Origin of the sequence: Streptomyces lucensis JCM 4490, assembly GCF_014650035.1 — a bacterium.
GTDB classification, from domain to species: Bacteria; Actinomycetota; Actinomycetes; order Streptomycetales; family Streptomycetaceae; genus Streptomyces; species Streptomyces lucensis.
This window is the reverse complement of record NZ_BMUE01000001.1, coordinates 171,344-286,686: the sequence shown is the minus strand read 5'-3', so window position 1 is coordinate 286,686 and position 115,343 is coordinate 171,344. Positions and strand designations below refer to the sequence as shown.

Below are 115,343 nucleotides of genomic sequence, written 5' to 3'. Positions count from 1 at the left end.
GTCCGTGAACGGGATCTGGTAGAAGTGGAACATCAGGTCGGGGCCCGGCTGTCCGGAGTCGCGGCGTACGAACAGGCCGGCGTCGGAGTCCATCGCGGAGTTCTCCGGGATCGGGCCGTTCGTCTCCCAGACGATCACCGACTCGGGGTGGTCGAGCAGGTTCTCGCCGACGCCGGGCAGGTCGTGCGCGACGGGGATGCCGAGCGCTTCGAGGTCCTCGCGCGGGCCGATCCCGGAGTGCAGCAGCAGACGGGGCGAGTCGACGGCGCCCGCGCACAGGACGACCTCCTCGCGGGCGCGTACCAGCAGCTCCTCGCCGTCCTTGGTGCGCACGTGGACGCCCTCGGCGCGGGTGCCGTCCAGCTCCAGCCGGTACGCCCAGGTCTCCAGGAACACGTGGAGGTTGGGACGCTCGTCCATCACCGGGTGCAGGTAGGCGACGGAGGCGGAGGAGCGCTTGTTGTTCTCCGGGTGGTAGGCGAGGTCGAAGAAGCCGACGCCCTCGGTGAACGGCTTCTTGTTGAAGCCCTCGACGCGCGGGACCCCGAGCGCCGACTGGGCGGCGTCGACGAAGTCGCGGGCGATGGCGTTCCGGTCCTTCTCGTCGACGGAGACGATGTTGTTCTTCAGGCGGGCGAAGTAGGCCTCCATGGGGACGGCGCCCCAGCCCTTGGCCCCGGCCTCCTCCCACTCGTCCCAGTCGGACGGGAGCGGCTTGAAGGAGATGAGGGTGTTGTGCGAGGAGCAGCCGCCGAGCACCCGGGCCCGGCTGTGCCGGATGTGGGAGTTGCCGCGGGGCTGTTCGGTGGTCGGGTAGTCGTAGTCGAGTTCCCCGCCGAGCAGGCCCATCCAGCGGCGCAGGGTGAGGACGTCGTCGCGGCCGACGTCGCTCGGGCCGCCCTCGATGACGGCGACGGTGACGTCCGGGTTCTCCGTCAGCCGGGAGGCGATGACGGAACCGGCCGTTCCGCCGCCGACGACGACGTAGTCGAATTCGCGGGTGTGATCGGGCATGGGCTGGTTACTCCTGGGGGGTGGGAGGAAGCAAGGGGTGCGACACCTGGTTCGCCGGCGGGGCTGATGGGGGCTCAGCCGGCGAACCAGCGCACCGGCTTCGGCGCCAGGTTCTGGTAGACGTGCTTGGTCTCGCGGTACTCGGCGAGTCCGGCGGGCCCGAGTTCACGGCCGGTGCCGCTCCTGCCGAAGCCGCCCCACTCCGCCTGCGGGAGGTAGGGGTGGAAGTCGTTGATCCAGACGGTGCCGTGGCGCAGCCGTCCCGCCACGCGCCGGGCGCGGCCCGCGTCGGTGGTCCAGACGGCGCCCGCGAGGCCGTACTCGGTGTCGTTGGCGAGCGCCACCGCCTCCTCCTCGGTGCGGAAGGTCTCGACGGTGAGGACCGGCCCGAAGACCTCCTCGCGTACGACCCGCATCTCCCGGTGGCAGGCGTCGAGGACGGTCGGCTCGTAGAAGTAGCCGCTCTCCGGCCGGTTCTCGGCCGGCGAAGGCCGCTTGCCGCCGCAGCGCAGCACCGCTCCCTCGGCCAGCGCGGAGGCGACGTACGCCTCGACCTTGGCGCGCTGCTGCTCGGAGACGAGCGGACCGCACTCGACGCCTTCCCCGGTGCCCCGGCCGAGTCTGATCTTCTCTGCCCGGCGGGCGAGTTCGGTGACGAAGCGCTCCCGGAGCGGCTCCTCGACGATGAGGCGGGAGCCGGCCGAGCAGACCTGGCCGCTGTGGATGAACGCGGCGTTGAGGGCCTGGTCGACGGCGGTGTCGAAGCCCTCCTCGGTGGCGCAGGCGTCGGCGAACACCACGTTGGGGTTCTTGCCGCCGAGTTCGAGGGCGACCTTCTTGACGGTGGGGGCGGCGGCCTGGGCGACCTTGGTGCCGCTGGCCAGGCCACCGGTGAAGGAGACCAGGTCGACGTCGGGGTGCTCGGCGAGCGTCGCGCCGACGGTGTGGCCGGGCCCGGTGACGAGGCCCGCGACACCGGCGGGCAGGCCCGCCTCGGCCAGCAGCTCGATCAGCGCGATGGTCGTCATCGGGGTGATCTCGCTGGGCTTGATCACGAAGGTGTTGCCGGCGGCGAGGGCCGGGGCGATCTTCCAGCTGGCCTGGAGGAGCGGGTAGTTCCAGGGCGTGATCAGCGCGCAGACGCCGACGGGCTCGTGCACGACGACACTGTGGACGTCGGGCGTTCCCGCGTCGACGACGCGGCCCGGAGCCTCGGCGGCGACCAGGTCGGCGAAGTAGCGGAAGGCGTCGGCGACGCAGTCGATGTCGACGCGGCCCTCCTCCACGGTCTTGCCCGCGTCCCGGCTCTCCAGCAGGCCGAGCCGCTCGCGGTCGCGTACGAGGAGGCCGGCCACGCGGCGCAGGAGTGCCGCGCGTTCGGCGACCGGGGTGCCGGGCCAGGGGCCGTGGTCGAACGCCTGCCGGGCGGCGGCCACCGCGCGCTCGGCGTCCTTCTCGTCACCCTCGGCGACCACGGCGAAGGGCCGGGCGTCCGCGGGGTCGAGGATCTCGCGTGTCGCGCCCGAGACCGCTTCCAGCCACTCCCCTCCCACGTGGATGGTCGCCCGGGCCTGTCGTTCCGTTCTGTGCGCCATGATCGGTCTTGCCTTCCGTTCCTGTTCAATTCCCCTGTGTGACATGGTTGTCACGCTCGGGGACCGCGGTCGCCTGCCCCGGGCCCGCGCATCGCATGCGCAATCGGCGGCCGAAAGTGCGCCGCGTCACTGACAATGCGGTCGAAAACGGGCAAAAGTAGGCTGAGGGCGCTGAGGGCTGTGCTCGGAGGTGCGCGATGGCCGGAAGATCGGTTCTCTGTGCGACGGCGGCCCTCTCCGCGGTGCTCGTGTTCTCCCCCGCCCCGCCCGCCGCGGCGCACGCGCTCTCCCCCGCCCCGCTCCCCGCGGCGCACGCGGACACCGCGGCCGGGGCCCTCGCGAGCCCGGCCGCCGCCTCGACCCTCGGCGGTGACGACGGCCCGAGTGCCCGTGCCCTCGCGGACGAGGCCCGTGACGGCCTCCTGGCGGCCCGCTCGGTGCACCTGCGCTTCACCGACCACACCGCGACGGCGCGCCGGGCCCTCCCCGCCTCCATGGACCTCGCCCTGGACCGGGACGGCAACTGCGCGGGCAGGCTCGTGATGGGCGGGGGCGGAGGCGGTGTCGAGCTGATCAAGCGGGGCGACCAGGTGTGGATGAAGCCGGATCCCGCGTTCTGGAAGGCGCAGGTGCCCGGCCGGCAGGGCGAGGCCCTCGCCGAGGTCCTGAAGGACCGCTACATCCACGGCTCGACGCACGACATGATCCTGCGGGGCATGGCCGGCACCTGCGACCTGCGCGCCTTCCAGCGGCAGGCCGCCTCCGGGTCGTCCCGGGACATCCCGCTGACCAAGGGCGGGGAGACCGTGCGCGACGGCGTGAAGGTGATCCCGCTGAGCGGTACGAAGAACCGCAGGCAGACGGTCCTCTACGTCACCTCGGCCGCGCCGCACCGCCTCGCGGAGGCCACCCAGAAGGGTGGCGGCATCGACCAGACCCTCACCTTCAGGGACTACGACGCGCCGGTCCCCTCCGCGACCCCGCCGGCGGCCGACTCGGTGGACGTCTCGAGGCTGCGGCAGGAACTGCGGAACACCTGAACCGCCGGGTGCGGGGCGCTTCGCGCGGCGCACCGGCCCGCCGGGCCTCGGCCGGACGGCCGGATCACCGGGGGGAGCGGGGCGGGGTCCGCGCCGCGCCGGACGGCCGGCCGTCGGCTCACCGCCGGAGCATCAGCTCGTGCATGCAGCCGCGCAGCCAGGCGTGGGCGGGGTCGGCGTCGTGGCGCGGGTGCCAGGCGTAACCCACCTCCATGGCCGGGAGGGTCAGGGGGATCTCGAAGGTGACCAGGCCGAGGGCGTCGGCCAGCGGGCGGCCCCAATGGCTGATCAGTCCGGTCAGGTCGGTGTCGCGCAGCACGAAGAGCGAGGCCGGATAGGTGCCGACGCTGCCCACGATCCGGCGCCGCAGGCCGAGTTCGGCGAGTGCGGCGTCGATCGGCCCGTGCTGCCTGCCGCGCCTGGAGACGATGAGGTGACCCACCTCCCCGGCGAACCGCTCGGGCGTCAGCTCGCCGGTGAGCAGCGGATGCCCCGCCCGGACGACGCCCAGCATGCGGTCCTCGTACACCGTCTCCACGTGCACCTCGGGCGCGACGGAGTCGATCACGCCGACCTCCAGGTCGGCTGTGCCCTGGCGCAGGAGCGGGGCGTCCACGTGGCTCTCGGGCAGGAAGCGCAGCCGCACCCCGGGCGCCTCGCGGGCGGCGCGGGCGAAGAGGGCGGCGCCGTGGGCGGCGGCCAGCGCGTCGTGGCCGAGGATCGTGAAGGTGCGGGAGACGGTCCGCAGGTCGGTGTCCCGGCCCGGCGCGAACAGGGCCCGGGCCCGCTCCACCACCGCGCTCACCTCGGCCCGCACGGCCAGCGCGTGCGGGGTGGGCACCATCCGGCGTCCGGCCCGCACGAGGACCGGGTCGCCGAGCGCCTTGCGGATCCGGCCGAGGGTCCGGCTCATGGCCGGCTCGGACAGGTGCAGGCGGCGGGCGGCGCCCTGCACGCTCTCCTCCTCCAGCAGCACGTCCAGCGCGACCAGCAGATTCAGGTCCAGTCCAGTGGATTGCGTCATGTGCAGGTGTTCCTTGCGAAGGTTGCACTGGAAAGCAGGTCAAAGGGGAGCCTACGGTGAGGACGCCTGAGAGCGCATCACCCACCCACCGTCCAGCTCCCCGGGAGGAGCCGTGCCCTCGCACGCCCTGAAACGCCCCACCCTCCTCGTGCTGTGCGCATGCGTCCTGGTCGCCCAGAGCATGGTCGCCGCCATCAACCTGCTGCTCCCCCAGCTGGGTTCGTCCACCCTGCACCCCTCGCACAGCGAACTCGTGTGGACGGTCGACGCCTACGTCATCGTCTTCGCGGGACTGCTGATCCCGGCCGGCGCGCTCGGCGACCGCTACGGCCGCAAGGGCGCCCTGCTCACCGGGCTCGGCCTGTTCGCGGCGGGCGCCGCCACCAGCGCGCTGGCCACCGACCCGGCCGTGCTGATAGCGGGCCGGGGCCTGTCCGGCGCCGGAGCCGCCCTGATCACCCCGGCCACCCTGTCCGTCCTGGTGCAGCTGTCCGCACCCGAGCACCGGGCCCGCTCGATGGCCGCCTGGACGCTGGCGCTCGGCCTCGGCGGCGCGGCGGGCAACCTGGCCGGCGGCCTGGCCGGGCAGTTCCTCACCTGGCGTGCCCTGTTCGCGGTGATGGTGCCGCTCGCCGCCGTGCTGGCCGTCGCCGTCGCGGTCACCGTCCCGCGCACCGAACGCTCCGCGCGCAGCTCCCCCGACCCGCTCGGCACGCTCCTGCTCACCGCCGGGCTGGTGGCGGTCCTGTTCGGCATCATCGAGGGCCCGGCGTACGGCTGGACCTCCCCGCGCATCCTCGGCGCCTTCGGCGCGGGCGCCCTGCTGGTCGCGGGCTTCACCGGGCACGCCCTGCGCTCCCCCGCCCCGCTCTTCGACCCGCGCGTCTTCGCCTCCGCCCGGCTGCGGGCGGCCTCCCTCGGCACGGCGACCGGCTTCTTCGGCCTGTTCTCCCTCTTCTTCGTCAACTCGCAGTACCTGCAGGACGTCAAGGGCTACGGTGCGGCCGTCACCGGCGTCGCGATCCTGCCGCTGCCCGTCGGGATGGCGGTGGCGCAGAAACTGTCCGCCCGCTGGGCCGGCCGTCCCCGTGCCGTCGTCGGCACCGGGCTCGCGCTGATCGGTCTCGGCCTGCTCGGCGCGTCGACCGCCGGCGCGGCCACCCCGTACTGGGCGTACACCGGCTGGCTGCTGGTGATCGCGGCCGGTACCGGCCTGTCCATGCCCGCCCTGACCCTCGGCGTGGTCACCTCGCTGCCCGCCGGGCAGGCGGGCCTGGGCTCGGGCCTCGGCACCACGGCCCGGGAGACCGGCGCGGCCCTCGGGGTCGCGGTCACCGGCACCGTCCTGTCCGCCCACGCCGACCTCGCCCACGGCATGGGGCCGGCGCTGCGGACAGTGGCCCTGGTGGTGCTGGCGGCCACGGCACTGGTGGTCGCGGGATACGGCGGCGGGGCCCGGAGCCGGGTCGCGCGCACCCACGCCGGCGGAGTGACGAGGCGCGATACGGCGGACAGCCCCGCGGCCCGGTAGCCGCCCGGCCGGCCGCGACGAACCGGGACATGGCGAGAGCTCGGCACCCGTACGACGGGATGCCGAGCTCTGCCGCGACCGCGGAACCCTTAGATGAGACCCAGGCCGCGCACCGCCTCGCGCTCCTCGGCCAGCTCCTGGACCGAGGCGTCGATGCGGGCGCGGGAGAACTCGTTGATGTCCAGGCCCTGGACGATCTCGTACTTGCCGTCCTTGGTGGTGACCGGGAAGGAGGAGATCAGGCCCTCCGGGACGCCGTAGGAGCCGTCCGACGGGATGCCCATGGAGGTCCAGTCGCCCTCGGCGGTGCCGTTGACCCAGGTGTACACGTGGTCGATGGCGGCGTTGGCGGCGGAGGCGGCGGACGAGGCGCCACGGGCCTCGATGATCGCGGCGCCGCGCTTGGCGACGGTCGGGATGAAGTCGTCGGCCAGCCACTTCTCGTCGTTCACGACCTCGGCGGCGTTCTTGCCGGCGACGGTGGCGTGGAAGATGTCCGGGTACTGGGTGGCGGAGTGGTTGCCCCAGATGGTCAGGCGCTTGATGTCGGCGACCGTCGAGCCCGTCTTCTTCGCGAGCTGGGTCAGCGCGCGGTTGTGGTCCAGGCGGGTCATCGCGGTGAAGCGCTCGGCCGGGACGTCCGGCGCGGCGGCCTGCGCGATGAGCGCGTTGGTGTTGGCCGGGTTGCCGACGACGAGGACCTTGATGTCGTCCGCCGCGTGGTCGTTGATGGCCTTGCCCTGCGGCTTGAAGATGCCGCCGTTGGCCTCCAGCAGGTCACCGCGCTCCATGCCCTTGGTGCGCGGGCGGGCGCCTACCAGGAGGGCTACGTTGGCGCCGTCGAACGCGACGTTCGGGTCGTCGGTGATCTCGATGCCCTGGAGCAGCGGGAAGGCGCAGTCGTCCAGCTCCATGGCCGTGCCCTCGGCGGCCTTGAGCGCCGGGGTGATCTCCAGGAGGCGCAGCTTGACCGGCACGTCCGCGCCGAGCAGCTGGCCGGAGGCGATGCGGAAGAGCAGGGCGTAACCGATCTGGCCGGCCGCGCCGGTGACGGTGACGTTCACGGGAGTGCGGGTCATGGCGTTCTCCGTATGACAGCTGGCGGTGGGGCGTCCCTGCCCCGGGCGGATGATCGATCTCTTGGCGTCAAGAGAGATCCACCGGTCAGGCTATCGCGCATCCGGCATGCGAGACGTACCGGGCTGTGTGGCTCACCCCACAGGATGGATCACCTGGGGCGGAGGGCCGGTGGCGTGTCGCCGGGAGCGGGCGCCGGCGGAGGGGCGGCCGCCCGTCCGGGAGGGGGGACGGATGCGGCCGCCGGTGGGGGTGCCGGTGAGCCGGACTCCCGTGGGGGTACGGGTTCGCCTGCCCGGGATCGGGGCCGCCCATGCGTGGCGGCCCGGAATCTGCCATCGGTGGGCGGGGCGCGACCCGTCACACGTCGCTCAACGGGTGCAGCCCGTCTGCCCGGAGGCCAGGGTCGTGCAGGCATTGGCCTGCGCCGCGTCCTTCACGGCGACCATCGGGGTGTACGCGATGGTGTCCCCGGCGGCGGTGATCTCCCCGGTCTGCCGGGCCTTGCCCGCGGACAGTTCGACCTTGTCACCCGGCGCGGCGCCGGTGATACGGCCCCAGGCCGTGCCGCAGATCCTGCTGTAGCGGACCTCCAGGGTGACGGCGCCGACGGTGGCGGACCGGGCGGTGGTCACCCCGTCGCCGCTGCACTTCATGGCCTCGGCGTCCTTGCCGTCGCACGCGGACCCGGCGCACTTCACCCCGGGCGGCGGGCTCGCCTGGGTGCTGGCCGCCGGGGAGGGCGACTTGGCGGCGGACGCCTTCTCGCCGTCGCCGCGGTTGACGAGGACGAAGACGGCGGCGATGACGACGAGCACGCCGACGAGACCCGCGAGGACCACGGTCAGCCGCTGCCGGCCACCGGTCCCCTTGGCGGGGGGTCCGCCCGCGGGCCGGGGGTCCCGCGGCTGCCCGTCGTGCGAGTTCGGGGCGGCCGGAGCCCAGCCGTGGCCGTCGGGCGAGGCCGAGGGCCGCGCTCCGGCGCCGCCGCCCGTCCCGCCGCCGCCCGTGCGACCGCCGCCCGTCCCGCCGCCGGCACCGGCGGCGGTGGTCCCCGCACCGTCCGCGGCACCGGTTCCGGGGCGCGGGCGGGTGGCGCTGCCGGGGCGGGCGCTCGCCGGTGAGGGCCCGCGGTATCCGGCCAGGCCCCAGGAGTTGACGCGGGGGGCCGCGTCCGGCCCGGTGTCCTCGCCGTCGGCCGGTTCGGGTGCGGCGTCCTCCCGGGCGTCGGCGTCGGCGGCCGTCGGCTGGGCGGGGACCGCGGGGGGAGCCGCGGTGGAGGCGGTGGGGGCCGGGGCGGTGGTGGCGCCGTCGTCTCGGGCGGACGGCCCGCCGGTCGCCTCCGCCGCCCCGAACTCACCGAGAGCGGCGCGCGCCTGGGATATCCGGATGGCCTCCATCGTGCGGTCCTGCCGCATCTCCGCCCGGCTCCAGGCGCGTTCGGCCAGCTCCCACATGGTGGTCAGGTGGACGGGGCTGGTGCCGGTGACCTCGGCCAGCGCGACGACCGCGCCCTTGGGTGCGAGGAGCCGGCCGCCCAGGTAACGCTCCCAGGAGGTCTTGCTGTAGCCCGTGCTGTCGGCCAGTGCCGCGATGCTCAGGTCGCCGCGGTCCACGAGCCGCCGCAGCTGGCTGGTGAACTCCTTGATCTGCGGGTCCAGATCCTCGGGCAGGTCCTTCCAACGAGGCATCGCTTCCCCCCTCTTCCCCCCGGTCGGTGCTGTCGGTCTCGCGCGCGGCCCCCGTCCCGCCCTCGCGGCCGCGACGACGCGCGGACCGGTACCCGCGCCGGTTGCTCACAGGGATGCGCCGACCAAGGATCCCAGTTCCCGGATCGGGGCGCACAGCGGCCTGGGCCCGCCGCGCGCGGACACCGTAGCGGAACGGTCACTTCCGTGCCACAGCGCGGGGACAGGCGTTGAACAGGGAGTTCGCGGGCGGAAGGCTGAACCGGGACGGCGGCTCGTCCTTGCTCGGGGGAGGGGACGGGCCACCGTTCCGCCTCCCGCGTTCCGCCTACGGCCGGCCTCAGCCGCCGGGGGTCACCAGCCCCGTCTCGTAGGCCAGCACCACCGCCTGGGCCCGGCTGCCGAGGTCGAGTTTGCTCATCGTGTGGTTGAGGTGGGTCTTGACCGTGGCCTCGCTGATGTAGAGGCGGTCGGCGATCTCCCCGTTGGACAGACCGCGGGCCGTGAGCGTGAGGACCTCCACCTTGCGGGAGGTGAGCACGCCGAGGTCGGCCGGGGGCGCGGTGTCCGGGGCGGGGGCCTGCTGCCGGGCGAACGCCTCGACCAGGCGGCGGGTGACGCTGGGCGCGAAGAGCGCGTCACCACCCTCGACGGCGGTGACCGCGGCGAGCAGCCGCTCGGGCCCGGAGTCCTTGAGCAGGAACCCCGACGCCCCGGCGCGCAGCGCCCCGTACACGTACTCGTCGAGGTCGAAGGTGGTCAGCACCAGCACCCGGGGCGGGCTGTCGTCCGCCTGGGCCAGGATCCGTTCGGTGGCCTCGATGCCGTTGACCCCGGGCATGCGGATGTCCATGAGGATCACGTCGGGGCGGGTCTCGGCGGCCAGCCGCACGGCCTCCTCGCCGTCCCCCGCCTCGCCCACCACCTCGAAGCCGGGCGCGGCGTCGAGCAGACCCACGAGTCCGGCGCGGATGAGGAACTGGTCGTCGACCACGAGCACTCGCGTCATGCCGTACGGTCGCCCCCCGCCCGTGTCCGTCCGTCTACCGCTCCGCCTCCGGAGTGCTCCTGCGGCCGCGTTCCGCGGCCGAGGTGGGCAGGGTCAGACGGACCTCGTAACCGCGCCCGGGGCGTGGACCGACGGCGATCGTCCCGCCGTAGAGCCTGGCCCGCTCGCGCATGCCGATCAAACCGTGTCCGCCGCCCCGGGGCACCGCGGCCGGCGGCACCCCCTCCCCGTCGTCCGTGACGCGGACGGTCAATTCATGGGCACCATACCGGAGTTCCACGCGGGCACGGGCGGGCCCCGCGTGTTTGAGGACGTTGGTGAGGGCCTCCTGGACGACGCGGTAGGCGCACAGTTCGACACCGGGCGGCAGGGGGCGCTCGGCGCCCTCGACGGCGAGGTCCACGGGCAGGCCGCCGGCCCGGACCCGGCCGAGGAGCTCGCCGAGCCGGGCCAGGGTGGGCATCGGGGCCCGCCGGGGGGCCTCCGGGTCCTCCTCGCGCAGCACCTGCAGCATGCGACGCAGCTCCTCCAGGGCTTCGCCGCTGGTGTCCCCTATGGTGCCGAGCGCGCCACGTGCCTTGGCGGGGTCGGAGTCGAAGACGAACCGGGCGAGGCCCGCCTGCACGGAGATCACCGACATGTGGTGGGCGACGACGTCGTGCAGTTCACGGGCTATCCGGCCGCGTTCCTCGGCGACCGCGCGCCGGGCCCGCTCGGCCTGCTCCTCCCGCAGCCGCCGGGTGAGTTCGGCGGAGCGGCGCGCCAGGTGCCCGAACCAGACCAGCACCGAGCAGTAGAGCAGCGCCTGCCCCAGCACGGACGCCATGGACGGGCTGTGGCTGACCACACCGGCGTACACCCACAGCGCGCTCATGCAGGCGGCGCAGACCAGGGCGGTGCGCACCGGCCGGACGGAGGCCACGGTGTACAGGGCGAGCATCGAGCCGAAGGTGCACACCACCGGCCAGTAGCCGAGGGTGACGTAGACGGCGGCCGCCGCCTCGACGGCCGCGAAGACGGCGACCGGCCGGCGTCCGCGCAGGGCGACCGGCAGATGGGCGAGGGCGACCAGGGCGTAGGCGCGCGCGTCGGGTTCCGGCCAGCCCTGCGACCGCGACTCCCGCCCGAGCAGAACGGCGACCGCGGTCATGGCGCACGCGATCAGCGTGTCCACGACGATCGGGCGGGGGCTCCTCGGTCGCATCGCCGCAGGGTAACGCCCATGAGCGCGCCGGCGAGTCAACCGCACGCGGTACCGCGGAAGTTGCAGGGACCGGACGGCGGGCGCCGCAGACGGTACGGGAGTTCGACCCGGAGGCTGATGCTGCGGGCGGCGGGCGGTCGTAGCGTCGGTGACGGGGGAGGTGCCGGTGGCCCGTGTCCTCGGGGGAGTCACGGGCCACCGGTACCGCGGGCACCGCTACTTGCTGACTGTGAAGTGCAGGATGTCCTTCAGGAACGGCATCTTCAGCCACGGGTCGGGCTGCGCCATCAGGGCCAGCAGGACGATCGCCAGGCCGAGGGCGCCGTAGGTGGCGATGTCCGTGAAGCGCGAGCGGACGGCGAGCATGCCGACATCCGGCAGCATCCAGCGCAGGACCGCGCCGGCCAGCAGGGCGGCGCCGATCAGCAGGGTGCCGGGGCGGAAGGCGTCGAACGCGGTCAGCAGCAGGCCGAGCGCGACCGCCGACAGCACGACGAGCAGGGGCCACTGCCGGGCCGGTGCGGGGGCGTCGCCGGGGGCCGCCCGGCCGCCGCCCTCGGGGCGGGCGGTGTCCCTGGTGAACAGCGGGAAGCGGCGTGTGACACGGCGCGGGCGCCCCTCGGCGTCGGGGGCGCTGACCGCGTCACGGACGGTCGGCTCACCGTCCCGGGTCTCCTCAACCGGCACTGCGCTCCGCCGCCTCGACCACGTTGACCAGCAGCTGCGCCCGGGTCATCGGGCCCACGCCGCCGGGGTTCGGGGAGATCCAGCCGGCCACCTCGGCCACGTCCGGGTGGACGTCGCCGACGATCTTGCCGTCGGCGTTGCGGGAGACGCCGACGTCCAGGACGGCCACGCCCGGCTTGACGTCGTCGGCGCGGATCAGGTGCGGGGAGCCGGCGGCCGCGACGATGATGTCGGCCCGCTTCAGGTGCGCGGACAGGTCGCGGGTGCCGGTGTGGCACTGGGTCACGGTGGCGTTCTCGCTGCGCCGGGTCAGCAGCAGCGGCATCGGGCGGCCGATGGTCACGCCGCGGCCGACGACCACGACCTCGGCGCCCTTGATCTCCACGCCGTGGGCCCGCAGCAGGCTGATGATGCCGTTGGGGGTGCAGGGCAGCGGCGCCGGCTCGTTCAGCACGAGGCGGCCGAGGTTCATCGGGTGCAGGCCGTCGGCGTCCTTGGCCGGGTCCATCAGCTCCAGGATGCGGTTCTCGTCGATGCCCTTGGGCAGCGGGAGTTGCACGATGTAGCCGGTGCAGTCCGGGTCCTCGTTCAGCTCCCGGACCACCGCCTCGATCTCCTCCTGCGTGGCCGTGGCGGGCAGCTCGCGCTGGATGGAGGCGATGCCGACCTGCGCGCAGTCGCGGTGCTTGCCGGCGACGTACTTCTGGCTGCCGGGGTCGTCCCCGACGAGGATCGTGCCGAGGCCGGGCGTGACGCCCCTTTCCTTCAGCGCCGCCACGCGGGCGGTCAGATCGGACTTGATCGCGGCTGCGGTGGCCTTGCCATCGAGAATCTGGGCGGTCATGCCCCCATCCTCGCGGATGACCCGGCCCCGGTTCCAATCCGGGTGCCGGAGGCCCGCCCCCGACTTGTCACCGCGTGATCGGGGATGTGTCACTTCATGATCAGAGATGTTGCACTTGCACAACACCTCACGATTCCGGCTGGACAAGTAAGAGCGTGCTAAAGAACGATGGGCGGACAGTGCCGCGGGCAGTGCCGGGGGGACGGACCGCATCTGTAGAACTCTCCTCCGAACCGTGCCGCGCGTCGTCCCCGCACTTGAGCATCGGAGGAAGACCGCCATGAGCTTTGGCGACCCGAACAACCCCTACGGTCCGCCGCCGCCCCAGCCGCCGACCGCTCCCGGCTACGGCTACCCGCAGCAGCCCGGCATCCCGCCGCAGGGCTACCCGCAGCAGCCGGCGTACCCGGGCTACCCGGGCGGCAACATGATGCCGCAGACCATGCCCGGGCTGATGGTCACCGCCCGGGTCATGCTGTACATCGTGGCAGCCGTGCAGATCATCGGTGGTCTCGTCTTCCTCTACCTCGCCGCGACGATCAACGACGTCTCCAACGCGGGCGAGGACACCTTCGGCGACAACGCCCTCTCCGACATCGGGCACGACGGGGCCGGCATAGCCCTGGTCTTCGCGCTGTTCATCCTGGGGCTCGCGGCACTGTCGATCACCCTCGGCGTGAAGCTCGGCCGCGGTGGCCAGGGCATCCGCATCACCACCATGGTCTACGGCATTCTCGGCGCCCTCGTCGGCCTGCTGATCATGATCAGCGCGGCGGGCCAGGGCTCCAGCGCCGGGCTGATCTCGGCGCTGCTGTGGATGAGCTTCGGCGGCATCATGGCGGCCGCCATGATCGCGCCGTCCGGTGCGGCCTGGTTCAACCGCCCGCGCTACTGAGCCGCGCCTCCGGCAGACACCCGACTGGGCTGCTCCCCTTCGCCAGGGGGAACAGCCCAGTCGCCGTTTCACGGGCCGGCCGCGGCCGGCGCCCCGATCAGTGGAAGAAGTGGCGCGTGCCCGTGAAGTACATGGTCACGCCCGCCTCCTTCGCGGCCTCGACGACCTGCTCGTCACGGATCGAGCCGCCCGGCTGGACGATCGCCCGGACACCGGCGTCGATGAGGATCTGCGGGCCGTCGGGGAAGGGGAAGAAGGCGTCGGAGGCCGCGTAGGAGCCGCGGGCGCGCTCCTCGCCGGCCCGCTCGACGGCCAGCTTGCAGGAGTCGACGCGGTTGACCTGGCCCATGCCGACGCCGACCGAGGCGCCGTCCTTGGCGAGCAGGATCGCGTTGGACTTCACCGCCCGGCACGCCTTCCAGGCGAAGGCCAGCTCCGCCAGCTCCTCGGCGGACAGCGCCTCGCCGCTGGCCAGCGTCCAGTTGGCCGGGTCGTCGCCGTCGGCCTGGAGGCGGTCGGTGACCTGCAGCAGGACGCCGCCGTCGATGTGCTTGAGCTCGACCTGGTCGCCCGGGGCGTCCGCGGCCTTCAGCACCCGGATGTTCTTCTTCCTGGCGAGGGCCTCCAGGGCCCCGTCCTCGTAGCCGGGCGCGACGATGACCTCGGTGAAGATCTCCGCGACCTGCTCGGCCATCTCCTTGCTGACCGGGCGGTTGACGGCGATCACACCGCCGTACGCGGAGACCGGGTCGCAGGCGTGCGCCTTGCGGTGCGCCTCGGCGACGTCCGCGCCGACCGCGATGCCGCAGGGGTTGGCGTGCTTGATGATCGCGACGCAGGGCTCGTCGTGGTCGTACGCGGCACGGCGGGCGGCGTCCGTGTCCGTGTAGTTGTTGTACGACATCTCCTTGCCGTGCAGCTGCTCGGCCTGCGCGAGGCCGCCGGTCCCGGAGGTGTACAGGGCGGCGGGCTGGTGCGGGTTCTCGCCGTAGCGGAGGGTGTTCTCCCGCTCGTGGGTCGCGCCGATGAAGTCCGGGAACCGCGACTCGTCGACGGGCGCGTAGGAGGAGGCGAACCAGGAGGCGACGGCGACGTCGTACGCGGCCGTGTGCTGGAAGGCCTCGGCGGCCAGGCGCTTGCGGGCGGCGAGGTCGAACCCGCCGTCCTTGACCGCGGCGAGGACGTCGGCGTACCGCCCGGGGCTGGTCACCACGGCCACCGACGGGTGGTTCTTGGCGGCGGCGCGGACCATCGACGGGCCGCCGATGTCGATCTGCTCCACGCACTCGTCGTCCGAGGCGCCGGAGGCCACCGTCTCCCGGAACGGGTAGAGGTTGACGACGACCAGGTCGAAGGGCTCCACGCCCAGCTCGGCGAGCTGCTCGCGGTGGCTGCCGAGACGCAGGTCGGCGAGGATGCCCGCGTGCACCTTCGGGTGCAGGGTCTTCACCCGGCCGTCCAGGCACTCGGGAAAGCCGGTCAGCTCCTCCACCTTGGTGACGGGGACGCCGGCGGCGGCGATCCGGCCGGCCGTGGAGCCGGTGGAGACCAGCTCGACACCGGCCTCGTGCAGGCCGCGCGCGAGGTCTTCCAGCCCGGTCTTGTCGTAGACGCTGACGAGCGCCCGGCGAATGGGCCGCTTCGTGCTCTCGGCGGTGGCGGTCACTGGATAACTACCTTTCGTCCCTCAATGCGATAGCCGTTGCGGGCGAGCCGCCCCACGACCTCGACGAGCAGCCTTCGCTCGACTTCCTTGATGCGCTCGTGCAGCGCGCTCTCGTCGTCCTCGTCCCGGACCTCGACCACGCCCTGGGCGATGATCGGGCCGGTGTCGACGCCGTCGTCGACGAAGTGGACGGTGCAGCCGGTGACCCTGGCGCCGTACGCGAGCGCGTCACGCACGCCGTGGGCCCCGGGAAAACTGGGCAGCAGCGCCGGGTGGGTGTTCACGAACCGCCCGCCGAACCGGGCGAGGAACTCCTTGCCGACGATCTTCATGAACCCGGCGGAGACCACGAGGTCGGGCTCGTGGGCGGCCACGGCCGCGGCGAGGGCGGCGTCCCACTCCTCGCGGCTGCCGTGGTCCTTCACCTTGCACACGAACGTCGGCAGTCCGGCCCGCTCGGCGCGGGCGAGCCCCTCGATGCCTTCGCGGTCGGCCCCTACGGCGACGATCCGGGCGCCGTACGACTCGGCTCCGGTGCGCTCGATCTCGTCCAGGAGCGCCTGCAGGTTGGTGCCGGATCCGGAGACCAGCACGACAAGGCGCTTGACCGCTGGGCCGGCGGTGGTGGCGGCCACGATGGGGCCCTTTCTCGGGGTGTGATGTGTCCGGCCGGGGTCTTGTACTTTCGTACGAATGCTTCGCACCCCCCGATACGGGGAAGTCTACGAAGCGGCCGGCCGTCAGCAACGATACCGGCACTGCGGACAACCCCCGCGGGACGGGGCCTTGGCCGGAAGGTAGCGTTCGCAGGGAATCGAGAGGGCCAGCCTCGGGAACGCGGTCGTGGTGCGGTGCGTTCACGTGGTGGAAGCTCACGTCGGACAGCCGTAGTCATCTAGGGGAAGACGCTCTTTTGATGCCCGATCGCAGCCTGCGACTCCTCACGTTCCCGCCGCGCCCGGTCCAGGGCGGCGAGGGGAGCGCCGTACTGCTGCGGGAGCGGCCGGCCTCGCCGCCCGAAGCGCCCCGGGGCGGACGGGACGGCGAGGGACGGGGCGGTGAGCGCGAGGACGACAACCCGTTCGCGCCGCCGCCGGAAGGCGCCCCGGACCGCCCGTGGCAGCCCCGTCACCCCGGCTCTCCGGGCCCCGGCCCCGACGGCTCCTCCGGCCACGGCCCCCAGGGCGGCTCCGGACACGGTTCCGAAGGCGGCCCCGGCTCCAATCCCGGGGGCTACACCCCCTGGGGCGGCCAGTGGAGCGACCGCCAGCCCGGCCGGTCCCCCGGCGGCTTCGGCCAGCGGCCCGGTGGCGGACCGCAGGGGCCCGGCGGACCGGCCGGCCCCGGCACCCGCTGGGACCCGGCCGACCCCGCACAGCGGCATGCGCGGTTCGCCCTGCTGTCGGGCATGTGGGCGGTCTTCTTCGTCCTGTTCAGCTGGCCGTACGTGTCCCTGCTGCTGGGCGCGCTGGCCATGTACTGGGGCATCAGCGCGCTGCGCGCCAAGCCGCGCACCCCGGACCCGGACACGCCGGCGGCCCCGAGCGGCCGGCCCCAGACGACGGCGGCCGTCAGCGGTCTGGTCACCGCGTCCCTGGCGCTGATCATGGTGGCCTCGACCTTCACCGTCCAACTCGTCTACCGCGACTACTACACCTGCGTCGACGACGCCCTCACCCACGAGGCCAAGCAGTCCTGCGACAGGCTCCTGCCGAGCGAGCTGCGCGGGGTGCTGGGCGTGGGGAACGACTGACCCGGCGATGACCCCGGCGGGGCGCCGGCCCGGGGCGGGCCGGCGCCTCTCAGCGGTGGCCGGTGGGGTCTTCCGGGGGCTCGGGGGCGTCCGTGACGGCCGCCGACGGGTCCGGTGAACCGGGTCGGTCGGGAGCGGCGGCGGCCTCCCGCAGGGCCGCCCAGCGCGAGGCGCGCGCGAGTTCGTCGTGCCAGTCCGAGGCGAACGGGTCGTCCGCGGGGAGCAGGTCGTACAGCTCCTCCCCGGCGGTCGGGGCCGTGCCCGGTGCGGCGTCCCGTCGGGTCGGTGACGTGCCCTTGGCACCACCCTTGTTCCCGCCCTCGGGCCCAGCGGAGTTCCGGGGGCCCGCCGCCGGCCCCCCGCCCGCGCCCGAGCCCGCCGCGGGTTCCTCCGCCGGCTTCCGGCGCTTCGCCCCGCGCCACTTCCACCCTCCGGAGCTCGCCCCGGGTGCTCCGCCGTTGACGGAGTCCGCACCGGATCCCGGCTCGCCCACGGGCGCCGTCGGCGTCGCGGACGCCTTCGTCCCCGCCGTCCGCGCCGTCGGCTCCGACTCCTGGGAGGGTGTGCCGTCCGGGTGGGGCCGCCGGGCGTGGAGCCGCCAGAGCCGTGCGACCAGTGCCACCGGCATCGCGGACACCACCGTCCAGACCCCGGCCGCTCCCCCGGTCTGCCAGCCCACCGGGCCGAACCGGGCCAGCCGGCCCACGCCCAGCGGGCCTCCGGCCAGCTCGGCGAGCAGACCCAGGAGCGCGGCGCCGGCCACCGCGGTCAGCAGGACCACGCCCGCGGTACGGCCGGCCGACCACCGGGCCCCCGCCCGTTCCCCGGACCGCGGCCCCGGAACGGCCGCCCGCGCCACGAACCATCCCGCCGTCACCCCGGCCGCCAGCGGCGCCAGCCCCGCCAGCCAGTTCGGCAGCGCCCCGGGACCCGGGTCGGGCACCGCGGCCAGCAGGGGGAACGGCGGCAGCAGCGGAGCCGGGTCGGAGGCGAAGGGGTGCACGAGGTGTCCGGCGCCGAGGACGAACCCGGGACCGAGGGCGTAGGACGCGGCCCACACCGCCGCGTTGGGGACCAGCGCGACACCGAGCACCAGTACCGCGAACCGCCCCGTCCAGCCGTCCGTCAGCTGCAGGAAGGACGTCCGCGCCGCGTCCCCGTGCCACACCAGCGACACCCCGGCCAGCAGTGCCCCGCCGCCGGCCAGCACCGCCGTACCGGCACCGGCGGCGCGTACGGCCGCGGCCAGCCGCGCCTCCGCGTCCGTCCCGGCGACCAGCCGCCGCACCGGCCCGGGCAGCCCCCGCAGGGCGCGCCTCAGGGGCCCGCGCGGGCAGCCGTGCCCCGACCACACCCCGGCCGCCGCGGCGCCCGCGGCGACGAGCGGCAGACATGTCGCCACCCACGTCGGTCCGGGACGCAGTTCACCGCCGGAGCAGTACAGCACGGCCGCGCCCCCGACGCCGAGGTATCCGAGGACCACGCCCGTCCACGCGGTGCGCGCGGGCACCGGGGGCGGCCCGTCGGGTTCCGGGGAGGCGTCCACCGCGTCCCGCGCCGCCCGGTACAGCAGCCACACCGGCAGCGCGAGCAGCAGCAGCGGGGTCACGCCCACCGGCATGGGCGCACCGGAGAGCGTGTCGGTGCGGACCAGCTCCACCCCGTGCGCCAGCAGCCACAGCGCGGCCGCGATGTGCAGCGCGCCGCCCGGCCCGCTGTCGGGGTACGGCGAGCTGACCCACAGGGCCAGCACGAGCACGGCGAGCGAACCGAGCCCGAGGCCGGCCGCGACCACGCCGCCGAGGAGGCTCGCGCCCAGTCCGGACGAGTGGTCGCGCATCCGCGCGAGCAGCGACGTCAACGACGGTCGTCGAGCGGTCATCTGGTTCACGGACGCCATGCTCCCAACGACACGCGCTTTCCCGTCGTAACGGGCGAACCCCCGAAGTGTCGCTCAATATATGTTTATGTTCTTTTTCGTACAGAAGGGTGCACGGTGACGACATCTCAGCGGCTGACGCCCGCTCAGGCCTTCGACGCGCTGTACGCGTTCTGCGCCCCCGCCCTCGTACGGCAGACCTACCTGCTCACCGGACGCCGGGAGCTGGCCCGCGAGGCCGTGGAGCGGGCCTTCCAACTGGCCTGGCAGCGCTGGCCGGAGGTCGCCCGGGACCGCGACCCGGGCGGCTGGGTGCGGGCGGTCGCGTACGACCTGGCGCTCTCCCCCTGGCACCGCTTCCGCCCCCGGTACCGGTCCCCCGAGCCGCCGCCGGCCGACCCGGCCGACCGCGCCCTGCTGCACGCCCTGCTCGACCTCCCTCCGGCGTACCGGCGCACGCTCGTCCTCTACGACGGCGTGGGCCTCGACCTGCCGGAGACGGCGGCGGAGACCGAGGCGAGCACACCGGCCACCGCCGGCCGGCTGATCCGCGCCCGCGAGGCGCTGGCCGCGCACATGCCGGAACTGGCCGATCCCGCGGAACTCCACCGCCGGCTGCTCGTACTGGGCTCGACGGAGCGGCTGCGCGCGTCGAGGCCGCCGGCGGTACGCACCGACGGAGAACGCCGGAACGTCTTCTGGACCCATGCGGCCATCGCGTTCACCGTGGCGATCATCGGTGCGACGGCGCTGACCCTGCAGACGGCGCCCACCCGCTACGAGGCCCCGATCGCACCGGCCCAGGCGGTACGGGGCGTCCCCCCTCCAGCGGCGCTGGGCCCGCTGTCCCGCGAGGAACAGGCCCTCCGCACCAAGCTGCACCAGGCGGACACGAGCGGCCCGGAAAGACTCGTTCCGGAAACACGGTAGCCGCGCACAGCCGTAGCCCAGCCGCGGGCAGTCGTGCCGCTGGGGCGGCACGGGTGGGCGCGGCAACCCACCGCCGCCGCGGGCAGTCGTGCCGCTGGGGCGGCACGGGTGGGCGCGGCGGCACCCACCGGCGTGGCGAGCGAAAAAGCCGGTAGGCCCGCCCCGGCCAAGGGGACGGGCCTACCGGCGGCAAGCCTCAGGCGCTCAGGATCTCCCGCGCCAGCTTCGCCGTCTCGGTCGGCGTCTTGCCGACCTTGACGCCGGCGGCCTCGAGGGCCTCCTTCTTCGCCTGGGCGGTACCGGACGAACCGGAGACGATGGCACCGGCGTGGCCCATCGTCTTGCCCTCGGGCGCGGTGAAGCCCGCGACGTAGCCGACGACCGGCTTGGTCACGTTCTCCTTGATGAACGCCGCGGCACGCTCCTCCGCGTCGCCACCGATCTCACCGATCATCACGATCAGGTCGGTGTCGGGGTCGTTCTGGAACGCGGCGAGGGCGTCGATGTGCGTGGTGCCGATGATCGGGTCGCCACCGATGCCGACGGCCGTCGAGAAGCCGATGTCACGCAGCTCGTACATCATCTGGTACGTCAGCGTGCCGGACTTCGAGACCAGGCCGATGCGGCCCGGCTTGGTGATGTCGCCCGGGATGATGCCGACGTTCGACTGGCCCGGGGTGATGATGCCGGGACAGTTCGGGCCGATGATGCGGGTCTTGTTGCCCTTCTTGCCGGCGTACGCCCAGAAGGCGGCCGTGTCGTGCACGGCGATGCCCTCGGTGATCACGACGGCCAGCGGGATCTCTGCGTCGATGGCCTCGACGACCGCGTCCTTGGTGAACTTCTCCGGCACGAAGATGACGGAGACGTTGGCGCCGGTCTTCTCGATGGCCTCCTGGACGGTGCCGAAGACGGGTACCTCGGTGCCGTCGAAGTCCACGGTCTGACCCGCCTTGCGCGGGTTCACGCCGCCCACGACGTTGGTGCCGTCACCGAGCATGAGCTTGGTGTGCTTCATGCCCGTGGAGCCGGTCATGCCCTGGACGATGACCTTGCTGTCCTTGTTGAGCCAGATAGCCATGGTGTGTTGGTGTCCTCGTCCTGAGTGCTTACTTGGCGGCGTGGGCCAGCTCGGCGGCCTTGTCGGCCGCGCCGTCCATGGTGTCGACGCGCTGCACCAGCGGGTGGTTGGCGTCGGTGAGGATCTGCCGGCCGAGCTCGGCGTTGTTGCCGTCCAGACGGACGACGAGCGGCTTGCTGACGTTCTCGCCGCGGTCCTCGAGGAGCTTCAGGGCCTGCACGATGCCGTTGGCGACCTCGTCGCAGGCGGTGATGCCGCCGAAGACGTTGACGAAGACCGACTTGACGTCGGGGTCGCCGAGGATGATCTCCAGGCCGTTCGCCATCACCTGGGCGGAGGCGCCACCGCCGATGTCCAGGAAGTTGGCGGGCTTGACGTTGCCGTGGTTCTCACCGGCGTAGGCGACGACGTCCAGGGTGCTCATGACGAGACCCGCGCCGTTGCCGATGATGCCGACCTCGCCCTCGAGCTTGACGTAGTTGAGGCCCTTCGCCTTGGCGGCGGCCTCGAGCGGGTTGGCCGCGTCCTTGTCGTGGAGCTCTTCGTACTCGGGGTGGCGGAACTCGGCGTTCTCGTCGAGCGACACCTTGCCGTCGAGGGCGATGACCTCGCCGGAGGCGACCTTCGCCAGCGGGTTGACCTCGACCAGGAGGGCGTCCGACTTGATGAAGGTGTCCCACAGCTTGATCAGGACGTTGACGACCTTGTCCGCGACCTCGGCCGGGAACCTGGCGGCCTCGACGATCTCACGGGCCTTGGCCTCGTCCACGCCGTCGATGGCGTCGATCGCGATCTTGGCGACGGCCTCCGGACGGGTGGCCGCCACCTCCTCGATCTCCATGCCGCCCTCGACGGAGGCGATGGAGAGGAAGGTCCGGTTGGCACGGTCGAGGAGGAAGGAGACGTAGTACTCCTCGACGATCTCCGGAGCGGTCTCGGCGATCATGACCTTGTGGACCGTGTGGCCCTTGATGTCCATGCCGAGGATGTCCGTCGCCCGGGCGACGGCCTCGTCCGCGGAGGCGGCCAGCTTGACGCCACCGGCCTTGCCGCGACCACCGACCTTCACCTGCGCCTTGACGACGGACTTGCCGCCCAGCCGCTCGGTGATCTCGCGCGCCGCCTCAGGCGTGTCGATGACTTCACCGGCCAGCACCGGTACATCGTGCTTGGCGAAGAGGTCCCTCGCCTGGTACTCGAACAGGTCCACGCGCTTCCGTCCCTATCAGTGATCTCGCGGTTCGTTGGATGCGTGGGCGTGCCGCGAAGGGCAACGTGACGTCCGCTCTGTCACAAGGGAAGCGCACACGGTGTCCGAGCGCGCGGCATGTCCGTCTCGCAGGTTATCGCCGCTTGCGGGGGTGCCCTAAATCGAGGGTCACACCTGAGCGGTGATACCTGTCACATGATGCCGGGATAGCTGGCACGGCGTGCCGATGTATGAGGCGGCTACGGCCGATGTGCGAGGCCTCACCGGGCTGGGGTTGACCCGGTGAGGCCTCCTTGGCGGCCCCCTCGGAGGGGAGCCGGGGCGGCTGATCCCCACCCCAATGGGGACCAGCCGCCCCTTCCCGCGGGGCTCCGGCCGGACGGTCCGATGGCGTTCGGCCGTCCGGGTCCGGTCACTCCGCGGAGCGAACGGGGGCGCTCAGCCCCGGTATCCCATGCCCCGCGCCGCGCCGTGCACGCCGTACGGGTCCTGGTGGTGGGTGGGCACGGCCGCACGGGCGACTCCCGCGGCGCCGCTCACCGCGTGCCCGGCCAGCGGGCCGCCCGTCCCGCGGGCCGTGTCGTCGACGCCGTCCGCGAAGGCCCCGGCCCGTCCGGCGGCGGGCGCGGTCTCGCCGGCGACCCCGCCCGCGTACGGCCCGGCCGCACCGGCCACGCCGCGGGCCAGGCCGCTCGCGCTCCCGGCGGCGCCCCCGGCCACCGTCCGCACGGCCGACGTGACGCCGTCCGCGACCGGCCCGACGGTGCCGGCGGCGGTCCCGGCGACCGGCCGCACCGCCCCGGCGACAGCGTCCACGACCTGTCCGGCGGTGCCGGTGACCACCTGCGCGGCCGGCTGGACCGCGCCCGTGACGGCCTGCGCGGCCGGCCTCACCGTGCCCGTGACGCCGGCGGCGAACGGCGGCACCTGCTCCGCCACGCCCTCGGCGAAGACGCCGGTCCGGCCGGTCACACCGTGGGCGAGGGGCGGTACGGCACCGACGGCCCCGTCCGCGAAGGGCCGGACGTCACCGGCGACGCCGTGCGCCAGCACCTCCGTGTCCGCGACGGCCTGCCCGGCGACCGGCACGATTCCGCGCACGGCGGCGCCCGCCACCGGCGGCAGCACCGCGTCCGTGGTGTCCCGGCCGGTCCGCCCGGCCAGGCCGGAGGCGTACGCCGTCCCGTCCCTCAGGAACCCTCCGGCGACCTGCCGCACGTCATCCACGGCGCCCGCGGTCACGCCGTGCGCGCCGTGGACGGTCCCCGCGGCCGTCGCGTGTCCACCGGCCCACGTGTCCGCGCCCACGGCGTGCACGTCGTCCTGGGCCCGCTGGACGGCACCGCCGGCCCCGGTGTGCGCGTACGCCGCCACGCCCCGCACCCCGCCGTCCGCGTCCCGTGCCACGCCGTACGCGTCGGCCACGGCCCCGGTGGCGGTTCCGTACACCTCGGAGACGGCGCCCGTGGCCGCGCCGTGCAGGCCGGTCACGGCAGCGGTGGCCGTCGCGTGCACGCCGGCGACGGCGCTCCGGGCGGTCCCGTGCACCCCGGCCGCGGCGCCGGTGGCGCTTCCGTACACGCCGGGCACGGCCTCGCCGGCCGTCCACCGCACTCCGCCGACGGCGTCCGCGGCCGTGCCGTGCGCGCCCGTCACCGCGCGGTGCGCCGTGGGGACGACGCCCGCCGCCGCGTCCCTCGCGACCGGTACGGCTCCGTGCACGGCGGCGGAGGCCACCGGTGGCACCGCGGCGGACTCCACCGCGTCCGCCGTCGGCGCGACCACGCCCGGGACCGCCCCCACCGAGCCGACGACCCGCTGCCCGGCCCCCGCCACCGTGCCGGTGACGTGCGCGGGTACGGCGGCGACGGAGGCCTCTGCCGCACCGGCGGTGCGCGACACGTCGGTGCTCGCGGCGCCGACCGCCTCGGCGGACCGGCCCTGGGCCCGAGCCACCGCTTGCCCGGTCAGCCCCGGCGCGGCCGCGACGGTCTGCCCAGCGGCCGCGCGTACGGCCCCGTCGGCCCTCCCGGCCCGGGTGCGTGCGGCCGAGTGGGTGGCCTGGAGCCGGGTCCGGGCGGCGGCCAGGGCCTCCTCCACCTCGGGGGCGAAGGAGGACAGGGGGCCGAAGAGGTAGTCGATCCCGTCCTCGGCGGTGGCGTGGGCCGTTCGGGAGGTCGCCGTGACCCCGGCGGTGGTGCGGGCGGTGAGCCGTGCGCCCTCCGTCCGGTCGTGCGCCGGGGTCAGGACCGCCGGGGTCCGGGCCTGCTCGGCGCCCTCGGTCCCCGGGCGCTCGACGCCGCGGGCGCCCTCGGGCCCCTCGGCGGCAGGGGTCCGGGCGTCGACGCGGCCCGGGCGGGCCCGGCCGAGGGATGCCGGGACGCTGCCGGTGGCGGCCCGCGCCTGCCGGGTGGCCCCGGCCGTGGCGTCCTCGACGGCCGGGGACGCCTTGCCGGTCGGGTCGGTGACGGCATCCGGCGCGTCGGCGGCGACGCCGTCGGCCGTGTCGGTGAGCGTGCCGGTGAGGCCGCTGCCGGTGTCCGGCAGGGACAGGGAAGTGGCCGGGAGTTCGTCGGCGCTCGCGGCGGCCGAGCCGAGCGCCCACGCGCCGGTGACACCGGCGGCTATGACGATGGAGCGGCGGATGTTCTTGTTCATGTGTGCGTCAAGTCCTTGGAAACGGCTAGGGGGTTCCGTCCGGGGCGCCGGAAGCCGGCGGGAGAGCCGGACGGGCGGGCAGACCTGTTCCGCCCCCGCGCGACAGGTCCGTGGCGGGGAGGTCGGCCGTGCGGCCTAGCCGGGGAAGACCGGGATGTCCCGGTGCCGTTCCCGGGTCCCGGGCGCGTCGACGCGCGCCCTGGCGCCGGGCGCGAGCCGCAGCGGCGCCCGGTCGGCGAGGGTGACGGCCGGTGCGTCACCGTGGGGGAAGGCGGTGCCGTCGACCGCCGCCTGCCTGCCGGGCGCGCCCCCCGGGCCTCCGGTGGGGGCGGGCAGGCCGGAACCCGCCTCGGCGGACGGGGCGGCGTGGTGTGCGACGTCGTGCGCCGGCTGCCATGGGGCAGGGTGCGTCTCGGGTCCGTACGCCGTGACCGGCGCCGGTCCGGTGACCGCGGTACCGGTCCCGGTGCCGGCCTGCCGTTGCCCGGCCGGCGTCCGCGCCGCGTGACCGGCGTCGCTCCGCGACCCGGGTGCGGGCTTGTCCCGGTGCGCGGGCGGGCTGCCGGGCAGGTCCGGCAGCCGGGTGACGTCCGGCAGGGGCAGTGAGGGTGCCGTCCCACGCGCCTCGCCGACGGGGCCGGAGGCCGTGGTCGCCACCTGCCGCACGGGTGCGACGACCCGCTCGGCGACGGTGCGCACCACACGGGCCACGGGTGCCACAGGCCCCTCACGCAGCGACCGGACCGCACGCGGCGTTCCGGCCGGAGCCGCTTGCCTGCCGGCGGGGCGCCGCGGGAGGTGCCCGGCCGGCGGACGCGGCGCGGAGGCGGTGTCCGTCGCCGTCGCCGTGGCGGTCGCCGCCGCCGGTGTCCGGTCGGCCGCGTGCGCCTGTTCCCCGCAGAGGAAACCGAGCACGAACAAGCCGCCCACCAGCAGCGCCAGTTGGAGAGCACGCCGCCCGGCCGCCGTACGCAGCACGCGTACGGCGGCACCGAAGGGGGCGGCTGGGAGGATCAAGGAGGGGTACGTCCTCGGGTCGGCGCGGCACGGGCGCCGCCGATCCTCGCACGGCAGGCCCGAGGCTGCGCAAGCCCCCGGTTACCGATGGGTAGTCATGTCCCCTTTGCGTTCGCTCGTTTCCCCGCCCGGTGTCACACGGTGTCCGGTATCGGCAACGGCCGCTTCTCGAGCGCGGCCGCCATCACCTCGGGAAACAGGTCGGGCGTACAGGCGAACGCCGGGGCGCCGAGCGCGGCGAGCGCCGCCGCGTGCTGCCGGTCGTACGCGGGGGCTCCCTCGTCCGACAGGGCGAGCAACGCCACGAACTGCACCCCGGACGCCTTCATCGCCGCGACACGCTTGAGCATCTCGTCGCGTATGCCGCCTTCGTAGAGGTCGCTGATCAGCACGACCACGGTCTCCGCGGGCCGGGTGATCCGCGACTGGCAGTAGGCGAGCGCCCGGTTGATGTCCGTGCCGCCGCCGAGCCGGGTGCCGAAGAGGACGTCGACCGGGTCGTCCAGCTGGTCGGTGAGGTCGGCCACCGCGGTGTCGAAGACGACCAGCCGGGTGCTGACCGACCGCATGGAGGCGAGGACCGCACCGAACACGGAGGCGTACACCACGGACGCGGCCATCGACCCGGACTGGTCGATGCACAGGACGACGTCCTTCCTCACCGACCGCGCGGCCCGCCCGTATCCGATGAGCCGTTCCGGTACGACCGTGCGGTGTTCGGGCAGGTAGTGCTTGAGGTTGGCCGCGATGGTGCGGTTCCAGTCGATGTCCTGGTGGCGCGGGCGGTTGATGCGCGCGGTGCGGTCCAGGGCGCCGGTGAGGGTGGCCCGGGTCCGCGTCGCCAGCCGCTTCTCCAGCTCCTCGACCACCTTGCGCACGACCGCGCGTGCCGTCTCCCGGGTCGTCTCCGGCATCGCCTTGTTGAGCGAGAGCAGGGTGCCCACCAGGTGCACGTCCGCCTCGACCGCCTCCAGCATCTCCGGTTCCAGCAGCAGGGCGGAGAGCCCGAGCCGGTCGATGGCGTCGCGCTGCATGACCTGGACGACGGAGGACGGGAAGTAGGTGCGGATGTCCCCGAGCCAGCGGGCGACGGACGGCGCCGAGGCGCCGAGGCCCGCCGAACGGTCCCGTCCGGTCTGCGGTCCGTCCCCCTTGCCGTAGAGCGCGGCCAGTGTGCCGTCCATCGCCGCGTCACGGCCGGACAGCGCGCACCCGGTGCCGTCGGCCTGGTCTCCGCCGAGCACCAGCCGCCAGCGCCGCAGCCGCTCCCGGGCCGGGTCGTCGCCGCCGGCTGTCCCGGGCACTTCTTCGGTCGTCATGAGCCCACCCCCGCGAGGCGGTTGTCGTCGGTCGTCTCGTGGTGCCGTCCGGCGTCCGGGCCGAGCAGCAGCCGCAGCACCGGCAGCACGGCGTCGGCGCGCACGGGGTCCGGGTCGGCGGCGAAGCCGGGCGTGCCGGACGCCTGGCCGGCCGGGCCGTCGGTGCCGCCCGGCCCGCGCCGCACGAGTTCGCCGAGGGTTCTGCGCACTCCGGGCTCGTACGCCGAGAACGTGCGCCGCAGCAGGGGAAGTACGTCCGTGAACCCCTCCGGGGCCACCGCGGTCAGCCAGGCGTCGACCAGGCCGAGCAGCCGTTCGTCGTGCACCAGCAGCAGGCCGCCCCCGCCGCCGACGAAGCCCTCGATCCAGGCGGCCGCGTCGGCGGGTGGTGTCCCGGGCGACAGCGCGAGCCCCATCAGCCGTGCCGCCTCCCCGGCGGCCAGCTCGCCCTCGTCCAGCAGCAGCCGTACGGCCCGCCCCCGGACGACGCCGGGCGCGGTGTCCCGCGCCGACAGGTTCCGCAGTACGGAGCGCCAGCGGGCTCGCAGGTCGCCGTGCCCGGCGGAGGAGGGCGCGGACGGGGTCTCCACCAGGAGTGCCACGGCCGTGTGCACGGCGTCGACGTGCCCGCGCATCTCCTGCGCCGCGTCCGCGTCCAGACCGGCGCAGGCCGGCGGGAGGCCGACGAAGATCCGCTCGGCGAGGCCCGCCGCCACGCCGGCCAGGGCGCCGGTGTCCGTGCCCCGCACGTCGCCGTAGCGCAGCGAGCGCACCAGTGCGGGCAGGGCCTGGGCGAGGTGGCCGACGTCCGTGTCGAGAGCCGCCCGGTCGGCGAGCGCCCGCATGACCACGGGCAGGGCGTCCGGCAGGCCGGCCAGCAGGCACTGCTCGGCGAGCGCGGTGACCTCGGCGAGGGTCCCCGCGGCGGTCGCGTCCGCCTCGGCCCTGGCCCGTGCCGCGGCGAGCACGGTCGTCCCCCACACACCGGCCTCGGCGACCCGTACCGACAGCTCCGGCTCCCAGCGCAGCCGCCAGGTCTCCCGGAACGTGCCCGTGCTCCCCCGCGAGCGGGCCGGCTCGCCCCAGCCGACGCCGAGCAGCCGCAGCCGGTGCAGCAGCCTGCTGCGCCCCGCGTCGGTGTCCCCGCGCAGGTCCAGCTCCAGGTCCCGCTCCGGGGCCTCCGGCCTGAGCCGCAGCGAACGCTGCTGCCGGGCCAGGTCGCGCTGCAGGGGTACGGCGGGGGCGGACTCCGGGACCTCGCCCAGGACGTCCCCGACCACCAGCCGGTCGTGGACCAGCGCCAGCGGTACGTCCGAGCCGTCGCACATCACCGCGCGCACCGCGTCGGTGGTCTCGCCGAGTCCGGGCAGCGGGCGGCCGCGCATCGCCGCCAGCGTCTCCGCGAGCCGTACGGCCTCGATGACGTGCGCGGACGACACGATCCGGTCCTCCTCGCGCAGCAGTCCGGCCACCTTGGTGAGCCAGCGCTCGACCGGCCGGTCGGGAGTACGGAACAGATGCCCGTACCAGCCCGGCGAGTCGATGCCCGCACCGTATCCGCCGGCCCGGGCCAGCCGGCGGTGCGTCCACGGCACCCAGGTCAGGTCCGCCCTGGTCCTGGGCAGTCCCCGCAGCAGCGCCCGGTCGGCGGTGACGGTGGTCCTCTCGCGCAGCGCGGGCACGTGCCAGGCCCCGCAGACCACGGCCACCGCGTCTCCGAACTCCTTGCGCGCGTCGCGCAGCCGGAGCCGCATGTGCGCCTCCCGGACGGCGTCCCGGGCGTGCCCGCCGGTGCCGGATCCTTCGCGCAGCGCGGCCATGGCATCCGCCACCGCGGCGAACGGTGCGAAGGGATCCTGCTCGCCCGGCCCCCGGTGTTCGACGACGTCCTCCCACCATCGCTCGGGATCGTCGTACCCGGCGGCCTCGGCGAGCGCGGCGAGCGGATCGACACGGACCTGCTCCCCGTCGGTGGCCCCCGGCCCGTCGGTCGGCCGCGGCCCGTCGGTCGGTCCGGACCCGTCCGCGGGCGGTTCCTCCCGCTCCTCGCGCTCCTCCCGCTCCTGCCAGGCGAGCGTGTGCGTGGCCGGCAGGTCGATGAAGCGGGCCGGTGTGCCGTGTTCCAGGGCCCAGCGGATGGCCACCCACTCGGGGCTGAACTCGGCGAGGGGCCAGAAGGCCGAGCGGCCGGGCTCGTCGACGGCGTGGGCGAGCAGGGCCACCGGGGGCCGCAGGTCCGGGTCGGCGGCCAGCGGGATCAGCGCGTCGGCCTCGGGCGGGCCCTCGACGAGGACGACGGCGGGCCGGGCGGCGTCCAGCGCGGCCCGCACCGCGCGCGCGGAGCCGGGCCCGTGGTGCCGTACGCCGAGCAGCAGCGGCCCGGAGTCACGCGCCGGGCTCCGGCCGGCGCCGGTCACGCGCTCACCTCCCGGCAGGCGCGGTAGAAGTCCGTCCAGCCCTCCCGCTCGCGGACGACGGCCTCCAGGTACTCCTGCCAGACCACCCGGTCGGCCGCCGGGTCGCGCACGACGGCGCCGAGGATGCCGGCGGCGACGTCCCCGGGCCGCAGCACCCCGTCGCCGAAGTGTGCGGCGAGCGCGAGGCCCCCTGTGACGACGGAGATCGCCTCCGCCGTGGACAGGGTGCCGCTGGGCGACTTCAGCTTCGTGCGCCCGTCGGCGGTGATGCCGTCGCGCAGCTCGCGGAAGACGGTCACGACCCGGCGGATCTCCTCGATGCCGTCGGGCGCGGCCGGCAGGTCGAGGGAGCGGCCGATCTGCTCGACGCGGCGCGTGACGATGTCGACCTCGGCCTCGGGGCTCTCCGGCAGGGGCAGCACGACGGTGTTGAAGCGGCGGCGCAGGGCGCTGGAGAGGTCGTTGACACCCCGGTCGCGGTCGTTGGCGGTGGCGATGAGGTTGAAGCCGCGCACCGCCTGGACCTCCTCGCCCAGCTCCGGGATCGGCAGGGTCTTCTCCGACAGGATCGTGATCAGCGTGTCCTGCACGTCGGCCGGGATGCGGGTCAGCTCCTCCACGCGGGCCGTCATGCCCTCGGCCATGGCCCGCATGACGGGGCTGGGCACGAGGGCGTCGCGGCTCGGGCCGTGCGCGAGCAGCCGCGCGTAGTTCCAGCCGTACCGGATCGCCTCCTCCGGCGTGCCGGCGGTGCCCTGCACCAGCAGGGTCGAGTCGCCGCTGACGGCGGCCGCCAGATGCTCCGACACCCAGGTCTTGGCGGTGCCGGGCACACCGAGCAGGAGCAGTGCGCGGTCGGTGGCCAGCGTCGTGACGGCGACCTCGACGATCCTTCGCGGGCCCACGTACTTGGGACTGATCACCGTGCCGTCCGGCAGGGTACCGCCGAGCAGGTAGGTCGCGACCGCCCACGGGGACAGCTTCCAGCGGGCCGGGCGCGGGCGGTCGTCCTGCGCGGCGAGCGCGGCGAGTTCGGCGGCGAACGCGTGCTCGGCGTGCGGCCGCAACGTCTGCGCGCTCCCGTCGCGGTTCGGTGCGGCGGTCGTCGGTTGCGCGGACACAGACATGGCTGGGGCCCCCTCCAGCTCGGCCGGTTCGGATCTGGCATCCACCGTGCACCACGCCACTGACAATCGCTCCGACCTGTGGACACGCGCTCGCCGGGCCGATTGTCAGTGGGGGCGCCTACCGTCGGTGGCATGACTGAGCAGGGGGTGCGCTGGACCGCGGACCAGGTGCTGGCACTGGCGCCTGACGCCGCGTCACGCAAGGCGGGAGGCCGGCTCGGCACCGCCGGGCCGTGGTCCGAGGCGGGGAGCGCGGAGGGGACGGTGTGGGGGCTGTGCAAGGGCAGCGGCAGCAGGCCGTACCGGACGGTGGTGGACCTCGCCGGTGCGGACGGGGCGGCGTACAAGTGCAGTTGCCCGAGCCGTAAGTTCCCGTGCAAGCACGCGCTCGGCCTGCTCCTGCTCTGGGCGGGCGGCGACGGCTCGGTGCCCGTGTCCGCGCGGCCGCCGGACTGGGCCGGGCAGTGGCTCGCGGACAGACGCAGGCGCGCGGAGGGCAGGCGGGCTCAGGCCGAGGGGGGCTCCGCCGCCGGGTCCGCCGATCCGGAGGGGGCGCGGCGGCGGGCCGAGCGGCGGGCCGGGCGGGTCACGGCGGGCGCGACGGAGCTGGAGCAGCGCCTGGCCGACCTGCTGCGCGCCGGCCTGGCCGCGGCCGGGCAGGCGGGGTACGGCCTGTGGGACGAGACGGCGGCCCGCATGGTCGACGCGCAGGCCCCGGGACTGGCCGCCCGGGTGCGGGAGCTGGGGGCGATCCCGGCGTCGGGCGCGGGCTGGCCGTCCCGACTGCTGGAGGAGTGCGCCCTGCTGCACCTGCTCGACCAGGGCTGGCTGCGCCGGGACCTGCTGCCGGACGCGCTCGCCGCGACGGTCCGCTCCCGGGTCGGTCTGCCCGCCTCGGCCGACGGCGCGCCGGTGCGCGACCGCTGGCTGGTCCTCGCCCAGTACGACACGCCGGACGCGAAACTGACGACGCGCCGGATATGGCTGCACGGCGCGCGGTCGGGCCACACCAGACTGCTGCTCTCGTACGGCGCGGCCGGCCGGGCACCCGAGCAGTCCCTGCCGGTCGGTCTGGCCCTGGACGCGGAACTGTCCGGATATCCGGGCGCCGGGCGGTCACGGGCCGCCCTCGGGGAACGGTTCGCGGCGCCCGCACCGGCGGCGTTCCGGCCCCCCGGCATGGGCACGGCCGAGGCGGTGGCGCGGTACGGCGAGGCGCTGCGCGACGATCCCTGGCTGGAGTCGGTCCCGGTGACCCTGGACCGGGTGACACCGGTTCCGGACGGCGACGTGTGGCAGCTGGCGGACGCCGACACGGACTCGGCCCTGCCGCTGTCCCGTGCCGCGCGCTCCCGGCCCGGTCTGTGGCGGCTGGTCGCCCTGTCCGGCGGCGCGCCGGTGAAGGTCTTCGGCGAGTGCGGCCACCGCGGCTTCACCCCGCTCACGGCCTGGCCGGAAGGTCCGGGCGAGGCGGTGGCCCTGTGCTGACCCGCCCGTACCACCACGCCGCCGGAAGTTCCCGGCAACCCGACGACGGCACAGGGCCGTTCGGGCATTCCCCTCGGAAGGGCAGGTCATGACCGCGACACCGGCCGCGACGCCTCCCGGGAACCCGGTCCCGACGCCCGCGGAGAGCTCCTCGGCGCCTTCCTCGGCCTCCTGGGAGGACCTGGTCACCACCGCCCTGCTGGGCACCGACCGGCGCCCGCCGGCTTCCGGGGCGCCCGGCCGTCCGGCCCCCGTCGCGCTGCTGGACGCGGCCGCCGTCGCGACCGTGCGGCGGCGGGCCGGGCTGCGGCCGGCGCGGGCGGCCCGGCGGCCGGAGCGCGCCCCGGAGGACCCTCGCCCGGCGCTGCCCGCGGCGGCGGCACGCAGACTCGCGACGCTGCTCGCCGACCGTTCCGGCGGCACGTCCGGGGGCCGGCGGGGCAGCTCGCCGGACCTCATGGAACTGCTCCCGCAGTGGCTGGCGGCTGCCAACACGCACGGGTACGCGGCGCCCTCCCACACCCTGCCCGCGCTGCTGGACGCGGCCCGGGGCCGTACGGACCTGCGCCCGGCGGCGCTGGCCTTCGCGGGCCCGCGGGCCCTGTGGCTGGCCCGCCTGAACCCTGACTGGCGTTTCGTCCTGCGCGCGGCCCCCGGAGGCGGCTCGGCGCTGCCCGACGCGGGGGACGCCGAGGCGGTGGGCCGGCTGTGGCGGGAGGGGCTGTTCGCCGAACGGGTGGCCCTGCTGGGCTCGCTGCGCTCCCGTACGCCCGCGCTGGCGCGTGACCTGCTGGCCTCGACCTGGGCGGCGGAACGGGCGGAGGACCGGCTGATGTTCCTCGACTCGCTGCGTGCGGGTCTGTCGGCCGACGACGAACCGTTCCTGGAACAGGCGTTGGGTGACCGCAGTCGCAACGTCCGTACGACCGCGGCGGAGTTGCTGTCGGCCCTGCCGGATTCGGCGCTCGCAGCGCGCATGGCCGTACGGGCCGCCGCGTGCGTGGCCCTCGACCGCATGGGGGACGCGCCGGTGATCGTGGTGGAGGCGCCGCTCGAGTGCGACTCCGGCATGGAGCGCGACGGGGTGGTGGCCGCACCGCCCGCGGGGCGGGGGGAACGCTCCTGGTGGCTCGGTCAGCTGGCCGAGGCGGCGCCGCTCGGTGTCTGGCCGGAGCGGCTCGGCGGACGGACGGCGCGGGAGATCGTGGCGCTGCCGGTGGCGGACGACTGGCAGGGCGAACTGCACGCGGCCTGGTGCCGGGCGGCGGTTCGGCAGGGGAACGCCGAGTGGTCGCGGGCGCTGCTCGGCTCGCCGTCGGCGCCGGAGGCCGGTGGCCCCGGGGCGGTGTCCCTGGCGGAACGCGCGAAGCTGCTGGCCACGCTGGAGCCGGCCGAACGGGCCGGCTGGGTGGCCGGATTCATCGCGACCCACGGTCTGTCGGAGGCGTTCCAGCTGCTCGGCGTGTGCGCGGTCCCGTGGGCCCCGCCGCTGGGCCGGGCGGTCGTGGACGCCCTGAACATCGCGCGTGACGCGGGCAGTTACCCGTGGAGCTTCAGCGGGGTGATGGGACTGGCGGAGCGCTGCCTGGATCCGGTGGAGGCCACCCGGCTGGAGGCGCTGCTGGCGGTGCCCGACGAGCGGGAGGACGCGGCGCCGGGGGCCGGCGGGTACTGGGCGGAGGCGTTCCAGCGACTGGCCGTCACCCTGCGCCTGCGGGCGGAGATGACGGCCGAACTGGGCGCCGCTCCGCCCGCTTAGCTCCCGGGCGCGCCGGTTCAGCCCCCGGAGGCCGCCGGCTGACGCACGTTCTCGCGGACCCATTCCACGATCGACGCGGTGGTCGCCCCGGGTGTGAAGATCGCGGCGACGCCCTTCTCCTTCAGCGGCGGGATGTCCTCCTCCGGGATGATGCCGCCGCCGAAGACGAGGATGTCCTCCGCGTCCCGCTCCCTGAGCAGGTCGATGACCGCGGCGAACAGGGTGTTGTGCGCACCGGAGAGGATGGACAGCCCGATCGCGTCGGCGTCCTCCTGGATGGCGGTGTCGACGATCTGCTCCGGCGTCTGGTGGAGGCCGGTGTAGATGACCTCCATACCCCCATCGCGCAGGGCCCGCGCGATGACCTTGGCTCCGCGATCGTGGCCGTCGAGCCCCGGCTTGGCCACCACCACGCGGATCGGACCCGCTGCCACACCCATCACTGCCTCCATCAGACGACCCCGGAAGCGATCGCTTCCGTCCGTAACGACAAGTACCGCACTTTTGGCGCGTTCCGCCACCCGTCGCGAAGTGAACGAACGTTATCTACAGCATCCCGCAAGCGGCAGTTTTACGGTGCGCGGGGAGGGGGAAATCACACGGTGGGACATAAAGGCACACGGGGGACACAGCCGTCCTCCGGCGTGCCGACAGGAGGTCGGCCATGAAGGTCACCGGGGTACTGCCACTCTTCCTCCCGCTCTGCCGCCGTGTCTGGCCCGGCAGACTCGCCGGAATCTCCATGGCGCTGCTCAAGGCGACCGCCCTGGAGGCGGCGATCCTGACCGGTCATCTCCTGCTGTATCCGACGGGGCTCGCCCAGGAACGCCGCTCCGCCGCCCTGCCGGCCCCCGACGGCACCACCCGGCTGCCGATCCGCCCCGCCCCCCCGGTGGTGCTGCTGCACGGCTTCATCGACAACCGCTCGGTGTTCGTGCTCCTGCGCCGCAGCCTCGTCCAGCACGGCAGGCAGCGGGTCGAGTCGCTCAACTACTCTCCGCTCACCTGTGACATACGCGCTGCCGCCGAACTGCTGGGCCGGCACATCGAGGAGGTCTGCGCGCGCACGGACAGCGACCGGATCGACATCGTGGGACACAGTCTCGGTGGCCTGATCGCCCGCTACTACGTGCAGTGTCTCGGCGGTGACCTGCGGGTACGCACCCTCGTCACCCTCGGCACTCCGCACTCCGGGACCCGCGTGGCGCCGCTGGCCGACGCGCACCCCATCGTGCGCCAGATGCGGCCGGGCTCCGAGGTGATCGAGGAGCTGACCCGCCCCGCACCCGGCTGCCGGACGCGGTTCGTCAGCTTCTGGAGCGATCTGGACCATGTCATGGTCCCGCTGGAGGCGGCCCGCCTGGACCACCCCGACCTGGACGCCCACAACGTCCGGGTGACCGGCATCGGGCACCTCGCCCTGCCGGTGCACCCCGCCGTCGCGGCCCGGATAGGCGAGGTCCTCGACATCGCACACCCCACCGAGCGGCCGGCCGGCGGCCTGACGGTGGCCTGACGGGGCTCGACGGGGCCGGACGGATCACGAAATCCCTGCGGCACAGCCGTCGGACAGGTGACTCACCGTCGTTCGACATCGAACACTCATCGAACGCAAAGCCAAACTCGCGTCCGGCGTCCCCCGAAACACGGCCGATTGCCCGTTTGGGGCCCACGCGAAACAGGCTGAAGATTGTCGCGCCCGCGTACCGCCGGGTACAGTCGCCGCACTGCTCTGGCAGCCCCTGTTGTCGAGGCGAAAGAGAAGTTGGTGAACGACCGTCACCCGTCGGGGACCATGACCACCCCGGCCTCGGCTTCCGACGCCTCCGCCGCGCCCTACGCGCCGTACGGGGCTCCGGACGCCGCCTACGACGACCTCACCACGTACGGCGGCCACCACGCCACCGGTTTTGCGCACGGTTCCACCGGCCCCACCGCCTTCGAGACCGATCCGCTCTTCGGCAGCCTCCCGGACGGGCAGGCCACCAGCCCGTACGAGGCCACGCAGTGGCAGACCGGCACCGTCCAGGGCGGGCACTACGACCCCTACGCGGCCCAGCACCACACCGCCTACGACTCCGGTGCCCACGACGGCACGGCCTGGATCCCCGCGCAGGCCACGGGGAACGACGTCAGCGGCCAGTGGGACGCGGGCGCCTGGCTCCAGCCCGGCGAGGCCGGCGGCGCCGACCCCACCCAGCAGTGGGAGTGGGGCACCCAGGCCTTCGACACGGGCGCCTACGACGCCACTCAGTGGAACTCCGACGGCCAGGCCGTGCCGGCGGAGCCCGAGCAGGCCGCGGTGCCGTTCGACCAGCTGCCGACCTCCACGTTCGAGCAGGTGCCGTACGAGGACGCCTACGCGGACGCAGGCTGCGCGGAGCCCGCAGACGCCAACTACGCGGAGACCGCCCGCGAGGAACCGCACATCGGCGAGGACGGACCCGGCGACACCGGTGAACTGCCCTTCGTGACCGGCCTGCTGGACGAGCAGGAAGAGGTCACCCCGCTTCCGGCGCCCCGAGCGGGCTCGCGCGCTGCGGCCCGTTCCCGGCGCCGTACGCCGGCCAAGCGCTCGGCCCTGCTGACCGTCGCCGTGCCCTCGGCCTGCGTGATGGGGGTGGCCGGGATCGCCGCCGCCTCCGTCGGCACGCTGACGGACGACTCCTCGGGCACCGCCGCCTCCGCCTCCGACGCGCACGCGGTGCAGCCGTCGGTCGCCAACAGCAAGCTGGACAGCCAGCTCAGGACACTCTCGGCCGGCGCCGACGACTTCGCCGACCGGGCGAGCCGCACCCAGGAGCGGATCGACCTCAAGACGCAGCAGGCGCTGGAGAAGAAGAAGGCCGCCGCCGCGGCCGCGCTCAAGGAGCGGCTGCGCCCCAAGTTCATGCTGCCGGTCGCGCAGCGGGGGCTCAGCGCCTACTTCGGCCAGGCGGGCGTCAACTGGATGTCGGTGCACACCGGCATCGACTTCCCCGTCTCCTACGGCACCACGGTGATGGCCGCCACCGACGGCACCGTCACCACCAAGTGGAACAGCGCCTACGGCAACATGCTGATCGTGACGGCCAAGGACGGCACCGAGACCTGGTACTGCCACCTGTCCAGCTACCGCGTGGCCTCCGGCGCGACCGTCAAGGCCGGCGATCCCGTCGCCTACTCCGGCAACTCCGGCAACTCCACCGGACCGCACCTGCACTTCGAGGTGCGGCCGGCGGGCGGGTCGGCCATAGACCCACTGCCGTGGCTGCGCAGCCACGGGATCGACCCGACGTAGGGCCCCGGTGCGGGACCCGGGGGCCGCGCCCCCGGCTCCCCCGTGCCCTCCGCTACAGCTTCTCCACCGGCGCGTACCGCAGCAGCAGCCGCTTCGGCTTGGTGTCGCCGAAGTCGATCGTCGCCTCCGCGTTCGCGCCCGTGCCCTTCACGGCGACGACCGTGCCGAGCCCGAACTGGTCATGGGTGACCCGGTCCCCGACGGCCAGCGCCGGCACCGGCTTCTCGGTGGTGCGCCGCGTGGCGAACCCGGCCGCGCCCGACGCCGAGGAACGCGAGCGGGCCGAGGACAGCGAGGACGCGATCCCGGAGGCCGGCCCGGAGGACACCGGCGCGGCCGCACCCGTCCGCTTCCACTCCATGTGGGTGGCCGGGATCTCCTCCAGGAAGCGGGAGGGCGGGTTGTACGACGGCTGGCCCCAGGCGCTGCGCATCGACGACCGGGTGAGGTAGAGCCGCTCCCGGGCGCGCGTGATGCCCACGTACGCCAGGCGCCGCTCCTCCTCCAGCTCCTTCGCCTGGCCGAGGGCGCGCATGTGCGGGAAGACGCCGTCCTCCATGCCCGTCAGGAAGACGACCGGGAACTCGAGGCCCTTGGCGGTGTGCAGGGTCATCAGCGTGATGACGCCGTCGCCCTCCCCCTCCTCCGGGATCTGGTCCGAGTCGGCGACCAGGGCGACCTGCTCCAGGAAGTCCGCGAGCGTGCCCTGCTCGTCCTCCCCGCGCTCCTGCTCGAACTCCAGGGCCACGGCCGCGAGTTCCTGGAGGTTCTCGATGCGGGTCTCGTCCTGCGGGTCGGTGGAGTTCTGCAGCTCGGCCAGGTAACCGGTGCGTTCGAGTATGGCCTCCAGTACCGTCGCCGGTCCGGCGCCGGACTCCGCGATGGTCCGCAGGTCCTCCATCAGCGTGTTGAACCGCTTGACGGCGTTGGTGGAGCGGGCGGCCATGCCGTACGCCTCGTCGACGCGCCTGAGCGCCTGCGGGAAACTGATCTTCTCCCGCTGGGCGAGGGCGTCGATCATCGCCTCGGCGCGCTCGCCGATGCCCCGCTTGGGCACGTTGAGGATGCGGCGCAGCGGCACCGAGTCCTCGGGGTTGGCGAGGACGCGCAGGTAGGCGAGGACGTCCCGGACCTCCTTGCGCTCGTAGAAGCGGACGCCGCCGACGACCTTGTAGGGCAGGCCGACGCGGATGAAGACCTCTTCGAAGACACGGGACTGGGCGTTGGTGCGGTAGAAGACGGCCACGTCACCGGCCTTGGCGTCGCCCGCGTCGACCAGGCGGTCTATCTCGTCGGCGACGAACTGGGCCTCGTCGTGCTCGGTGTCGGCGACGTAGCCGGCGATCCGCGCGCCCTGACCGGCGTTGGTCCACAGGTTCTTCGGGCGGCGGGACTCGTTGCGCTCGATGACCGCGTTGGCGGCGGACAGGATGGTCTGCGTGGAGCGGTAGTTCTGCTCCAGCAGGATCGTCGTCGCGTCGGGGTAGTCCTCCTCGAACTGGAGGATGTTGCGGATCGTCGCGCCGCGGAAGGCGTAGATCGACTGGTCGGCGTCGCCCACCACGCAGAGTTCGGCGGGCGGGACGTCGTACTCGCCGGGCGGGACGTCGACCGGGTGGTCCGCCGTGCCGACGAGTTCCCGCACGAGCGCGTACTGCGCGTGGTTGGTGTCCTGGTACTCGTCGACCAGGACGTGCCGGAAGCGGCGGCGGTAGTGCTCGGCGACGTCCGGGAAGGCGCGCAGCAGGTTGACCGTCGTCATGATCAGGTCGTCGAAGTCGAGCGCGTTCGCCTCGCGCAGCCGCGACTGGTACAGCGCGTAGGCCTGGGCGAGGGTCTTCTCGAAGCCGTCGGTGGCCTGGGCGGCGAAGTCCTCCTCGTCGATCAGCTCGTTCTTGAGGTTGCTGATCTTGGCGCTGAAGGACTTGGGCGGGAAGCGCTTGGGGTCGAGGTCCAGGTCGCGGCAGACCAGGGCCATCAGGCGCTTGCTGTCGGCGGCGTCGTAGATCGAGAACGACGACGTGAAGCCGAGCTTCTTCGACTCCCGGCGCAGGATGCGCACGCACGCGCTGTGGAAGGTCATCACCCACATCGCGCCGGCGCGCGGGCCGACGAGCTGCTCCACGCGCTCCTTCATCTCGCCCGCGGCCTTGTTGGTGAAGGTGATCGCGAGGATCTGGCCCGGGTGCACGTTCCGCTCGGCGAGCAGGTGGGCGATGCGGTGGGTGAGCACGCGGGTCTTGCCGGAGCCGGCGCCGGCCACGATGAGCAGCGGGGAGCCGGCGTGCACGACCGCGGCACGCTGGTTGTCGTTCAGCCCCTCCAGCAGGGCCGCCGCGTCGAGCACGGGGCGCGGGGCCCCGTCGCGGTAGTGGGCGTCCCGGTCCGGCGGTACGTCGAACTTCCCGCCGAACAGATCGTCCGGAACCGGCTCCGGAGCGTGATCGTCCTCGGGCGGCGGCGGGGGCTCCTCGTCGTGCCCGCGAGGGGGCCGGAGGTCCGCCAGGAAGCTGTCGTCAAAGAGGCTGCTCATCGCTCTACGAGTCTAGGGTGCCCCACCGACAACCGGTCGCCGTCCCCGAAACTGGCCGGCGGACAGCGCCCGCACCGGCCGCGGACCCGGTGGCGCGGACTGCGCCCCGTGGGGGCGATCGAGCCCTCACGCTGCGAAAGCACCTGGTCACCACGGCGTGAAACATGCCCCAGGTCACAGAAATGTATCGGACATACCTCGCACCAACCTTCACAGGAGACACACGAATTGGCTAGGTTGCCGTCAGGCCGCACGACCTTTCTCCGGCGAACGTCGCCGGGCCGCGCGGCCTCCGCCGAGTCCGGCGTGCCCGCACGGCGCCCGGAGCCGGGGACCCACCGATCCTGGGGTGAATCGGCCGACTCCCGCCCGGGACGACGCCGTAGGGCAACCCTTCCGAACCACCCGCCCGAACCCGACAGCTAACCCGGTAGGCGGCACGTTGGAAGGAGTCGCCAGCCTTGGCGTCGCACCGCAAGCCGCGCCCCGTCGGCACCCGTGGACCGGGCCTGCGCGGCCCCGCCCTCGCCACCGCAGCCTTCACCTCCGTGGCCGTCCTGTCCCAGACGGCCGAGGCCGCCGCCCCCACCGGGGACGGCAGGCCGAGCCTGGAGGAGATAGAGAAGAAGATCGACGAGTTCTACCGCCAGGCCGACTCGACGCCGGACGACGAACCGGCGGCCAGACAGCGGGGGCGCATCGAGGACCTGCGCCAGGAGGAGGCCCGGCGGGCGGGGCTGCTCGCCAAGGCCCGGGAAGGGTGGACGCCGTTCACGTCCGCCCCGGACACCGGCGCTTCCCTCCTCGAGGAATTCCCTCAGGACCACTTCGCCCAGAGCAGAGTGATGAACCGGCTGGCCTCGCGCGTGAAGGACACGGCGGAGCGGGGCAAGGCCGCGAAGAGCCCGCAGGCGCCGTCCGTCCCGCAGGCGCCGTCCGTCCCGCAGGCGCCCTCCGTCCCGCATGCGCCCTCCGTCCCGCAGGCGCCCTCCGTCCCGCAGACGCCGTCCGTCCCGCAGACGCCGTCCGCCGCGCCCTACGACGTGAAGGCGGCGAAGGCCTCGGTCCAGCGCAAGCTCGCCACCGCGCGCGAGCAGCTGTCCCGGCTCACCGCCCAGGAGCGCGGACGACCGGCCGCGCCGGGGCGGCCGCGCCGGACGGAGCCCGGTGCGCAGGCGTACGCGCCCCAGGCGCGCGAGCCGCAGGCGTACGAAGCGCAGACGTACGCGTCCCGGGCGCAGGAACCGCAGGCGTACGAGACGCAGACGTACGCACCTCAGGCGTACGAGCCCCAAGCCTATGAGGAGCCCCAAGGCTACGAGGAGCCGCAGACCTACGAGGAGCCGCAGGGGTACGAGCAGCAGGCGAACGAGCAGCAGCGCTCGGCGCAGGTCAGCAAGGCCGAGAAGGCGATCGCCTTCGCCCGGGCCCAGATCGGCAAGCCGTACGTGAAGGGTGCCACCGGCCCCGGCTCCTACGACTGCTCCGGCCTGACCCAGGCCGCCTGGAAGGCCGCAGGCGTCTTCCTCCCGCGCAGCGCCCGGGATCAGGCCGCCGTGGGCACCCCGGTCCCGCTCGACGAGGCGCGCGCCGGCGACCTGGTCTTCTTCCACGACGACAGCAGTCACGTCGGCCTCTGCACGGGCGGCGGAATGATGATCCACGCCCCGGAGCCCGGCGCGTACGTCCGCGAGGAGCCCGTTCACCACGGCGACGCGTCGATCGTTCACGGCGTGGTGCGCCCGGTCTGACCGGCCGCCACCCGTCCCGCCTAGGACCGTCACGGCCGGCCGCCGGGAGCTACGCGCGTAGCGGCGTTTTCGCCCACCACGCGCGCGTGCCCCCGCGAACGGCCGTGGCGGCGTGGCCGGCGACCGCCGCCGGCGCCGTGTCCGCGGACCGCCCCGGGCGGCGGGGCGGAGCGGACGTCACGTCCAGAGGACGGCGATGAAGATGTTCGCCATGGTCAGCAGACCGACCAGCCCGAAGAGCCGCTTGTCGACCCGCTCCTCGTCACGCTTCACGTAAACCAGCCCGAGGATCACGATCAGCAGCGCCAGCTTCACGCCGATCTTGATGTTGTTGACGTGGCCGCCGTCGGCCTGGTTGAGGCCGACCAGCACCACCCCGGTGACCAGCATGGTCACGGCGCCGTGGAGCATGGCGGGCACGAAGCGCGCGGTGCCCTGGCCCATCGCCCTCATCTGGGTGAGGAAACCGCCGAGCAGTGCGGCGATGCCGATGATGTGCAGGCCGACGAAGAGATGGATGAGTACGTCCATGGGGCCGGAGCCTAACGAGGGCCGTGCGGGCCCTTCGTCACCGGGCCGGTCGACGGGCCGACGATCTTGCATATATGCGTCCCATAGCAGTCCTCGACTCACGCCTGTCCCGCTTTTCACGCTTCGGTCACCACGCTGCGCGAAGAGGACGATTCCGGCCATGAGGGGCGGCCATGTTCGCTCATGTCCCGGTACGTCCAGGACAGTTCCGTACACCGCGTTACCCCCTCGTCACAGTCCGGCCTAGCGTCCTGCCCCAGGTGACCGGCTCCCCTCCGCCGCCCGGGCCAGGGACGGCAGGCCGGCCGCCACCGCCGAGAAAGGCCCGGCGGCGGCCCGCTCCCCCTGTGCGGACCGCCGCCGGACACGCCGACCGCTCGGTCGTACGAGTCCCACGAAAGGACGTGACGGTCCAGGTGGCAGCGCACCGCAAGCCCCGCCCGCACCCGCTCGGCGGCCATACAGCCCGGACGGCCGCCACCCTCGCCCTGGCGGGCGCGGCCACCGCCGCGGGTCTCGACGGGACGGCACACGCCGAGCCACAGCTGACGCCGGCGCAGGTGAAGGCCAAGGTCGACACCCTGTACCAGCAGGCGGAGACCGCCACCGAGAAGTACAACGGGGCGAAGGAGAAGACCGATTCGGCCGAGCGGCGGCTGAACGCCATGCGGGACCAGGCCGCCCGCAAGCAGCAGAAGCTCAACTCGGCCCGGGACCAGCTCGGTTCCCTCGCGGCGGCGCAGTACCGGGACGGCACCATCGCGCCCTCCTGGCAGCTGGCCCTGTCCAGCGACCCCGACGGCTACCTGGAGGGCGCCGAGTTCGCGGAGCGGGCGGGCGACCGGCAGACCGCCGCCGTGTCAAAGGTGCGCGACCAGTTACGGGAGATCGAGCGGCTGCGCGGCGCCGCACACGTCGAGCTGACGTCCCTGCGCTCGCGGCAGACGGAGCTGAAGCGGCAGAAGAAGACCATCACCGGCAAGCTCGCCGAGGCACGCGCGCTGCTGGCACGGCTCACTCCACGGCAGCGGGCCGAGGTCACCGGCGACGGCTCCACGGCAGGGCACGCCTCCCGGCCGGCCCCGGACACCCGGGACACACCGCTGCCGGCCGGATCCGCCACGGCCCCGAACGCGCGCGCGGCGGCGGCCGTCTCCTACGCGTACGCCAAACTCGGCAGCCCCTATGTGTGGGGCGCCACCGGACCGAACGCCTTCGACTGCTCCGGCCTGGTCCAGGCCGCCTACCGCTCCGCCGGCGTCTCCCTGCCCCGCACCAGCTACGCCCAGATCAACGCGGGCCGTCGCGTCTCCCGCTCCGAACTCCGTCCCGGGGACCTGGTGTTCTTCTACTCCGGCGTCAGCCACGTCGGCCTCTACGTCGGAGGCGGCCGGATGATCCACGCCCCGAACCCGTCGGCGCCGGTACGGCTGGCCCCGATCGACCAGATGCCGTTCGCGGGGGCCACCCGGGTGGCGTAGGGATCCGCCGGAGGACTTGTCGAACCTCAGGCGCCGGTGCGGGTATGCGCGACGAACGCGGTCCAGGGGCCCCGGCAACCGGCTCCCGGAGCTGCCCTGCCCCTCGGCAGAGGCAGAGATCCCGGCTCGCTGCGTGGTCACCGAGCAGGAGGTCTGTGTGACGGTGACCGACGCGAACGACACGCTGCCGACTCCTGGCACGGCGTCTTGGGACGACGAGTCGGGCCGGGGCTCGCGCTGCTGGCGGCGCTGGCGGACGGCTGGGCGCCGGGAGGAGGGAGTGCGGGATCGGCAAGGAGGTGTGGTTCGTTCTGGTCACCTCCCGTAGGCCACAGCCTGAGGTGTGATCGCCGGCGCGCCTGCCGGACGGTCACACCAGCCGGCGCGCGGCGGCCCAGCGGGTCAGCTCGTGCCGGTTGGACAGCTGGAGCTTGCGCAGGACCGCGGAGACGTGGGACTCGACCGTCTTCACCGAGATGAACAGCTGCTTGGCGATCTCCTTGTAGGCGTACCCGCGGGCGATCAGCCGCAGCACCTCGCGCTCGCGCTGGGTGAGGCGGTCCAGGTCCTCGTCCACGGGCGGGGCGTCGGTGGAGGCGAAGGCGTCGAGGACGAAACCGGCCAGCCGCGGGGAGAAGACGGCGTCGCCCTCCTGGACGCGGAAGATCGAGTCGATCAGGTCGGCGCCGGTGATGGTCTTGGTGACGTAGCCGCGGGCGCCGCCGCGGATCACCCCGATCACGTCCTCCGCCGCGTCCGACACGGACAGCGCGAGGAAGCGTACGGGCCGCTCGGCGTCCGCCGTCAACGCGGCGCAGCGGCGCAGCACTTCGACGCCGCCGCCGCCCGGCAGGTGGACGTCGAGGAGGACGACCTCGGGGCGGGTCGTGGTGATGACCGTGACGGCCTGGTCGACGTCCGCCGCCTCTCCGACCACCTCGACGCCGGTCTCGGCGGTCTGCCCGATCTCGGCCTGCACGCCGGTACGGAACATCCGGTGGTCGTCCACGAGCACCACCCGTACGTGCCGCCCGCCGGCACCGCCGCCGGCGGGCCCGCCGGACTCGGCCGCCTCCGCTGCTCCCGGCCTGCCGTTCCCCTCGGTCGCGTCGTTCATGACGTCTTCTCCGCCCTCTCCATCTCCAGTTCGACCTCCGTGCCGCCGCCCGGCACCGCCCGCAGCCGGGCCGTGCCGCCGTTGCGCTCCATGCGGCCGATGATCGATTCTCTGACGCCCATGCGGTCGGCGGGTATCGAGTCGAGGTCGAAGCCCGGACCGCGGTCGCGCACGGACACGAAGACCGCCCTTCCCTCGACCTCGGCGTAGACCTGCACGGCGCCGCCCTCGCCACCGTACTTGGCGGCGTTCACCATCGCTTCACGCGCGGCCTGCATCTGCGCCCCGGTCCTCTCGTCCAGGGAGCAGTCGCCGACGACCACGACCTCGATGGGCACGCCGTGCTTGTCCTCCACCTCGGCGGCGTTGCGCCGCACCGCCTCCGCGACCGTGTCCGGCTCGTCGGCCTCGTCCTTGCCGGTGCCCTCCGGCTTGTACAGCCAGGTGCGCAGGTCCCGCTCCTGGGCGCGGGCGAGGCGGCGCACCTCGCCCGCGTTGTCGGCGTTGCGCTGTATCAGGGTGAGCGTGTGCAGCACGGAGTCGTGGACGTGGGCTGCGACTTCGGCACGTTCCTGGGCGCGGATGCGCATCAGGCGCTCCTCGGACAGGTCCTGGGTCATGCGGACCAGGTAGGGGCCCGCGAGCAGCGTGATGCCGACGAGGACGGCGAGCGCGGCCTGGAGGACGGCGCCGAGGTGGGCGGCGGAGCCCTGCAGGACGAAGATGGCGGTGACGCCGGCGGTGACGAGCAGGACGCCGCCTGCGGCGCGGAGCAGGGTGAGGGTGCGGCGGCGCCGGCCGACCTCGACCCAGCGGGCGCGGCGGGCGTTGTCCGCCTGGCGCCAGACCAGGGCGACACCGGCCGCGACGAGCACGGAGGGCAGCAGGTACGCCTTGGCCGCGCTGCCCAGATTGACACTGCCCACGAAGACGACGGACACGATGACCATCAGCACCAGGGCGACGATCTGGCCCCGGTCGGGCTTGCGGGTCACCAGTCTGCGGCGGCCGTCCGGTGAGGTCTCCGTGCCGACCAGCGACGGCGGCCTCTGGTCGTCGACGCCGCCGACGCCGAGGGGGACGAAGAACCAGAACGCCGCGTACAGCAGTGCCCCGAGTCCGTCGGCCATGAACAGGCCGACGAAGGCCAGCCGCACCCAGATGACGGGCAGCCCGAGGTGCCCGGCGAGGCCCCGCGCCACTCCGCCGAGCCAGCGTCCGTCGCTGCTGCGGTAGAGCTTGCGCGGCGGCCGCGGGTCGTCGAGTGGCAGGCTGGCGGCGTCCGGCATGCCAACGATGGTCACATGGCCGGCGGGGCGGAGCATCAGGGTCTGACCCTAGAACGCCCCTGATCTTCGCCGCGACCGGCCCGGGAAGGGCCGCGGGAGGGCGCCCCCGGTGCCGCTCGAACGCTTCCCGCCCCCGCCTCGGGGCCGATTTCAGGGTTCGGCCAGGGTCGTCCCGACTGCCGCCGCGCCGGCCGGGCCGTCACCATGGACGCATGACGGATCACGAGCACGCCGCGACGGGTCCGGGACCCGGCACCGGCCCGCGCCCGGCTCCGGGCACCGGACCGACGGATGCCGCACCCGCCGCGACGGAGACGGGAGCGGCCGGCGCGGACAGCGACACCCGCGCCAACGCCCGCACCCGCGGCGGCACCCGCACGAGCGACGGCGCGGACACCGGCCGCGGCACCGGCGAGCCGGGAGCCGGGCGGACGCACGACTCCGGCGAGGCCGCCGCCGCGTTCCGGCGCGACCGGCGGCACAAGATGATCGCGGGCGTGTGCGCGGGTCTGGGACGGCAGACCGACATGGACCCGGTGATCTTCCGGATCACCCTGGCCGTGCTGTCGGCGACCGGCGGCATAGGCCTGATCTTCTACGGGTTCGCCTGGCTCCTGGTGCCCTACGAGGGCGACGAGGAGAACGAGATCCGCCGGCTGCTGACCGGCCGGGTCGACGGCCAGGCGCTTGCCGCCGTGCTGTTCTCCCTGGTCGGCTGCGGGATCTTCCTGACCATGCTGGGAAACGGCGGGGTGCTGGCCTTCGCCGTCGTGCTCTCCCTGCTGCTGGCCGGCGCCGGGTACTGGTCGCGCCGCCGCGGGGCGGCCGACCCCGACCCCCTGGCCGCACAGGCCGCCGCCGACGCACCACCTGAGGCTCAGGCGCCGCCGGTCGCCACTTCCTACCCCTCCTGGTGGCGGGATCCGATCGTCAAGGACGGCACCCATGTGGGCGGCACCGGTTACCTGTGGGGCCCCGGGGACTTCAGCCGGCCGGACCTCCTCTCGGTCGTCGACGTCGGCATGGCGACCCCCTGGATCCACTCCGGTGCCGTGCAGCCGCCGCACGTCGCGCCCCCGAGACCGCGCGGGCCGCGCTGGATCGGCGGCTGGGTGTTCCTGCTCGCCCTGCTGGCGGGCGGCCTCGGCACCGCCTCGACCTGGGAGACCCGTCCGCTCGGCACCAGCCTGCAGGCCGGCCTGGCCTGCGCCCTGGTGGTCCTCGGTCTGGGTGTCGCGCTCAGCGCGTTCCTGGGCCGTACGGGGGCCGGGACGGTGTTGCTGGCGGTCGTCACCGCGGCGCTGCTCGCCGGGGCGTCCGCCCTGCCGAAGGACATCACCACGCACTGGCGGGAGTCCTCGTGGAAGCCCGCCGCGACGGCGAAGGTGCGGCCCGCGTACGAGCTCGGCACGGGGCGGGGCACCCTGGACCTGAGCCTGGTGCGTCCGCCGGGGCGGCAGAAGGTCGCCACGAGCGCCCATGTGGGCGCGGGACAGCTGAAGGTGATCCTGCCGGCGGGCGCCACCGTACGGATGGACATCGACGTGGGGCTGGGCGACATCCGGTTGCCCGGGGACGACAGGAAGGACGTGGACGTGCAGCCGGGCAGGCACAAGGCCGTGACGCTGGCGCCGGCCAAGGGCGCCGGGAAGACCGGCACGCTGGACCTCACCCTCGGGGTGGGCGTGGGACAGGTGGAGGTCAGCCGTGCTGCGTCATGAGTTCGAGCCGGGGAAGCTGGTCGCCGGGCTCTGCCTGACCGTCACCGGTGCCGCCTTCGCCGGGGACGCGGGCGGGCTGTGGGAGACGCCGTGGATCCTGGTGGTCCCGCTGGTCGTGGGCGGCCTGTGGCTGGCCGTGGTCACGGCGGCCGTGAACCGCGGGATACGCAGGCGGAGCGGCGCGCGAGGCGCTCAGCGGTAGCCGTCGGACCGCTGCCGGCGGCGGGCGTGCCAGACCGCGTCCAGGGAGAGGTAGGGCGTCCCGGCGAGGACCAGCGGCAGCCAGGCCATCAGGTAGGCGAGGTCGTTGCCGTAGTAGTAGGGGGTGGACGCCCAGCTGACCGTCAGCCACAGGCTCAGCGAGATCAGCGCGCCGCCGAGCGCCGCCACCCGGCCGAGCAGGCCCAGCAGCATGCCGATGCCGACGGCCAGTTCGCCGAGGGCCATGCCGTAGCCGAAGCCGACGGGGCTCTTGAGGGCCAGGTCGATCAGGGCGGGGACGGCGGAGGAGTCGCGGGCCGAGCGCATCGTCTCGCCGATCGAGCCGGCGCCGCTCGACCGCAGGAAGGTGCCGTCGGTGAGCTTGTTCAGGCCGGCGTAGAGGAAGGTGACCCCGAGGAAGACGCGCAGCGGCAGCAGCGCGTAGTGAGACGCGGTGTCCCGCCAGCCGCGGCGGCCATCGAGCCGGTTCGCGTACGTGTCCGTCCGAACGCTGTGAGTCATCGCTGCCCGCCGCCTCTCACCTGCCGTGCCGCCCTCGCAGAAGGGATACGTATGAGGGGACCGGCCCGTTCAATCCCGTCCCGGACGATTTTCCAGGTTTCGGAGGTTCATGCGACCGGGGCGCGGCCGGCCGGCCGCTCACTCCGTCACGCGGACCGCGTACCGGTTGGTCGGCACCCCGGCCGCCGTCACCACCTGCACCTCCACCGAACCCGGCTCCACCTCGGCCGGGACGGGCACGGTCAGGACGGTGTCCGTGGGGTTGCGGAAGCCGCCCGCGACGGGGACCAGCGGCACGTGGACGTCCACCGCCCCGATGCGGACGACCATCCGCGAGAGCCGGTCGGCGCTGTGCGCGCCGGGCGGGACGAAGCCGGTGCCGCGGATCTCGATGTCGTCACCGGTGCGGATCGGCCCGTCCAGGTCGCCGGGTTCCCGGGCACGGACCACGGAGTGGACGGCCGGACGGCCGCCCTCGGCGTACTTGCCGGCCAGATAGGTCGCGGCCGAGATCAGCACGACCGCGCCCAGCCCCCAGGGCAGGTCGGGCAGCTGGTCGGGGCGGCGGGCGAGCCGTACGGCGGCGAACAGCAGGGCGACGGCGCTGACGGCGACGTACTGGATGTCGGCGAAGGCCCCCCGGCCGGAGTCGTCGGTGAGCAGGTCGGCGGCGCGCGGCCGGTGGGCCGGCACCTTCTGCAGCCGCTGGGCGAGGATGCGCAGCCCCACCACCCGGCGGACCAGGACGGCGATGCCGCACACGACGGCGAGGACGGTGACCACGCCCGCGCCGCGCGCCAGGTCGAGCCCCGAGAGCAGCGCGTCGCGTTCGGCGGGGCCGGAGGCGGCGGCCAGTCTGACGGCCAGCACGAGGACCGCGTAGACGACGAACAGCACCCAGCAGGCGGCCACGGAGCGGGAGGTGGACATCCGGTTGTCCTCGCCGATCACCGGGGCGAGCGCCCCGCCCCGGGCCCGGTGCAGCCGGCAGGCGGCGGTCAGGGCGCCGGCGACGGCGAGCGCGGCGGTCAGGGCGGCGGTGCGGGCGCCGGTCCAGCCGGCACCGATCGCCGTGAGGGCCTCGGCGAGCAGCAGGGCGACGACCGCGCCCCACACAGCGCACACCGTCCACAGCCACAGCCGCTCGAGCCACGCCTGGCCCTCCGCACGGCCGCGTTCGGCGACGGCCTCCGCGCGCTGGGTCAGCTCCTCGGAGACCCACTGCCGGGACGCCGACGCCGAGTGCGCCACGGCGGCCGGCAGGCCCTGTCCGGCCGCGAACTCGTCGCGTCGGCGCAGGAACGCGGCGACGGCCCGCCGGTGCCCCTCCCGGGCCCCGTGCGGGCAGTCCCCGCAGGTACAGCCGCCCTGGTGGGCCCCTTCGGGGCCCGTGCCCGCTCTCGCTTCCTGCACCGCCACGCCCGCCGCCCGCCTTCCCCACGACCTTCCGGCACGGGCGCCGGCACCCGCGGTGCGCGCCGAACCTCCGTGCAAGTCCCCTGTGCCGAAAGCGAATTGTGCCCTACGGCGGGCGCTTTGCGGCCGCCGGACCGAGTCTTTCCGGGTGAAGCCGCAACCGCGGTGTTGACCCGGCCGGGACCGCCGGCGGGTCGGGACGGGCTCAGCCGAGCAGGTCGGGTTCGCTGCGGGTGATGTCCTGCCACAGCGGCTGGTAGTTGATCCACGCGACCAGGTCGCCGCCGAGCTGTTCACGGGTGGCGACGGCCAGTTTGTGGTCGATGAGCACCGGCCGCCCGGCCGCCCGGGCCATGAGCTGCACCTGGCAGGACCGCTCCATGGACAGGAACCACCAGGCCGCCGCGTCCACCGAGTCCCCGACGGTCAGCAGACCGTGGTTGCGCAGCACCAGCGCCTTGCGGGAGCCGAGCGTGGCCGCGATCCGGCGTCCCTCCTCGGCGTCGACGGCGACACCGCTGTAGGCGTCGTAGAGCGCGACGTCCTCGTAGAAGGCGCAGCTCTCCTGGGTGATGGGGTCGATCAGCTCGCCGAGCGCGGCGAGGGCGCGGCCGTGCACGGAGTGGCAGTGGGCGACGGCGACGACGTCGGGGCGGGCGGCGTGGACCTGGGCGTGCACGGTGAACGCGGCCTGGTTGACGTGGTAGCGGCCCTCGACGACCTGCCCGTCCCGGTTGGCGAGGACGAGGTCGCCGACGGTGACGTGCCGGAACGGCATGCCGAACGGGTTGACCCAGAAGCAGTCGCTGAACTCGGGGTCGCGGGCGGTGATGTGCCCGGAGACCCCGTCCTCCAGCCCGGCCCGGCCGAAGACGCGAAGGGCACCCGCGAGCCGCTCCTTGCGGTGCCGGCGTTCGTCCTCCACCGAGTCGTGCATCGGCGGCATGGCGAAGCGCAGCTGGTCCGTGGGCAGCGGCAGGGGCGGGGTGGGCCCGTGCATAGGTCCTCCAGCGGGGGGATTTCCGTACGGGCGGGAAGTTACCCCTGGGCCGCCCGAAACGGCAGAGCTGGTTCGTGAAAGTGATGTACGCGGCGGATACCCGACAGAGGGTGTCGGGATTCGTCGTGAGACTGACGCGTATGAACTGGGCAGCCTTCACCATCGCCGCGCCGGCACTGGCGGCGATCGCCGGGGAGCGTTTCGGCGCCCACCGGCACCACGTCCTCGCGACCCTCCGGAAGGACGGTTCGCCCCGCACCAGCGGCCTGGAGGTCCGCTTCCTGGGCGGGGAGCTCTGGCTCGGCATGATGCCGGGCTCCCGCAAGGCCCTCGACCTGCTCCGCGACCCGCGCTTCGCGCTCCAGGCCAATCCGGGCACCGGCCCGGACGGCGGCGGGGACGTCCGGATCAGCGGGCGGGCGCTGGAGGTGGCGGACGGCCCGGCCAGGGCCGCGTACGTGGAAGAGGTGGAACCGCCGCAGCCGTTCCACCTCTTCCGCACCGAGCTGACGGAGGTCGTGCGGACCTACGTCGAGGACGACCGGTTCCTGGTCGTCCAGGTCTTCAGGCCCGGAGCGCCGGTGCGCACGCTCAGACGGACCTGACCGTCCCGACGGGCGGGACTACTCCCACTCGATGGTGCCCGGCGGCTTCGACGTCACGTCGAGCACGACGCGGTTGACGTCCCGGACCTCGTTGGTGATCCGGGTCGAGATGCGGGCGAGGACGTCGTACGGCAGCCGCGACCAGTCGGCGGTCATGGCGTCCTCGGAGGAGACCGGGCGCAGCACGATCGGGTGACCGTAGGTGCGGCCGTCGCCCTGGACGCCCACGCTGCGGACGTCGGCGAGCAGCACCACCGGGCACTGCCAGATGTCGCGGTCGAGGCCGGCCGCGGTCAGCTCCTCGCGGGCGATGGCGTCGGCCTCGCGCAGCAGGTCCAGACGCTCCTTGGTGACCTCGCCGACGATACGGATGCCGAGGCCGGGGCCCGGGAACGGCTGGCGCTGGACGATCTCCTCCGGCAGGCCCAGCTCCTGGCCGACCATGCGGACCTCGTCCTTGAACAGCTTGCGCAGCGGCTCGATGAGCTTGAACTCGAGGTCCTCGGGCAGGCCGCCGACGTTGTGGTGCGACTTGATGTTGGCGGTGCCGGTGCCGCCGCCGGACTCGACCACGTCCGGGTACAGGGTGCCCTGGACCAGGAACTCCACGGCCGGGCCCTCGTCGGCGATGATCTCCGCCTGCGCCTGCTCGAAGACGCGGATGAACTCACGGCCGATGATCTTCCGCTTCTCCTCGGGGTCGGAGACCCCGGCGAGCGCGTCGAGGAAACGCTGCTCGGCGTCGACGACCTTCAGCTGGACGCCGGTGGCCGCGACGAAGTCCTTCTCGACCTGCTCGGTCTCGCCCTTGCGCATCAGGCCGTGGTCGACGTAGACGCAGGTCAGCTGGGAGCCGATGGCCTTCTGGACGAGGGCGGCGGCGACGGCGGAGTCCACGCCGCCGGACAGGCCGCAGATGGCCCGCTTGTCGCCGACCAGCTCGCGGATCGCGGTGACCTGCTCCTCGATCACGTTGCCGGTGGTCCAGTCGGGCTTGAGGCCCGCACCGCGGTACAGGAAGTGCTCCAGCACCTGCTGGCCGTGCGTGGAGTGCATGACCTCGGGGTGGTACTGGACGCCGTAGAGCCGCTTGTCGTCGTTCTCGAACGCGGCGACCGGCACGACGTCCGTGGAGGCGGTGACGGCGAAGCCCTCGGGGGCGGCGGAGCAGGCGTCGCCGTGCGACATCCACACGTGCTGCTCGTCCGGGGTGCCCTCGAAGAGGGTGGAGGACGTCTTCGACACATGGAGGTCGGTCCGGCCGTACTCGCGCGAGCCGGTGTTGTCGACGGTGCCGCCGAGGGTCTGTGCCATCAGCTGGAAGCCGTAGCACATGCCGAAGACGGGGACGCCGGCCTCGAAGAGGGCCCGGTCGAGGGTGGGTGCGCCCGCCTCGTACACCGACGAGGGGCCTCCGGAGAGGATGATCGCCGCGGGGTTCCTGGCGAGCATCTCCTGGACCGGCATGGTGCTCGGCACGATCTCGCTGTAGACCCGCGCCTCGCGGACACGACGGGCGATGAGCTGGGCGTACTGCGCACCGAAGTCGACGACCAGGACGGTGTCGGGGGCGGCGGCAGACTGGGTCGCTGATGACACGGGGTGCCTTCCGGCGGTGGGGCGGGGGTCTGTTCTTCCGATTCTAACGGGGTGCCGTGGCATACTGGCCGCATGCTCAAGCACTCGACCTTCGTCTTTACCTATGGCACCCGGCCCGCCGGCTGCCATGGTCGTGCTGCTTGAGCGAACCGCCAAGCGACTTCCCAGGCGCCCCGGGCCGACAAGGCCCGGGGCGCCTGTCGTTCACCGGGTTCCGTCGTCCCGGGGCATCCACCTTCCGATCCAGGAACACGATCAAGGAGCCCCGACGTGACCACCACCACCCCGGAAGCGGCCATCGCCGACGCCCGTGAGCGCATCGACACGCTCGACGACCGGATCATCGGCCTCGTGCAGGAGCGGATGGCCGTCTCCGCCGTCGTCCAGCAGACCCGTATCGCCTCCGGTGGACGCCGGGTGAACCTGTCCCGCGAGATGGAGATCCTCGGCCGCTACCGCGACGCCCTCGGCAGGCCCGGCACCGCCCTCGCCATGACCCTGCTGGAGCTGTGCCGGGGTCGCATCTGAGTTCGGACCCGCTCTCACCCGTACGGAGCGTGACCGGCTCGCCCGCCGCTTCGTTGAGGGAGGTGTCCGTGCCAGCCAGGGGCGGGCCCGAAGGGACCACGCGTGGCTCGCCGGGGCGATGAGGCGTACGGGTCGTGCCGTGCGCCGTGGGACCTCGCTCCGGTGACGTGACCGGACGGCAGGGGACAGCAGACCGGTCACCCAGGTAAACGGCCGGCTCCGGGGACGCCCGGGGCCGGCCGGCGGAAGACCCCACCTGTGCACGGGCGCCGGACCGGCGGACGCCGCGCCCCGCACACGGACCGGCCGGCCAGGCGGCGCGCCCCCCGGCGCCGCTCACCGGCACCGGCGCCGCCCTGACGTCGGCGCCGACCGGAAGAAGGGCCCCGCGGCACCTCCGTCCCGCGGGGCCCTTCGCCGTGCCGCGGAACGCCCGTCACCCCACCGTGCGGCTGTGACTCACGCCACACGAGAATCTGCCGCGAGCAGGGCAACCCTCCTGCCTTTTCGCTGATCAAACCTGCCGAATCAGTAAAGCGACGAGAGGTACCCGCCTTCGGAGGGGGAGGCGGGTCCCTCTCCGCCGCCGCGGCGGCCTCTCGCCCTACTCCTTCGGCGGCACCGCCGGCATTCCCAGGAACGGCAGCCGCAGCGCGCCGTGCGCCTCCGCCGGGACCGCCGGGGCCTGCGGCTCCACCGGCTTGAGCCGCTCGTACGCCGCACCCGGCGCCGGACGCGGGTCCTCCTCGCCCTTGTTCGGCCAGAAGGACATCGCCCGCTCGGCCTGCGCGGTGATCGTCAGCGAGGGGTTCACGCCCAGGTTCGCCGAGACCGCGGCGCCGTCCACGACCGAGATGCCCGGGTGGCCGTACAGCCGGTGGTACGGGTCGATCACGCCCGTCTCGGGGGAGTCGCCGATGGGGCAGCCGCCGAGGAAGTGCGCGGTCAGCGGGGTGCCCATCAGCTCGCCCACGTTGCTGCCCGCGAAGCCGTTGATCTCGTCGGCGAGCACGGACGCCGCCTCGGTGGCGGCCTTGATCTGCTTGGGGTTGGGGGACCCGTGGCCCTGCCGCGCGGTCAGCAGGCCCTTGCCGAGGCCGCCGGGCTTCAGGTACGTCGTCAGGGAGTTGTCGAGCGACTGCATGACGAGGCCGATGATGGTCCGCTCGGACCAGCGCCGGTTGGAGAGCGAGCGGGCGACGAGGACGGGGTGCCTGGCCACGTTCGCCAGCCAGGCCAGCACCCGGGAGGAGCCCTCGGCGTACGGCACCTGGAGGATCGACAGACCGCCCATCGCGTTGGAGCCCTTGCCGTAGCGGACCGGCTCGATGTGGGTGTTCTCGTCCGGGTGGATCGAGGAGGTGATGGCCACGCCCTGCGTGAAGTCGGCCTTCGGCGCCCCGTGCGCCTTGCGGTAGCGGCGGTTGTCGGTCTGGGCGCCGACCAGCGCCTCGGAGTTGGTCCGGGTCAGCTCGCCGAGCCGGTCCGACAGGCGGGGCAGCCGGCCGCTCGCCTTCATGCGGTGCAGCAGGGTCTGCGTGCCGTAGGTGCCCGCCGCGACGACGACCTTGCGCGCGGTGAGGATCCGGCCCTCGCCCTTCTTCTTCCGGTGCGTGGGCAGGGTCGCCACCGCGTAGCCGCCCCGCGAGTCGTCGGTGACGGACACGACCGTCGTCATGGGGTGGACGACCGCGCCCGCCTTCTCGGCGAGGTAGAGGTAGTTCTCGTTGAGGGTGTTCTTCGCGCCGTGCCGGCAGCCGGTCATGCACTCGCCGCACTCGGTGCAGGCGTTCCGGGCCGGGCCGGCGCCGCCGAAGTAGGGGTCCGCCACCTGTCCGCCCGGCGTCGTCCGCGCCGTGCCCCGGGCGTCATCGCCGTCGCCGAAGAACACGGCGACCGGTGCGAGGTGGAAGGTGTCGCCGACGCCCATCCGCTGCGCCGCCGCCTTCAGATGCACGTCGGAGGGGGTCATGGTGGGGTTGAGCCGCACCCCGAGCATGCGCTTGGCCTGGTCGTAGTACGGCTTCAGCTCCTCGTGCCAGTCGGTGATGCCGCGCCACTGGGGGTCGTCGAAGAAGGCCTTCGGCGGTACGTACATGGTGTTGGCGTAGTTGAGCGAACCGCCGCCGACGCCCGCCCCGGCCAGCACCATCACGTTGCCCAGCAGATGGATGCGCTGGATGCCGAACATGCCGAGCTTCGGGGCCCAGAGGTAGTTCTTCAGATCCCACGAGTTCTTCGGGAGGCTGTCGCGGGTGAAGCGGCGGCCGGCCTCCAGCACGCCGACCCGGTACCCCTTCTCCGTCAGGCGGAGGGCGGACACCGAGCCGCCGAAACCCGATCCGATGACGATGACGTCGTAGTCGTACCCGTCCTCGTCCCGGGTCTGGACAGACTTCTCCTGCGACACGTGCTCTCCTCGTTGAGAACGGGGCTGGTCCGAACTGGTCGGCTAACGGAACCGGAAGGCCTTCATCAGGCGGAGGCTGCGGCTCATGAGCTGGGCGTACTTCTCGTCGTCCAGGCCCAGCGAGGGTGCCATCGGCAGCAGCCGCTGCTGCGCCACCGTCTGGGCCTCGGTGTACTTGAGGATGCCCTCGGAGCCGTGGCGGCGGCCGAGGCCGGAGTCCTTCATGCCGCCCATCGGGGACTGGACGCTGCCGTAGGCGGGCGCGTAGCCCTCGTTGACGTTGACCGTGCCGGTGCGCAGGCGGGAGGCGATCTCCAGGCCGCGGCGGCCGTTCCTCGTCCACACGGACGCGTTCAGGCCGTACGGCGTGGCGTTGGCGCGTTCGACGGCCTCCTCGTCGCTGCCGAAGCGGTAGACCGAGACGACCGGGCCGAAGGTCTCCTCCTCGCACACCGCCATGGAGTCCTCGACGCCGTCGAGGATGGTGGGCTCGAAGAAGTAGGGGCCGATGTCCGGGCGTGCCACGCCGCCCGCGATCACCTTCACGCCCTTGGCCACGGCGTCCTGCACGTGCCGTTCGACCGCCTTCAGCTGCCGCTCCCCCGCCAGCGAGCCCATCTCGGCGCCGTAGGTGAGGGAGTTGCCGAGCCGCATGGCCCGGGTGCGGGCTGCGAAGCGGTCCAGGAACGCGTCGGCGACCGACTCGTGCACGTACAGCCGCTCGATGGAGATGCAGAGCTGGCCGGCGGAGGAGAAGCAGGCGCGGACGGCGCCGGCGGCGGCCTTCTCGATGTCGGCGTCGTCGAGGACCAGCATGGCGTTCTTGCCGCCGAGTTCGAGGGAGACGCCGATCAGGCGGGCGGCCGCGCCCTGCGCGACCTGGCGGCCGGTGCGGGTGGAACCAGTGAAGGAGACGTAGTCGGCGTGCTTGACGACCTCGGGGCCGACGACCGGGCCCTCGCCGAGCACGACCTGGAAGACGTCGGCGGGCAGTCCCGCCTCGATGAGCAGGTCACGGGCCCACAGGGCGGTGAGGCAGGTCTCCGTGTCCGGCTTCATGACGACCGCGTTGCCGGCGACGAAGGCGGGCAGGGCGTCGCCGACGGACAGCTCCAGCGGGTAGTTCCAGGGGGCGATCTGGCCCACGACCCCGCGCGGGTGGCGCAGTTCCACCGTCCTGGTCAGGGTCGGCATGGCGCCCGCGTGCCGCTTGGTCCGCAGGTAGGCGGGGGCCCGGCGGCCGTAGTGGCGGGCCGCGACGACGACGGCCTGCAGTTCCTCGTGCGCGTGCAGCCGGGCCTTGCCGGTCTCCAGCTGCACGAGGTCGAGGATCTCGGCCTGCCGTTCCAGCAGCAGGTCGTGGAACCGCAGGAGGACGGCGGCGCGCCGGCGTACCGGGACCTGTGCCCACACGGCCTGTGCGGCACGGGCCGCCTCGAAGGCCCTGAGCACGTCCTCGGGGGTGGACTCGGGCAGGTCGGCCAGCTTCTCGCCGGTGAACGGGGTGTGGTTGGCGGTACGGCCGGAGCCGACGACGCCCTTGGTGAGCTGGGCGACCAGCTGCGGAGTGACCACGTCGGCGGCGGTACGGGCGCCTTCCGGGGCGGGCGCCAGGGGGTTGGTACCGGCGATGTCCAAGGCCTGCGTGTCCGTCATGACGCGCAGGGTATGCCGGTGCGGGCGCTTTGTGTACCCGTCGGTAACGCGGATTCACCGAGTGCTCACACGCTGCCAGTGATCACTGGCAGCGAATGCGCTGATCAGGGCGTTGGCGCGGTGGCGAGCGCGACGATCACCCGGCTGAGGATTTTTTCGCCGGCAGCGCGCCGAGGACGGTGAGCGGGGTCCGCCGGAGCGGGCCGGGGTCCGGTTCCGCGCGCGGGGCCCGGGCCGTGCCGGGGGCGGCGCCGGCCGGTCCCACACCCGTGACCGGGTCACCGCACGCCCGGGACGCCGTTCAGCCGCCCGTGACCGAGAAGGTGTCGACGGCCACGTCGAAGTACTCCCGTGCCTCCCGCACCTTCCCCACCGGCGCCGACACCCACACGTCGTACATCCGCCCCGCCTCCTCCCAGCACAGGTCGTAGGTGTGCCGTGGGCCCTCGGCGGCGCTGAAGCCGTCCCAGGTGAACTGCCAGAGCGCGGCGGGACGTCCGTGGTGCGCGGTGGTGGTGACCCGGCCGTCGTGGTAACCGGGGTTGCTGGAGGGGCCGTCGGCGGCCGACCGGTCCATCGCGGCCCGGGGCCCGCCCGGTTGGGGAACGGTGACCCGGACACCGAGCCGGAACGTCTTCCCCGGCGAGACGTAGAAGACGCGTTCGCCCTCCGGGCTGCGGGTGAAGTCCTCCGGCACGGCGAGCGAGAAGCCGGCCGGGTCCCGGGCGGTGCGGTAACCGGAGGGCGCGGTGTGCGAGTCGGCGGTGGCCGGGCCGGTGACCGCCGGGCGTGTCGCGGTGGACGCCGGGGGTGGGGTGGTGGCGGGCGCGCTCGTGCCGGTCCGTGTCGCCGGGGCCGTCGGCGTACCGCCCGGGGTGCCGCCGCCCCCGTCCCCGCCGCGGTGCAGCAGCAGCGCCGCGGCCGACACGCCGGCCCCCGTCAGCGCGGCGACGAGCAGGGCCGCGACCAGCACGGCGCGCGGCGACGGCCGGACGGCGGACTGCGCCGGCCCCTGCGCGGCGGCGGACGCCGCCGGACCGCCGTACGGCCCCTGCGGAACGTCCTGCTGGGTCGGCGTGTACGGCGCGAGGGCCTTGGCCACGCGCCCGGTCAGGCCGCCGCCGGTCCCGGACCTGGCGGTGCGGGTGCCGCCGAGCCGGGGGATGCGCCCCCCGCCGTACGGGGCGGCGGTGGCGGGGCCACCCGGTGCGGGCGGCGTCCGTCCTGTCTCCAGGAAGGTGCGCAGCATCCACTCCGCGTCCGCCGCGCCCAGCCGGCGGTCCGGTTCGCGCTCCAGCAGGCCCCGTACGACGGGCAGCAGCGGCTCGGCCTGCGCGGGCGGCCGGATGTCGTCGGCGACCACGGCGTGCAGGATGCCGCCGAGCGAGTCGCGCCGGAACGGCGACTCGCCGCTGAGCACCGCGCACAGCAGCGCGCCCAGCGACCACAGGTCGGACTCCGGCCCGGTGCGCACCCCCGACATCCGCTCCGGCGCGGTGTACTCGGGCGAGCCGACGAACGACCCGGTCTCGGTGAGCGTGGTGGCGCCCGCGACCTGGGCGATGCCGAAGTCGGTGAGCACGATCCGGTCGGTGCCGGACTCGATCAGGACGTTCGCCGGTTTGATGTCCCGGTGCAGCACCCCCGCCTCGTGGGCGGTGCGCAGCGCGCTCAGCAGGGCGATGCCGATCCGCGCGGCCTCGGCGGCGTCGACCGGGCCGTCCCGGGAGACCCGGTCGGCGAGCGACGCGCCGTCCACCAGTTCCATGACGAGGTACGGCCGTTCGTCCTGCTCCACCACGTCGTGCACGACGATGATGTGCGGATGCCGCAGCTGGGCGACCGCCCGCGCCTCGCGGAAGGTGCGGTCGCGGCGGCGGCGCGCGTCCTCCTCCGGCAGCGTGTCGTCCGGCAGGAGTTCCTTGACCGCGACTCCCCGGCCCAGCACCTGGTCGTCCGCCCGCCACACGACGCCCATGCCACCGCGCCCGATGCGTGCCTGGAGGCGGTAACGGCCCGCGATGACCCGGAAGTCGGCGCCCTCGGTCCCCATGGGCCCATCATGCCGCACCGGACCCATCCGCTCCGGGGCACCGGTCGGCCAAGCAGGGCCGCTCAGCCCGCATTTTCGGCCGTGTCGGCGTTTCGGCCGCCCCGGACGCCGGTGACGGGGGTCAGCCCTCCTCCGGCTGCTGCCAGCTCCGCAGCACCCACTTGAACTGCTTGCTGGTGGTGTCCCAGTCCTCGGCCGGGGTGGACATGTAGATCGCGTACTCGGTGCCCGCCCGCGAGAAGTACGTCTCCTCGATGGCGTGCCGGGGGCCGGCGAGGTAGGCCGAGTCCTTCTTCTGCGCGGTCCAGGTGTACTCCCACAGCGAGCCCTCGCGGTCGCGGTAGATGTTCCCTGCGAGGGTCACGCGCCGGTAGTCGACCAGCCGTTGGAGCTGCTGTTCCAGGTCCTTCTGGTGGAGCTGGGCGTCGGCGAAGTCCGGTGAGCCGTCGATGGCGATGCGCACGAAGTGCTTGCCGTTGTCGGGCGAGTAGTCGATCTGCTTGAGGTCGCCCTGGACGCCGTAGACCTTGCGCTTCCAGCCCTTGGGCAGGGAGAGGCTGAAGCCGTACGGGTCCTCGTGCTTCTCCCAGCCGGCGGGCACCGTGCCCTGCCGGGCGGGCGTGCCGCCGGTACCGGTACCGCCGCTGGACGAGGGCTCGGGCGCCGGGGAGGCGTCGCCGCCCGCGTCACGGTCCGTGCCGCTCGCCTGTTCCATGCCGTTCCACTGCTGGTAGGCCACGGCCGCGCCACCGCCGAGCACGGCCGCGACGGCGACGACGAGCGCGAGCGTGCGCAGCCGGCGCCGGGGCCGGGTCCGGCCCGTGGCCGCACGTGCCCCGTCCGCCGGCGACCCGCCCACCGGTTCCACGGCCGTCGGCCCGGTCGCGGAACGGCCCGCTCCCGTGCCGTGGCCGGAGGCGACGCCGCCGGTGCCGTGGCCCGCGCTTCCCGGTCCGTGGCCCCCGTCCGGGCGTATGCCCGAGGTCTGCGTCGGCACGAAGGCCTGCGCCGCGCTCGGCCGCCGGCCCTCCGCCGCCTCGGCGAGCATCTGCTCCGTCTCCTCCGCGCCCGGCCGCTGGCCGGGTTCCTTGCGCAGCAGGGCGGCGATGACCGGTCCGAGCGGTCCGGCGTTGTCCGGCTGGGCCGCCTCCTCCTCCACCACCGCCTGCATGGTGCTCAGCGGGGAGGTGCGGCGGAACGGCGAGCGGCCCTCGACGGCCGTGTACAGCGTGGCGCCGAGCGCCCACAGGTCCGAGGACGGGCCGGGGTCGTGGCCGCGCACCCGCTCGGGCGCCAGGTAGTCGACCGAGCCGACGACCTCCCCGGTGCGGGTGATGGTGGTGTCGCCCTCGATCTGGGCGATGCCGAAGTCGGTGAGCAGGACCCGGCCGTCCCGGCCGAGGAGGACGTTGCCGGGCTTCACGTCCCGGTGCAGCACGCCGGCGGTGTGCGCGGCGCGCAGCGCCCGCAGCACCCACAGCCCGATGCGCGCGGCCTCCCGGGGCTCGACGCGTCCGCGGTCCTTGACCGCGTCGGCCAGCGACTGCCCCTCGACCAGCTCCATCACGATCCACGGGCGGCCGTCGTGCTCCAGGACGTCGTGCACGGTGACGACGGCGGAGTGGTTGATGCGCGCGGCCGCCCGCGCCTCGGCCCGGGTGCGGGCGAGCAGCACGCCCCGGTCGCTGTCCGAGACGTAGAGCGCGGCGGTCAACTCCTTGATGGCGACCGCACGGTGCAGCACCTCGTCGTGGGCGCGCCACACCCGGCCCATACCGCCGCTGCCGATGGAATCGGCGAGCCGGTAGCGGCCCGCTATGAGCAGGCCCTGCATCTGATTCACGTTGCCCCGCAATGCTCTTGTCAGGGTCAGACTAAGGACCCACCCGCCGACTTGGAACATTCGGGGTGCCAAGGTGACAGCACTGTGACGGTTGTCGCTCCCCGCTCCGCGGGGAACCGGCGGCGCCCGTGTACGGGGCGCTCAACCCGTGTAGCGGTACGTCGCGGTGGCCTGCTCGTACAACCGCGTCACCTCGTCCCGCTCGGCCTCCGGACCCCGCACCTGCACGACGTGGTACCGGCCGTTCAGCAGCATGGCGAGGTTGCGCACGAACCGGTCACGGCCCTGTCCGTCGGTCCAGGTGAACTGCCCCTCGGCCATGGTCCGTCCGCCCACCTCGATGGTCCTCAGGCCGGTGGCGGTGGCCCAGCTGGAGTTCCGGTAGGGCCGGAGTTCGTTCTCCTTGTCCCGCTGGTAGACCATCGGGTCGGCGCCGTACGTCGAGGCGCCGTCCCGTCCGGGCACGACGATCAGCTCGAAGTCGCCGTGGGAGTAGACCACCTGGCCGCTGCCGTTCTTCCCGGCGCGGTCCCAGCCCTTGGCGACGGCGACCTGGAAGCCCTCCGGGTCCTTGCGCAGGGTGAAGCCGTCGGCGACGGAGGGGTCGCCGCCGGTCTGCGTGTCGGTGGCGGGCACGGACGCCGTGGGGGCGTCGTCCGGCCCGGTCCGGCCGGCCGACGGTTGTGCCGAGCGCGACGGCACGGTACTCGCCTGCCCGGCGCTGCCGGTGCGGTCGGCACCATCCGTGCCGCCGTCCTTCTGCTTCGGCATGAACAGCATGGCGTACGCGATCGCCCCCGCCAGCAGGAGCAGGATCAGCAGGAGCAGGGTCCGGCCGAGGCTGCGTGGCGAACCGCCGTCCCGCGAGGCCCGCTTGTGCCGGCCGTGCGGATGGGTCGCGGGCAGCCCCGCACGACGCCGCCGCACCAGTTCGCCGCGGCGGCGGACGATCGGCAGCCGGCGCGGGTCGGCGGACGGGACGGGGACGACGTGGACGCCGGCGTCCGGTTCGGGCGCGGACCGCACCAGCGAGCGCAGCCAGCCGCTCAGCTCCTCGAAGTCCGGCCGGTCGGTGGGGTCCTGGCGCAGCAGTGACTCGACGACCGGCCGCAGCGGTCCGCACTCCTCGGCGAACGCGGGCGGCTCGGCGCACACCATCTGCACCAGCTCCGCGGTCGACTCCTCCGGGTACGGCGCGTGTCCCTGCACCGCCCGGAACAGCAGCGCCCCCAGCGCCCACAGGTCGGTGGACGGACCGATCGGCGCCGCCAGCTGCCAGTTCTGGTGCACGGGCCCGGCCTGCTCCGGCGCCCACCGCTCGGTGACCGGTCCCACGACGGTCATCCGCACCTGCCGCGCCCGCTCGGCGGCCAGCGCGGTGGCGGGGCCCCGGCGTACGGCGCCCGCGGCGCCGGTCCCGTCCCAACGGGCCGCCGCCTGCGCGGGGACGACGGACGGCTGGGGGGCGGCAGCGGTGCCCTGGCGGCCGGGGACGATGCCGGTGCCGGCGGGGGCAGGCCCCCGCCCGGCGGGTGCGGCGGCCTGCCCGGAGTGCGGGTCGCCCGGGGGCAGCGCGGCGTGCCGTTCCCCGCCGTCCGTGACCGGGGAGGCTCCGCGCGGTTCGGCGCCGTGCCAGGGAGCGCCGTGCACGCCGTTGGGGTCGGCCGTCCGGCCGGGCGGCGGCGCGCCGTCGGGGCCGGCGGAGTACGGCGACCGCGCCTCGTCGCCGGCGAGGGCGGCACCGGTGTCGCCCTCCGCGGGCGGCCGGGCTCCGGGCAGGGCGGCGCGTCCGCCCTGCTGGGCCTCCTGCACCCGGGCGGCGGCGCGGGCGCCCGCGCGGTAGGCGGCGATGGCTCCGGCCCGGGCGGCGCGGATGTCCGTGCCGCTCTCCAGGGCCCGCTGCCCGGCCGGCGCCGTCCCGCCGGGTGCTCCGGCCGTGCCGGACGGCCCGCCGGTCCCGGGCGACGGCTGCGACAGCCCGCCGGCCGCTCTCGCCTGGATCGCGGCCCGGCGCGCGGCCTCGGGGTCGGCGTCCGGGTTCGGCGTCCCCGCTCCGCCGGCGGGACCGCCCACAGAACCCGCCGCGGGTCCCGGCCCGGCCCCCGCCGTCCCTTCCGGCCCGTCCCCGGGGCCCTCCGGGGCCGGCACCGGGTCGTAGCCGCACAGCGCCTCCTCCGCCGCGCCGGCCGCGAGGCCGGTCAGCATGACGCGGCCGTCGTCGCAGACCATCACCGTGCGGGCGGTGACGTTGCGATGCACCCAGCCGTGGGCGTGCAGTACGCGCAGTGCCATCAGCACGTCGGAGGCGACCTCGGCGGCCCGGTACGGCGTCAGCGGTCGCTCGGCGAGGAGCGCGGACAGCGGGCGCGCGGACACCAGTTCGCTGACGATCCACAGGGAGCCGGCCTCGGCGAACACGTCGAAGACCTGGTCCAGGCGCGGGTGGTCGGGGATACGGGCCGCCGCCTGGGCCGCCTCCACGGCGCGCCGCACCGCCGGGTCGGCGGGCCGACGGGTGGCGGTGCGGGCCGCCGGCGCCGGGCGCGTGCCGCGCGTGCGCGCGGTGAAGCCCTCGGGCAGTCCCTCCGCGTCGAGCACCTCGGCCTCGACGACCTCGGGCAACGGCACCTGGCGGACGAGTACTTCCTGACCGCTGTAGGTGTCGAAGGCGCGGGTCTCGGTGAGTTCGTACTCCTCGGACGGCGGCAACGGCAGGCGGTAGCGGTCGGCGAGCACCCGACCCGCGTAGTCGTCCACTGTGCCTCCCCCGGCCGTCCGGTTGGTCGCATCCGTTCGCCTCACGAACCGTTTCGCACACGCATGCGGCTGCGTACGGTCCGCGACCATTCACGATACGTGCCAGAGGCAAACCGCATTGAGCGGATGACGGATTCTCGCGCGGCGAAACCGGCGCCCGGCGCCTATGACTTGGGCTTGAAGGACTTCGTCAGCGTCCTCCAGGTGTCCTTGCGCAGGTCGCCGTGCCAGCTTCCGGCCTTCGCGGTGTACATCAGCCCGTAACCGAGGTGGCCGTTCACCACGAACCCCCGGTCGATGGAGCGGTACTTCGTCCCGCCGTCGACATAGGTGAACTCCCAGTCGGCGGTGTTCCAGCCCCGGTAGTCCACCTTCTCGATGCGGATGCGCTGGTACTGCGGACGCACCATCGCGTGCTCCTGGTTCTTCCAGTCCGCCACCGGGTCGTCCTTGGGAGTGCCGGTCCACCCGACGAGCAGCCGCTGCCCGTCGGGGCCGGTGTACCGGTCACCGGCGCGGTCGGAGGACTTGTACGTCCAGCCCTTGGGCAGCCCGATCGAGTAGCCCTGGCCGCTCCTGCGGGTCTTGACGGCCGGGGCGCTGCCGCCGTCCTCGGAGCCGGACTCGTCCTTTGATCCGGAGTCGTCCGCGGACGCACCGGCGCTGACGTCGGTCGCGCTGCCCGTCGCCGAACCGGTGCTCGCGGAGGCGGAGCCCGAGCCGTCCGGCCGCGTGCCGCCGCCGCTGCCGCCGGCGCTCCTGTCCTGCTTGGTGGAGGCGCTGGCGCTGGTGGCGGGCTTGGCCGCGCCGGACTTGCCGTCGCCCTTGTCGTCGCCGCTCAGCACGACGGCCAGCACGGTTCCGAGGATGGCGAGGGCGACCACCACGGCGATGATCACCAGGGTGCGCTTGGGCACCACGTCGGTCAGCGGCGCTCTCGGCACCGGCCGCGGCGGCAGGTCCGGCGGCGGCATCACCGGCCAGCCGGAACTCGGCTTCTTCGCGCCGGAGTCCGGCGTGGCGGCGGAGCCCGTGGCCGGACCCGCCGGCCTCCCCGCGGTACCGGCGCCCCGCTGTGCGGGGGGAGCGGTGCGCGCCCCACCGGCGCCCGCGCCACCCGTCGCACCGCCCGCGCCACCCGTCGCACCGCCGGCGCCACCCGCACCGCCGGCGCCGGGCGCGGCCGGCTCGCTGCCGGTCTTCGTCCGTGCCGACGCCGCGGCGGCGGTGGCCGCCCCGGCCGCCTTGCGGACCGAGCGCAGTGCCCCGCGCAGCTTCTCCGCCGCTTCCTCGCCCCGCCTGCCCTCGGACGAACCGGGTGTGCCCGGCAGCGGAACGACCCGGGTGGCGTCCATCGGCTCCGGTGCGGGCGCGTTGATCACCGCGTCGAGCATGACCCGGGCCCGGGCGTCGTCGAGTCGCTGGGCGGGGTCCTTGGTGAGCAGGCCGTGGATGACGTCACGCAGCGGGCCCGCGTTCTTGGGCTCCTCCAGGGGCTCCGTCATCACCGCGGTGAGCGTGGCGATGGCCGATCCCTTGTCGTAGGGCGGCACGCCCTCGACCGACGCGTACAGCAGGCCGCCCAGCGACCACAGGTCGGCCGCCGGTCCGGGCTTGTGGCCGCGGGCGCGCTCGGGGGAGATGTAGGAGGGCGCGCCGACGAGCATGCCGGTGGAGGTGATGGACGGGTCGCCCTCGACCTGTGCGATACCGAAGTCGGTGAGCACGACCCGGCCGTCCTCGGCGATCAGCACGTTGGACGGCTTCACGTCCCGGTGCAGGATGCCCTCGCGGTGCGCGGAGCGCAGCACGTCGAGGACGGCGAGTCCCACCTCGGCGGCGCGTTTGGGCTCCAGCAGGCCGTCCTCACGGATGACCTCGGCGAGGGACTTGCCCTCGACCAGTTCCATGACGATCCAGGGCCGGTCGTCCTCGTCGACCACGTCGTAGACCGTCACCGCGCTGTTGTTGCGGATCCGGGCGATCGCCTTGGCCTCGCGCAGGGTGCGCGTGATCAGGCGCCGCTTCTCCTCCTCGTCGATGTTCGACGGGAACCGCAGCTCCTTGACGGCGACCGTCCGGCCCAGGGTTTCGTCCTCGGCGCGCCAGACGGTGCCCATGCCGCCTCGCCCGAGCACGTCTCCCAGCCGGTACCGCCCGGCGAGGAGGCGCCGCTCGTTCTTGCCCTGACGAGTCTCCTGACGGGATGTGCCCGCCCGCTCCGCCTCCGACATGCGTCCCCTCATACAACCCGCCCTGACAGAGGCTCCATTGTCTCTCACCCGACAAGTGCCCCACGCCCAGGGTGGCGCCGGCCCCGGCCCGCCCTCCGCGCACCGGCGACCCCCCTGAGGCGGGTGTTCCGCTTACCGGGACGATGGGCCCCAAAAGGAGGTGCCGCGATGCCGACACTCACGACACTTGCGCCTCTATCGGCGCCCGTGGCGCCCCTGTCGGCGTCCGTGGCGCTGCTGCCGGCCCCGACGGCATCCCCGGGCCCGGTCCTGCCGCTGATGGTCGCCCACACCAGCGGACTGGCCGACTTCGCCGAAGCCACGTGCGGCACCGCGCCGGTGACCCCACGTCAGAGGGTGTGCAGGTTCCTCCGGCTGACACCGGCCCTGCTCGCCGCCGGGTTCTGCCCTCGCACCTGGTGGAACGAACCGGTTCCGAACGGAGATCCCGGTTCGCGCCACCCGTTCGAGTGAAAGCTCCCGGCGGTCCGGCGCCGGTCAGGTGAGCGGCACGATGTCCGGTGCGCCCAGCCGCGCCGCGTCCGCCGTCTGGTCGTCGGGCTGGAGCTGGGACTCCCGCTCGGCCTCGACCCGCTTCTCGTAGTGCTCGACCTCGCGCTCTATCTGGTTCTCGTCCCAGCCGAGCACGGGCGCCATCAGCTCGGCCGCCTCCCGGGCGCTGCGCGTGCCCCGGTCGAAGGTCTCGATGGATATGCGGGTGCGGCGGGTGAGGACGTCGTCCAGGTGCCGGGCGCCCTCGTGGGAGGCGGCGTACACCACCTCCGCGCGCAGGTAGTCGTCGGCCGCCTGCAGGGGCTCGCCCAGGGAGGGGTCGGCGGCGATGAGCCCGAACACCTCCTCGGCCAGGGAGCCGTAACGGTTCAGCAGGTGTTCGACGCGCACCACGTGGAGTCCGGTGCGGGCGGCGGTCCGTGCCCGCGCGTTCCACAGCGCCTGGTAGCCCTCCGCGCCGAGCAGCGGCGTCTCCTCGGTCACGCAGTCGGCGACGCGCATGTCCAGGCCGTGCACCGCCTCGTCGACGGCGTCCTTCGCCATCACCCGGTACGTGGTGTACTTGCCGCCCGCCACGACGACCAGCCCCGGCGCCGGATGGGTGACCGTGTGCTCGCGGGACAGCTTGCTGGTGGCGTCGGACTCGCCGGCCAGCAGCGGGCGCAGGCCCGCGTACACGCCCTCCACGTCGTCCCGGCCGAGCGGTACCGCGAGCACCGAGTTGACGCGCTCCAGCAGGTAGTCGATGTCGGCGCTGGAGGCGGCCGGGTGGGCCTTGTCCAGGTCCCAGTCGGTGTCGGTGGTGCCGACGATCCAGTGCCGGCCCCAGGGGATGACGAAGAGCACGGACTTCTCGGTGCGCAGGATCAGGCCGGTGGTGGAGTGGATGCGGTCCTTGGGGACGACCAGGTGGATGCCCTTGGAGGCGCGGACGTGGAACTGGCCGCGTTCGCCCACCATGGCCTGCGTGTCGTCGGTCCACACACCGGTGGCGTTGACGACCTGACGGGCCCGGATCTCGTACTCCCCGCCGCCCTCCACGTCCCGCACCCGGGCGCCGACGACCCGCTCGCCCTCGCGCAGGAAGCCGGTCACGCGCGCACGGTTGGCCACCTTCGCGCCGTAGGAGGCGGCCGTGCGCACCAGGGTGGCCACGAAGCGGGCGTCGTCCATCTGGGCGTCGTAGTACTGCAGGGCGCCGACCAGGGCGTCCTTCTTGAGGCAGGGGGCGACGCGCAGGGCGTGACGGCGGGTCAGGTGCCGGTGGACCGGCAGGCCGCGGCCGTGTCCGCGGGCCATGGACATCGCGTCGTAGAGCGCGACGCCCGAGCCCGCGTACCACCGCTCCCAGCCCTTGTGCTGCAGCGGGTAGAGGAAGGGCACCGGTTTGACCAGGTGCGGGGCGAGCCGCTCCAGGAGCAGGCCGCGTTCTTTGAGGGCCTCGCGGACCAGCGCGAAGTCGAGCATCTCCAGGTAGCGCAGGCCGCCGTGGATCAGTTTGCTGGACCGGCTGGAGGTGCCGGACGCCCAGTCCCGGGCCTCGACCAGGCCGGTGGACAGGCCGCGCGTGACCGCGTCCAGTGCGGTGCCGGCGCCCACCACTCCGGCGCCCACCACCAGTACGTCCAGTTCGTGCTCCGCCATCGCCGCCAATGCCTCGGCGCGCTGCTCCGGTCCCAGAGTCGCTGTCCTCACCGCTGCCTCCCGCTGTGCCCAACTCGCCGGCGTCGGCCGCACCCGGTGGGCGAAGCCCGGTTCACCCCCTCCTCATGCCCAGATTCTGACCGGGCTGTCCGGCTTCGGCCACTACGCGTTCCGAACCCGTGGACAACCCGGGAACCACCCGCGTGCCCCACCGGCACAAGACACACAAACACAATCACACATAACGGTCATATTCGTACCTAGTCTGACATCGCACTCGCTCATCCTGTCCCCGGCGGTTGCGCACCTGTCCCGCTTCGGCTACTCGGAAGGACGGTCCACGCATGCCCGCAGACCTCGCCGTCATCGGACTCGGCCCCTACGGCCTGCCGCTCGCCCAGGCCGCCGTCGCCGCAGGCATCCACACCGTCGGCTACGCCACCGGTCCGGAGGCGGGCTCGCTCAGCCCCGCCGAGCTGCGCCGGATGCACGCGGCGGGCTTCCGCCCGGTCACGGACCCGGCCCAGCTCGGCCGGGTCCGCACCGCCGTGATCTGCTCGCCGACCCCGCGGGGCGCCGACGGCGGGCTCGACCTCGGCCAGGTGGAGGCCGCTGCCCGCACCCTCGCCGAGCGGCTGCGACCGCACACCACGGTCATCCTGGAGTCGCCCGTGCTCCCCGGGACCACCGAGGAGTTCCTGCGCCCGCTGCTGGAGGAGGGCTCCGGCCTGCGCGCCGGCCGTGACTTCCACCTCGCCTACTCCCCCAGCCGGGTGGATCCCGGCAACCGCGAACACACCCCCGCCGGCACCCCGAAGGTCATCGGCGGCCTCACGCCCGCGTGCACCGAGTCGGCCGCCACGTTCTACGGGCGACTCACCGACAAGGTGGTACGCGCGCGTGGCCTGCGCGAGGCGGAGACGGTGCAGCTGCTGGAGACGAACTTCCGGCACGTGAACATCGCGCTCGTCAACGAGATGGCCGTCCTCTGCCACGAGCTGGGCGTCGACCTGTGGGACGTGATCCGGTGCGCGGAGACCAAGCCGTTCGGCTTCCAGGCGTTCCGGCCGGGCCCGGGCGTCGGCGGCCACGGCGTCCCGCAGGACCTCACCGGCCACGCCACCCGCACCCTGCGCATGGTGGAACTGGCCCAGCAGGTCAACACCCGCATGCCCCGCTACGTCGTCCAGCGCGCGGCCGCCCTCCTCAACGAGCACGGCAAGTCCGCGCGGGGCGCCCGCGTGCTGCTCCTCGGCGTCACCTACAAGCCCGACCTCGCCGACCTCCAGGGCACGCCAGCCGAGGAGGTCGCCGTCCGGCTGATGAAGCTGGGCGCCGCCGTGAGCTACCACGACCCGCACGTGCCCGCCTGGAGCGTCCTCGACCGCCCGGTCCCGCGCGCGGACTCCCTCTACGAGGCGGCCGCCGACGCCGACCTCACGATCCTGGTCCAGCCGCACCGCACGTACGACCTGCAGGGCCTGTCGGTGAAGGCCCAGCTGCTGCTGGACACGCGGGGGGTCACGCCCACGGGGGCGGCGCACCGGCTCTGAGGGCGGCGGCCTCGAGCGCGGCGGGGCACGGAACCCCGCGTCCGGGCGCGGGAGGCGCGGCGACGGCCGGTACGGCTGACGGCTACGGCTACGGCTACGGCTACGGCTACGGCTACGGCTACGGCTACGGCTACGGCTACGGCTACGGCTACGGCTACGGCTACGGCTACGGCTACGGCTACGGCTACGGCTACGGCTGAAAACAATCGTGCGCGGAAGCGATCACGAACGGAAAACGGCCAGGGGCTTTGTCGTACCCGGCTGTTAGTCTCCCCCGGACTCCCCGCGCACCAGTGCGGGCGGGTTTTCCGTTCTCGTCATCAGTCGTGCTCCACATCGGGGGATTCCTGTCATGAGCCAGTCAACACCACCGCCGCAGCCGCCGCAGTCCGGTCCGGTGGACGGCAACCCGTACGCCGGGCAGACGCCGGCCCCCGCTCCGGGTACGCCGTACCCGCCGCAGCAGGCCGCCTTCGGCGCGCCGCCGGCGCCGCCCGCGCCGGCCCGGAACAACCTCGTCCTCGGCCTCGTGGCGGCCGTCGTCGCCGCCGTGGTCGTGGGCGCCCTGTACGGCCTGATCATCGGCGCCACCAAGCACGAGATCGGCTGGGCCGCCGTCGGCGTCGGTTTCGTCGTCGGTCTCGCGGCGGGCAAGGTCGGCGGCCGCAACCCCGTCCTGCCGGTCGTCGGCGCGATCCTGGCGCTCGGCTCGGTCTATCTCGGCCAGCTCGTCGGCGAGGCGATGATCATCGCCGATCACTTCGACGTGAGCTTCAACGAGGTCTTCTTCGACCACCTGGACGTCGTCCAGAAGGTCTGGAAGGAAGACGCCGACCCGCTGACCTTCGTCTTCTTCGCCATCGCCGCGTTCGCCGCGTTCTCGGGCAGCAAGAAGGCGGCCGGCTGACGCCCCGCACGCACGCGGAAGGGCCGCCCACCGGCATCCGGTGGGCGGCCCTTCCGCGTCGTACGTGGGGTCAGCGCCGGTGCTGGCTGTCCGCCACCGTCACCTCGACCCGCTGGAACTCCTTCAGCTCGCTGTAGCCGGTCGTGGCCATGGCGCGGCGCAGGGCGCCGAAGAAGTTCATGGAGCCGTCGGGGGTGTGCGAGGGGCCCGTGAGGATCTCCTCGATCGTGCCGACCGTGCCCAGGCCGACCTTCTTGCCGCGCGGCAGCTCCTCGTTCACCGCCTCCATGCCCCAGTGGTGGCCCTTGCCCGGCGCGTCGGTCGCGCGCGCGAGGGGCGAGCCCATCATCACCGCGTCGGCGCCGCAGGCGATCGCCTTGGGCAGGTCGCCGGACCAGCCGACGCCGCCGTCCGCGATCACGTGCACGTACCGGCCGCCGGACTCGTCCATGTAGTCACGGCGGGCGGCGGCCACGTCGGCGACGGCGGTGGCCATCGGGACCTGGATGCCCAGCACGTTGCGCGTGGTGTGCGCGGCGCCGCCGCCGAAGCCGACCAGGACGCCGGCCGCGCCGGTGCGCATCAGGTGCAGGGCGGCGGTGTAGGTGGCGCAGCCGCCGACGATCACCGGGACGTCCAGCTCGTAGATGAACTGCTTCAGGTTCAGCGGCTCGTGCGAGGACGACACGTGCTCCGCCGAGACCGTCGTACCGCGGATGACGAAGATGTCCACGCCCGCGTCCACGACCGCCTTGGAGAACTGGGCGGTGCGCTGCGGGGAGAGCGCGGCGGCGGTCACCACGCCGGAGTCCCGCACCTCCTTGATGCGGGCGCCGATCAGCTCCTCCTTGATGGGCGCCGCGTAGATCTCCTGGAGACGGCGGGTGGCCGCCTCCGCGTCCAGCTCGGCGATCTCGTCCAGCAGCGGCTGCGGGTCCTCGTACCGGGTCCACAGGCCCTCGAGGTTGAGCACGCCGAGGCCGCCCATCTCACCGATGCGGATGGCGGTGGCCGGGGACACGACCGAGTCCATGGGAGCGGCCAGGAACGGCAGCTCGAAGCGGTAGGCGTCGATCTGCCAGGCGATCGAGACCTCCTTCGGGTCCCGCGTACGGCGGCTGGGGACGACGGCGATGTCGTCGAAGGCGTACGCCCGGCGGCCGCGCTTGCCGCGCCCGATCTCGATCTCAGTCACGTCTTGGCCTTTCCCTGATGCTTTCAGCGTCTTCCAGTATCGCCGACGGGCACGGCAACGGCGGCCCCGGAGGTTCCGGGGCCGCCGCCGACGTCCGTCACGCGCGCGCGTGCGTCACTTCTTGCTGCTGTAGTTCGGCGCCTCGACCGTCATCTGGATGTCGTGCGGGTGGCTCTCCTTCAGGCCCGCCGAGGTGATGCGCACGAACCGGCCCTTGGACTCCATCTCCTCGATGGTGGCGGCGCCCACGTAGCCCATGGTCTGGCGCAGGCCGCCGACGAGCTGGTGCAGCACGTTGGCGAGCGGGCCGCGGTAGGGCACCTGGCCCTCGACGCCCTCGGGCACGAGCTTCTCGTCGGTGGTGACGTCGGCCTGGAAGTAGCGGTCCTTCGAGTACGACCTGCCCTGGCCGCGGGACTGCATGGCGCCCAGCGAGCCCATGCCGCGGTACGACTTGAACTGCTTGCCGTTGATGAAGAGCAGTTCGCCCGGGGACTCCTCGCAGCCGGCGAGGAGGCTGCCCAGCATCACCGTGTCGGCGCCGGCGGCCAGCGCCTTGCCGATGTCGCCGGAGTACTGCAGGCCGCCGTCGCCGATCAGCGGGACACCGGCGGAACGGGCCGCGAGGGACGCCTCGTAGATGGCGGTGACCTGGGGGACGCCGATGCCCGCGACGACGCGGGTGGTGCAGATGGAGCCCGGGCCCACGCCCACCTTGATGCCGTCCACACCGGCGTCGATCAGCGCCTGGGCGCCGTCGCGGGTGGCGACGTTGCCGCCGACGACGTCGACGTCCACGCTCGACTTGATCTTGGCCATCCAGCTCAGGGCGTTGCTGTTGTGGCCGTGCGAGGTGTCGACGACCAGGAAGTCCACACCGGCCCCGGCGAGCGCCTGGGCGCGCTCGAGCGCCTCGGGGCTGGCGCCGACCGCGGCGCCGACGAGCAGCCGGCCCTCGGCGTCCTTGGCGGCGTTGGGGTACTTCTCGGCCTTGACGAAGTCCTTGACCGTGATCAGGCCCTTGAGGACGCCCGCGTCGTCCACCAGCGGCAGCTTCTCGATCTTGTGCTTGCGCAGCAGCTCCATGGCCTCGGGGCCGGAGATGCCGACCTTGCCGGTGACCAGCGGCATCGGCGTCATGACCTCGTGCACGCGGCGGGTGCGGTCGCTCTCGAAGGCCATGTCGCGGTTGGTCACGATGCCGAGCAGCTTGCCGGCGGGGTCGGTGACCGGGACACCGCTGATGCGGAACTTGGCGCACAGCGCGTCCGCCTCGGCGAGCGTGGCCTCCGGGTGCACCGTGATCGGGTCGGTGACCATGCCGGACTCGGACCGCTTCACCAGGTCGACCTGGTTGACCTGGTCCTCGACGGAGAGGTTGCGGTGCAGCACACCGACGCCGCCCAGCCGGGCCATCGCGATCGCCATGCGGGACTCGGTCACCTTGTCCATCGCCGCCGAGAGCAGCGGGATGTTCACCCGCACGTTGCGGGAGATGCGGGACGAGGTGTCGACCGCGTTGGGGAGCACCTCGGATGCGCCCGGCAGCAGCAGCACGTCGTCGTAGGTCAGCCCGAGTGTCGCGAATTTACCGGGCACTCCGTCGACGTTTGCAGTCATGACACCTTCCCCAAATGGCCTTGATCGGTGCGGATGTCCATGCTAACGGCAAGCCTCGCTAGCAAATTCCACGTCAGGGAGTCGCTTCAGGCTTCGTATGTTCGTACGGGAACGGAGGTGTGCCCGTTCAGCGGGACGGGCTCCGGAGCTCCGCCAGGGGAGTTACTGCTCGGCCAGCGCGCGCAGGCGGCTCAGCGCCCGGTGCTGGGCCACGCGGACCGCGCCGGGTGACATTCCCAACATCTGCCCCGTCTCCTCCGCGGTCAAGCCCACGGCGATGCGCAGCAGAAGCAGTTCCCGCTGGTTCTCGGGGAGGTTGGCCAGCAGTTTCTTGGCCCACTCGGCGTCGCTGCTGAGCAGGGCCCGCTCCTCGGGGCCCAGGGAGTCGTCCGGGCGCTCGGGCATCTCGTCGGACGGCACCGCGGTGGACCCCGGATGGCGCATCGCGGCGCGCTGGAGGTCGGCGACCTTGTGCGAGGCGATGGCGAAGACGAAGGCCTCGAAGGGGCGCCCGGTGTCGCGGTAGCGGGGCAGCGCGAGGAGGACAGCGACGCAGACCTCCTGGGCGAGGTCCTCGACGAAGTGGCGCGCGTCGCCGGGGAGCCGGGACAGCCGGGTGCGGCAGTAGCGCAGCGCCAGCGGGTGGACGCGCGCGAGCAGGTCGTGCGTGGCCTGCGCGTCCCCCTCGACGGCGCGGTGCACGAGCGCACCGATCACCCCGTGGGCCGTGCCCGCCTCGTCGTCGCGCATCGGTCCATGGTGCCCTGCGGCCGTGTGGTCCGCCGCATCGTGCTGATGGTTGTGCACTGAAGCGTTATGAGCAGGTGCGCCGGCACTCATCCCCTGCGCCCTCCCCTTCCGCTCGACCGACTCGTCCCCGAGAGACTCCACACCTCAAGGATGCGGCATCCGCGCCAAAACGAGCAGCGCGCGTCCGGAGGGGCGCCTTGCATTCCGTACGCCCGCGTGTTCCACGCGGTGGTGCGCCGGACGTGCGTACGGCCCGGGCTCGAACGCCCCGACCGCCGCCGTACGCCCCGGGCCCGGGTACGGGCACCGGCCGGCGGCGACCGTGCGGCGCCGCGACGGGACATGCCCGGTCGCGGTGCGGCTCACACCTTCGAGGTGACCGACGCCATGCCGGGGGTACGGCCCGGCACGAGTGCCCGGGGGCATGCGCGGGCGCCGCGCCTCGCGCACCGAGCGGGGACCGGGCGGGCGGCCGGCGGCACTTCCCGGCCTCCGCAGGGGACGGCCCGGACGCGCCGGTGCGTCCCGGCTGCCGGCCGGCCCCGCGTCCGTGAGTGACGCGGCGCGGGCCGCCCGGTCCCGCCTCACCGCCCGGACGCTGCCGGAAGATGCGGAGCCGCCCGGAGACCGTCGAGGCCAGGGCATGTGGCACCGGCCCCGGTCCTGGGCCGTGTCCGCGAAGTCGCGTCGTTCACCCGCAGGGCGGGCGTCGCGGCGTCCGGTGCGTGCTCTCGGCATGCCGGCCGGATGCCCTCGTACCGGGCGTAGGCGAGCGCGCGTGCCGGGCGTCGCGACGCGGGCGCGACTTCGCGGACACGGCCCAGGGCCGGTCGGCGGACGCAGCGCCCCCGGAGCCGGGAGCGGCGCCCGGTGCGATGCGGACCCGCCTGCCCCGCGGGGCCGCGCACGTCCTACCGGACCAGTCCCCAGCGGAAGCCGAGTGCCACCGCGTGGGCGCGGTCCGAGGCGCCGAGCTTCTTGAACAGGCGCCGGGCGTGGGTCTTGACCGTGTCCTCGGACAGGAACAGCTCGCGGCCGATCTCGGCGTTGGAGCGGCCGTGGCTCATGCCCTCCAGGACCTGGATCTCGCGCGCGGTGAGCGTGGGCGCGGCGCCCATCTCGGCCGAGCGGAGCCGGCGGGGGGCCAGTCGCCAGGTCGGGTCGGCCAGCGCCTGCGTCACCGTGGCCCGCAGCTCCGCGCGCGAGGCGTCCTTGTGCAGGTAGCCCCGGGCGCCGGCGGCGACCGCGAGGGCCACGCCGTCGAGGTCCTCGGCCACGGTCAGCATGATGATGCGGGCGCCCGGGTCGGCGGACAGCAGCCGGCGCACGGTCTCGACGCCGCCCAGACCGGGCATGCGTACGTCCATCAGGATCAGGTCGGAGCGGTCGGCGCCCCAGCGGCGGAGGACTTCCTCGCCGTTGGCCGCCGTCGTCACGCGCTCGACACCGGGCACGGTCGCGACCGCGCGGCGGAGCGCTTCTCGGGCAAGCGGGGAGTCGTCGCAGACGAGGACGGAAGTCATGACCGCCCTCCGCAGCTGATGCGCGTCACCTTGAGCCTCCAGGCTGGTACGGAATCGTCACCTGTGCGGTCGACCGTCTCGGACGCCTGCCCGAGCGCTTGTGTTTTCAACCGCCTCCGCACTCTCAACGACGGTCACTCGAAAGAGTTACGGGGCTGCGTGCCATCTTCGGCACTCTACGTGAGGGCGCCGACACGGTGCAGACATGCCCGTTGGACTCTCAACTTTTCATCACAACCTATGCCCCATTCAGCCCTTTTTCTTCCCGTTTCGCGGTGTCCGGGGCTAGATTCGCAATGAGTCATATTTTCATCTCCTTAGACCGGACACATACGGTTATTGCCACCGTATCCACCCAGAACGGCTACAAGGGGTCACGCAATGGCAGATTTCTCCCGCCTTCCCGGACCGAACGCGGACCTGTGGGACTGGCAGCTGCTGGCTGCCTGCCGAGGGGTGGACAGCTCGCTCTTCTTCCACCCGGAGGGTGAGCGCGGAGCGGCTAGGAGTGCACGCGAGAACTCGGCCAAGGAGGTCTGCATGAGGTGCCCGGTCCGTGCGGAGTGCGCCGCCCACGCCCTGGCGGTGCGCGAACCGTACGGAGTCTGGGGCGGCCTGACCGAGGACGAGCGCGAAGAGCTGATGGGGCGGGCACGCAACCGCCTGGTGTCGGCGTCGACCACAAGCGGGGACACCGCCCAGCACCACTGAAGGAACGTTTCTGCACCCATCGCCCGCCGGGTGCGGTCACTCTCCACCGGGCACGCACGCGCGCGCCCGCGATGCCGCGGGCCCCTGCCGGCGCGGGCAACGGCCTCTGCTGACGCGCCGGACGACCGGCGCGCCCCACGCCGGCCCTATGACCGCCCGACCCCCCGAGCCGCCCGGGCCAGCTGTTCCAGCGTCGCCGCCACGGTCGGCACCTGTGCCAGGTCGGGCAGGGTGAGGGCGACGATCTGCCGCCGTACCTCCGGTTCCAGCCGTACGACCCGCGCGCCCCTCGGCCGTACCGACTCCACCGCCAGCTGCGGCAGCACGGCCACCCCCAGCCCGGCGCCGACCAGGCCGACCACCGCCGGGTAGTCGTCGGTCGCGAAGTCGATGCGCGGGGTGAAACCGGCCCCCTCGCAGACCTGCACCAACTGTCCGCGGCAGCGCGGGCAGCCCGCGATCCACGGCTCCTGGGCCAGCTCGCCGATGGCGACGCTCTCCGCGCGCGCGAGCCGGTGCCGTTCCGGGACCAGGGCCACCAGGCGGTCCGCGAGCAGGGGACGTACGACCAGGTCGTCCCAGTCCTCGGCGACCGCCGCACCCTCGTAGCGGAAGGCGAGGGCCAGGTCGCAGTCGCCCTCGCGCAGCAGCTCGACGGACCTCGGGGGCTCGGCCTCCTCCAGCGAGACGCGGGTACCGGGGTGGGCCGCGCGCAGGGCGGCCAGGGCGGTGGGGACCAGGGTGGAGCTGCCGCTGGGGAAGGAGACCAGCCGGACCCGGCCGGCTCGCAGGCCCGCGATGGCGGCGACCTCCTCCTCGGCCGCGGTGAGCCCGGCGAGGATGCCGGAGGCGTGCCGCACCAGGGCCTCGCCGGCCTGGGTGAGGCGCATCTCGCGGCCGGCGCGGACGAGCAGCGGCGTGCCGACCGAGGCCTCCAGGGCCTTCATCTGCTGGCTGACGGCGGGCTGGGTGCAGCCCAGTTCACGCCCCGCCGCGGAGAAGGATCCGGTGGTGGCGACGGCGCGCAGGACGCGGAGATGACGGGCCTCGATCACCGATCGAGCATAAGCGCTTCTTGGGGGCGGCGTCCCATATTCGGTGGCGGCTTTGAGGAGATCGCGTACCGTGCGGGCATGAAGCTTCTCTCCGTCAATCTGGGCAGCCCGCGGCCGGTGCCGTACACGGACCAGCCGCAGGGCCTGACCGGCATCGACAAGAAACCGGCCGACGGGCCGGTGCGGGTGGCGGCGCCGGGTCCGAAGGGGGTCGGCGCGAGCGGGCTCGCCGGGGACGCCGTGTGCGACACGCGGCACCACGGCGGCGACGACAAGGCGGTGTACGCGTTCGCGCGCGAGGACCTCGACGCCTGGGAATGCGAACTCGGCCGCTACCTCGCCAACGGCTCCTTCGGCGAGAACCTGACGACGGACGGCCTGGACGTCTCCGGCGCGCTGATCGGCGAGCGCTGGCGGATCGGTTCCGGGGTGGTGCTGGAGGTGGCCTCGGGGCGGATCCCGTGCCGTACATTCCAGGGCCATCTGGGCGAACGCGGGTGGGTCGGGAGATTCACCCGGAAGGGCGCGACGGGCGCCTACCTCCGGGTGATCGAGCCGGGCGAGATCAGCGCGGGCGACCCGATCGAGGTCGTGCACCGTCCGGAGCACGGGGTGACGGCCGCGTTGCAGTTCCGCGCGGTCACCACCGAGCGGGAACTGCTGCCCGGGCTGCTCGCCGCGGGCGAGGCGCTGGACGCCGAGACCCTGGCGAAGGCACGCGCGTACGCCGCCGCCCAGGCGCGCTGAGGGACACCGGGACGCGCTGACGGCCCGGCGGGGTGCCGGGAGGCCCCGCGGGGCCGTCACCGCACCGGAAGCCGTGGGTCCGGGTCACTACCCTTGGGCCATGACAACGGCTCTGATTACGGGATCGACCGCGGGGATCGGCGCCGCGTTCGCGCGGCGGCTGGCGGCTGACGGGCATGACCTCGTCCTGGTGGCGCGGGACACCAGGCGGTTGCGCGAACAGGCGACCGAGCTGCACGACCGGCACGGGATCGAGGTCGAGGTGCTGACCGCCGACCTCGCCGAGGACCGGGGCATCGAGGCGGTCGCCGACCGGCTCGGCGACCGCAAGAGCGCGGTCGACCTGCTCATCAACAACGCCGGTTTCGGCAACAAGGGCCGCTACCTCGACGTGTCGATGGCCGACGAGCTGAGGATGCTCAAGGTGCACTGCGAGGCGGTGCTCCGGCTGACGTCGGCGGCGGCCGGGGCGATGCGGGAGCGCGGGCGGGGCGGCGTCGTCAACGTCGCCTCGGTGGCCGCCTTCGTGCCCCGGGGCACGTACGGGGCGTCGAAGGCGTGGGTCGTGCAGTTCACCCAGGGCGCGGCGAAGGACCTGGCCGGTACGGGCGTCCGCCTGATGGCCCTGTGCCCCGGTTTCGTGCGCACCGAGTTCCACCAGCGGGCCGGTATGGGCACGGACAACATCCCGGGGTGGATGTGGCTGGACGCCGACAAGCTGGTCGCGGCCGCCCTGGCGGACCTGGCCCGGGGCAAGTCGCTGTCCGTCCCGGACCCCCGCTACAAGGCGCTGATGGGCCTGGTGAAGATCACCCCGCGCGGGCTGCTGGGCGGGATCAGCTCCCGGACGGGGCGCAAGTACGGGCCCCAGTGACGAGTACGGCCCCCGTGGGACAGGCCCCGATAGCGAGCAGGGGCTCCCGTGGGACGGGCCCCGGCAGGACGGGTGACGCCCGTGTTCCGGTGGGAAGATGGGCGGGACGGTACCCGACCAGGGGGGCCGGAGGCGGCGTCATGACCTTCGTACAGCTCATCGAGTGCAGGACGAGCCGGCTGGACGAGATGAACCGGCTCATCGACGACTGGGTCGAGCAGACCAGGGGCAGGCGGACGGCGACGCACGCGGTGGTGGGCACGGACCGCTCGGACGCGTCGCACATCGTCGAGGTGGTGGAGTTCGGGTCGTACGAGGACGCGATGCGCAACTCGAACCTCCCGGAGACCGACCGGATCTTCCAGGGCATGGTCGCGCTCTGCGACGAGATGCCGACGTTCACCGACCTCGACGTCGTACGGGACGAGGCGCTGTCGGTGGACACCGTGCGGCGTTTCTTCGAGGCGCTCGCCACCCCGGGCGACCTGCCTCCCCTCAACGACCTGCTCGACGAGGACGTCCACAGCCACGATCCGGTGAACCCGCAGGACACGATCGGCCTGGACAGCGTCCGCAGCGAGTACCGGATGTGGCGCGGCGCCTTCGACTTCGCGTTCACCGTCGAGGACGTCCTCGCCCAGGGTGACCAGGCGTGCGCGCGCTGGACGTGGAACGCGACGCACAAGGCCGACTTCCTGGGCGTCCCGGCCACCGGCAGGCAGGTCACCATGACCGGCATGACCCTGTTCCGCTTCGGCGCCCACGGCAAGATCACCGAGACGTGGTGGCAGCACGACCAGCTGGGGCTGATGCAGCAACTGGGTGCGCTGGACGAGCTGGAGCAGTGAGGAAGGAAGGGCGAACCCTGTCCACCGCCCGAAACGCCGGGTGCCCAGCCCCCCGCAGGGGACTGGGCACCGTTCGTCCGGCTGGGCCGGGCGCAGCGATCAGTGGGCGTGGCCGTGGCCGTGGCCCGCGGCGGCCGGCTCTTCCTCTTCCTTCTTCTCGACGACCAGGGTCTCGGTCGTGAGCAGCAGGGAGGCGATGGAGGCCGCGTTCTCCAGGGCGGAGCGGGTGACCTTGACCGGGTCGATGACGCCGGCCTTCACCAGGTCGCCGTACTCGCCGGTGGCGGCGTTGTAGCCCTGGCCCTTCTCCAGGTCCTTGACCTTGGAGACGATGACGTAGCCCTCCTGGCCGGCGTTCTCGCCGATCCAGCGCAGCGGCTCGACCACGGCGTTGCGGACCACGGCGACACCGGTGGCCTCGTCGCCGGTCTTGTCGAGGTTGCCCTCGAGGACCTTGGAGGCGTGGACCAGTGCGGAGCCGCCACCGGAGACGATGCCCTCCTCGACCGCGGCGCGGGTCGCGGAGATGGCGTCCTCCAGACGGTGCTTCTTCTCCTTCAGCTCCACCTCGGTGGCGGCGCCGACCTTGATCACGCACACGCCGCCGGCCAGCTTGGCGAGGCGCTCCTGGAGCTTCTCGCGGTCCCAGTCGGAGTCGGTGCTCTCGATCTCGGCCTTGATCTGCGCGACGCGGCCTTCGACGTCCGCCTTGTTGCCGGCGCCGTCGACGATCGTGGTGTCGTCCTTGGTGACGGTGATGCGGCGGGCGGAGCCGAGCACGTCGATGCCGACCTGGTCGAGCTTGAGGCCGACCTCCTCGGAGATGACGGTGGCGCCGGTGAGGACGGCCATGTCCTGCAGCATCGCCTTGCGGCGGTCGCCGAAGCCGGGGGCCTTCACCGCGACGGCGTTGAAGGTGCCGCGGATCTTGTTGACGACCAGGGTCGACAGGGCCTCGCCCTCGACGTCCTCGGCGATGATCAGCAGCGGCTTGGAGGAGTTGGTCTGGATGACCTTCTCCAGCAGCGGCAGCAGGTCCGCGATGGCGGCGATCTTGCCCTGGTGGATCAGGATGTACGGCTCGTCGAGGACGGCCTCCATGCGCTCCTGGTCCGTGACGAAGTACGGCGACAGGTAGCCCTTGTCGAAGGCCATGCCCTCGGTGAAGTCCAGCTCCAGACCGAAGGTGTTGGACTCCTCGACGGTGATGACACCATCCTTGCCGACCTTGTCCATCGCCTCGGCGATCAGCTCGCCGACCTGCTGGTCCTGGGCGGACAGCGCGGCGACGGCGGCGATGTCGGACTTCTCGTCGATCGGGCGGGCCGTGGCGAGCAGGTCCTCGGAGACGGCCTTGACCGCGGCGTCGATGCCCTTCTTCAGGGCGGCCGGGGAGGCGCCGGCGGCGACGTTCCGCAGGCCCTCGCGCACCAGCGCCTGGGCCAGCACGGTGGCGGTGGTGGTGCCGTCACCAGCGATGTCGTTGGTCTTGGTCGCCACCTCCTTCACCAGCTGCGCGCCGAGGTTCTCGTACGGGTCCTCGATCTCGACCTCGCGGGCGATCGTGACACCGTCGTTGGTGATGGTGGGGGCGCCGAACTTCTTGTCGATGACGACGTTGCGGCCCTTGGGGCCGATCGTCACCTTCACCGTGTCGGCAAGCTTGTTGACGCCGCGCTCGAGGGCGCGACGGGCGTCCTCGTCGAACTTCAGGATCTTCGCCATGACAGCGGGAGCCCTCTCGGAAATCTGTGAACGGAAAATGCACTGCGCCCCGGGCGCCCGGCTTCTTATGTGGTCGCGGGGGCCAGGGGCGCAGCGTCAAGCATCAAAAGTGCTCGAGGTGACTTACTTCTCGATGATCGCGAGGACGTCGCGAGCCGAGAGGACGAGGTACTCCTCGCCGTTGTACTTCACCTCGGTGCCGCCGTACTTGCTGTACAGGACGACGTCGCCGACCTTGACGTCGAGCGGCAGGCGCTCGCCGTTCTCGAAGCGGCCCGGACCCACGGCGAGGACGGCGCCCTCCTGGGGCTTCTCCTTCGCGGTGTCCGGGATGACCAGGCCAGAGGCGGTGGTCTGCTCGGCGTCGAGCGGCTGGACCACGATGCGGTCCTCGAGCGGCTTGATGGCAACCTTGGAGCTGGTGGTCGTCACGATCCGACCTCCCCCTTCGGAGATCTCACGGGGTTTCACTGTCTGAGGTGGCGACCAGGTCGATCCGTCGTCGCGGGTGCCGGACCTGCCCGTCGCGTTGTTGGCACTCTCACGCGTCGAGTGCCAGAGCCGAGACTATGACCGCGATTAGCACTCGGTCAAGCGGAGTGCCAATTGCCGTGCGGCGCGTCGGCGGGGTGGGGGTCTGCGGGCCCCCGGTCGCGCTGTCTGGGGGCTGCCGCTCCCAGGCCCCAGCTTCGGCCTGTACGGCCTCGTCCTCAAACGCCGGACGGGCTGGGTGGGGACGGCCGGACGGGCTGGGTGGGGACGGCCGGACGGGCTCGGCGAGTACAGCGCCGATCGGTCAGCACAGCCGGATCGGCTGGGGTTCTACAGGTAGTCCTCCAGACGGCCCACCGTCAGGCCGCGTTGCCGTGCTCCGCGCAGGATTCTCGTCGTGCGTGTCGTGAGGGGTGGGCCCGTGGACTCGTCGGGGCCCACCAGGACGATGTCGCCGGGGCGCAGGTGGTGGTCGCCGCGGGTGTAGGCGAGGCCGGCCGGGGTGAGCGCGGCGCGCCACAGGACGAGGGCGGTGATGCCGCAGTCCGCCGCGGCGCGCAGGGTCGTGGTGTCGTACGTGCCGTAGGGCGGGCGGAAGAGACGGGGGCGGGCGCCGAGGCGGGTCCGGAGCCGGTCCTGCTGGCCGCAGATCTCGGCGCGCTGTCCGGCGTACGGCTGCCCGCCCAGGGCGCGGTGGTCGAGGGTGTGGTTCTGGATGCCGGCGCCGAGGCGGCGCAGGCGGGCGAAGTGGCCGTAGCCGGGGCCGGCGACGCTGTCGGTGAGGAACATGCTGACGGGGAGGCGGAGTTCGCGGACCATGTCGACGAAGCGGGGGTCCTTCTCGGCGCCGTCGTCGTAGGTGAGGAAGACGACACGGTCCCGGGTGGGGACGTGGTCCACGACGCGGGGCAGGGCGCGGCCCGCGGTGTGCGGGCCGCGGGCGAGGGGCCGGGCGGTGGGCCGGGGCGGGCGGGGCAGGGGCTCGGTCAGGCCCCAGCGGCGGTAGGCCCGGTCGGGGGCGGGGCGGGGCTGGCGTACGCCCTCGGCGGCCTTCTTGCCCAGGCGCTCGATCGGGTCGACGGACTGCGCGCACCCGGCGAGCAGCAGGGCCGGGGCGAGGGCCGAGGCGACGACCCCGGCCAGGCGGCCCCGCACCCGCTTCACAGGTAGTCCTCCAGGCGGGCCACGGCGTAGCCCTCGCGCGTGACCTTGTTCAGGAAGCGGCGCATGTCGTCGACCATCGTGCCGTCCCAGTCGTCCCGGCCGCGGAAGTGGGTGAGGACGATGTCGCCGGGGCGCAGCTTCTGGTCGTCCTCGCGGTACTCCCAGTGGTCGACGAAGACCTCCTCGTTCCAGATCGGCGCGTACTTGATGCCGCACTCCTTGGCGGCGACCAGGGTGTCCTGGTTGTAGTTGCCGTAAGGCGGGCGGAAGACGGTGGGCGCCCTGCCGAACTGCTTCTGCATGACGGCCTGCATGCCGCAGATCTCGTCCTTCTGCTCCTCGTAGGACAGGCCAGGCAGGTAGGGGTGGTGCAGGGTGTGGTTGTTCAGGGTGTGCCCGAAGGAGCGCATCCGGCGGAAGTAGGCGTAGTCGTCCTTCACCAGGTAGTCGCTGAGGAAGGCGGTGTAGGGGATCTTCAGGTCCCGCATCATGGCGAGGAACCGGGGGTCCTTCTCGGCGCCGTCGTCGATCGTCAGGAAGACGACCTTCTGCCTGGTGGGGATCGTGGTGAAGACCGGCGGCAGTGCCCAGTCCTCCTGGTGGTCCACCTCGAACCCGGCACGGGCGGTGATCTTCGGCTTCACCCTGGGCGGCGGTGGGGGCGTCAGCGGGACCCGGTCCACCTGCCAGCGCCGGGCGGCGGCCACCAGACGGGCGTGCTCGGCGGCCCGGGCGGCGGCGGGGTCCGCGGCGCGGGCGCGGGCGGGGCCGCCCTGGCCGGTCGCGCCGTGGGTGGTGTCGGGGTTCGAGCAGCCGGAGAGAAGGGCGGCGGACGCGAGGGCGGCGGCGCCGCATCCGAGGGCCAGACGCCTGAGATGGGACCTATTTTTGTCATTTTGTCCTACTGTTCGCATGGTGCCGGATCCTCCCAGGACCCGGCCCGTGACCCGGGCCGACACCTCCGCCGCGGGCGCACCATCCACCGACTGGCCCACAATGACCCGGTGAACGACCTCGACCTCCTCCTCACCCCAGAAGGCCGCGCCCTCCTCGACGAGGTGCGCGACACCGAGCCCGCGCAGGAGCTGGCCGTCGCCACCCGGCTGCGCCGCGACCACCCGGCCGAGCTGGTGTCGGCCGCGCTCGGCCAGGCGCGGCTGCGGCAGCGGGCGGCGGCGAAGTTCGGGGCCGAGGACGCCGGGCGGATGTTCTTCACGCCGAACGGGGTCGAGCAGTCGACGCGGGCCGGCGTGGCGGCCTACCGGGCGCGGCGCTTCGCGGAGCTGGGCGTGACCTCGGTCGCCGACCTGTGCTGCGGGATCGGCGGCGACGCCATCGCACTGGCACGGGCCGGCATCCGGGTGCTGGCGGTGGACCGGGACCCGCTGACGGCCGCGGTGGCGCGGGCCAACGCCGAGGCGCTGGGCCTGGCCGGCCTGATCGAGGTGCGGGAGGCCGACGTCACGGCCGTGGACACGTCCGGGTACGACGCGGTGTTCGTGGACCCGGCCCGGCGGGGCGGCCGCGGCCGGATCTTCGATCCGGAGGCCTACTCCCCGCCCCTGTCATGGGCCGTCGGCGCGGCCCGTACGGCGCCCCGGGCGGCGCTCAAGATCGCGCCGGGCGTCCCGCACGAGGCGGTGCCCGCCGACGCCGAGGCCGAGTGGGTGTCCGACGGCGGGGACGTGAAGGAGGCGGTGCTGTGGTTCGGCACCGGCGCGCCGGGTGCCGTACGGGCCACCCTGCTGCCCGGCCCGCGCACCCTGCCCGGCCGGGGTCTGCCGGACCCCGATGTGCGGCCCGTGGGCCGTTACCTGTACGAGCCCGACGGCGCCGTGATCCGCGCGCACCTGATCGCCGAGGTGGCCGAGGAGGTCGGCGGCGGACTCGTCGACGCGACGATCGCGTACGTCACCGCCGACGAGCTGCGGCCCACCCCGTTCGCCTCGGCCTACCGGATCACCGACCAGCTCCCCTTCGGCGTCAAGAAGCTGAAGGCCCTGCTGAGGGAGCGGGAGGTCGGCACGCTGACCGTGAAGAAGCGGGGCTCGGCGGTCGAGCCCGAGGAACTGCGCAGGAAGGTCAAACCGCAGGGCCCCCACTCCGCCACGGTCTTCCTCACCCGCGTCGCGGGCGCCCCGACGATGCTGATCGGCCACCCGGCGCCCTGACGCCCTGACGCCCTGTTCAGGACGCGACGATCGCCTTGCCCACGGCGAACCCCTTGGCCGGCCCCTCCGGGATCACCGCGTCGGTGCCGTAGGGGACGCGGTGCTCATCGGTGTACCTGGCCTTCTTCGCGTCGGGGGACGTCAGCACGACGACGGCTCCCTCGTCGTCGAAGTCGTCGACGATCACGACGTACACCGGGATGCCCGCCCTGGCGTACTCACGGCGCTTACGGACGCGGTCGCGCTGGAGGTTGCGGTGACCTGGCGAGGTGACCTCGACGACCATCTTCACGCCGCCGGCGTCGACGCCCAGGCCCTCCTCGTCGGGGATGTCGTCGAGGTCGACGGGGGCGACGAAGAGGTCGGGGATCCAGGCCTTGTGGCGGTGGATGACGTTGCCGTCGTGATGAACCGCGTAGTCGCTCCCCGCCAAGTGGGTATCAAGTGCACGGCGGAGGCGGCCAATCAGGACAGTGTGACGACGGCGACCGGTAGGCGACACCTCGATGGCCCCCTCGATGATCTCGGCGCGGTAGCCCTCGGGGAGATCCATGGCCTTCCACGCCTGCCACAGGACCTCGTCCAGGTCGGAAACCGGTTCGGAAGCCGGCTTGTCTGCCACCACCGGGGCCACCTCTTCTGCGAGAGCGGTCATCGTGAAGCACCTCCTCCTTCAAGTGTGGGCGGGAGCGCCACTACGGCACAAGCGACAGCCGTGACGCTACGCAGCCGCCCCGGTATCGCACGCCCTTACGTCCGTTGATCATCCGAAGGAGTGGTGTCCTCGTGTTCGCCGGGACGTGTCTCGGTGGCCCGGCGCCGCAGCAGCTCGCGTTCGCGGGCGTTGCGGGTGAGGGAGGCCGCGCGCTCGAACTCCGCACGGGCCTCCGCCGTGCGGCCCAGGCGGGACAGCAGGTCGGCGCGGACGCTGGGGAGCAGGTGGTAGTCGTGCAGGGCGGGTTCCGCGGTCAGGGCGTCGACGAGCTGCAGGCCCTGTGCCGGCCCCTCGGCCATCGCGACGGCGACCGCGCGGTTCAGCTCGACCACCGGGGACGGGGAGCGGGCCGCCAGCAGGGCGTACAGGGTGGCGATGGCGCGCCAGTCGGTCTCCTCGTAGGTGTACGCGTGCGCGTGGCACGCGGCGATGGCCGCCTGGAGGGCGTAGGGGCCGGCGGCGCCGGACGCCGTGGCTTCGGCGCGGGCGAGGGCGCGGATGCCGCGCGCGATGAGCAGGCGGTTCCAGCGGCGGCGGTTCTGGTCCTTCAGCAGCACCGGTGCGCCGTCGGGTCCGGTACGGGCGGCGGAACGGGACGCCTGGAACTCGAGCAGCGCCGTCAGGCCGTGCACCTCGCTCTCCTTGGGCATCAGCGCGGACAGCAGGCGGGCCAGGCGCAGGGCGTCCTCGCAGAGGCCGGGCCGCAGCAGGTCGTCGCCCGCGGTGGCCGCGTACCCCTCGTTGAAGATCAGGTAGATGACCTCGAGGACGGAACCGAGGCGGGCCTCGCGGTCGGGTCCGTACGGCACTTCGAAGGCCACGTTCCTCGTGGCGAGCGTGCGTTTGGCGCGCACGATCCGCTGGGCGACCGTCGGCTCGGGGACGAGGTGGGCGCGGGCGATCTCGGCCGTGGTCAGACCGCCGAGCAGGCGCAGGGTGAGCGCGATGCGGGCCTGCGGCGACAGCGCCGGGTGGCAGGTGGTGAAGACGAGCCGGAGCAGGTCGTCGTCGATGCCGTCGGGGTCGGCGGGTGCCTCGGGCGGTGCCGTGGTCTCCAGGTCGCGGCCGATCCCGGCGAGTTTGCGGGCGTAGGTCTCGCGGCGCCGGACCAGGTCGACGGCACGGTGCCGGGCGGTGGCCATGAGCCACGCGCCGGGGTTGTCGGGCACGCCGTCGCGGGGCCACCGTTCCAGGGCGGCGACGAGCGCGTCCTGCGCCAGTTCCTCGGCGATGCCGACGTCCCGGACGATCCGGGCGACGGCGGCGATCACCTTGGGCGACTCCAGGCGGAAGACCGTCTCGATGGCGTGCGCGGCGGACGGGGGCGGGGTGGGCTGCGGTTCCACAGCCCACCATGCAACACCCCCGGCGGCCGCAGGGCCAAGGACGGTCAGCCCTCGGCGATCTCGCGCACCTCGCAGGTCACGGTCCAGAAGTCCTCGTGGACCTGCAGGAAGCGCTTGGTCCACTCCAGGGCCTCGGCCTTGTCCTTGCACTGCATGAGCGCGTAGCCGCCGATGACCTCCTTGGCCTCCGTGAACGGTCCGTCGGTGACGGAGATCCTGCCGTCCGACCAGGTGACGCGGGTTCCCTGGGCGGACGGGGTGAGTCCGGCGGTGTCGAGCATCACGCCGGCCTTGGTGACCTCCTCGATCAGCTCGCCCATCCGCCGCATCAGGTCCTCGCTGGGGCCCTCGGCGGGCACGGAGGACTCGTCGATGCGCACGAGGGACAGGTAGCGGGGCATGGTGACTCCTTCGGCCGTGGCGACGGGACCGTTTCCCGCCGCTCACCCCTTGCGTCGAACGGGAGACGCCCGGATCGACACGTTCCCCGATTTTTTTCCGGAGATCTTTCCGGCTCTTTCCCCGGAGCTGTTTCCGGCCCGGTGTTCCCACGGGCCCGACTCCTCGATACGTCAACTTCCGGCCGCCGGCGTCACTCCGCCGCGAGCGCGGCCGTGCTCGACCGCACGACGAGGCTGGTCGCCAGCTCCACGCGGGTCGCCGTGCGCTCCTCCGCGGCGCTTCCCAGCTCCAGCACCAGGCGGGCGGCGGCCTCGGCCATCTCGGTCAGCGGCTGCCGTACGGTCGTCAGCGGCGGGCCGACCCAGCGGGCCACGGGCAGATCGTCGAAGCCGACGACGCTCAGGTCCTCCGGGATGCGCAGCCCCAGCTCGCGGGCGGCCTCGTAGAGGCCGAGCGCCTGCAGGTCGTTGCCCGCGAAGACGGCGGTCGGCCGGTCGGGGCGGCGCAGCAGCTCCAGGCCCAGGCGGTAGCCGGCGTCGTGGTGGAAGTCGCCGGCCACGACGAGGGAGGGGTCGACCGGGAGCCCGGCCGTCTCCAGGGCCGCCCGGTAGCCGTCCACCCGGGCCCGGCTGCACATCATCCGGGAGGGGCCGCTGATGGCGCCGATCCGGGTGTGGCCGAGTTCCACCAGGTGGCGGGTGGCGGCGAGGCCGCCCTGCCAGTTGGTGGCGCCGATGGAGGGCACGTCCGGGCCCGGGTCGCCGGCCGGGTCCATCACGACGAAGGGGATGGACCGGCTGGTCAGCAGGGCCCGCTGGGACTCGTCGAGTCCGGACAGCACGAGGACGACGCCGTGCGGGCGGCGGGCGGCCACCTGGTCGGCCCAGGTCCGGCCCGGGGTGAGCCGCCCGGCCGACTCGGACAGCACGACGCTCAGCCCGGCGTCCCGGGCCACGTTCTCCACACCCCGGATGACCTCCATCGCCCAGGCGCTCTCCAGCTCGTGGAAGACCAGGTCGATCAGCGGGGAGCGCGAGGCCTCGGCGCGCCGTCGCCGGTAGCCGTGGGTGCGCAGCAGTTCCTCGACCCGGGCGCGGGTCGCGGGGGCCACGTCCGCGCGGCCGTTGAGGACCTTCGAAACAGTCGGAGCGGAGACCCCGGCCTCCCGGGCGATCTCGGCGAGGGTCGCGGTCTGCGATTCTGCGGACTTCGAAGGTTTCATGCGCGCGATCGTACCTCCGCGAGACGTCACGACGAAGGGGCGGTGGCGCCATGGGACATCGGAAGATGCGGAATCCGCTTCGAAAGATTCGATGGCAACGGGGGAGAGGGGGGCGCGGTCCCGGACAACGAGAACACCCCGCTCCCGGAACAACCGGGAACGGGGTGTCTGTGTGGAGCGCCGGGCAGGCCTTGCACCTGCATCTCCCCGCAGGAAGCGGGACGTCTTTCCTTGGACCACCAACGCACTGCGTCCGTACCGGAGTTCCGGCCGTTCGCTGTGTGATGATCATAGCCCAGTCGGGGCCGGTCCCACAACCTCAGCCGTCCGACACCGGCTCGAACCGCCACCGGTGCACGGCCCGCGTCACCAGCTCGGCCGCCGGCTCGGGAAGTTCGGGCAGCGGAGCGTCGTAGGGCGCGTCCCACCAGGTGATGACCAGCACCCGGTCCTGCGGCGCCCGGAAGACCTCCCGGCGCAGCGGCTCCCCGCCGGGCCGCTGTTCCCGCACCCAGGCGAGCAGCTCCTCGCCCCGGCCCTCGGCGGCCCTGGCCTCCCACATCAGGGCGACCGTCATGAGTAGAGGTTCTCCTTGCCGACCTCGTGCACGTGGTCGTGCCCGGGGACGTGGGGGTCGGTGACCGGCAGGGAGGAGTCGGCCGACAGGTCCCAGCCGGAGGCGGCCCGGTTGCGGGCGACCATCTCCGCGCCGAGCGCGGCCACCATCGCGCCGTTGTCCGTGCACAGCTTGGGGCGCGGGACGCGCAGCCGGATCCCCGCCGCCTCGCAGCGCTCCTGGGCGAGGGCGCGCAGCCGGGAGTTGGCGGCGACGCCGCCGCCGATCATCAGGTGGTCCACGCCCTCGTCCTTGCAGGCGCGGACGGCCTTGCGGGTGAGGACGTCGACGACGGCCTCCTGGAAGGAGGCGGCCACGTCACGGACCGGGACCTCCTCACCGGCGGCGCGCCTGGCCTCGATCCAGCGGGCGACGGCCGTCTTCAGGCCGGAGAAGGAGAAGTCGTACAGCGGGTCGCGCGGGCCCGTCAGGCCGCGCGGGAAGGCGATCGCGGCGGGGTCGCCCTCGCGCGCGTAGCGGTCGATGACCGGTCCGCCGGGGAAGCCCAGGTTCAGCACGCGGGCGATCTTGTCGAAGGCCTCGCCGGCCGCGTCGTCGATGGTCGAGCCCATCGGGCGGACGTCGGAGGTGATGTCCTCCGACAGCAGCAGCGAGGAGTGGCCGCCGGACACCAGCAGCGCCATCGTCGGCTCCGGCAGCGGACCGTGCTCCAGCTGGTCCACGCAGATGTGGGAGGCGAGGTGGTTGACGCCGTACAGGGGCTTGCCGAGGGCGTAGGCGTACGCCTTCGCCGCCGAGACGCCGACGAGCAGGGCGCCCGCGAGGCCGGGGCCGGCGGTCACCGCGATGCCGTCGAGGTCCCGTGCGGAGACGCCCGCCTCCTTCAGGGCACGGTCGATGGTGGGGACCATCGCCTCCAGGTGGGCCCGGGAGGCCACCTCCGGTACGACGCCGCCGAAGCGGGCGTGCTCGTCGACGCTGGAGGCGACGGCGTCCGCCAGCAGGGTTGTGCCGCGGACGACGCCGACGCCGGTCTCGTCGCAGGAGGTCTCGATGCCGAGGACGAGGGGTTCGTCAGTCATTGGTCTCGGTTCCTTGTACGGGGGAAGAACCCGCGGCTGAGCCGCTGTCGGAGGCGGTGATCAGGCGCATCACCAGGGCGTCGACGTTGCCCGGCTGGTAGTAGCCGCGGCGGAAGCCGATCGACTCGAAGCCGAAGCGCTCGTAGAGCTTCTGGGCGCGGACGTTGTCGACCCGGCACTCGAGCAGCACCTCGTGGCACTCGAACGCGGTGGCCGCGCGCAGCAGCTCGGTGAGCAGGCGCCCGCCGAGTCCGGTGCCCTGCTGGTCGCGGGCGACGGCGATGGTCTGGACGTCGGCCTGCTCACCGGAGGCGACGAGGCCCGCGTACCCGACGACGCGGTCGTCGCCGGACACGGCCACCAAGTAGCGCCGGGTCGCCTCGGGGCCCCGGGAGTGGGCCAGCTCGGACCAGAACATGCCCCGGGACCAGGCGTCCTCGGGGAACAGGTCCTTCTCCAGCTCCAGGACCGGGTCGATGTCCCACCAGCGCATCTCGCGCAGTCGGGGGGTTGCCGGCTGAGTCACTTGGGGGTGACCACCTTGTAGTTCTTGGGGACCTGGGCGTCGGGCCGGCGCAGGTAGAGCGGCCGGGGCGCCGCCAGTTCCTCGCCCGCGGCCAGCTTCCCGGCGGCGAGCGCGGCGAGGGCGGCGGCGGACACGTGCTCGGGCTCGTGGGCCCTCGGGAACGTGTCCGGGTAGAGCAGCGCGCCGGCGCCGACCGCGGGCAGCCCGGCGACCTGCTCGGCGATGTCGGCCGGGCGGTCCACGGCCGGGTCGGTCAGCCGGGTGCGGGAGTCGGCGTACTTCGCCCAGTAGACCTCCTTGCGCCGGGCGTCGGTCGCCACGACGAAGGGGCCCTTCTCGATGTCGGCGGCGTAGGCGAGGCCGTCCAGCGTGCACACGCCGTGCACGGGGACGCCGAGCGCGAGGCCGAAGGTGTCGGCGGTCATCAGGCCGACGCGCAGGCCGGTGTAAGGGCCGGGGCCGACGCCGACGACGATCCCGGTGACCGCCTCCAGCTTCAGCCCGGCCTCGGCGAGCACGCGGTCCACGGCCGGCAGCAGCAGCTCTCCGTGCCGGCGCGCGTCCACCTGGCTCGACGAGGCGATGACGTCGGTTCCGTCGTGCAGGGCGACGGTGACGGCGGGTGTTGCGGTATCCAGAGCTAGCAAGAGCACGCGAACAGCCTACGGCGCTCGCGCCTCCCGCATGGCCGTCCGGGTCGTACGGTCACCGGCTGCTACGGTCTGGACGAGCCAGACAATGCAGACAAGTACGACATATCGCACGAGACGGACGGGAGGTGGGCGCACGTGGCGGGAACCAGCGCGGGGATCGTGGCCGCCCTGACCGCGGCGGCGCTGGGAACGGTCGGTTTCCTGGCGTTCCGGGCCCAGGCGACCGTACCGGCGAACCTGACCGGCAGGCCCGGGGCGGGCGCGTCCGCCGCGGCGGCGGCCGGCAAGGCGCCCCGGGACCGGCGCGATCCGACCGCGCTGCCGAGTGCCTCCGGTACGGGTGAACGGGTGGTGTACTCGGTGGACGACGACCGGGTCTGGCTGGTCGACGGGCGCGAGCGGACGCTGCGCGGCTTCCCCGTGCGCCCGGGCAGCGTCGACCCGGCGCCGGGGACGTACTGGGTGTCGTCCCGCTCGAACGCGGTCACCGGCACGGACGGCGTCCCCATCGAGCATGTCGTGCGGTTCACCACCGTGAACGGGGTGACGATCGGCTTCAGCGCGGCGGTGGGCGACGGGGGGCAGGCCGTGCCCGACCCGGCCGTCAAGACGGGCGGCATCCGCGAGACACGGGCGGACGGCGAGGCGATGTGGAACTTCGCGACGATCGGCGTGAAGGTGGTCGTGATCCGCTGAGGGTGGTCGGGGTGATCCGCTGAGGGCGCACCTCAGGCCGTGAGCGTCTCCAGGCCCGCGTCGGCCCACCGCCGGCCCAGCCCGGTCACGGTCACGTGCCGCACCTCGTCGGTGGTGTCGCCGACGGCCCGGTGGATGACGACCTGGAGCCGGTCCTCGGTCAGGTCCTCCACCTTGCCCTCGCCCCACTCCACGACGATCACCGAGTCGGGCAGCGAGACGTCGAGGTCCAGGTCCTCCATCTCGTCCAGGCCGCCGCCGAGGCGGTAGGCGTCCACATGGACCAGGGGCGGCCCGTCGCCGAGGGAGGGGTGCACGCGGGCGATCACGAAGGTCGGCGAGGTGACCGCGCCGCGCACGCCGAGGCCCTCGCCGAGCCCGCGGGTCAGCGTGGTCTTGCCGGCGCCGAGTTCCCCGGTGAGCATGACCAGGTCGCCCGCGCGCAGCAGCTTGGCCAGCCGGCGGCCCAGCTCCCGCATCTGCTCGGGCGCGGTGATCGTCAGCCGGGTCTCAGCGGGGTTGTGCGGTGCTGCTGGTGCTTCCATAGCCACTTACGGTAGCCCCTGCGGGCACGGCACCCGCGCGGGTGAGCAGGTCGGCGAGGCGGTCCGTGACCACTTCCGGGTGTTCCAGCATCACCAGGTGCCCGGCGTCCGGCACCAGCACCAGCTCGGCGTCCGGCAGCAGGTCGGCGATGGCCTCGCTGTGCTCGCTGGGCGTGACCAGGTCCCGGACGCCGGCCAGCACGAGCACCGGCATGTCCCGGAAGCACACCAGGGCCCCGGTCTTGTCGTGCTCGGTGAAGGCCGGGTAGAACTCGGCGACCACGTCGATCGGCGTGGCCTCGATCATCCGCTCCGCGAACCGCTCGACGGCCGGGTCGACGTCCCGACCGGCGAACGAGTACCGCTTGATGACGCCGGCGAACAGGTCGGCGGTGGCCCGGCGCCCCTTCTCCACCAGCTCCGCCTGCTGCCCGAGCGCCTTCAGCACGCCGGGGAGGATGCGGCGCACCGCGTTGACGCCGGCCACCGGGAGCCCGAAGTTGACCTCGCCGAGCCGGCCGGAGGAGGTACCCACGAAGGCGGTGGCGACGACCCGGTCCCGGATCAGCTCGGGGTACTGGGCGGCGAGGGCCATCATGGTCATTCCGCCCATCGAGTGACCGACCAGCACCACCGGCCCCTCCGGCACGGCGGCGTCGAGGACGGCCTTCAGGTCGCGCCCGAGCTGGTCGATCGCGACCGGCACCCCGTCCCGGGTCTGGGCCACGCCCCGGCCGGACCGCCCGTGGCTGCGCTGGTCCCAGTGCACGGTGCGCACGACCCCGCGCAGTGCCGCGCGCTGGAAGTGCCAGGAGTCCTGGCTGAGGCAGTAGCCGTGGCAGAACACGACGGTGACCGGGGCGGGGGCCTTGCGGCCGAAGAGCCTGCGGCGGCGCGGGGAGACGTGCGGGCCGAGGTCGGGCTCGACGTCGTCGACCTCGTAGTACAGCTCGGTGCCGTCGTCGGCGTGCGCCTTGCCCGGGGTGCCGCGCAGGGTGCCGTAGGGGCCGGCCGAGTCGAGGGCCAGCCGGGCCTTGCGCCGCATGCCGCGGCCGACCGTCATCCGCTCGATGGCGACGCCGGCCGCCGCGCCCGCGGCGAGCACGCCTATCGCGGCACCGGCGACACCGGTCGCCCTGCGCCAGCTACCGGCCGCCCCCGCGGCGGAGGCGGCGGCCGCCGAGGCGACGACGTCCGCCACGGCCTCCGCACTGCTCTCGCTCACGTACCGCTCCTCTTCGCCGTACTGCAGTTCGCTGGGTGGGTGAAACGAGTGGTGCCGGTGTTGTTCGTGTTACCAGCCGGGGCAGGAGTAACCGAGCGTCGGGTGTGCGCGCCCCTGAAGGGGCTACCCCTCCTGGTTCCCGTTCACATGGACGCGGGGAACGCGCGTTCCGATCCGCGTGACGATCTCGTACGCGATCGTGCCGCAGGCCTGCGCCCAGTCCTCGGCGGTGGGCTCGCCGCGGTCGCCGGGCCCGAACAGGACCGCCTCCGCGCCGGCCCCGGGCTCGTCGCCGCCCAGGTCCACCACGAACTGGTCCATGGCCACCCGCCCCGCGACGATCCGCCACTTGCCGTCCACCAGCACCGGTCCGGTGCCGGAGGCGTGCCGGGGGATGCCGTCCGCGTAGCCGACGGGGACGAGGCCGAGGGTGGTCGCGCCGGGGGTGACGTAGTGGTGGCCGTAGCTGACGCCGTGCCCGGCCGGCACGTGCTTGACCAGCGCCAGCGACGCGCTCAGCGTCATCACCGGGCGCAGCCCGAAGTCGGCCGGGGTGCCGATCTCCGGGCTCGGCGAGACGCCGTACACGGCGATGCCGGGCCGGACCAGGTCGAAGTGGGTCTCGGGAAGGGTGAGGGTGGCCGGGGAGTTGGCGATGTGCCGCACCTCGGGGCGCACGCCCTGCCGCTCGGCGTGGGCCACCATCTCCCGGAACCGGTCGAGCTGGGCGGCGATGGACGGATGCCCGGGCTCGTCGGCGCAGGCGAAGTGGGACCACAGTCCGGTGATCCGGACCAGCCCCTCGCGTTCGGCCCGCAGTGCCTCGCCGACCAGTTCGGGCCAGTCGGCGGGCTGGCAGCCGTTGCGTCCGAGCCCGGTGTCGGCCTTGAGCTGCACGCGCGCGGGCCGGCCGGCCCGCCGGGCGGCCTCGGTGACCTCACGCAGCGCCCACATGCCGCTGAGGGAGACGTCGATGTCCGCCTCGACGGCCTCCCGCCAGGGCCCGCCCGGCACCCACAGCCAGCACAGGACGCGCGTGTCCAGACCGGCGGCGCGCAGTGCGAGGGCCTCCTCCGGCGTGGCCGTGCCGAGCCAGGTCGCCCCGGCTTCGACGGCCGCGCGGGCGCACGGCACCGCCCCGTGGCCGTAGGCGTCGGACTTGACGACGGCCATCAGGGCCGCGCCCTGCGCGCGGGCGCGCAGGGTCCGCACATTGGCGCGCAGGGCGGCCAGGTCGATCTCGGCACGGGCCCGCAGGGGCGCGGTCGGCACAGCAGCAGTCTCACTCATGGCGCCCCCAGTCTCTCAGAGCGCCTTCCGGGCCCCGGAAGCACGGGCCTCGGGAGCTTTCGTGTGCGGCCCGGGCAACGGCTTCGGCGCGACCCGCGACGGGCTCGGCGCGACCCGCGACGGAGTTCAGCGCGGCCCCGGCGACGGGTTCGACACGGCCCCGGCTACGGAGTTCAGCGCGGCCCCGCGACGGAGTTCAGCCGCCCTCACGACGGGTTCGACACGGCCCCAGCGATGGAGTTCAGCACGGCCCCGCGACGGAGTTCAGCCGCCCTCACGACGGCTTCCGCACGGCCCTGGCGGTTCCGTACGGCCGTCGTGACGGTCCGGCAGGGCGGCCGGACCCGGGCCTTCGGAGGGCCCCACGCTTTCACCTCCGCGGGGCGTCGGGTGCTCGCGGACACGCGGCGGGCGGGCATGGCGGGGCGCGGGGTCCGTCGTTCCTCAGCCGCGGACTCAGCCGCGGACGTCCCGCCACGCCTGCGGGATCCGCTCGGCCACGTCGTGCGCCCCCGCCGGCGCCCCCTGCGCCGCGAACCGGCCGGCGAGCCCGTGCAGATACGCCGCCGTGCTCCCGGCGTCCGGCGCGGACAGCCCCGCCGCCAGCAGCGATCCGGCGAGCCCCGACAGCACGTCCCCGCTGCCCGCCGTGGCCAGCCAGGACGTTCCCGTGGGGTTCACCCGTACGGCCCCGCCCGCGCAGTCGGCCACCAGCGTCGTCGACCCCTTCAGCAGCACGGTCGCCCGGTACGCCGCGGCCAGCTCGCGCACCGCGGCCAGCCGGGCACCCTCTACCTCCTCGCGCCGCACCCCGAGCAGCGCGGCGGCCTCCCCCGCGTGCGGCGTCATCAGCGTCGGAGCCGTCCGCCCGCGCACCGCGTCCCGCTCCGCCAGCCGCAGGCCGTCCGCGTCGACGAGCACCGGCACGTCCGCCGCCAGTACCTCCGCCACGGTGGCCGCGTCATCGCCCGCCCCCGGCCCGACCACCCAGGCCTGCACCCGCCCGGCCCTGGCCGGCCCGGCGTCGGACACGAGCGTCTCCGGGAAGCGCGCGACGACGGCCTGCCCGGCGGGGCCGACGTAGCGCACGGCACCCGCCCCGCCGCGCAACGCCCCGGACACGGCGAGCACGGCCGCGCCCGGGTAGCGCGCCGACCCGGCGGCGATCCCGACGACCCCCCGCCGGTACTTGTCGCTCTCCCCGGTCGGCGCCGGCAGCAGCCGGGCCACGTCGGCGTGCTGCAGGGCCTCCAATTCGGCCTCGTCGGGCAGTTCGAGCCCGATGTCGACGAGCCGCACGACCCCGGCGTACTCCCGGGCCGGATCGACCATCAGACCGGGCTTGTGCGTGCCGAAGGTGACGGTGAGGTCGGCCCGCAGCGCGGCCCCGCGCACCTCCCCGGTGTCGGCCTCGACGCCGCTGGGCAGGTCGACGGCCACCACGGCCGCCCGTGAGCGCCCCACGGCGGCGGCGAGCCGCTCGGCATCGGGCCGCAGCCCGCCCTTGCCGCCGATCCCGACGATGCCGTCCACCACCAGGTCGGCCCGCGCGATCAGCTCCCCGGCGGCACCGGCGGCGGCCACGGAGCCCCCGGCCCGCCGCAGGGCCGCCAGTCCCCCGGTGTGCGCCCGCTCGGGCGTCAGCGGTACCGCCGTCACCCCGGCGCCGCGCCGGGCCAGCCGGGCCCCCGCGTACAGGGCGTCCCCGCCGTTGTCCCCGCTGCCGACGAGCAGCACCACCCGGCTGCCGTACACCCGCCCGAGCAGGTCCGCACAGGCGGCGGCCAGTCCCGCGGCCGCCCGCTGCATCAGCGCGCCCTCCGGCAACCGCGCCATCAGGGCCCGTTCGGCCGCCCTCACCGTCTCCACGCCGTACGCACTACGCATGGCACCAAGCCTGCCCCGCCCGCCCCGGCCCTCACACCCGCGGTGCCCGCCACAACGGCGGCGAACCGCGCGGCATGGCTCGGGGACACGTGCCATGGCCCACGTCCCCCACGCACGGCGCCCGTGCCCAGCACCCGCCGGACCACCCACACCGCACCCACGGCGCCGAGGCCACCCCGCCCCTCCCACCCGCGGCCGACGTACATCCGGCAAGGGCCCGGAGGCAGCCGACGACACGTCTGTCAGGGGCGCGGGGAACTGCGCGCCCGGCCACGACGCCCCCGCGGCCGCCGAACGTTCCGCCACCGCCCTCCCCGCGGGCTCAGCCCTCCGCCACGACCACGGCCGAGGCCACGCCCGCGTCGTGACTCAGGGACACGTGCCATGCCCGTACGCCCAGTTCCGCCGCCCGCGCGGCGACCGTGCCCTTGACGCGCAGGCGTGGCTGGCCGCTGTCCTCGATGTACACCTCGGCGTCGGTCCACAGCAGCCCGGGCGGCGCACCCAGGGCCTTGGCCAGTGCCTCCTTGGCGGCGAACCGCGCCGCGAGCGAGGCGATTCCGCGGCGGTCACCGCTGGGCAGCAGCAGCTCCCGCTCCACGAACAAGCGGCCGGCCAGCCCGGGTGTCCGCTCCAGGGACGCCCGGAACCGGTCGATCTCGGCGACGTCGATCCCGACTCCGATGATGCTCATGCCGCGCAGCCTACGGTCACGCTCCGGTGCCGGGCCGCGGCCCGGGGCGTGCCGTCTACGCTCCGGGCATGACATCGAACGCCTATCTGACCGACCTGTTCTCGCTGGACGGTCGCGTCGCCGTCGTGACCGGAGGCAGTTCCGGCATCGGCCGGGCCATCGCCGGGGCGCTGGCGCGGGCCGGGGCGAGCGTGGTGGTCGTCGCCCGGGACGAGGGGAGACTCGGGCGCGCCGTCGCCGAGTTGACGGCCGACGGGTGCCGGGCTGCCTGGGTGGGCGGGGATCTGAGCACGCGTGAGGGCGTGCGCGCGGTGGCCGAGGAGGCGGCCGCGGTGTTCGGGGAGCCCGACATCCTCGTCAACTGCGCGGGGGTCAACCTCAGGCCGCCGCTGGGCGAACTGGGCGAGGACGTGTGGGACACCACCATGGCGGTCAACCTGGAGGCCCCGTTCCTGCTGGGGCAGCGGTTCGGGCCCAGGATGGCCGAGCGCGGCTACGGCCGGATCATCCACGTCACCTCGCAGCAGGCGCACCGGGCGTTCGTGGACAGCGGCGCCTACGGCGTCTCGAAGGGCGCGCTGGAGTCGCTGGCCCGCTCCCAGGCGGAGGCGTGGTCACGGCACGGCGTCACCTGCAACACGCTCGTGCCGGGGTTCGTGATGACGCCGCTGAACGCCCGCCTGTCGGCCGACCCGGAGCGGGTGGCGGCGCTGGCCGCGCGCACGATGACCGGACGCAACGGGCTCGCCGAGGACTTCGAGGGGGCGGCGGTGTTCCTCGCCGGCCCGGCGTCCGCGTACGTCACCGGGCAGTCGATCTTCGTCGACGGCGGTTTCTCGGTGCACTGAGCGGGCCCGCGCGTCCCGTGTGAGGAGAGGGGTTTGCGCGGGGACCGCCGCACCCCCGTCACCGGGGGGCGGGACGACGGCGGTCCCCGCGAGGGACGCGGGCAGGCCGGTCAGGCCGGGCTGCGCGTCCGTGGCGTCCGTGGAGGTCCGGGAGCCGCTCCGGAGGTCCGTGACGCCGTTCGGCGCCGGCCTGGGCGGGGAGCCGCTCCCACCCCTGCCGACACCCACTACTGTGCCCGGCCCGTGTTAAGCGGGTGCTGCGCGCACGTGACACCCTGGTACCACTTGCGCTACGGCCCGATCGGCTTGCGGTCATCGCGAGTTCGCCGTGGTCACGGGCCGTTCACCGGCCGTTGGCTACTTGGTGCCGCCCTTGGCCAGGAAGGCCAGCAGGTCCTGCCGGCTGACCACGCCGGTCGGCTTGCCCTCGACCAGGACGATCGCCGCGTCGGCCGCGCCGAGCACCGACATCAGGTCGCCGACCGGCTCACCGGAGCCGACCTGGGGCAGCGGGGCCGACATGTGCTTCTCCAGCGGATCGTCCAGCGAGGCCCGCTTGTTGAAGAGCGCGTCGAGCAACTCCCGCTCCACGACCGACCCGACGACCTCGGCGGCCATGACGTCCGGGTGACCGGCGCCCGGCTTGACGACGGGCATCTGCGAGACGCCGTACTCGCGCAGCACCTCGATGGCCTCGCCGACGGTCTCCTCGGGGTGCATGTGCACCAGGGACGGGATGGTGCCGCCCGCCTTGTCGCTCAGGACGTCGGCGACGCGGGCGCTGGGGCCCTCGTCCTCCAGGAAGCCGTAGTCGGCCATCCACTCGTCGTTGAAGATCTTGCTGAGGTAGCCGCGGCCGCTGTCGGGCAGCAGCACGACGACCACGTCGTCCGGGCCCAGGCGCTCGGCGACCTCCAGCGCGGCCACCACGGCCATACCGCAGGAACCGCCGACGAGCAGGCCCTCCTCGCGGGCCAGCCGCCGGGTCATCTGGAAGGAGTCCTTGTCGGAGACCGCGACGATCTCGTCGGCGACGGTGCGGTCGTAGGCGGTCGGCCAGAAGTCCTCACCGACGCCCTCGACCAGGTACGGCCGCCCCGATCCGCCCGAGTACACGGAGCCCTCGGGGTCGGCGCCGATGACCTTGACCTTGCCCTGGCTGGCGTCCTTCAGGTAGCGGCCGGTGCCGGAGATGGTGCCGCCGGTGCCGACGCCCGCCACGAAGTGGGTGATCTTCCCCTCGGTCTGCTCCCACAGCTCGGGGCCGGTCGAGTGATAGTGCGAGAGCGGGTTGTTGGGGTTGGAGTACTGGTCGGGCTTCCAGGCGCCGGGCGTCTCGCGCACCAGCCGGTCGGAGACGTTGTAGTAGGAGTCCGGGTGCTCGGGGTCCACCGCGGTCGGGCACACGACCACCTCGGCGCCGTACGCGCGCAGCACGTTGATCTTGTCGGTGCTCACCTTGTCGGGGCACACGAAGATGCACTTGTAGCCCTTCTGCTGGGCCACGATGGCAAGTCCCACGCCGGTGTTGCCGCTGGTCGGCTCGACGATGGTGCCGCCCGGCTTCAGCTCCCCGCTCTGCTCGGCGGCCTCGATCATGCGCAGGGCGATGCGGTCCTTCACGGAGCCGCCCGGGTTGAAGTACTCCACCTTGGCCAGGACGGTCGCCTGGATGCCCTGGGTCACGTTGTTGAGCTTCACCAGCGGGGTGTTGCCGACGAGGCTGATCATCGAGTCGTGGAAATGCACCGTTGTCTCCGGTTGCTTGCAAAAAACAGTGGTCGTATGTGGTGTCGCCAGCCTACGGCCCCCGGGTGACGGGGGACGGGCGTTCACTCCCCGTCGCGATTGGCGGACGGTCCGTACGGGGCAAGGAGTGGGTGTACGGCTACGAGGAGGTGGCGGCGACCCATGACGAGGATGTCGAGGGCGCGAGTGGCCCGGCGCATCGCGGCCGGGGCGGCGTACGGCGGCGGCGGGGTCGGACTGGTGGGCGCGGCCGCGGTCGGTCTGCTGCTTGCGGAGGTACGGCTGGCCCGGCGCCAGGTGGGCAACGGCAGCAGCGGCCGGGTCCCCATGGCCGACGGCGTGTACGGCCACGCGTACGACATCCCCGGTGAGCCGCCGCTGCGGCTGACCATGCTCGGCGACTCCACGGCCGCGGGGCAGGGCGTGCACCGGTCGGGGCAGACCCCGGGGGCGCTGCTGGCGTCGGGGCTGGCCGCGGTGGCGGAACGGCCGGTCGAGCTGCACAACGTCGCCCTGCCCGGCGCCCAGTCCGACGACCTGGACCGCCAGGTGACGCTGGTGCTCTCGGCGCCGGCCCCCGTCCCGGACGTCTGCGTGATCATGATCGGCGCGAACGACGTCACCAACCGGATGCCGCCGACCCGCTCGGTGCGGCACCTGGCGGCGGCGGTACGGCGGCTGCGCACGGCCGGCGCGGAGGTGGTGGTCGGCACGTGTCCCGACCTGGGGACCATCGAGCCGGTGCAGCAGCCGCTGCGCTGGCTGGCCCGGCGGGCCTCGCGGCAGCTGGCGGCCGCGCAGACGATCGGGGCGGTGGAGCAGGGGGGACGGACGGTGTCGCTGGGGGACCTGCTGGGCCCCGAGTTCGAGGCGAATCCGCGGGAGCTGTTCGGGCCGGACAACTACCACCCGTCGGCCGAGGGGTACGCGACGGCGGCGATGGCGGTGCTGCCGACGGTGTGCGCGGCGCTGGGACTGTGGCCGGCGGACGAGGAGCGGCCGGACGTGTCGCGCCGCGAGGGCTTCCTGCCGGTGGCGCGGGCGGCCGCGGAGGCCGCGTCCGAGGCGGGCACCGAGGTCACGGCGGCGATGCCGACGGGGCCGCGGGGGCCGTGGGCGCTGCTCAAGCGCAGGCGCCGGCGCCGGGTCCCGGAGGCCGAGCCGGCGACGCCGTCGGTGTGAGCGGGGCACAGCGCGGCACGGACACCAAGCAAGCGCTTAGTAAATTGCGGCCAGTGTCACACCGCGATACCGATGACCAGTCAGGTACGGCCGGGTAATTTCCCACACGGCCCTGCCCGACCCAGTTCACTGGAGCCCTGATGCCCGAAGCCGTCATCGTCTCGACCGCCCGCTCCCCCATCGGCCGCGCTTTCAAGGGCTCCCTCAAGGACCTGCGCCCCGACGACCTCACCGCCACGATCATCCAGGCGGCCCTGGCGAAGGTCCCCGAGCTGGACCCGAAGGACATCGACGACCTGATGCTCGGCTGTGGCCTGCCCGGCGGCGAGCAGGGCAACAACCTCGGCCGGGTCGTCGCCGTGCAGATGGGCATGGACCACCTGCCCGGCTGCACGATCACCCGCTACTGCTCCTCATCCCTGCAGACCTCCCGCATGGCGCTGCACGCCATCAAGGCCGGTGAGGGCGACGTGTTCATCTCGGCCGGCGTCGAGACGGTGTCCCGGTTCGCCAAGGGCAACTCCGACAGCCTCCCCGACACGCGCAACCCCCTCTTCGCCGAGGCCGAGGCCCGTACCGCCGCCGTGGCCCAGTCCGAGGGCTCGACCTGGCACGACCCGCGCGAGGACGGTCTGCTCCCCGACCCGTACATCGCCATGGGCCAGACCGCCGAGAACCTGGCGCGCTGGAAGGGTGTCACCCGCCAGGACATGGACGAGTTCGGCGTCCGCTCGCAGAACCTCGCCGAGGAGGCCATCAAGAACGGCTTCTGGGAGCGCGAGATCACTCCGGTGACGCTGCCGGACGGCACCGTGGTCAGCAAGGACGACGGCCCGCGCGCCGGCGTCACCCTGGAGGCCGTGCAGGGCCTCAAGCCGGTGTTCCGCCCCGACGGCCTGGTCACCGCCGGCAACTGCTGCGCGCTCAACGACGGCGCCGCCGCGCTCGTCATCATGTCCGACACGAAGGCCCGCGAGCTGGGTCTGACCCCGCTCGCCCGGATCGTGTCCACCGGCGTCTCCGGCCTCTCCCCGGAGATCATGGGTCTCGGCCCGGTGGAGGCGAGCCGTCAGGCGCTGCAGCGCGCCGGCCTGACCATCGACGACATCGACCTGGTCGAGATCAACGAGGCCTTCGCCGCCCAGGTGATCCCCTCCTACCGCGACCTCGGCATCGACATCGACAAGCTGAACGTCAACGGCGGCGCCATCGCCGTCGGCCACCCCTTCGGCATGACGGGCGCCCGGATCACCGGCACGCTCATCAACTCGCTGCAGTGGCGCGACAAGCAGTTCGGCCTGGAGACCATGTGCGTCGGCGGCGGCCAGGGCATGGCGATGGTCATCGAGCGCCTCAGCTGATCTGACGCACCGTCCGTGACGGGACGGGCACGTGCCGTCCACGAGGGGTCCGGCGCCCGGGACCTGCCCGGGTGCCGGACCCATTCGTGATCCAATCTCCCCCAGGATGTGACCTATCTCCCTCGCGGGAGATATCCATGCAGGTCAGCGTCGTTCCATCGGAAACCCCGCAGGAAAGATCCCGTCCGATTCGTGACGTTACGCACTGACAACTGGTTAGTCCGCCCTTCAAGCTGATGTAGGAAGTCGGGGGTCGACTTTGAACCGGGAGTACGTCAGTGAGCGCCATGCCGATCGCCCTGCTGCTCACCACGGCCGCCACGGGCGCCGTGGGCGTCGCCGTCCTGCGCACCGTCCTGAAGCTGCGCCGCCAGATCGCGGAGCTGCACACGCAGCTCGCCGAGAACAACGCCGCCGCCATGCGGGCACTGCTGCCGCATGCCCGCGGCGCCGCGGACGCCGACCAGATACGCGCGGCGGTGGCAGAGGCGCTGGCGGAGGAGAGGGAGCGGGAACTGGCCGAGGCGCGCGCCTTCTGGGCGGCGCAGGAGGCCCGGGACGCCTCCGACGCGCCCTCCGCGCTCGGCCTCCCGGACACCGACCTCTTCATGCCCCGGCAGAGCGACTTCGTGGGCCTGGAGCCGGTGGCCGAGCCGACCGCCGACGCCGACGAGTTCTCCGGTGAGTCCCCCGAGCTGGCCGCGGCCCGCCGCCGCCACCCCTCGCACCCGGACTTCGTCCCCGTGCAGTCCCCGGCCGTCAACGACCACGAGCGCACGGTGACCACGCTGGAGCAGCTGGCCGCCGGACGCGTCGCACTGTCCGACGTCCGCCCCGGCCCGCTCGGCACCCTCGACGTCTACGTCTTCGCCGACGGCACCACGCTGTGCATGACGCCCGGTCACCGGGAGACGGCGGAACGCCTGGCGGCGGCGCTGGCGGCGGGAGAGACGCCGTACCTGCTCGGCGGCTCGGGGATCTCCGGCGCCTACACGCTCACGTTCGCGTGCGGCGAGGAGTCGGTCTACATCCTGGCCGACCGCGTCATCGCGTCCCTCTGACTCACACCCCCGCGCGCCGGCGCGCCTCCTCCACCCACCGCACCGCCTCGGCGACCTCGTCGTCGCTTCGCAGCACCAGCGTCAAGTCGTGCGCGGCCACGAGGATCTGGTCGGCCGCCGCGAACATCCCCGCGTCCGGCATCTCCCGCGGCTCGGTCCCCGGCTCCTCCACGCGCTGCACCCACCGGGCGAACTCCCGGGCCAGGGCCAGCGCCTCGGCCGCGGCGCTGCGTTGCAGCCGGCTCTGCGGTGCCGCCCGCAACCGGTCGGCGAAGTGGTCCACTGCTTGGGTCAAGGGCGTCGTATCAGGCACGCGCCGAGCGTAACGCGCCGCACTGTTGCCAATACGCGAACGCTCAGGCACGGTGACGTGAAGGAGCGGCTTACATCCCCTTTGCGTCCGGAGGCGCCGATGTCCCAGCTCTTCTCCGAGGAGACCCACCGCAATCTGCTCGCCCGCATTCCCCACTGCACCGGTCGCGAAGTGTCCGACTGGCTGCGCACCGTCGAAGAAGGCCCCGCACTGTTCCGCTTCGAGGAGAAGGTCAGCTGGCTCCGGCACGAGTACGACCTGGCGTACGGTCACGCGAAGGCGCTCGTGCACGAGTACGACCTGAGGAGGGCGGCGCGCAAGCTGCTCTGAACGGCGAAGGGCCCCGGGCGTCTCTCGCCCGGGGCCCTGCCCATGACCGGCACGGGTGCCGGTCGTTGGACACGTGCTAGTCGCTGCTGCTGAAGATCGCCACCAGTCGCAGCATCTCGACGTAGATCCACACCAGGGTCATGGTGAGACCGAACGCGGCGAGCCAGGACTCGTTGCGCGGGGCGCCGTACGCGATGCCGTCCTCGATCTGCTTGAAGTCGAGGGTCAGGAAGAACGCGCCGAGCAGGATCGCGAAGATGCCGACGAGCGCGCCGAGCGGACCGAAGCTGCGCAGCCCGCCGTCCTCGGCGACGCCGAACGCCACCAGCAGCAGGTTGACCGCCATGACGACCATGAAGGCGATCGCGATGGAGATGCCGATGCGGGCGTAGCGGGCGGTGACGCGGATCCAGCCGGCCTTGTAGACCAGCAGGGTCGCGCCCGAGACCGCCATGGTGCCGAGCACGGCCTGGAACGGCGCGCCGCTCCACCGGCTGTTGAACATCTCACTGAAGACGCCGAGGAAGACGCCCTCGAAGGCGGCGTACCCGAGGATCAGCGCGGGCGACGGGGTGCGCTTGAAGCTCTGGACCATGGCCAGCACGAAGGCGACCAGCGCGGACCCGACGGCCAGACCGTAGCTGGTCGTCGACACCGGCAGCAGCGCCCAGGCGAGCACGGCACCGACGGCGACCGTGCCCAGCGTGATCGCCGAGCGGACGACGACGTCGTCCATGGTCATCCGGTCGGTGGTGACCGGGGCCTGCGGGGGCGCGCCGTACTGGACGTCCTGCTGTGCGTAGGGGTTCTGCGCGTACGGGTTCTGCGCGTACGGGTTGCCCTGTGCGTACCCGGCCTGCGGTGCGGTGTTGAAGCCGGCGTAGCCGTTGTCGCGGCTGAACCCCCGTCGCGAGAAGACCGGGTTACTGCTCCTCATTTCACTCCTCCATGGCCACCCTGCGTGGCCTTGGCCTCAAGAGTAATGGATTGGCAAAGGATCGTCCGTAATACCTGGGTAGGATCTTTCCCTCACCGTGCTCGACAACACGCTACGCGTACGGGTGATTCCTGGCCACGGATGATCTCGTTCCATGACGAACCTGCTACCTGACCGAGAGCAAACCCGGCACGACCTCAGCGCGCCGAGGAGGACGCGGAGGCGACCGACGACAGGGGACCGGCACCCGGCCCGCGGTGTCGAGCGCCGTCCCGGTGGTTCGTGGTCCGAGGGCGGCCCGCTGTGGGCACCGGGGGTGAGGGGGCCCGCCGCCGGCGGTGCGCGCGAGAAAGTGCCCGGAGCCGGACTTGAACCGGCACGCCCGCGAAGGGGCAGCGAGGTTTAAGCTCGCCGTGTCTGCATTCCACCATCCGGGCAGGCCATGGGCTCCGCACTGAGGGTCCGAGCCTATCGGGAGGCGCCCCCTGAACTGCGGGCGGTCGGACCGATGTTGTCTTATTTTATTGACGCCTGAGGGGGCATCAGCCCAGGGAACAGGCCGTCCGCACATGCCAACAGCCTGGCGTGACGCACGTGCGCGTGCACGCGAAATGACGGAATTTCACCGTCTGAACAAGGGCGCGCTCCCCGTTTTCGAGGGTGTTCGACAATCTCCGGCCGACGGGCGGCCCTCGGGGTCCGCCGTCATCCCCAGGTATGACCCGGCCGCCCTCCGTCCGACCCGAGTCGCCCACCGGAACCGGATCAGCGACTGACTACACGGGCGCCCGGCGCCGGGACGATGGACAGGTCCCCAGGAACACACGTCGCACCGACAGGAGCACCGTCCCGTGACCACCACACCCACCGCCGGCCCGACCACCGCCGTGGCCGCCCGCGCCACGGAGCTGTCGAAGACCTACGGGCAGGGTGAGACCCGGGTGGTCGCCCTGGACCGGGTCTCCGTCGACTTCCGGCAGGCCGAGTTCACCGCGATCATGGGCCCCTCCGGCTCCGGCAAGTCCACGCTGATGCACTGCGTCGCCGGACTCGACACCTTCTCCTCCGGGTCCGTGCGCATCGGCGACACGGAACTGGGCTCCCTGAAGGACAAGCAGCTCACCAAGTTGCGCCGGGACAAGATCGGCTTCATCTTCCAGGCCTTCAACCTGCTGCCGACGCTGACCGCGCTGGAGAACATCACCCTGCCCATGGACATCGCCGGGCGGAAGCCGGACAAGGCGTGGCTGGACCGGGTCATCGACATGGTCGGGCTGTCCGGGCGGCTGAGCCACCGGCCCTCCCAGCTCTCCGGCGGCCAGCAGCAGCGCGTGGCCGTCGCGCGTGCCCTCGCCTCCCGGCCCGACATCATCTTCGGTGACGAGCCGACCGGAAACCTCGACTCGCGCTCCGGCGCCGAGGTGCTCGGCTTCCTCCGCAACTCCGTGCGCGAGCTGGGCCAGACGGTGGTGATGGTGACCCACGACCCGGTGGCCGCCGCCTACTCCGACCGCGTCGTCTTCCTCGCGGACGGCAGGATCGTGGACGAGATGCACGCCCCCACGGCCGACGCCGTCCTCGACCTGATGAAGCAGTTCGACGCGAAGGGCCGTACCAGCTGATGTTCCGCACCGCCCTGCGCAACGTCCTCGCGCACAAGGCCCGGCTCCTGATGACCGTGCTCGCCGTCATGCTCGGCGTGGCCTTCGTCTCCGGGACGCTCGTCTTCACCAACACCATCTCCGACGCCTACCAGAAGAGCTCCGCCAAGGGCTTCGACCGGGTCGACGTCGCCGTACAGCCCGAGTACCAGGACTCCGAGGGCGACAAGGTCGGCAAGCGCGCCGAGCTGAGCCGGGCGCTGCTCGACAGGGCCGCCGGGGTTCCGGGCGCCGCCTCCGCGACCGGGGTCGTCACCGGCTTCACCGCCGTCGCCGGCAAGGACGGCAAGCTGGTCGGCGGCGACTGGCAGTCCGCCGGCGGCAACTACTGGGGCACGAAGGACGCCCGCTATCCGCTGGTCAGCGGGCACGCCCCGCACGGCAGCGGCGAGGTCCTGCTCGACTCGAAGACCGCCGAGCGCGCCGGCTACAAGGTGGGCGACACCGTGCGCCTGTCGGTCGACGGGCCGGTCCTCACCCCGAAGCTCGCCGGCGTCTTCACCACCGACGACGGCAACGTGGCCGCCGGCGGCAGCCTCGCCCTGTTCGACACGCCGACCGCCCAGACGCTGTTCGGCAAGAAGGGCACGTTCGACGAGATCGACGTCCGCGCCTCCGCCGGAACCAGCCAGTCCGCGCTCAAGGCCGCCCTCGACAAGGCCCTGCCGTCGCACCTGGTGGAGACCACCACCGGCAAGCGGCTCGCCGACGACCAGGCCGAGGCCATCTCCGCCTCGATGAGCGGACTGCGGCAGATGCTGCTGGTGTTCGCCGGTATCGCGCTGTTCGTCGGCACGTTCATCATCGCCAACACCTTCACCATGCTGGTCGCCCAGCGCACCCGGGAGCTGGCCCTGATGCGGGCGGTCGGCGCCTCCCGCCGGCAGGTCACCCGTTCGGTGCTCATCGAGGCGTTCGCGGTCGGCGCGGTGGCCGGCGCGACCGGTCTGGCGGCCGGTGTCGGCATCGGCGCGGGCCTGCGCTCCCTGCTGGGCTCCTTCGGCGCGAGCGTGCCCGACGGACCGTTGGTGATCAGCCTGGGCACCGTGCTGACCGCCCTCGCGGTCGGCGTCCTCGTCACCATGCTGGCCGCCTGGCTGCCCGGCCGCCGGGCCGCGAAGATCCCGCCGGTGGCGGCGATGAGCAGCGTGCACGCCAAGGCGACCACCAAGTCGCTGGTGCTGCGCAACACGCTCGGCGCGCTGTTCTCGGCGGCCGGCGTCGCGGCGGTCCTGATGGGCACGACGATGGACGCCGACGCCGCCGAGGGCCCGATGGGCCTGGGCGCCGTCTCGCTGATCATCGGCGTGTTCATCCTGACGCCGCTGCTGTCCCGCCCGCTGATCGCGGCCGCGGCCCCGGTGCTGCGCGTGTTCGGCGTCGCGGGCAAGCTCGCCCGGCAGAACTCGGTCCGCAACCCGCGCCGCACGGCGGCCACCGCCTCCGCGCTGATGATCGGCCTGACCCTGATCACCGGCATGACGGTGATGGCGGGCAGCCTGCAGACGTCCATCGACAAGATGGCCAGCTCGGCGATCCGCGCGGACTACGTCGTCTCGATGGCCAACCGCGGCCCGCTCTCCCCCGGCGTGGCGACGAAGCTCGCCGCCGCCGACGGCGTCACCGCCAGCAGCCCGCTGCGCAACGGCGAGTCCCGCATCGACGGCACCACCGAGTACCTGACCGGCGTGAACGGCCCGGTGATCGGCAAGCTGACGGACCTGAAGGTGGACGACGGCTCGTTCACGGTCGGCGGCACGCGGGTCGTCGTGGACCAGGACACCGCCAAGGACCACGGCTGGCGGGCCGGTTCGGCCTTCACCGCCCACTTCGAGGACGGCAAGGCGCGCCGGCTGACGGTCGCCGGGGTCTACGAGGGCAACGACATGATCAGCGGCATCATGCTCGACAACGAGGTCCTCACCCCGCACCTGACCGACCCGGCCGACATGCAGGTCATGGTCAAGACCGCGGACGGCGCGTCGGACGCGGCCAAGGACCGGCTGGAGCGGGCCCTCGGCACCAACCCGGCGGTCAAGGTCCAGGACAAGCAGGACATCTCCAACGACATCGCGAAGATGTTCACGCTGATGCTGAACATGGTCTACGGACTGCTCGGCATGGCGGTGCTCGTCGCGGTGCTCGGTGTCGTCAACACCCTGGCGATGTCGGTCTTCGAGCGCGCCCAGGAGATCGGCATGCTCCGCGCGATCGGCCTGGACCGCAGGTCGGTCAAGCGGATGGTCCGTCTGGAGTCCCTGGTGATCTCCCTGTTCGGCGGGGTGCTCGGCATCGGCCTCGGGGTGTTCTTCGGCTGGGCGGCCGGTGAGCTGCTGAGCACGAAGATGCCGACGTACGAACTGGTCCTGCCCTGGGGCCGGATGGCGGTCTTCCTGCTGCTGGCGGGCACGGTCGGCATCCTGGCCGCCCTGTGGCCGGCCCGGCGCGCGGCCCGGCTGAACATGCTGGCGGCGATCAAGGCCGAGTAGAGGGCCGACGACGGACAGGAACACGACGACGGGCCCCGCCCTGCCTCCGCGCAGGGCGGGGCCCGCCTGTCGTCAGCCCTGCCAGACGCGGGCCCGCAGCGGCAGGCCGGACCGCCCGGACTCGGGGGTGCGGACCGCCAGCACCTGGTTGACGCCGATGCGGTTCTGCTCGAAGGCCAGCGCGCAGGCCGCCATGTAAAGGCGCCAGACACGGGCGCGGCCCGGGCCGGCGAGCCGGGCCGCGCGATCCCAGCCGGCCTCCAGGTTGCCGACCCACTGGCGCAGTGTGCGGGCGTAGTGCTCGCGCAGGGACTCCACGTCCCGCACCTCGAACCCGGCGCGCTCCAGCTGCGTGACGGTGGTGCCGATGGGGGCGAGTTCGCCGTCGGGGAAGACGTAGGCGTCGATGAACTCGTCGGTCCGGTACTCCGACTCCTCCCGCTCCGGGCGGCGGGCGATCTGGTGGTTGAGCAGCCGTCCGCCGGGTGCGAGCAGGGCGTGGAGCCGGCTCGCGTACTCCAGGTACCGTTCGGCGCCGACGTGTTCGGCCATGCCGATGGAGGAGATCGCGTCGAAGGGGCCGTCCGCGACGTCCCGGTAGTCCTGCACCCTGATCTCCACCCGGTCGGTCAGGCCCTCGTCCGCGACGCGCTTGCGGGCGTAGGCGGCCTGCTCCTGCGAGAGGGTGACCCCGACGACGCCCACGCCGTGCTCACGGGCCGCGTGGACGGCCATGGAGCCCCAGCCGCAGCCGACGTCCAGCAGTCGCAGGCCGGGCGCCAGGCCGAGTTTGCGGCAGACCAGTTCCAGCTTGTCGCGCTGGGCGGTCTCCAGGGTGCCGCCGTCCTCCCAGTAGGCGCAGGAGTACACCATCGAGGGACCGAGGACGAGTTCGTAGAAGTCGTTGCCGACGTCGTAGTGGTGGCTGATGGCCCGCTTGTCGGTGCGCCTGGTGTGCAGACGTCGCCGGGGCCTGCGCACCTCCTCACGCGGCGGGGCGGGCGGGACCGGGGGGCCGGCGAGCCTGAGCAGCTCCCGGCCGGCGGCGCGCACCCGCGGGTCGCGCAGGGCCTCGGCGAGGCCACGGGCGTCCTCGTCGCGCTCCCAGACGAAGCCGGCCATGGCGTCGAGCACGGCGTAGAGGTCACCCTCGACGTCGAGGTCGCCGGCGACCCAGGCGCGGGCCAGGCCCAGTTCGCCCGGCTTGAACAGCATCCGGCGCAGAGCGCGGCGGTTGCGGATGACGAGGGCCGGCGCGTCCGGCGGACCCGACTGGGAGCCGTCCCAGGCGCGGATCCGTACCGGGAGCGGCACTCCCAGCAGTTGCTCGGCAACACTCGTCAGCCGTGACGCGGCGTCGGCCATGGCGCACACCTCCGTGACAACGGAATCCCGGATGTCCGGTCACCACGAAAACACCAGCGGCGGCCGTGCGCAGTCCCGCAAAGGGGTTACAACTCGACGAAAGAAGGTGTAGTCACCATGGAAATGGGGGTGCCGAAACGCCGAGGGACCTCCCGCACCACGGATGGCGGGAGGTCCCTCGGGTCGGTCCGGTGACCGGGCGTCAGGAGGCCTTGGCCTTCGCCCCGGTCTTGTCGGCCGCGCTCGCGGCGGCGACCGGCGCCGGCTTGGCGGCCTCGTAGAACTCCTCGCGCGGGTTCTCCATGGCGCCGAGGGAGACGACCTCGCGCTTGAGGAACATGCCGAGGGTCCAGTCGGCGAAGACGCGGATCTTGCGGTTCCAGGTCGGCATCGCCATGCCGTGGTAGCCACGGTGCATGTACCAGGCGAGGCGGCCCTTGAGCTTGATCTTCATCTTGCCCATGACGATCATCGCCACGCCCTTGTGCAGGCCGAGACCGGCGACCGCGCCCTTGTTGGCGTGCTCGTAATCCTTCTGCGGGAAGCCCCGCATGCCGGAGATCACGTTGTCGCCGAGCACCTTGGCCTGGCGCAGCGCGTGCTGGGCGTTCGGCGGGCACCAGGCGTTCTCGTTGCCGGCCTTGCGGCCGACGAGGTCCGGGACCTGGGCGTTGTCGCCGGCGGCCCAGATGTAGTCGGTGCCCTTGACCTGGAGGGTCGGCTCGCAGTCGACGTGACCGCGGGGGCCGAGGGGCAGGCCGAAGCGGGCGAGGGCCGGGTTCGGCTTGACGCCGGCGGTCCAGACGATCGTGTTGGAGTCGACCTCGAGGCCGTTCTTCAGCACGACGTGGCCGTCGACGCAGGAGTCCATGGAGGTGGAGAGGTAGATCTCCACGCCGCGGCTCTCCAGGTGCTCCTTGCCGTACTGGCCGAGCTTGGGACCGACCTCGGGCAGGATCTTGTCGGCGGCGTCGACGAGGACGAACCGCATGTCCTCGCGCGAGACGTTCTTGTAGTACTTGGCGGCGTCGCGGGCCATGTCCTCGACCTCGCCGATGGTCTCCGCGCCCGCGAAGCCACCGCCGATGAAGACGAAGGTGAGCGCCTTGCGGCGGATCTCCTCGTCGTTCGTGGAGTCGGCCTTGTCCAGCTGCTCCAGTACGTGGTTGCGCAGGCCGATGGACTCCTCGATGCCCTTCATGCCGATGCCCTGCTCGGCGAGGCCGGGGATCGGGAAGGTGCGGGAGACCGCGCCCATGGCGATGACCAGGTAGTCGAAGGGCAGCTCGTACGCCTCGCCCACCAGCGGGGCGATCGTGGCGACCTTGCGGTCCTGGTCGATGGTGGTGACCCGGCCGGTGAGGACCTCCGCCTTCGGCAGGACGCGTCGCAGCGGGACGACGACGTGCCGAGGGGAGATGCTGCCGGCGGCGGCTTCGGGGAGGAAGGGCTGGTAGGTCATGTACGACCGGGGATCGACGACCGTGACGGTCGCCTCTCCGTAGCGCATCTTCTTGAGAATGCGCCGAGCTGCGTACAGGCCTACGTACCCACCGCCTACTACGAGGATCCTGGGACGCTCCGTGGTGCTCATGCCATCGAGTATCCACCCGCCTCAGGGGGGCTGCTCGTGCGCCCCTTCACAAGCTCGGGCAGGGGCTGTGCTAAACTCCGCGACCCGCGTGACGCAGGTCATGTCCGCGGAGTTGAACGCGAGGGCGGTTCGACCCGTTGTCAAGGGCGCGTGAGCTGCCTCTCTGTGGGATCCGGGCCGCCGTGAGGCCCTCGCAACGCTTGCGGAACACCTCCTGCCGAGGCCCGCCGCACCCTTCACCTGAACATGTTCAACCGGGTGCCGAGCCCACGGAAGGGCCATTGGACCCTGTTTCTCGCACGCCGGGGCACCGATTCCTTGTGAAGAACTTCACGAAGTTTTCCGACGCGGTGTCATCAGGCGCTCATCGGGATGGCCGGACGCCTGCTCACACGTTATCCAACCTGCTCAACAGAGGGCTACCGATGAGTAGCGAACCGGCCGGAAAGAGACGGGGGTCACCGGGCGCCGGAGAGCGCCGCCACAACGCCGCGCCGACGGCCTCCCGCCGCCGGCGCCCGTGGGTGTCGGTCCCCGGCCGCAAGGCCCGTGCCGGCCGCCCGAGGACCGCGCACAGGGGTCACCCGCCGGGTGCGCGACTCCACGCGATGCCGTCGAGGATCGCTCCTTAACGCGCCTCGGAGGTGCAACTCCAAGCGATGCCATCGAGGATGTCGTGTTCGCTGACGACGACCTCCTCGGCGCCGACGCGTTCCATGATCGCGAGCAGTACGAGGGCGCCGGCGCCGATGACGTCGACGCGGCCCGGGTGCATGGACGGGATCGCGGCGCGCTCGGCGTGGGTGGAGCGCAGCAGCCACTCGCTGATCTCGCGGACGCGGCTCCGCGAGACGCGGGAGTGGTGGATGCGCGCGGAGTCGTACTCGGGCAGTTCCTGGGCGATCGCGGAAACGGTGGTGACCGAGCCGGCCAGGCCCACGAGGGTGTGGGCCTCGCGCAGCGGCACCGTGCGCTCGGCGAGGTCGAGTGCGGCCTCGATGTCGGCGCGCATCGCGGCGATCTGCTCCGCGGTGGGCGGGTCGCTCACCTCGCCGCCGTGGACCAGGTGCCGTTCGGTCATCCGCACGCAGCCGACGTCCACGGACCGCGCGGCCCGCACGCGGTCGTCGCCGACGACGAACTCGGTGGAGCCGCCCCCGATGTCCACGACCAGGTAGGGCCTGGTCAGGTCGGAACGGCCGGTGAGCTCCTTCGTCGCCCCGGTGAAGGAGAACTCGGCCTCCTGGTCGCCGGTGATGACCTCCGGTTCGACGCCGAGGATCTCCAGCACGCCCCGCACGAAGTCGTCCCGGTTCTCGGCGTCGCGGGAGGCGGAGGTGGCGACGAACCGGATCCTCTCGGCGCCGTGCTCCTTGATGACCGCCGCGTACTCGCGGCAGGCGGCGAACGTGCGCTCAAGCGCCTCGGGGGCGAGCCGGCCGGTGCGGTCGACACCCTGGCCGAGCCGCACGATCGTCATCCGCCGGTCCAGCTCGACGAGTTCACCCTTCGCGGGATCGGCGTCCGCGACCAGCAGGCGGATGGAGTTCGTACCGCAGTCGACGGCGGCCACACGGGTCACTTCTCGTCCTCCTCGACGGGCCGGGCGGCGAAGTGGCCCGTGCCGTCCTCGGTCGTCTCCGTCTGCCACCCCTCGCCCGA

95 protein-coding genes, 1 tRNA gene and 1 riboswitch (2 of these 97 running past the window's edge) are annotated in these 115,343 nt (G+C 73.3%); of the genes, 31 read left to right on the top strand and 65 right to left on the bottom strand.

The window, feature by feature from the left end:
• Together IE177_RS01245 and IE177_RS01240 are read right to left on the bottom strand one after the other, a co-directional pair.
• Positions 1-1,014: the 5' portion of a GMC family oxidoreductase gene (locus IE177_RS01245; RefSeq protein WP_190012794.1), read on the bottom strand. 519 nt of this gene lie to the left of the window's left edge; only the first 1,014 of its 1,533 coding nucleotides appear in the window; it begins with the start codon at positions 1,012-1,014; the stop codon falls past the left edge of the window.
• A gap of 74 nt (positions 1,015-1,088) precedes the next feature.
• The gene (locus IE177_RS01240) at positions 1,089-2,609 is read right to left on the bottom strand and encodes an aldehyde dehydrogenase family protein (protein WP_190012793.1); all 1,521 of its coding nucleotides are present in this window, start codon (positions 2,607-2,609) and stop codon (positions 1,089-1,091) included.
• 197 nt (positions 2,610-2,806) lie between these two features.
• Between IE177_RS01240 and IE177_RS01235 the strand changes: the two genes are divergently transcribed.
• A complete protein-coding gene (locus tag IE177_RS01235; RefSeq protein WP_190012792.1) occupies positions 2,807-3,649 on the top strand; it encodes a hypothetical protein in 843 nt (280 codons plus the stop codon).
• A 118-nt stretch (positions 3,650-3,767) separates the two neighbouring features.
• On the opposite strand, the gene IE177_RS01230 is transcribed toward IE177_RS01235, so the two are convergent.
• Positions 3,768-4,673: a LysR family transcriptional regulator gene (locus IE177_RS01230; RefSeq protein WP_190012791.1), complete on the bottom strand. Its 906-nt coding sequence runs from the start codon at positions 4,671-4,673 to the stop codon at positions 3,768-3,770.
• 112 nt (positions 4,674-4,785) lie between these two features.
• Here IE177_RS01230 and IE177_RS01225 point away from each other — a divergent pair, with 112 nt between their 5' ends.
• A complete protein-coding gene (locus IE177_RS01225; protein WP_190012790.1) occupies positions 4,786-6,204 on the top strand; it encodes an MFS transporter in 1,419 nt (472 codons plus the stop codon).
• Positions 6,205-6,293: 89 nt separating this feature from the next.
• On the opposite strand, the gene IE177_RS01220 is transcribed toward IE177_RS01225, so the two are convergent.
• The 6 genes from IE177_RS01220 to IE177_RS01195 all read right to left on the bottom strand — a co-directional run bounded on the left by IE177_RS01220 (position 6,294) and on the right by IE177_RS01195 (position 12,713).
• Positions 6,294-7,283: a malate dehydrogenase gene (locus IE177_RS01220; RefSeq protein WP_190012789.1), complete on the bottom strand. Its 990-nt coding sequence runs from the start codon at positions 7,281-7,283 to the stop codon at positions 6,294-6,296.
• A 369-nt stretch (positions 7,284-7,652) separates the two neighbouring features.
• Complete coding sequence (locus tag IE177_RS01215) at positions 7,653-8,972, bottom strand: helix-turn-helix domain-containing protein (protein WP_190012788.1); 1,320 nt, start codon at positions 8,970-8,972, stop codon at positions 7,653-7,655.
• Between the two features lie 337 nt (positions 8,973-9,309).
• A complete protein-coding gene (locus IE177_RS01210) occupies positions 9,310-9,978 on the bottom strand; it encodes a response regulator (protein WP_190012787.1) in 669 nt (222 codons plus the stop codon).
• A 34-nt stretch (positions 9,979-10,012) separates the two neighbouring features.
• On the bottom strand, positions 10,013-11,182 hold the full coding sequence (locus IE177_RS01205) for a sensor histidine kinase (RefSeq protein WP_190012786.1): 1,170 nt from the start codon (positions 11,180-11,182) through the stop codon (positions 10,013-10,015).
• 216 nt (positions 11,183-11,398) lie between these two features.
• Positions 11,399-11,869 (bottom strand): DUF3017 domain-containing protein, encoded by a 471-nt coding sequence (locus tag IE177_RS01200; protein WP_190012785.1) that lies wholly within the window; start codon positions 11,867-11,869, stop codon positions 11,399-11,401.
• Positions 11,859-12,713 (bottom strand): bifunctional methylenetetrahydrofolate dehydrogenase/methenyltetrahydrofolate cyclohydrolase, encoded by an 855-nt coding sequence (locus tag IE177_RS01195; RefSeq protein WP_190012784.1) that lies wholly within the window; start codon positions 12,711-12,713, stop codon positions 11,859-11,861. The genes IE177_RS01200 and IE177_RS01195 overlap by 11 nt, the downstream gene beginning before the upstream one ends.
• 280 nt (positions 12,714-12,993) lie before the next feature.
• Here IE177_RS01195 and IE177_RS01190 point away from each other — a divergent pair, with 280 nt between their 5' ends.
• Entirely contained in the window at positions 12,994-13,608 is a 615-nt protein-coding gene (locus IE177_RS01190; RefSeq protein WP_190012783.1) for a hypothetical protein, read from the top strand.
• 97 nt (positions 13,609-13,705) lie between these two features.
• Here IE177_RS01190 and purH read toward each other — a convergent pair whose 3' ends face one another.
• Positions 13,706-15,274, bottom strand: coding sequence for a bifunctional phosphoribosylaminoimidazolecarboxamide formyltransferase/IMP cyclohydrolase (purH, locus tag IE177_RS01185; RefSeq protein WP_190012782.1), 1,569 nt, complete (start codon positions 15,272-15,274; stop codon positions 13,706-13,708).
• Positions 15,271-15,909 (bottom strand): phosphoribosylglycinamide formyltransferase, encoded by a 639-nt coding sequence (purN, locus tag IE177_RS01180; RefSeq protein WP_190012781.1) that lies wholly within the window; start codon positions 15,907-15,909, stop codon positions 15,271-15,273. Before purN ends, purH begins: the two co-directional genes overlap by 4 nt.
• Before the next feature lie 281 nt (positions 15,910-16,190).
• On the opposite strand from purN, the gene IE177_RS01175 reads away from it, so the two are divergent.
• Positions 16,191-17,027: a hypothetical protein gene (locus tag IE177_RS01175; protein ID WP_190012780.1), complete on the top strand. Its 837-nt coding sequence runs from the start codon at positions 16,191-16,193 to the stop codon at positions 17,025-17,027.
• A 49-nt stretch (positions 17,028-17,076) separates the two neighbouring features.
• Here the strand turns inward: IE177_RS01175 and IE177_RS01170 are convergent, their stop codons facing one another.
• On the bottom strand, positions 17,077-18,927 hold the full coding sequence (locus tag IE177_RS01170; protein WP_190012779.1) for a cell division protein PerM: 1,851 nt from the start codon (positions 18,925-18,927) through the stop codon (positions 17,077-17,079).
• Positions 18,928-18,984: 57 nt separating this feature from the next.
• Here IE177_RS01170 and IE177_RS01165 point away from each other — a divergent pair, with 57 nt between their 5' ends.
• Positions 18,985-19,836, top strand: coding sequence for an RNA polymerase sigma factor (locus tag IE177_RS01165; RefSeq protein WP_190013325.1), 852 nt, complete (start codon positions 18,985-18,987; stop codon positions 19,834-19,836).
• 196 nt (positions 19,837-20,032) lie between these two features.
• On the opposite strand, the gene sucD is transcribed toward IE177_RS01165, so the two are convergent.
• The 7 genes from sucD to IE177_RS01130 form a co-directional block, all read right to left on the bottom strand.
• Positions 20,033-20,917 carry a succinate--CoA ligase subunit alpha gene (gene sucD / locus IE177_RS01160; protein WP_190012778.1) on the bottom strand — a complete coding sequence of 295 codons (885 nt, stop codon included), beginning with the start codon at positions 20,915-20,917 and terminating at the stop codon, positions 20,033-20,035.
• Positions 20,918-20,945: 28 nt separating this feature from the next.
• Positions 20,946-22,127: an ADP-forming succinate--CoA ligase subunit beta gene (gene sucC, locus IE177_RS01155; RefSeq protein WP_190012777.1), complete on the bottom strand. Its 1,182-nt coding sequence runs from the start codon at positions 22,125-22,127 to the stop codon at positions 20,946-20,948.
• Positions 22,128-22,565: 438 nt separating this feature from the next.
• Positions 22,566-24,785, bottom strand: coding sequence for a hypothetical protein (locus tag IE177_RS01150; protein WP_190012776.1), 2,220 nt, complete (start codon positions 24,783-24,785; stop codon positions 22,566-22,568).
• Between the two features lie 135 nt (positions 24,786-24,920).
• The gene (locus IE177_RS01145) at positions 24,921-25,802 is read right to left on the bottom strand and encodes a hypothetical protein (RefSeq protein WP_190012775.1); all 882 of its coding nucleotides are present in this window, start codon (positions 25,800-25,802) and stop codon (positions 24,921-24,923) included.
• 134 nt (positions 25,803-25,936) lie between these two features.
• A complete protein-coding gene (locus tag IE177_RS01140; protein WP_190012774.1) occupies positions 25,937-27,121 on the bottom strand; it encodes a VWA domain-containing protein in 1,185 nt (394 codons plus the stop codon).
• Positions 27,118-29,538, bottom strand: a complete 2,421-nt coding sequence (locus IE177_RS01135) for a DUF5682 family protein (RefSeq protein WP_190012773.1) — start codon at positions 29,536-29,538, stop codon at positions 27,118-27,120. The genes IE177_RS01140 and IE177_RS01135 overlap by 4 nt, the downstream gene beginning before the upstream one ends.
• Positions 29,535-30,665 (bottom strand): ATP-binding protein, encoded by a 1,131-nt coding sequence (locus tag IE177_RS01130; RefSeq protein ID WP_190012772.1) that lies wholly within the window; start codon positions 30,663-30,665, stop codon positions 29,535-29,537. The genes IE177_RS01135 and IE177_RS01130 overlap by 4 nt, the downstream gene beginning before the upstream one ends.
• A 132-nt stretch (positions 30,666-30,797) precedes the next feature.
• Between IE177_RS01130 and IE177_RS01125 the strand changes: the two genes are divergently transcribed.
• Both IE177_RS01125 and IE177_RS01120 read left to right on the top strand, forming a co-directional pair.
• The gene (locus IE177_RS01125) at positions 30,798-32,153 is read left to right on the top strand and encodes an SWIM zinc finger family protein (RefSeq protein WP_190012771.1); all 1,356 of its coding nucleotides are present in this window, start codon (positions 30,798-30,800) and stop codon (positions 32,151-32,153) included.
• An 88-nt stretch (positions 32,154-32,241) separates the two neighbouring features.
• Positions 32,242-33,912, top strand: coding sequence for a DUF5691 domain-containing protein (locus IE177_RS01120; protein WP_190012770.1), 1,671 nt, complete (start codon positions 32,242-32,244; stop codon positions 33,910-33,912).
• A 17-nt stretch (positions 33,913-33,929) separates the two neighbouring features.
• Here the strand turns inward: IE177_RS01120 and icmB are convergent, their stop codons facing one another.
• A complete protein-coding gene (icmB, locus tag IE177_RS01115; RefSeq protein WP_190012769.1) occupies positions 33,930-34,352 on the bottom strand; it encodes a coenzyme B12-dependent isobutyryl CoA mutase small subunit in 423 nt (140 codons plus the stop codon).
• Positions 34,353-34,576: 224 nt separating this feature from the next.
• On the opposite strand from icmB, the gene IE177_RS01110 reads away from it, so the two are divergent.
• Both IE177_RS01110 and IE177_RS01105 read left to right on the top strand, forming a co-directional pair.
• Positions 34,577-35,428 carry an esterase/lipase family protein gene (locus IE177_RS01110; protein WP_190012768.1) on the top strand — a complete coding sequence of 284 codons (852 nt, stop codon included), beginning with the start codon at positions 34,577-34,579 and terminating at the stop codon, positions 35,426-35,428.
• Between the two features lie 252 nt (positions 35,429-35,680).
• Positions 35,681-37,192 carry a M23 family metallopeptidase gene (locus IE177_RS01105; protein WP_190012767.1) on the top strand — a complete coding sequence of 504 codons (1,512 nt, stop codon included), beginning with the start codon at positions 35,681-35,683 and terminating at the stop codon, positions 37,190-37,192.
• Positions 37,193-37,244: 52 nt separating this feature from the next.
• On the opposite strand, the gene pcrA is transcribed toward IE177_RS01105, so the two are convergent.
• On the bottom strand, positions 37,245-39,725 hold the full coding sequence (gene pcrA / locus IE177_RS01100) for a DNA helicase PcrA (protein WP_190012766.1): 2,481 nt from the start codon (positions 39,723-39,725) through the stop codon (positions 37,245-37,247).
• Between the two features lie 283 nt (positions 39,726-40,008).
• A riboswitch (cyclic di-AMP (ydaO/yuaA leader) is annotated at positions 40,009-40,178 on the top strand.
• Between the two features lie 8 nt (positions 40,179-40,186).
• On the opposite strand from pcrA, the gene IE177_RS01095 reads away from it, so the two are divergent.
• Positions 40,187-41,476 (top strand): C40 family peptidase, encoded by a 1,290-nt coding sequence (locus IE177_RS01095; protein WP_190012765.1) that lies wholly within the window; start codon positions 40,187-40,189, stop codon positions 41,474-41,476.
• Between the two features lie 177 nt (positions 41,477-41,653).
• On the opposite strand, the gene IE177_RS01090 is transcribed toward IE177_RS01095, so the two are convergent.
• Complete coding sequence (locus IE177_RS01090; RefSeq protein WP_190012764.1) at positions 41,654-42,007, bottom strand: hypothetical protein; 354 nt, start codon at positions 42,005-42,007, stop codon at positions 41,654-41,656.
• A gap of 416 nt (positions 42,008-42,423) precedes the next feature.
• Between IE177_RS01090 and IE177_RS01085 the strand changes: the two genes are divergently transcribed.
• Positions 42,424-43,488, top strand: coding sequence for a C40 family peptidase (locus IE177_RS01085; RefSeq protein ID WP_190012763.1), 1,065 nt, complete (start codon positions 42,424-42,426; stop codon positions 43,486-43,488).
• Between the two features lie 370 nt (positions 43,489-43,858).
• Here the strand turns inward: IE177_RS01085 and IE177_RS01080 are convergent, their stop codons facing one another.
• On the bottom strand, positions 43,859-44,605 hold the full coding sequence (locus IE177_RS01080; protein WP_190012762.1) for a LuxR C-terminal-related transcriptional regulator: 747 nt from the start codon (positions 44,603-44,605) through the stop codon (positions 43,859-43,861).
• A complete protein-coding gene (locus IE177_RS01075) occupies positions 44,602-45,894 on the bottom strand; it encodes an ATP-binding protein (RefSeq protein WP_190012761.1) in 1,293 nt (430 codons plus the stop codon). Before IE177_RS01075 ends, IE177_RS01080 begins: the two co-directional genes overlap by 4 nt.
• 212 nt (positions 45,895-46,106) lie before the next feature.
• Between IE177_RS01075 and IE177_RS01070 the strand changes: the two genes are divergently transcribed.
• On the top strand, positions 46,107-47,615 hold the full coding sequence (locus tag IE177_RS01070) for a PspC domain-containing protein (RefSeq protein WP_190012760.1): 1,509 nt from the start codon (positions 46,107-46,109) through the stop codon (positions 47,613-47,615).
• Positions 47,602-47,817, top strand: coding sequence for a hypothetical protein (locus tag IE177_RS01065; RefSeq protein WP_190012759.1), 216 nt, complete (start codon positions 47,602-47,604; stop codon positions 47,815-47,817). Before IE177_RS01070 ends, IE177_RS01065 begins: the two co-directional genes overlap by 14 nt.
• On the opposite strand, the gene IE177_RS01060 is transcribed toward IE177_RS01065, so the two are convergent.
• From IE177_RS01060 to IE177_RS01050, 3 genes are all read right to left on the bottom strand, one after another.
• Complete coding sequence (locus IE177_RS01060) at positions 47,808-48,338, bottom strand: DoxX family protein (protein WP_190012758.1); 531 nt, start codon at positions 48,336-48,338, stop codon at positions 47,808-47,810. The two genes, IE177_RS01065 and IE177_RS01060, sit on opposite strands and share 10 nt — an antisense overlap.
• Positions 48,339-48,476: 138 nt before the next feature.
• Positions 48,477-49,757 (bottom strand): hypothetical protein, encoded by a 1,281-nt coding sequence (locus IE177_RS01055; protein ID WP_190012757.1) that lies wholly within the window; start codon positions 49,755-49,757, stop codon positions 48,477-48,479.
• Positions 49,758-49,959: 202 nt separating this feature from the next.
• Positions 49,960-50,754: a class II aldolase/adducin family protein gene (locus IE177_RS01050; RefSeq protein WP_190012756.1), complete on the bottom strand. Its 795-nt coding sequence runs from the start codon at positions 50,752-50,754 to the stop codon at positions 49,960-49,962.
• Between the two features lie 140 nt (positions 50,755-50,894).
• Here IE177_RS01050 and IE177_RS01045 point away from each other — a divergent pair, with 140 nt between their 5' ends.
• Positions 50,895-51,359, top strand: a complete 465-nt coding sequence (locus tag IE177_RS01045; protein ID WP_190012755.1) for a pyridoxamine 5'-phosphate oxidase family protein — start codon at positions 50,895-50,897, stop codon at positions 51,357-51,359.
• 18 nt (positions 51,360-51,377) lie between these two features.
• Here the strand turns inward: IE177_RS01045 and guaA are convergent, their stop codons facing one another.
• Positions 51,378-52,958, bottom strand: a complete 1,581-nt coding sequence (gene guaA, locus IE177_RS01040; protein ID WP_190012754.1) for a glutamine-hydrolyzing GMP synthase — start codon at positions 52,956-52,958, stop codon at positions 51,378-51,380.
• A gap of 270 nt (positions 52,959-53,228) precedes the next feature.
• Between guaA and IE177_RS01035 the strand changes: the two genes are divergently transcribed.
• Positions 53,229-53,486 carry a chorismate mutase gene (locus IE177_RS01035; RefSeq protein WP_190012753.1) on the top strand — a complete coding sequence of 86 codons (258 nt, stop codon included), beginning with the start codon at positions 53,229-53,231 and terminating at the stop codon, positions 53,484-53,486.
• A 604-nt stretch (positions 53,487-54,090) separates the two neighbouring features.
• Here the strand turns inward: IE177_RS01035 and IE177_RS01030 are convergent.
• From IE177_RS01030 to IE177_RS01005, 6 genes are all read right to left on the bottom strand, one after another.
• Complete coding sequence (locus IE177_RS01030) at positions 54,091-55,896, bottom strand: GMC family oxidoreductase N-terminal domain-containing protein (RefSeq protein WP_190012752.1); 1,806 nt, start codon at positions 55,894-55,896, stop codon at positions 54,091-54,093.
• 42 nt (positions 55,897-55,938) lie between these two features.
• Positions 55,939-57,552: a succinic semialdehyde dehydrogenase gene (locus IE177_RS01025; protein WP_190012751.1), complete on the bottom strand. Its 1,614-nt coding sequence runs from the start codon at positions 57,550-57,552 to the stop codon at positions 55,939-55,941.
• A 301-nt stretch (positions 57,553-57,853) separates the two neighbouring features.
• Positions 57,854-59,605, bottom strand: a complete 1,752-nt coding sequence (locus IE177_RS01020) for a serine/threonine-protein kinase (RefSeq protein ID WP_190012750.1) — start codon at positions 59,603-59,605, stop codon at positions 57,854-57,856.
• A 121-nt stretch (positions 59,606-59,726) separates the two neighbouring features.
• Positions 59,727-61,439 (bottom strand): serine/threonine-protein kinase, encoded by a 1,713-nt coding sequence (locus tag IE177_RS01015; RefSeq protein WP_190013324.1) that lies wholly within the window; start codon positions 61,437-61,439, stop codon positions 59,727-59,729.
• A 150-nt stretch (positions 61,440-61,589) separates the two neighbouring features.
• Positions 61,590-64,205, bottom strand: a complete 2,616-nt coding sequence (locus IE177_RS01010) for a serine/threonine kinase C-terminal domain-containing protein (RefSeq protein WP_190012749.1) — start codon at positions 64,203-64,205, stop codon at positions 61,590-61,592.
• A gap of 164 nt (positions 64,206-64,369) precedes the next feature.
• Positions 64,370-66,439, bottom strand: coding sequence for a serine/threonine-protein kinase (locus IE177_RS01005; RefSeq protein WP_190012748.1), 2,070 nt, complete (start codon positions 66,437-66,439; stop codon positions 64,370-64,372).
• 207 nt (positions 66,440-66,646) lie between these two features.
• Here IE177_RS01005 and IE177_RS01000 point away from each other — a divergent pair, with 207 nt between their 5' ends.
• Positions 66,647-66,913 (top strand): hypothetical protein, encoded by a 267-nt coding sequence (locus IE177_RS01000; RefSeq protein ID WP_190012747.1) that lies wholly within the window; start codon positions 66,647-66,649, stop codon positions 66,911-66,913.
• 24 nt (positions 66,914-66,937) lie between these two features.
• Here IE177_RS01000 and IE177_RS00995 read toward each other — a convergent pair whose 3' ends face one another.
• Complete coding sequence (locus tag IE177_RS00995; protein ID WP_190012746.1) at positions 66,938-68,647, bottom strand: glycerol-3-phosphate dehydrogenase/oxidase; 1,710 nt, start codon at positions 68,645-68,647, stop codon at positions 66,938-66,940.
• Positions 68,648-68,940: 293 nt separating this feature from the next.
• On the opposite strand from IE177_RS00995, the gene IE177_RS00990 reads away from it, so the two are divergent.
• Together IE177_RS00990 and IE177_RS00985 are read left to right on the top strand one after the other, a co-directional pair.
• Entirely contained in the window at positions 68,941-70,149 is a 1,209-nt protein-coding gene (locus tag IE177_RS00990; protein WP_190012745.1) for a nucleotide sugar dehydrogenase, read from the top strand.
• A gap of 352 nt (positions 70,150-70,501) precedes the next feature.
• The gene (locus IE177_RS00985; protein WP_190012744.1) at positions 70,502-71,056 is read left to right on the top strand and encodes a hypothetical protein; all 555 of its coding nucleotides are present in this window, start codon (positions 70,502-70,504) and stop codon (positions 71,054-71,056) included.
• 70 nt (positions 71,057-71,126) lie between these two features.
• Here IE177_RS00985 and IE177_RS00980 read toward each other — a convergent pair whose 3' ends face one another.
• The 4 genes from IE177_RS00980 to IE177_RS00965 form a co-directional block, all read right to left on the bottom strand.
• Entirely contained in the window at positions 71,127-72,251 is a 1,125-nt protein-coding gene (locus IE177_RS00980; RefSeq protein ID WP_190012743.1) for a GuaB3 family IMP dehydrogenase-related protein, read from the bottom strand.
• 114 nt (positions 72,252-72,365) lie between these two features.
• A complete protein-coding gene (gene guaB / locus IE177_RS00975) occupies positions 72,366-73,871 on the bottom strand; it encodes an IMP dehydrogenase (protein WP_190012742.1) in 1,506 nt (501 codons plus the stop codon).
• Positions 73,872-74,033: 162 nt separating this feature from the next.
• Positions 74,034-74,621: a sigma-70 family RNA polymerase sigma factor gene (locus tag IE177_RS00970; protein WP_190012741.1), complete on the bottom strand. Its 588-nt coding sequence runs from the start codon at positions 74,619-74,621 to the stop codon at positions 74,034-74,036.
• Between the two features lie 911 nt (positions 74,622-75,532).
• The gene (locus IE177_RS00965; protein ID WP_003948568.1) at positions 75,533-76,144 is read right to left on the bottom strand and encodes a response regulator transcription factor; all 612 of its coding nucleotides are present in this window, start codon (positions 76,142-76,144) and stop codon (positions 75,533-75,535) included.
• A gap of 381 nt (positions 76,145-76,525) precedes the next feature.
• Here IE177_RS00965 and IE177_RS00960 point away from each other — a divergent pair, with 381 nt between their 5' ends.
• A complete protein-coding gene (locus IE177_RS00960; RefSeq protein WP_190012740.1) occupies positions 76,526-76,855 on the top strand; it encodes a WhiB family transcriptional regulator in 330 nt (109 codons plus the stop codon).
• A gap of 146 nt (positions 76,856-77,001) precedes the next feature.
• Here IE177_RS00960 and IE177_RS00955 read toward each other — a convergent pair whose 3' ends face one another.
• Positions 77,002-77,910 (bottom strand): LysR family transcriptional regulator, encoded by a 909-nt coding sequence (locus IE177_RS00955; protein ID WP_190012739.1) that lies wholly within the window; start codon positions 77,908-77,910, stop codon positions 77,002-77,004.
• Between the two features lie 78 nt (positions 77,911-77,988).
• Between IE177_RS00955 and IE177_RS00950 the strand changes: the two genes are divergently transcribed.
• From IE177_RS00950 to IE177_RS00940, 3 genes are all read left to right on the top strand, one after another.
• Entirely contained in the window at positions 77,989-78,657 is a 669-nt protein-coding gene (locus tag IE177_RS00950) for an MOSC domain-containing protein (RefSeq protein WP_190012738.1), read from the top strand.
• Between the two features lie 100 nt (positions 78,658-78,757).
• Complete coding sequence (locus IE177_RS00945; protein WP_190012737.1) at positions 78,758-79,531, top strand: SDR family NAD(P)-dependent oxidoreductase; 774 nt, start codon at positions 78,758-78,760, stop codon at positions 79,529-79,531.
• 140 nt (positions 79,532-79,671) lie between these two features.
• Positions 79,672-80,379, top strand: a complete 708-nt coding sequence (locus IE177_RS00940) for an ester cyclase (RefSeq protein WP_190012736.1) — start codon at positions 79,672-79,674, stop codon at positions 80,377-80,379.
• Between the two features lie 99 nt (positions 80,380-80,478).
• Here the strand turns inward: IE177_RS00940 and groL are convergent, their stop codons facing one another.
• The 4 genes from groL to IE177_RS00920 form a co-directional block, all read right to left on the bottom strand.
• On the bottom strand, positions 80,479-82,104 hold the full coding sequence (gene groL, locus IE177_RS00935; RefSeq protein ID WP_190012735.1) for a chaperonin GroEL: 1,626 nt from the start codon (positions 82,102-82,104) through the stop codon (positions 80,479-80,481).
• A gap of 123 nt (positions 82,105-82,227) precedes the next feature.
• Positions 82,228-82,536 (bottom strand): co-chaperone GroES, encoded by a 309-nt coding sequence (groES, locus tag IE177_RS00930; RefSeq protein WP_020132158.1) that lies wholly within the window; start codon positions 82,534-82,536, stop codon positions 82,228-82,230.
• 390 nt (positions 82,537-82,926) lie between these two features.
• Positions 82,927-83,760, bottom strand: coding sequence for a polysaccharide deacetylase family protein (locus IE177_RS00925; protein WP_373304985.1), 834 nt, complete (start codon positions 83,758-83,760; stop codon positions 82,927-82,929).
• Positions 83,757-84,674: a polysaccharide deacetylase family protein gene (locus IE177_RS00920; RefSeq protein ID WP_190012734.1), complete on the bottom strand. Its 918-nt coding sequence runs from the start codon at positions 84,672-84,674 to the stop codon at positions 83,757-83,759. Before IE177_RS00920 ends, IE177_RS00925 begins: the two co-directional genes overlap by 4 nt.
• Before the next feature lie 90 nt (positions 84,675-84,764).
• Here IE177_RS00920 and IE177_RS00915 point away from each other — a divergent pair, with 90 nt between their 5' ends.
• Positions 84,765-85,931, top strand: coding sequence for a THUMP-like domain-containing protein (locus IE177_RS00915; RefSeq protein WP_373304984.1), 1,167 nt, complete (start codon positions 84,765-84,767; stop codon positions 85,929-85,931).
• Between the two features lie 16 nt (positions 85,932-85,947).
• Here IE177_RS00915 and IE177_RS00910 read toward each other — a convergent pair whose 3' ends face one another.
• The 8 genes from IE177_RS00910 to tsaB all read right to left on the bottom strand — a co-directional run bounded on the left by IE177_RS00910 (position 85,948) and on the right by tsaB (position 92,454).
• A complete protein-coding gene (locus IE177_RS00910; RefSeq protein ID WP_190012732.1) occupies positions 85,948-86,586 on the bottom strand; it encodes a Uma2 family endonuclease in 639 nt (212 codons plus the stop codon).
• A gap of 95 nt (positions 86,587-86,681) precedes the next feature.
• Positions 86,682-87,992 (bottom strand): RNA polymerase sigma factor, encoded by a 1,311-nt coding sequence (locus IE177_RS00905; protein ID WP_190012731.1) that lies wholly within the window; start codon positions 87,990-87,992, stop codon positions 86,682-86,684.
• Positions 87,993-88,036: 44 nt separating this feature from the next.
• The gene (locus IE177_RS00900; protein ID WP_190012730.1) at positions 88,037-88,393 is read right to left on the bottom strand and encodes a YciI family protein; all 357 of its coding nucleotides are present in this window, start codon (positions 88,391-88,393) and stop codon (positions 88,037-88,039) included.
• 191 nt (positions 88,394-88,584) lie between these two features.
• Positions 88,585-89,616 carry a LacI family DNA-binding transcriptional regulator gene (locus tag IE177_RS00895; RefSeq protein WP_190012729.1) on the bottom strand — a complete coding sequence of 344 codons (1,032 nt, stop codon included), beginning with the start codon at positions 89,614-89,616 and terminating at the stop codon, positions 88,585-88,587.
• Positions 89,617-89,935: 319 nt separating this feature from the next.
• Positions 89,936-90,193, bottom strand: a complete 258-nt coding sequence (locus IE177_RS00890) for a hypothetical protein (RefSeq protein ID WP_190012728.1) — start codon at positions 90,191-90,193, stop codon at positions 89,936-89,938.
• A complete protein-coding gene (gene tsaD / locus IE177_RS00885) occupies positions 90,190-91,275 on the bottom strand; it encodes a tRNA (adenosine(37)-N6)-threonylcarbamoyltransferase complex transferase subunit TsaD (RefSeq protein WP_190012727.1) in 1,086 nt (361 codons plus the stop codon). The genes IE177_RS00890 and tsaD overlap by 4 nt, the downstream gene beginning before the upstream one ends.
• Positions 91,268-91,768: a ribosomal protein S18-alanine N-acetyltransferase gene (gene rimI, locus IE177_RS00880; protein ID WP_190013322.1), complete on the bottom strand. Its 501-nt coding sequence runs from the start codon at positions 91,766-91,768 to the stop codon at positions 91,268-91,270. The genes tsaD and rimI overlap by 8 nt, the downstream gene beginning before the upstream one ends.
• Before the next feature lie 29 nt (positions 91,769-91,797).
• A complete protein-coding gene (gene tsaB / locus IE177_RS00875; RefSeq protein ID WP_190012726.1) occupies positions 91,798-92,454 on the bottom strand; it encodes a tRNA (adenosine(37)-N6)-threonylcarbamoyltransferase complex dimerization subunit type 1 TsaB in 657 nt (218 codons plus the stop codon).
• Between the two features lie 135 nt (positions 92,455-92,589).
• On the opposite strand from tsaB, the gene IE177_RS00870 reads away from it, so the two are divergent.
• A complete protein-coding gene (locus IE177_RS00870; protein ID WP_190012725.1) occupies positions 92,590-93,150 on the top strand; it encodes a hypothetical protein in 561 nt (186 codons plus the stop codon).
• 32 nt (positions 93,151-93,182) lie between these two features.
• Here the strand turns inward: IE177_RS00870 and tsaE are convergent, their stop codons facing one another.
• The 5 genes from tsaE to IE177_RS00845 all read right to left on the bottom strand — a co-directional run bounded on the left by tsaE (position 93,183) and on the right by IE177_RS00845 (position 98,791).
• Positions 93,183-93,695 (bottom strand): tRNA (adenosine(37)-N6)-threonylcarbamoyltransferase complex ATPase subunit type 1 TsaE, encoded by a 513-nt coding sequence (gene tsaE, locus IE177_RS00865; RefSeq protein ID WP_190012724.1) that lies wholly within the window; start codon positions 93,693-93,695, stop codon positions 93,183-93,185.
• Entirely contained in the window at positions 93,661-94,920 is a 1,260-nt protein-coding gene (locus IE177_RS00860) for an alpha/beta fold hydrolase (RefSeq protein WP_190012723.1), read from the bottom strand. Before IE177_RS00860 ends, tsaE begins: the two co-directional genes overlap by 35 nt.
• A 123-nt stretch (positions 94,921-95,043) precedes the next feature.
• Positions 95,044-96,210, bottom strand: a complete 1,167-nt coding sequence (alr, locus tag IE177_RS00855) for an alanine racemase (RefSeq protein WP_190012722.1) — start codon at positions 96,208-96,210, stop codon at positions 95,044-95,046.
• A gap of 456 nt (positions 96,211-96,666) precedes the next feature.
• Positions 96,667-98,097, bottom strand: a complete 1,431-nt coding sequence (locus IE177_RS00850; RefSeq protein ID WP_190012721.1) for an NAD(P)H-hydrate dehydratase — start codon at positions 98,095-98,097, stop codon at positions 96,667-96,669.
• Between the two features lie 322 nt (positions 98,098-98,419).
• Positions 98,420-98,791 (bottom strand): holo-ACP synthase, encoded by a 372-nt coding sequence (locus IE177_RS00845; RefSeq protein ID WP_190012720.1) that lies wholly within the window; start codon positions 98,789-98,791, stop codon positions 98,420-98,422.
• 68 nt (positions 98,792-98,859) lie between these two features.
• Between IE177_RS00845 and IE177_RS00840 the strand changes: the two genes are divergently transcribed.
• Complete coding sequence (locus IE177_RS00840) at positions 98,860-99,639, top strand: SDR family NAD(P)-dependent oxidoreductase (protein ID WP_190012719.1); 780 nt, start codon at positions 98,860-98,862, stop codon at positions 99,637-99,639.
• 357 nt (positions 99,640-99,996) lie between these two features.
• Here IE177_RS00840 and IE177_RS00835 read toward each other — a convergent pair whose 3' ends face one another.
• Positions 99,997-101,388, bottom strand: coding sequence for a cystathionine beta-synthase (locus IE177_RS00835; RefSeq protein ID WP_190012718.1), 1,392 nt, complete (start codon positions 101,386-101,388; stop codon positions 99,997-99,999).
• A 162-nt stretch (positions 101,389-101,550) separates the two neighbouring features.
• On the opposite strand from IE177_RS00835, the gene IE177_RS00830 reads away from it, so the two are divergent.
• From IE177_RS00830 to IE177_RS00820, 3 genes are all read left to right on the top strand, one after another.
• A complete protein-coding gene (locus IE177_RS00830) occupies positions 101,551-102,570 on the top strand; it encodes an SGNH/GDSL hydrolase family protein (protein ID WP_190012717.1) in 1,020 nt (339 codons plus the stop codon).
• A gap of 140 nt (positions 102,571-102,710) precedes the next feature.
• Positions 102,711-103,931 (top strand): acetyl-CoA C-acetyltransferase, encoded by a 1,221-nt coding sequence (locus IE177_RS00825; protein WP_190012716.1) that lies wholly within the window; start codon positions 102,711-102,713, stop codon positions 103,929-103,931.
• Between the two features lie 278 nt (positions 103,932-104,209).
• The gene (locus tag IE177_RS00820) at positions 104,210-104,992 is read left to right on the top strand and encodes a hypothetical protein (RefSeq protein ID WP_190012715.1); all 783 of its coding nucleotides are present in this window, start codon (positions 104,210-104,212) and stop codon (positions 104,990-104,992) included.
• 1 nt (position 104,993) lies between these two features.
• Here the strand turns inward: IE177_RS00820 and IE177_RS00815 are convergent, their stop codons facing one another.
• Positions 104,994-105,305: a hypothetical protein gene (locus IE177_RS00815; protein ID WP_190012714.1), complete on the bottom strand. Its 312-nt coding sequence runs from the start codon at positions 105,303-105,305 to the stop codon at positions 104,994-104,996.
• Between the two features lie 99 nt (positions 105,306-105,404).
• On the opposite strand from IE177_RS00815, the gene IE177_RS00810 reads away from it, so the two are divergent.
• A complete protein-coding gene (locus IE177_RS00810; RefSeq protein ID WP_145876637.1) occupies positions 105,405-105,635 on the top strand; it encodes a DUF4287 domain-containing protein in 231 nt (76 codons plus the stop codon).
• 76 nt (positions 105,636-105,711) lie between these two features.
• On the opposite strand, the gene IE177_RS00805 is transcribed toward IE177_RS00810, so the two are convergent.
• Together IE177_RS00805 and IE177_RS00800 are read right to left on the bottom strand one after the other, a co-directional pair.
• Complete coding sequence (locus IE177_RS00805) at positions 105,712-106,572, bottom strand: Bax inhibitor-1/YccA family protein (RefSeq protein ID WP_190012713.1); 861 nt, start codon at positions 106,570-106,572, stop codon at positions 105,712-105,714.
• Positions 106,573-106,925: 353 nt separating this feature from the next.
• Positions 106,926-107,009, bottom strand: a tRNA-Leu gene (locus tag IE177_RS00800).
• A gap of 414 nt (positions 107,010-107,423) precedes the next feature.
• Here IE177_RS00800 and IE177_RS00795 point away from each other — a divergent pair.
• Both IE177_RS00795 and IE177_RS00790 read left to right on the top strand, forming a co-directional pair.
• Positions 107,424-108,194, top strand: a complete 771-nt coding sequence (locus IE177_RS00795; protein WP_190012712.1) for an ABC transporter ATP-binding protein — start codon at positions 107,424-107,426, stop codon at positions 108,192-108,194.
• Positions 108,194-110,722, top strand: a complete 2,529-nt coding sequence (locus tag IE177_RS00790) for an ABC transporter permease (RefSeq protein ID WP_190012711.1) — start codon at positions 108,194-108,196, stop codon at positions 110,720-110,722. The genes IE177_RS00795 and IE177_RS00790 overlap by 1 nt, the downstream gene beginning before the upstream one ends.
• Before the next feature lie 72 nt (positions 110,723-110,794).
• Here the strand turns inward: IE177_RS00790 and IE177_RS00785 are convergent, their stop codons facing one another.
• The 4 genes from IE177_RS00785 to IE177_RS00770 form a co-directional block, all read right to left on the bottom strand.
• Positions 110,795-112,087 carry a class I SAM-dependent methyltransferase gene (locus IE177_RS00785; RefSeq protein ID WP_190012710.1) on the bottom strand — a complete coding sequence of 431 codons (1,293 nt, stop codon included), beginning with the start codon at positions 112,085-112,087 and terminating at the stop codon, positions 110,795-110,797.
• A gap of 202 nt (positions 112,088-112,289) precedes the next feature.
• On the bottom strand, positions 112,290-113,681 hold the full coding sequence (locus tag IE177_RS00780) for an NAD(P)/FAD-dependent oxidoreductase (protein WP_190012709.1): 1,392 nt from the start codon (positions 113,679-113,681) through the stop codon (positions 112,290-112,292).
• Between the two features lie 628 nt (positions 113,682-114,309).
• Positions 114,310-115,263: a Ppx/GppA phosphatase family protein gene (locus IE177_RS00775; RefSeq protein WP_190012708.1), complete on the bottom strand. Its 954-nt coding sequence runs from the start codon at positions 115,261-115,263 to the stop codon at positions 114,310-114,312.
• A protein-coding gene (locus IE177_RS00770; RefSeq protein ID WP_190012707.1) for a DUF501 domain-containing protein crosses the window boundary here: on the bottom strand, positions 115,260-115,343 show its final stretch. The gene runs 522 nt beyond the window's last position; only the last 84 of its 606 coding nucleotides appear in the window; the start codon falls outside the window, past its right edge — the gene reads right to left on this strand; its stop codon occupies positions 115,260-115,262. Before IE177_RS00770 ends, IE177_RS00775 begins: the two co-directional genes overlap by 4 nt.

Coding starts and splice junctions, on each gene's coding strand:
- IE177_RS01240 (WP_190012793.1), bottom strand. CDS start 2,609: ATGGCGCACAGAACGGAACGACAGGCCCGGGCGACCATCCACGTGGGA.
- IE177_RS01235 (WP_190012792.1), top strand. CDS start 2,807: ATGGCCGGAAGATCGGTTCTCTGTGCGACGGCGGCCCTCTCCGCGGTG.
- IE177_RS01230 (WP_190012791.1), bottom strand. CDS start 4,673: ATGACGCAATCCACTGGACTGGACCTGAATCTGCTGGTCGCGCTGGAC.
- IE177_RS01220 (WP_190012789.1), bottom strand. CDS start 7,283: ATGACCCGCACTCCCGTGAACGTCACCGTCACCGGCGCGGCCGGCCAG.
- IE177_RS01215 (WP_190012788.1), bottom strand. CDS start 8,972: ATGCCTCGTTGGAAGGACCTGCCCGAGGATCTGGACCCGCAGATCAAG.
- IE177_RS01210 (WP_190012787.1), bottom strand. CDS start 9,978: ATGACGCGAGTGCTCGTGGTCGACGACCAGTTCCTCATCCGCGCCGGA.
- IE177_RS01205 (WP_190012786.1), bottom strand. CDS start 11,182: ATGCGACCGAGGAGCCCCCGCCCGATCGTCGTGGACACGCTGATCGCG.
- IE177_RS01195 (WP_190012784.1), bottom strand. CDS start 12,713: ATGACCGCCCAGATTCTCGATGGCAAGGCCACCGCAGCCGCGATCAAG.
- IE177_RS01190 (WP_190012783.1), top strand. CDS start 12,994: ATGAGCTTTGGCGACCCGAACAACCCCTACGGTCCGCCGCCGCCCCAG.
- IE177_RS01175 (WP_190012780.1), top strand. CDS start 16,191: ATGCCCGATCGCAGCCTGCGACTCCTCACGTTCCCGCCGCGCCCGGTC.
- IE177_RS01170 (WP_190012779.1), bottom strand. CDS start 18,927: ATGGCGTCCGTGAACCAGATGACCGCTCGACGACCGTCGTTGACGTCG.
- sucD (WP_190012778.1), bottom strand. CDS start 20,917: ATGGCTATCTGGCTCAACAAGGACAGCAAGGTCATCGTCCAGGGCATG.
- IE177_RS01150 (WP_190012776.1), bottom strand. CDS start 24,785: ATGAACAAGAACATCCGCCGCTCCATCGTCATAGCCGCCGGTGTCACC.
- IE177_RS01140 (WP_190012774.1), bottom strand. CDS start 27,121: ATGACGACCGAAGAAGTGCCCGGGACAGCCGGCGGCGACGACCCGGCC.
- IE177_RS01130 (WP_190012772.1), bottom strand. CDS start 30,665: ATGTCTGTGTCCGCGCAACCGACGACCGCCGCACCGAACCGCGACGGG.
- IE177_RS01125 (WP_190012771.1), top strand. CDS start 30,798: ATGACTGAGCAGGGGGTGCGCTGGACCGCGGACCAGGTGCTGGCACTG.
- IE177_RS01120 (WP_190012770.1), top strand. CDS start 32,242: ATGACCGCGACACCGGCCGCGACGCCTCCCGGGAACCCGGTCCCGACG.
- icmB (WP_190012769.1), bottom strand. CDS start 34,352: ATGGGTGTGGCAGCGGGTCCGATCCGCGTGGTGGTGGCCAAGCCGGGG.
- IE177_RS01110 (WP_190012768.1), top strand. CDS start 34,577: ATGAAGGTCACCGGGGTACTGCCACTCTTCCTCCCGCTCTGCCGCCGT.
- pcrA (WP_190012766.1), bottom strand. CDS start 39,725: ATGAGCAGCCTCTTTGACGACAGCTTCCTGGCGGACCTCCGGCCCCCT.
- IE177_RS01090 (WP_190012764.1), bottom strand. CDS start 42,007: ATGGACGTACTCATCCATCTCTTCGTCGGCCTGCACATCATCGGCATC.
- IE177_RS01080 (WP_190012762.1), bottom strand. CDS start 44,605: ATGAACGACGCGACCGAGGGGAACGGCAGGCCGGGAGCAGCGGAGGCG.
- IE177_RS01075 (WP_190012761.1), bottom strand. CDS start 45,894: ATGCCGGACGCCGCCAGCCTGCCACTCGACGACCCGCGGCCGCCGCGC.
- IE177_RS01070 (WP_190012760.1), top strand. CDS start 46,107: ATGACGGATCACGAGCACGCCGCGACGGGTCCGGGACCCGGCACCGGC.
- IE177_RS01060 (WP_190012758.1), bottom strand. CDS start 48,338: ATGACTCACAGCGTTCGGACGGACACGTACGCGAACCGGCTCGATGGC.
- IE177_RS01050 (WP_190012756.1), bottom strand. CDS start 50,754: ATGCACGGGCCCACCCCGCCCCTGCCGCTGCCCACGGACCAGCTGCGC.
- IE177_RS01045 (WP_190012755.1), top strand. CDS start 50,895: ATGAACTGGGCAGCCTTCACCATCGCCGCGCCGGCACTGGCGGCGATC.
- IE177_RS01025 (WP_190012751.1), bottom strand. CDS start 57,552: ATGACGGACACGCAGGCCTTGGACATCGCCGGTACCAACCCCCTGGCG.
- IE177_RS01020 (WP_190012750.1), bottom strand. CDS start 59,605: ATGGGGACCGAGGGCGCCGACTTCCGGGTCATCGCGGGCCGTTACCGC.
- IE177_RS01015 (WP_190013324.1), bottom strand. CDS start 61,439: ATGCAGGGCCTGCTCATAGCGGGCCGCTACCGGCTCGCCGATTCCATC.
- IE177_RS01005 (WP_190012748.1), bottom strand. CDS start 66,439: ATGTCGGAGGCGGAGCGGGCGGGCACATCCCGTCAGGAGACTCGTCAG.
- IE177_RS00990 (WP_190012745.1), top strand. CDS start 68,941: ATGCCCGCAGACCTCGCCGTCATCGGACTCGGCCCCTACGGCCTGCCG.
- IE177_RS00985 (WP_190012744.1), top strand. CDS start 70,502: ATGAGCCAGTCAACACCACCGCCGCAGCCGCCGCAGTCCGGTCCGGTG.
- guaB (WP_190012742.1), bottom strand. CDS start 73,871: ATGACTGCAAACGTCGACGGAGTGCCCGGTAAATTCGCGACACTCGGG.
- IE177_RS00970 (WP_190012741.1), bottom strand. CDS start 74,621: ATGCGCGACGACGAGGCGGGCACGGCCCACGGGGTGATCGGTGCGCTC.
- IE177_RS00965 (WP_003948568.1), bottom strand. CDS start 76,144: ATGACTTCCGTCCTCGTCTGCGACGACTCCCCGCTTGCCCGAGAAGCG.
- IE177_RS00960 (WP_190012740.1), top strand. CDS start 76,526: ATGGCAGATTTCTCCCGCCTTCCCGGACCGAACGCGGACCTGTGGGAC.
- IE177_RS00950 (WP_190012738.1), top strand. CDS start 77,989: ATGAAGCTTCTCTCCGTCAATCTGGGCAGCCCGCGGCCGGTGCCGTAC.
- IE177_RS00945 (WP_190012737.1), top strand. CDS start 78,758: ATGACAACGGCTCTGATTACGGGATCGACCGCGGGGATCGGCGCCGCG.
- IE177_RS00940 (WP_190012736.1), top strand. CDS start 79,672: ATGACCTTCGTACAGCTCATCGAGTGCAGGACGAGCCGGCTGGACGAG.
- groL (WP_190012735.1), bottom strand. CDS start 82,104: ATGGCGAAGATCCTGAAGTTCGACGAGGACGCCCGTCGCGCCCTCGAG.
- IE177_RS00920 (WP_190012734.1), bottom strand. CDS start 84,674: ATGCGAACAGTAGGACAAAATGACAAAAATAGGTCCCATCTCAGGCGT.
- IE177_RS00910 (WP_190012732.1), bottom strand. CDS start 86,586: ATGACCGCTCTCGCAGAAGAGGTGGCCCCGGTGGTGGCAGACAAGCCG.
- IE177_RS00900 (WP_190012730.1), bottom strand. CDS start 88,393: ATGCCCCGCTACCTGTCCCTCGTGCGCATCGACGAGTCCTCCGTGCCC.
- IE177_RS00895 (WP_190012729.1), bottom strand. CDS start 89,616: ATGAAACCTTCGAAGTCCGCAGAATCGCAGACCGCGACCCTCGCCGAG.
- IE177_RS00890 (WP_190012728.1), bottom strand. CDS start 90,193: ATGACGGTCGCCCTGATGTGGGAGGCCAGGGCCGCCGAGGGCCGGGGC.
- tsaD (WP_190012727.1), bottom strand. CDS start 91,275: ATGACTGACGAACCCCTCGTCCTCGGCATCGAGACCTCCTGCGACGAG.
- rimI (WP_190013322.1), bottom strand. CDS start 91,768: ATGCGCTGGTGGGACATCGACCCGGTCCTGGAGCTGGAGAAGGACCTG.
- tsaE (WP_190012724.1), bottom strand. CDS start 93,695: ATGGAAGCACCAGCAGCACCGCACAACCCCGCTGAGACCCGGCTGACG.
- alr (WP_190012722.1), bottom strand. CDS start 96,210: ATGAGTGAGACTGCTGCTGTGCCGACCGCGCCCCTGCGGGCCCGTGCC.
- IE177_RS00850 (WP_190012721.1), bottom strand. CDS start 98,097: ATGCGTAGTGCGTACGGCGTGGAGACGGTGAGGGCGGCCGAACGGGCC.
- IE177_RS00845 (WP_190012720.1), bottom strand. CDS start 98,791: ATGAGCATCATCGGAGTCGGGATCGACGTCGCCGAGATCGACCGGTTC.
- IE177_RS00840 (WP_190012719.1), top strand. CDS start 98,860: ATGACATCGAACGCCTATCTGACCGACCTGTTCTCGCTGGACGGTCGC.
- IE177_RS00830 (WP_190012717.1), top strand. CDS start 101,551: ATGACGAGGATGTCGAGGGCGCGAGTGGCCCGGCGCATCGCGGCCGGG.
- IE177_RS00825 (WP_190012716.1), top strand. CDS start 102,711: ATGCCCGAAGCCGTCATCGTCTCGACCGCCCGCTCCCCCATCGGCCGC.
- IE177_RS00810 (WP_145876637.1), top strand. CDS start 105,405: ATGTCCCAGCTCTTCTCCGAGGAGACCCACCGCAATCTGCTCGCCCGC.
- IE177_RS00805 (WP_190012713.1), bottom strand. CDS start 106,572: ATGAGGAGCAGTAACCCGGTCTTCTCGCGACGGGGGTTCAGCCGCGAC.
- IE177_RS00790 (WP_190012711.1), top strand. CDS start 108,194: ATGTTCCGCACCGCCCTGCGCAACGTCCTCGCGCACAAGGCCCGGCTC.
- IE177_RS00785 (WP_190012710.1), bottom strand. CDS start 112,087: ATGGCCGACGCCGCGTCACGGCTGACGAGTGTTGCCGAGCAACTGCTG.
- IE177_RS00780 (WP_190012709.1), bottom strand. CDS start 113,681: ATGAGCACCACGGAGCGTCCCAGGATCCTCGTAGTAGGCGGTGGGTAC.